Annotated in this window: 92 protein-coding genes and 1 pseudogene (2 of these 93 cut by a window edge); 35 read left to right on the forward strand and 58 right to left on the reverse strand. The window is 47.4% G+C overall.

Annotation, left to right across the window (positions count from 1 at the left end):
• From treZ to ACSX1A_RS10280, 5 genes are all read left to right on the forward strand, one after another.
• Positions 1-611 carry the 3' portion of a malto-oligosyltrehalose trehalohydrolase gene (gene treZ, locus ACSX1A_RS10260; protein ID WP_439879562.1) on the forward strand. The gene continues 1,234 nt to the left of window position 1, outside the view, so the window shows 611 of its 1,845 coding nt (coding positions 1,235-1,845); its start codon lies beyond the left edge, outside the window; its stop codon occupies positions 609-611.
• A 1-nt stretch (position 612) separates the two neighbouring features.
• Entirely contained in the window at positions 613-3,039 is a 2,427-nt protein-coding gene (locus ACSX1A_RS10265) for a DUF3536 domain-containing protein (protein ID WP_439879563.1), read from the forward strand.
• The gene (treY, locus tag ACSX1A_RS10270) at positions 3,039-5,747 is read left to right on the forward strand and encodes a malto-oligosyltrehalose synthase (RefSeq protein ID WP_439879564.1); all 2,709 of its coding nucleotides are present in this window, start codon (positions 3,039-3,041) and stop codon (positions 5,745-5,747) included. Before ACSX1A_RS10265 ends, treY begins: the two co-directional genes overlap by 1 nt.
• On the forward strand, positions 5,744-7,261 hold the full coding sequence (gene malQ / locus ACSX1A_RS10275; RefSeq protein WP_439879565.1) for a 4-alpha-glucanotransferase: 1,518 nt from the start codon (positions 5,744-5,746) through the stop codon (positions 7,259-7,261). Before treY ends, malQ begins: the two co-directional genes overlap by 4 nt.
• 106 nt (positions 7,262-7,367) lie before the next feature.
• Positions 7,368-7,931, forward strand: a complete 564-nt coding sequence (locus tag ACSX1A_RS10280) for a thioredoxin family protein (protein ID WP_439879566.1) — start codon at positions 7,368-7,370, stop codon at positions 7,929-7,931.
• Here the strand turns inward: ACSX1A_RS10280 and ACSX1A_RS10285 are convergent.
• Positions 7,906-8,730 carry a murein L,D-transpeptidase catalytic domain family protein gene (locus ACSX1A_RS10285; protein ID WP_439879567.1) on the reverse strand — a complete coding sequence of 275 codons (825 nt, stop codon included), beginning with the start codon at positions 8,728-8,730 and terminating at the stop codon, positions 7,906-7,908. The two genes, ACSX1A_RS10280 and ACSX1A_RS10285, sit on opposite strands and share 26 nt — an antisense overlap.
• Positions 8,731-8,938: 208 nt before the next feature.
• Here ACSX1A_RS10285 and ACSX1A_RS10290 point away from each other — a divergent pair, with 208 nt between their 5' ends.
• On the forward strand, positions 8,939-9,838 hold the full coding sequence (locus ACSX1A_RS10290; RefSeq protein WP_439879568.1) for a Ppx/GppA phosphatase family protein: 900 nt from the start codon (positions 8,939-8,941) through the stop codon (positions 9,836-9,838).
• An 88-nt stretch (positions 9,839-9,926) separates the two neighbouring features.
• Here the strand turns inward: ACSX1A_RS10290 and ppk1 are convergent, their stop codons facing one another.
• Positions 9,927-12,029, reverse strand: a complete 2,103-nt coding sequence (ppk1, locus tag ACSX1A_RS10295) for a polyphosphate kinase 1 (protein WP_439879569.1) — start codon at positions 12,027-12,029, stop codon at positions 9,927-9,929.
• A 182-nt stretch (positions 12,030-12,211) separates the two neighbouring features.
• Between ppk1 and ACSX1A_RS10300 the strand changes: the two genes are divergently transcribed.
• From ACSX1A_RS10300 to ACSX1A_RS10310, 3 genes are read left to right on the forward strand one after another with little or no spacing between them, the layout of a single operon-like run.
• Complete coding sequence (locus ACSX1A_RS10300; RefSeq protein ID WP_439879570.1) at positions 12,212-12,676, forward strand: hypothetical protein; 465 nt, start codon at positions 12,212-12,214, stop codon at positions 12,674-12,676.
• Entirely contained in the window at positions 12,648-13,739 is a 1,092-nt protein-coding gene (locus tag ACSX1A_RS10305; protein ID WP_439879571.1) for a hypothetical protein, read from the forward strand. The genes ACSX1A_RS10300 and ACSX1A_RS10305 overlap by 29 nt, the downstream gene beginning before the upstream one ends.
• Before the next feature lie 48 nt (positions 13,740-13,787).
• The gene (locus ACSX1A_RS10310) at positions 13,788-14,729 is read left to right on the forward strand and encodes a DUF5996 family protein (protein WP_439879572.1); all 942 of its coding nucleotides are present in this window, start codon (positions 13,788-13,790) and stop codon (positions 14,727-14,729) included.
• A gap of 340 nt (positions 14,730-15,069) precedes the next feature.
• Here ACSX1A_RS10310 and gyrB read toward each other — a convergent pair whose 3' ends face one another.
• Together gyrB and ACSX1A_RS10320 are read right to left on the reverse strand one after the other, a co-directional pair.
• Complete coding sequence (gene gyrB, locus ACSX1A_RS10315) at positions 15,070-17,028, reverse strand: DNA topoisomerase (ATP-hydrolyzing) subunit B (RefSeq protein ID WP_439879573.1); 1,959 nt, start codon at positions 17,026-17,028, stop codon at positions 15,070-15,072.
• A gap of 345 nt (positions 17,029-17,373) precedes the next feature.
• Positions 17,374-18,006 (reverse strand): SIMPL domain-containing protein, encoded by a 633-nt coding sequence (locus ACSX1A_RS10320; RefSeq protein WP_439879574.1) that lies wholly within the window; start codon positions 18,004-18,006, stop codon positions 17,374-17,376.
• 202 nt (positions 18,007-18,208) lie between these two features.
• Here ACSX1A_RS10320 and ACSX1A_RS10325 point away from each other — a divergent pair, with 202 nt between their 5' ends.
• From ACSX1A_RS10325 to ACSX1A_RS10345, 5 genes are all read left to right on the forward strand, one after another.
• Positions 18,209-18,634 carry a DUF2267 domain-containing protein gene (locus tag ACSX1A_RS10325; protein WP_439879575.1) on the forward strand — a complete coding sequence of 142 codons (426 nt, stop codon included), beginning with the start codon at positions 18,209-18,211 and terminating at the stop codon, positions 18,632-18,634.
• A gap of 212 nt (positions 18,635-18,846) precedes the next feature.
• A complete protein-coding gene (locus tag ACSX1A_RS10330) occupies positions 18,847-19,260 on the forward strand; it encodes an OsmC family protein (protein WP_439879576.1) in 414 nt (137 codons plus the stop codon).
• A gap of 200 nt (positions 19,261-19,460) precedes the next feature.
• The gene (locus ACSX1A_RS10335) at positions 19,461-19,901 is read left to right on the forward strand and encodes a hypothetical protein (protein WP_439879577.1); all 441 of its coding nucleotides are present in this window, start codon (positions 19,461-19,463) and stop codon (positions 19,899-19,901) included.
• Entirely contained in the window at positions 19,879-20,568 is a 690-nt protein-coding gene (locus tag ACSX1A_RS10340) for an SCO family protein (protein ID WP_439879578.1), read from the forward strand. Before ACSX1A_RS10335 ends, ACSX1A_RS10340 begins: the two co-directional genes overlap by 23 nt.
• The gene (locus ACSX1A_RS10345) at positions 20,555-20,971 is read left to right on the forward strand and encodes a c-type cytochrome (protein WP_439879579.1); all 417 of its coding nucleotides are present in this window, start codon (positions 20,555-20,557) and stop codon (positions 20,969-20,971) included. The genes ACSX1A_RS10340 and ACSX1A_RS10345 overlap by 14 nt, the downstream gene beginning before the upstream one ends.
• A gap of 2 nt (positions 20,972-20,973) precedes the next feature.
• On the opposite strand, the gene nudC is transcribed toward ACSX1A_RS10345, so the two are convergent.
• The gene (gene nudC / locus ACSX1A_RS10350; RefSeq protein ID WP_439879580.1) at positions 20,974-21,924 is read right to left on the reverse strand and encodes an NAD(+) diphosphatase; all 951 of its coding nucleotides are present in this window, start codon (positions 21,922-21,924) and stop codon (positions 20,974-20,976) included.
• Positions 21,925-22,309: 385 nt separating this feature from the next.
• Here nudC and ACSX1A_RS10355 point away from each other — a divergent pair, with 385 nt between their 5' ends.
• Positions 22,310-23,518, forward strand: a complete 1,209-nt coding sequence (locus ACSX1A_RS10355) for an MFS transporter (RefSeq protein ID WP_439879581.1) — start codon at positions 22,310-22,312, stop codon at positions 23,516-23,518.
• A gap of 487 nt (positions 23,519-24,005) precedes the next feature.
• Here ACSX1A_RS10355 and ACSX1A_RS10360 read toward each other — a convergent pair whose 3' ends face one another.
• Positions 24,006-24,197, reverse strand: a complete 192-nt coding sequence (locus ACSX1A_RS10360) for a hypothetical protein (RefSeq protein ID WP_439879582.1) — start codon at positions 24,195-24,197, stop codon at positions 24,006-24,008.
• Between the two features lie 440 nt (positions 24,198-24,637).
• Here ACSX1A_RS10360 and ACSX1A_RS10365 point away from each other — a divergent pair, with 440 nt between their 5' ends.
• The 4 genes from ACSX1A_RS10365 (at position 24,638) to ACSX1A_RS10380 (ending at position 32,490) form a co-directional block, all read left to right on the forward strand.
• Positions 24,638-25,936 (forward strand): tyrosine-type recombinase/integrase, encoded by a 1,299-nt coding sequence (locus tag ACSX1A_RS10365; protein WP_439879583.1) that lies wholly within the window; start codon positions 24,638-24,640, stop codon positions 25,934-25,936.
• Between the two features lie 538 nt (positions 25,937-26,474).
• The gene (locus tag ACSX1A_RS10370; RefSeq protein WP_439879584.1) at positions 26,475-27,857 is read left to right on the forward strand and encodes an alpha/beta fold hydrolase; all 1,383 of its coding nucleotides are present in this window, start codon (positions 26,475-26,477) and stop codon (positions 27,855-27,857) included.
• A 1,054-nt stretch (positions 27,858-28,911) separates the two neighbouring features.
• On the forward strand, positions 28,912-29,316 hold the full coding sequence (locus ACSX1A_RS10375; RefSeq protein ID WP_439879585.1) for a hypothetical protein: 405 nt from the start codon (positions 28,912-28,914) through the stop codon (positions 29,314-29,316).
• Between the two features lie 1,950 nt (positions 29,317-31,266).
• On the forward strand, positions 31,267-32,490 hold the full coding sequence (locus ACSX1A_RS10380) for an IS256 family transposase (RefSeq protein ID WP_439879586.1): 1,224 nt from the start codon (positions 31,267-31,269) through the stop codon (positions 32,488-32,490).
• Positions 32,491-32,633: 143 nt separating this feature from the next.
• Here the strand turns inward: ACSX1A_RS10380 and ACSX1A_RS10385 are convergent, their stop codons facing one another.
• The 3 genes from ACSX1A_RS10385 to ACSX1A_RS10395 all read right to left on the reverse strand — a co-directional run bounded on the left by ACSX1A_RS10385 (position 32,634) and on the right by ACSX1A_RS10395 (position 37,800).
• Positions 32,634-33,557 carry a helix-turn-helix domain-containing protein gene (locus tag ACSX1A_RS10385; protein WP_439879587.1) on the reverse strand — a complete coding sequence of 308 codons (924 nt, stop codon included), beginning with the start codon at positions 33,555-33,557 and terminating at the stop codon, positions 32,634-32,636.
• Between the two features lie 586 nt (positions 33,558-34,143).
• Positions 34,144-36,573 carry a TonB-dependent receptor domain-containing protein gene (locus tag ACSX1A_RS10390; RefSeq protein WP_439879588.1) on the reverse strand — a complete coding sequence of 810 codons (2,430 nt, stop codon included), beginning with the start codon at positions 36,571-36,573 and terminating at the stop codon, positions 34,144-34,146.
• 60 nt (positions 36,574-36,633) lie between these two features.
• Positions 36,634-37,800 carry a serine hydrolase domain-containing protein gene (locus ACSX1A_RS10395; RefSeq protein WP_439879589.1) on the reverse strand — a complete coding sequence of 389 codons (1,167 nt, stop codon included), beginning with the start codon at positions 37,798-37,800 and terminating at the stop codon, positions 36,634-36,636.
• A 1,102-nt stretch (positions 37,801-38,902) separates the two neighbouring features.
• Here ACSX1A_RS10395 and ACSX1A_RS10400 point away from each other — a divergent pair.
• Complete coding sequence (locus tag ACSX1A_RS10400) at positions 38,903-40,105, forward strand: C45 family autoproteolytic acyltransferase/hydolase (protein WP_439879590.1); 1,203 nt, start codon at positions 38,903-38,905, stop codon at positions 40,103-40,105.
• A gap of 327 nt (positions 40,106-40,432) precedes the next feature.
• Here the strand turns inward: ACSX1A_RS10400 and ACSX1A_RS10405 are convergent, their stop codons facing one another.
• The 5 genes from ACSX1A_RS10405 to ACSX1A_RS10425 all read right to left on the reverse strand — a co-directional run bounded on the left by ACSX1A_RS10405 (position 40,433) and on the right by ACSX1A_RS10425 (position 47,797).
• The gene (locus tag ACSX1A_RS10405; protein ID WP_439879591.1) at positions 40,433-41,365 is read right to left on the reverse strand and encodes a helix-turn-helix domain-containing protein; all 933 of its coding nucleotides are present in this window, start codon (positions 41,363-41,365) and stop codon (positions 40,433-40,435) included.
• 504 nt (positions 41,366-41,869) lie between these two features.
• Positions 41,870-42,409: a lipid-binding protein gene (locus ACSX1A_RS10410; protein ID WP_439879592.1), complete on the reverse strand. Its 540-nt coding sequence runs from the start codon at positions 42,407-42,409 to the stop codon at positions 41,870-41,872.
• Positions 42,410-42,431: 22 nt separating this feature from the next.
• Positions 42,432-43,070: a DUF5011 domain-containing protein gene (locus ACSX1A_RS10415; protein ID WP_439879593.1), complete on the reverse strand. Its 639-nt coding sequence runs from the start codon at positions 43,068-43,070 to the stop codon at positions 42,432-42,434.
• A gap of 22 nt (positions 43,071-43,092) precedes the next feature.
• Entirely contained in the window at positions 43,093-44,556 is a 1,464-nt protein-coding gene (locus ACSX1A_RS10420; protein ID WP_439879594.1) for a SusD/RagB family nutrient-binding outer membrane lipoprotein, read from the reverse strand.
• A gap of 31 nt (positions 44,557-44,587) precedes the next feature.
• A complete protein-coding gene (locus ACSX1A_RS10425) occupies positions 44,588-47,797 on the reverse strand; it encodes a SusC/RagA family TonB-linked outer membrane protein (protein ID WP_439879595.1) in 3,210 nt (1,069 codons plus the stop codon).
• A 1,324-nt stretch (positions 47,798-49,121) separates the two neighbouring features.
• Between ACSX1A_RS10425 and ACSX1A_RS10430 the strand changes: the two genes are divergently transcribed.
• On the forward strand, positions 49,122-49,247 hold the full coding sequence (locus ACSX1A_RS10430; RefSeq protein WP_439879596.1) for a hypothetical protein: 126 nt from the start codon (positions 49,122-49,124) through the stop codon (positions 49,245-49,247).
• A 99-nt stretch (positions 49,248-49,346) separates the two neighbouring features.
• Here ACSX1A_RS10430 and ACSX1A_RS10435 read toward each other — a convergent pair.
• From ACSX1A_RS10435 to ACSX1A_RS10455, 5 genes and pseudogenes are all read right to left on the reverse strand, one after another.
• A pseudogene (locus ACSX1A_RS10435) lies at positions 49,347-49,967 on the reverse strand (LysE family translocator).
• A 94-nt stretch (positions 49,968-50,061) separates the two neighbouring features.
• Complete coding sequence (locus ACSX1A_RS10440; RefSeq protein WP_439879597.1) at positions 50,062-50,226, reverse strand: hypothetical protein; 165 nt, start codon at positions 50,224-50,226, stop codon at positions 50,062-50,064.
• 5 nt (positions 50,227-50,231) lie between these two features.
• Entirely contained in the window at positions 50,232-51,728 is a 1,497-nt protein-coding gene (locus ACSX1A_RS10445) for an aminoacyl-histidine dipeptidase (RefSeq protein ID WP_439879598.1), read from the reverse strand.
• A 180-nt stretch (positions 51,729-51,908) separates the two neighbouring features.
• Positions 51,909-53,339 carry a M20/M25/M40 family metallo-hydrolase gene (locus tag ACSX1A_RS10450; protein WP_439879599.1) on the reverse strand — a complete coding sequence of 477 codons (1,431 nt, stop codon included), beginning with the start codon at positions 53,337-53,339 and terminating at the stop codon, positions 51,909-51,911.
• 129 nt (positions 53,340-53,468) lie between these two features.
• Complete coding sequence (locus tag ACSX1A_RS10455) at positions 53,469-54,302, reverse strand: AraC family transcriptional regulator (RefSeq protein ID WP_439879600.1); 834 nt, start codon at positions 54,300-54,302, stop codon at positions 53,469-53,471.
• Positions 54,303-54,467: 165 nt separating this feature from the next.
• Between ACSX1A_RS10455 and ACSX1A_RS10460 the strand changes: the two genes are divergently transcribed.
• On the forward strand, positions 54,468-55,340 hold the full coding sequence (locus tag ACSX1A_RS10460; protein WP_439879601.1) for a hypothetical protein: 873 nt from the start codon (positions 54,468-54,470) through the stop codon (positions 55,338-55,340).
• 305 nt (positions 55,341-55,645) lie between these two features.
• Here ACSX1A_RS10460 and ACSX1A_RS10465 read toward each other — a convergent pair whose 3' ends face one another.
• The 3 genes from ACSX1A_RS10465 to ACSX1A_RS10475 all read right to left on the reverse strand — a co-directional run bounded on the left by ACSX1A_RS10465 (position 55,646) and on the right by ACSX1A_RS10475 (position 57,071).
• Positions 55,646-56,155 carry a hypothetical protein gene (locus ACSX1A_RS10465; RefSeq protein WP_439879602.1) on the reverse strand — a complete coding sequence of 170 codons (510 nt, stop codon included), beginning with the start codon at positions 56,153-56,155 and terminating at the stop codon, positions 55,646-55,648.
• Between the two features lie 34 nt (positions 56,156-56,189).
• Positions 56,190-56,399 (reverse strand): hypothetical protein, encoded by a 210-nt coding sequence (locus ACSX1A_RS10470; RefSeq protein ID WP_439879603.1) that lies wholly within the window; start codon positions 56,397-56,399, stop codon positions 56,190-56,192.
• Positions 56,400-56,504: 105 nt separating this feature from the next.
• Complete coding sequence (locus tag ACSX1A_RS10475; RefSeq protein ID WP_439879604.1) at positions 56,505-57,071, reverse strand: outer membrane beta-barrel protein; 567 nt, start codon at positions 57,069-57,071, stop codon at positions 56,505-56,507.
• Between the two features lie 142 nt (positions 57,072-57,213).
• On the opposite strand from ACSX1A_RS10475, the gene ACSX1A_RS10480 reads away from it, so the two are divergent.
• Positions 57,214-58,437, forward strand: a complete 1,224-nt coding sequence (locus tag ACSX1A_RS10480) for an IS256 family transposase (protein ID WP_439879586.1) — start codon at positions 57,214-57,216, stop codon at positions 58,435-58,437.
• 376 nt (positions 58,438-58,813) lie between these two features.
• Here ACSX1A_RS10480 and ACSX1A_RS10485 read toward each other — a convergent pair whose 3' ends face one another.
• The 3 genes from ACSX1A_RS10485 to ACSX1A_RS10495 form a co-directional block, all read right to left on the reverse strand.
• A complete protein-coding gene (locus tag ACSX1A_RS10485; RefSeq protein WP_439883550.1) occupies positions 58,814-59,005 on the reverse strand; it encodes a nucleotidyl transferase AbiEii/AbiGii toxin family protein in 192 nt (63 codons plus the stop codon).
• A gap of 557 nt (positions 59,006-59,562) precedes the next feature.
• Positions 59,563-60,405, reverse strand: coding sequence for a hypothetical protein (locus ACSX1A_RS10490; protein WP_439879605.1), 843 nt, complete (start codon positions 60,403-60,405; stop codon positions 59,563-59,565).
• Positions 60,377-61,372: a type IV toxin-antitoxin system AbiEi family antitoxin gene (locus tag ACSX1A_RS10495; RefSeq protein ID WP_439879606.1), complete on the reverse strand. Its 996-nt coding sequence runs from the start codon at positions 61,370-61,372 to the stop codon at positions 60,377-60,379. Before ACSX1A_RS10495 ends, ACSX1A_RS10490 begins: the two co-directional genes overlap by 29 nt.
• Before the next feature lie 532 nt (positions 61,373-61,904).
• On the opposite strand from ACSX1A_RS10495, the gene ACSX1A_RS10500 reads away from it, so the two are divergent.
• Together ACSX1A_RS10500 and ACSX1A_RS10505 are read left to right on the forward strand one after the other, a co-directional pair.
• Positions 61,905-62,375 carry a JAB domain-containing protein gene (locus ACSX1A_RS10500; RefSeq protein ID WP_439879607.1) on the forward strand — a complete coding sequence of 157 codons (471 nt, stop codon included), beginning with the start codon at positions 61,905-61,907 and terminating at the stop codon, positions 62,373-62,375.
• Between the two features lie 307 nt (positions 62,376-62,682).
• Positions 62,683-64,029, forward strand: coding sequence for an IS110 family transposase (locus ACSX1A_RS10505; RefSeq protein ID WP_439879608.1), 1,347 nt, complete (start codon positions 62,683-62,685; stop codon positions 64,027-64,029).
• A gap of 608 nt (positions 64,030-64,637) precedes the next feature.
• Here the strand turns inward: ACSX1A_RS10505 and ACSX1A_RS10510 are convergent.
• The 19 genes from ACSX1A_RS10510 to ACSX1A_RS10600 all read right to left on the reverse strand — a co-directional run bounded on the left by ACSX1A_RS10510 (position 64,638) and on the right by ACSX1A_RS10600 (position 90,534).
• A complete protein-coding gene (locus tag ACSX1A_RS10510; RefSeq protein WP_439879609.1) occupies positions 64,638-65,942 on the reverse strand; it encodes an aspartyl protease family protein in 1,305 nt (434 codons plus the stop codon).
• A gap of 1,020 nt (positions 65,943-66,962) precedes the next feature.
• The gene (locus ACSX1A_RS10515; protein WP_439879610.1) at positions 66,963-69,392 is read right to left on the reverse strand and encodes a TonB-dependent receptor domain-containing protein; all 2,430 of its coding nucleotides are present in this window, start codon (positions 69,390-69,392) and stop codon (positions 66,963-66,965) included.
• An 839-nt stretch (positions 69,393-70,231) separates the two neighbouring features.
• Positions 70,232-70,582 (reverse strand): tRNA-binding protein, encoded by a 351-nt coding sequence (locus tag ACSX1A_RS10520; RefSeq protein ID WP_439879611.1) that lies wholly within the window; start codon positions 70,580-70,582, stop codon positions 70,232-70,234.
• Positions 70,583-70,734: 152 nt separating this feature from the next.
• Positions 70,735-72,222, reverse strand: coding sequence for a hypothetical protein (locus ACSX1A_RS10525; protein ID WP_439879612.1), 1,488 nt, complete (start codon positions 72,220-72,222; stop codon positions 70,735-70,737).
• A gap of 104 nt (positions 72,223-72,326) precedes the next feature.
• A complete protein-coding gene (locus ACSX1A_RS10530) occupies positions 72,327-72,893 on the reverse strand; it encodes a helix-turn-helix domain-containing protein (RefSeq protein ID WP_439879613.1) in 567 nt (188 codons plus the stop codon).
• 96 nt (positions 72,894-72,989) lie between these two features.
• Positions 72,990-73,484 carry a GNAT family N-acetyltransferase gene (locus ACSX1A_RS10535; protein ID WP_439879614.1) on the reverse strand — a complete coding sequence of 165 codons (495 nt, stop codon included), beginning with the start codon at positions 73,482-73,484 and terminating at the stop codon, positions 72,990-72,992.
• Positions 73,485-73,489: 5 nt separating this feature from the next.
• On the reverse strand, positions 73,490-74,176 hold the full coding sequence (locus ACSX1A_RS10540; protein ID WP_439879615.1) for a GNAT family N-acetyltransferase: 687 nt from the start codon (positions 74,174-74,176) through the stop codon (positions 73,490-73,492).
• A gap of 68 nt (positions 74,177-74,244) precedes the next feature.
• Positions 74,245-74,796, reverse strand: coding sequence for a phosphoglycerate mutase family protein (locus ACSX1A_RS10545; protein WP_439879616.1), 552 nt, complete (start codon positions 74,794-74,796; stop codon positions 74,245-74,247).
• Positions 74,797-74,886: 90 nt separating this feature from the next.
• Positions 74,887-76,224 (reverse strand): multicopper oxidase family protein, encoded by a 1,338-nt coding sequence (locus tag ACSX1A_RS10550; protein ID WP_439879617.1) that lies wholly within the window; start codon positions 76,222-76,224, stop codon positions 74,887-74,889.
• A gap of 338 nt (positions 76,225-76,562) precedes the next feature.
• A complete protein-coding gene (locus tag ACSX1A_RS10555) occupies positions 76,563-77,609 on the reverse strand; it encodes an alpha/beta hydrolase family protein (RefSeq protein WP_439879618.1) in 1,047 nt (348 codons plus the stop codon).
• Positions 77,603-78,523: a class I SAM-dependent methyltransferase gene (locus ACSX1A_RS10560; RefSeq protein ID WP_439879619.1), complete on the reverse strand. Its 921-nt coding sequence runs from the start codon at positions 78,521-78,523 to the stop codon at positions 77,603-77,605. Before ACSX1A_RS10560 ends, ACSX1A_RS10555 begins: the two co-directional genes overlap by 7 nt.
• A 48-nt stretch (positions 78,524-78,571) precedes the next feature.
• Positions 78,572-79,042, reverse strand: a complete 471-nt coding sequence (locus ACSX1A_RS10565) for a DinB family protein (protein ID WP_439879620.1) — start codon at positions 79,040-79,042, stop codon at positions 78,572-78,574.
• A 167-nt stretch (positions 79,043-79,209) separates the two neighbouring features.
• Positions 79,210-79,923 carry a DJ-1/PfpI family protein gene (locus ACSX1A_RS10570; RefSeq protein WP_439879621.1) on the reverse strand — a complete coding sequence of 238 codons (714 nt, stop codon included), beginning with the start codon at positions 79,921-79,923 and terminating at the stop codon, positions 79,210-79,212.
• Between the two features lie 66 nt (positions 79,924-79,989).
• Complete coding sequence (locus tag ACSX1A_RS10575) at positions 79,990-80,784, reverse strand: DUF4249 domain-containing protein (protein ID WP_439879622.1); 795 nt, start codon at positions 80,782-80,784, stop codon at positions 79,990-79,992.
• Positions 80,785-80,803: 19 nt separating this feature from the next.
• Positions 80,804-83,140 carry a TonB-dependent receptor gene (locus tag ACSX1A_RS10580; RefSeq protein WP_439879623.1) on the reverse strand — a complete coding sequence of 779 codons (2,337 nt, stop codon included), beginning with the start codon at positions 83,138-83,140 and terminating at the stop codon, positions 80,804-80,806.
• Positions 83,141-83,413: 273 nt separating this feature from the next.
• Positions 83,414-86,575 carry an efflux RND transporter permease subunit gene (locus tag ACSX1A_RS10585; protein WP_439879624.1) on the reverse strand — a complete coding sequence of 1,054 codons (3,162 nt, stop codon included), beginning with the start codon at positions 86,573-86,575 and terminating at the stop codon, positions 83,414-83,416.
• A gap of 69 nt (positions 86,576-86,644) precedes the next feature.
• A complete protein-coding gene (locus ACSX1A_RS10590) occupies positions 86,645-87,664 on the reverse strand; it encodes a heavy metal-binding domain-containing protein (protein ID WP_439879625.1) in 1,020 nt (339 codons plus the stop codon).
• Positions 87,665-87,691: 27 nt separating this feature from the next.
• Positions 87,692-89,326 carry an efflux RND transporter periplasmic adaptor subunit gene (locus tag ACSX1A_RS10595; protein WP_439879626.1) on the reverse strand — a complete coding sequence of 545 codons (1,635 nt, stop codon included), beginning with the start codon at positions 89,324-89,326 and terminating at the stop codon, positions 87,692-87,694.
• Positions 89,327-89,337: 11 nt separating this feature from the next.
• Positions 89,338-90,534: a TolC family protein gene (locus ACSX1A_RS10600; RefSeq protein ID WP_439879627.1), complete on the reverse strand. Its 1,197-nt coding sequence runs from the start codon at positions 90,532-90,534 to the stop codon at positions 89,338-89,340.
• Between the two features lie 350 nt (positions 90,535-90,884).
• Here ACSX1A_RS10600 and ACSX1A_RS10605 point away from each other — a divergent pair, with 350 nt between their 5' ends.
• Entirely contained in the window at positions 90,885-93,143 is a 2,259-nt protein-coding gene (locus ACSX1A_RS10605) for a heavy metal translocating P-type ATPase (protein WP_439879628.1), read from the forward strand.
• Between the two features lie 50 nt (positions 93,144-93,193).
• Positions 93,194-93,406: a heavy-metal-associated domain-containing protein gene (locus ACSX1A_RS10610; RefSeq protein WP_439879629.1), complete on the forward strand. Its 213-nt coding sequence runs from the start codon at positions 93,194-93,196 to the stop codon at positions 93,404-93,406.
• 89 nt (positions 93,407-93,495) lie between these two features.
• Here the strand turns inward: ACSX1A_RS10610 and ACSX1A_RS10615 are convergent, their stop codons facing one another.
• From ACSX1A_RS10615 to ACSX1A_RS10640, 6 genes are all read right to left on the reverse strand, one after another.
• Positions 93,496-94,368: a leucine-rich repeat domain-containing protein gene (locus tag ACSX1A_RS10615; protein WP_439879630.1), complete on the reverse strand. Its 873-nt coding sequence runs from the start codon at positions 94,366-94,368 to the stop codon at positions 93,496-93,498.
• A 773-nt stretch (positions 94,369-95,141) separates the two neighbouring features.
• Positions 95,142-95,447 carry a GNAT family N-acetyltransferase gene (locus ACSX1A_RS10620; RefSeq protein WP_439879631.1) on the reverse strand — a complete coding sequence of 102 codons (306 nt, stop codon included), beginning with the start codon at positions 95,445-95,447 and terminating at the stop codon, positions 95,142-95,144.
• A gap of 96 nt (positions 95,448-95,543) precedes the next feature.
• Positions 95,544-95,681: a hypothetical protein gene (locus ACSX1A_RS10625; RefSeq protein WP_439879632.1), complete on the reverse strand. Its 138-nt coding sequence runs from the start codon at positions 95,679-95,681 to the stop codon at positions 95,544-95,546.
• A gap of 222 nt (positions 95,682-95,903) precedes the next feature.
• Positions 95,904-98,981 carry an efflux RND transporter permease subunit gene (locus ACSX1A_RS10630; protein ID WP_439879633.1) on the reverse strand — a complete coding sequence of 1,026 codons (3,078 nt, stop codon included), beginning with the start codon at positions 98,979-98,981 and terminating at the stop codon, positions 95,904-95,906.
• On the reverse strand, positions 98,978-100,042 hold the full coding sequence (locus ACSX1A_RS10635; protein ID WP_439879634.1) for an efflux RND transporter periplasmic adaptor subunit: 1,065 nt from the start codon (positions 100,040-100,042) through the stop codon (positions 98,978-98,980). The genes ACSX1A_RS10630 and ACSX1A_RS10635 overlap by 4 nt, the downstream gene beginning before the upstream one ends.
• Positions 100,043-100,059: 17 nt before the next feature.
• Positions 100,060-101,457, reverse strand: a complete 1,398-nt coding sequence (locus ACSX1A_RS10640; protein WP_439879635.1) for a TolC family protein — start codon at positions 101,455-101,457, stop codon at positions 100,060-100,062.
• 818 nt (positions 101,458-102,275) lie between these two features.
• Between ACSX1A_RS10640 and ACSX1A_RS10645 the strand changes: the two genes are divergently transcribed.
• Complete coding sequence (locus tag ACSX1A_RS10645; protein ID WP_439879636.1) at positions 102,276-102,566, forward strand: hypothetical protein; 291 nt, start codon at positions 102,276-102,278, stop codon at positions 102,564-102,566.
• A gap of 449 nt (positions 102,567-103,015) precedes the next feature.
• On the opposite strand, the gene ACSX1A_RS10650 is transcribed toward ACSX1A_RS10645, so the two are convergent.
• The 5 genes from ACSX1A_RS10650 to ACSX1A_RS10670 all read right to left on the reverse strand — a co-directional run bounded on the left by ACSX1A_RS10650 (position 103,016) and on the right by ACSX1A_RS10670 (position 107,213).
• Positions 103,016-104,005, reverse strand: coding sequence for an ATP-binding cassette domain-containing protein (locus ACSX1A_RS10650; protein ID WP_439879637.1), 990 nt, complete (start codon positions 104,003-104,005; stop codon positions 103,016-103,018).
• Complete coding sequence (locus ACSX1A_RS10655) at positions 103,972-105,195, reverse strand: cysteine peptidase family C39 domain-containing protein (protein WP_439879638.1); 1,224 nt, start codon at positions 105,193-105,195, stop codon at positions 103,972-103,974. The genes ACSX1A_RS10650 and ACSX1A_RS10655 overlap by 34 nt, the downstream gene beginning before the upstream one ends.
• Positions 105,196-105,339: 144 nt before the next feature.
• The gene (locus ACSX1A_RS10660) at positions 105,340-105,855 is read right to left on the reverse strand and encodes a peroxiredoxin family protein (RefSeq protein ID WP_439879639.1); all 516 of its coding nucleotides are present in this window, start codon (positions 105,853-105,855) and stop codon (positions 105,340-105,342) included.
• Position 105,856: 1 nt separating this feature from the next.
• Positions 105,857-106,516, reverse strand: a complete 660-nt coding sequence (locus ACSX1A_RS10665; RefSeq protein ID WP_439879640.1) for a hypothetical protein — start codon at positions 106,514-106,516, stop codon at positions 105,857-105,859.
• 484 nt (positions 106,517-107,000) lie between these two features.
• The gene (locus ACSX1A_RS10670) at positions 107,001-107,213 is read right to left on the reverse strand and encodes a hypothetical protein (protein ID WP_439879641.1); all 213 of its coding nucleotides are present in this window, start codon (positions 107,211-107,213) and stop codon (positions 107,001-107,003) included.
• 198 nt (positions 107,214-107,411) lie between these two features.
• Here ACSX1A_RS10670 and ACSX1A_RS10675 point away from each other — a divergent pair, with 198 nt between their 5' ends.
• Positions 107,412-108,038: a rhomboid family intramembrane serine protease gene (locus ACSX1A_RS10675; RefSeq protein WP_439879642.1), complete on the forward strand. Its 627-nt coding sequence runs from the start codon at positions 107,412-107,414 to the stop codon at positions 108,036-108,038.
• 75 nt (positions 108,039-108,113) lie between these two features.
• On the opposite strand, the gene ACSX1A_RS10680 is transcribed toward ACSX1A_RS10675, so the two are convergent.
• Positions 108,114-108,287 carry a Blp family class II bacteriocin gene (locus ACSX1A_RS10680; protein WP_140624238.1) on the reverse strand — a complete coding sequence of 58 codons (174 nt, stop codon included), beginning with the start codon at positions 108,285-108,287 and terminating at the stop codon, positions 108,114-108,116.
• Between the two features lie 37 nt (positions 108,288-108,324).
• Here ACSX1A_RS10680 and ACSX1A_RS10685 point away from each other — a divergent pair, with 37 nt between their 5' ends.
• Together ACSX1A_RS10685 and ACSX1A_RS10690 are read left to right on the forward strand one after the other, a co-directional pair.
• Complete coding sequence (locus tag ACSX1A_RS10685) at positions 108,325-108,726, forward strand: helix-turn-helix domain-containing protein (protein WP_219856011.1); 402 nt, start codon at positions 108,325-108,327, stop codon at positions 108,724-108,726.
• A 620-nt stretch (positions 108,727-109,346) separates the two neighbouring features.
• Complete coding sequence (locus tag ACSX1A_RS10690) at positions 109,347-109,523, forward strand: hypothetical protein (protein ID WP_439879643.1); 177 nt, start codon at positions 109,347-109,349, stop codon at positions 109,521-109,523.
• A 612-nt stretch (positions 109,524-110,135) separates the two neighbouring features.
• On the opposite strand, the gene ACSX1A_RS10695 is transcribed toward ACSX1A_RS10690, so the two are convergent.
• Positions 110,136-110,336, reverse strand: coding sequence for a hypothetical protein (locus ACSX1A_RS10695; RefSeq protein ID WP_439879644.1), 201 nt, complete (start codon positions 110,334-110,336; stop codon positions 110,136-110,138).
• Positions 110,337-110,546: 210 nt separating this feature from the next.
• On the opposite strand from ACSX1A_RS10695, the gene ACSX1A_RS10700 reads away from it, so the two are divergent.
• The 3 genes from ACSX1A_RS10700 to ACSX1A_RS10710 all read left to right on the forward strand — a co-directional run bounded on the left by ACSX1A_RS10700 (position 110,547) and on the right by ACSX1A_RS10710 (position 113,534).
• The gene (locus ACSX1A_RS10700; protein WP_439879645.1) at positions 110,547-111,527 is read left to right on the forward strand and encodes an HNH endonuclease family protein; all 981 of its coding nucleotides are present in this window, start codon (positions 110,547-110,549) and stop codon (positions 111,525-111,527) included.
• A 797-nt stretch (positions 111,528-112,324) separates the two neighbouring features.
• A complete protein-coding gene (locus ACSX1A_RS10705) occupies positions 112,325-112,909 on the forward strand; it encodes a cysteine hydrolase family protein (RefSeq protein WP_439879646.1) in 585 nt (194 codons plus the stop codon).
• Entirely contained in the window at positions 112,896-113,534 is a 639-nt protein-coding gene (locus ACSX1A_RS10710; RefSeq protein ID WP_439879647.1) for a pyridoxamine 5'-phosphate oxidase family protein, read from the forward strand. Before ACSX1A_RS10705 ends, ACSX1A_RS10710 begins: the two co-directional genes overlap by 14 nt.
• Before the next feature lie 52 nt (positions 113,535-113,586).
• Here ACSX1A_RS10710 and ACSX1A_RS10715 read toward each other — a convergent pair whose 3' ends face one another.
• The gene (locus tag ACSX1A_RS10715; protein WP_439879648.1) at positions 113,587-114,453 is read right to left on the reverse strand and encodes a helix-turn-helix transcriptional regulator; all 867 of its coding nucleotides are present in this window, start codon (positions 114,451-114,453) and stop codon (positions 113,587-113,589) included.
• Positions 114,454-114,561: 108 nt separating this feature from the next.
• Here ACSX1A_RS10715 and ACSX1A_RS10720 point away from each other — a divergent pair, with 108 nt between their 5' ends.
• A protein-coding gene (locus tag ACSX1A_RS10720; RefSeq protein ID WP_439879649.1) for a hypothetical protein crosses the window boundary here: on the forward strand, positions 114,562-115,343 show its 5' portion. It continues 106 nt past the right edge of the window; only the first 782 of its 888 coding nucleotides appear in the window; the start codon lies at positions 114,562-114,564; the stop codon falls past the right edge of the window.

Here is a 115,343-nt window from a genome sequence, read left to right on the forward strand (position 1 = left end):
AGATGCTGAAGGTAGTGGCCGGGCTTGTTCTGCTTTCGCCCTACCTGCCCATGCTGTTTATGGGAGAAGAGTATGGGGAGAGAAATCCATTCCTATACTTTGTTAGCCACAGCGACAAAGACCTGATACAAGCTGTTCGCAAAGGCCGCAGAGAAGAGTTCTCATCATTTGCCTGGCAGGGAGAAGCACCGGACCCGCAAAGCGAGGACACTTTCATGCAGTCTAAACTGCAACGGGGCTATACTTCTGATGAGCAGCAGTTACGCCTGCGTGAATTTTATAAACGGTTGATACACCTGCGCAAATCCTCTGCTGCACTAGTTAAACCCGATAAAACGAAGGTGGAGGCACACATGAAGGACAGTGATAAAGTACTGCACCTGCTCCACAAAACCCAACAGCCTTATCTCTATTGTTTGTTTAACATGAACATGCAGCCTACTACCATAAGCCTGAAGCACACTTCGGATGTGGAGAGCTGGAAAACCATACTTCATTCTGCTGATAGCACCTGGGGAGGGCCAGGCGCAGACATAACTCAGGAAGTAGCAAATGGAGAAAAAATTACGCTGCCTGCAGCATCTGTCATACTACTTGAACAAGTAAAATAATATGAACCGCTACATCTGTATCCACGGACATTTCTATCAACCGCCCCGGGAAAACCCCTGGCTCAACGAAGTAGAGCTACAGGATTCTGCTGCACCGTACCACGATTGGAACGAGCGTATCACTGACGAATGCTATGCCCGAAACTCTGCCTCACGCATACTGGATGAGCAGGGAAAGATAGTGGACATAATGAACAATTACAGTAGTATGAGCTTCAACTTTGGGCCTACTTTACTGGAGTGGATGCAGAAAAAAGAGCCCAACACCTATCAGGCAATCCTGGATGCGGATAAAGAGAGTATGCAGCACTTTTCTGGCCATGGGGCTGCCATTGCACAGGTATATAACCATATTATAATGCCCCTTGCCAATGCAAGAGACAAAGAGACACAGGTGATCTGGGGTATTTATGATTTCAAAAAACGTTTCGGCCGTGACCCGGAAGGGATGTGGCTGGCTGAAACGGCAGCAGACACCCCTACCCTGGAGGTTCTGGCGGAACATGGCATCAAATACACTATTCTTTCCCCATACCAGGCAAAACGCTACCGGAAAATCGGTGAAACCAAATGGGAAGATGCAGAGGGGGCTAACATTAACCCCAAGCGGCCATACCTTTGCAACCTTCCGTCAGGTAAAAAGATAGTTCTGTTTTTTTACGATGCCCCCGTATCACAGGGGATTGCCTTTGAGAAACTACTTAATAGTGGCGAAACGTTGGCACACCGCCTTGTTGGCGCTTTCGACGAAAAAGCGTCGGAGCCACAACTAATGCACATTGCCACAGATGGAGAAACTTACGGTCATCATCACCGCTTCGGAGAAATGGCTCTTTCTTATGCGCTCCACCACATAGAGGTAGAAAAGCTGGCACAGGTAACCATTTACGGGGAATACCTTGAAAAATACCCGCCTACTTACGAAGCGGAGATCATTGAAAACACCTCCTGGAGCTGTGTGCATGGCGTTGAGCGCTGGCGGAGCAACTGTGGCTGCAATACAGGTGCTCATCCTGAGTGGAACCAGGAGTGGCGCAAGCCTATTCGTGAGGCCTTCGATAACCTGCGTGATAAACTGGCCCCCTTGTATGAGCAGGAAATAAAGCAGTTAGGAGTAGATAAGCCATGGGAGGTGCGCAATGATTACATCCAGGTGGTCATGGATCGTTCGCAGCAAAACGTAGAGCACTTTATCAAAAGTCATACTTCCAGAGAGTTGAACATGGATGAGAAAGTGCGTTTCCTGAAACTGATGGAAATGCAGTACCACACGCTCCTATTTTTTACAAGCTGTGGCTGGTTCTTCGACGAAGTGACAGGCATCGAAACAATTCAGGATATATTTTACGCGGCACGGGCCATACAACTGGCGAAAGCAGTTAGCAACAATGATCTTGAACCTGAGTTTTTAACTTACCTGGAACAAGCTAAAAGCAATATGAAAGAGTTGGGTAGCGCAGCAGATACTTATAAAAATATTGTGCAACCCACTATGATAGACCTGTTACGGGTGGGCGCGCATTATGCCGTTTCGTCCCTGTTCGAAGAACATTCAGATGAACTGGAGCTTTATAGTTTTTGGGCCACCTCAGAGAACCACGAAGTGTTAGAAGCTGGAAAGCAGCGACTCTCTTTTGGCAGGGCAAAGATAAAATCAAAGGTCACCTGGGAAGAGATCAGGATCACGTATGGTGTGCTGCACCTCGGTGATCACCAGCTGTTTGGAGGTGTACGGGAATTTATGAGCATGGAGGAGTTTGACAAGCTGAGGCAGGAGTTAAAAACAGCCTTTGAACGTGGTAACGTGAGTGAAGTTATCATGCTGATGGATAAACACTTCCAATCCCATAACTACTCTTTCTGGCATTTATTCAGGGATGATCAGAAAAAGATACTGGATCAGGTACTGGCCCAGACTATGTTGGGTGTCGAAAACGATTTCCAGCAGCTTTACGACAATAACTACCCGCTCATATCTGCGATGAAAACAATTGGAATGAAGCTTCCGCGCCCTCTGCAAACTACTGTGGAGTATATTATCAATACAAAGCTGTTGCGTGAGTTCGAGTCAGAGAAGCCAAACCCGGAGGAAATCAGCAGATTGCTGGATGAAGTAAAGCGAATGAGAGTAAGACTTCGTTACAACACACTGGAGTTTACCATTTCTAAACGTGTGGATGAGCTAACGCAACAGGTACAAGATCACCCGGAAAACCAGGACACCATGGACCAACTCATTGCGCTGTTGCCTATTCTCAACGGCTCTAAGCTGGAGCCTGATTACTGGCAGGCACAAAATATCGCGTTCAGAATGCAGCAAAACGTCTACAAAGACTTTAAACAACGCAGTAAAAATGGGGACCAACAGGCTGCTGTATGGTGCAGCAAGTTCGAACAATTATACAACAAACTTAATTTAAAAGCTTAATGAACTATACCCCTTCGGCTACATACAGATTACAGATTTCATCTGGTTACACACTTAAACAGGTTCAGCAACTTATCCCTTATCTGCAGGAAATGGGAATAAGCACACTCTATGCTTCTCCCATATTTTGCGCCCGCCCGGGCAGCGAGCACGGATATGATGTTACAGCACCTTATGATGTGAATCCCGAAGTGGGCAACCAGCAGGAACTCCTTCAGATTTCCTCAGAACTTCATAGCAGGGGTATGGGATGGCTTCAGGATATCGTTCCAAACCACATGGCTTTCCATCCGGATAATGTCTGGTTAATGGATGTACTTGAGAAAGGATCTCAGTCTTCTTTTTATACTTTTTTCGATATCGATTTCGGCCATCCCGATTTTGCGGGTCAGGTAATGGTCCCATTTCTTGGAGAGCCACTGGAGCAGGTGCTGCAACAGAATCAACTCCAACTTCAGTTTACTGAAAAAGGGCTGACTCTTAATTACTTTGATAATGCATACCCTATAAGTGTTTCGAGTTACAGGCCCTTGTTACAACAGGTGATGCAGGATGCCGGCGAGCCGGAGATGACCAATATAGTACAGCGGTTCAGCAATGACCTTAAGCTTTTTGAAGAAGAAGAAAACATTAACCCTGCTGCCTGGAACAACTATAAAAGAAAGCTTTTCCAGGATACGCTTCTTAAAGAGCAGATTGAACAGGAAATCCAAAGAATAAACAGCGACAGAAAAAAACTAAAGCAATTACTGAAGCAACAGCATTACAAACTTTGCTACTGGAAAGAAACAGAGCAGAAAATTAACTACCGCCGCTTTTTTACTGTAAATGATCTGATCTGCATGCGGATGGAACACCCGGAGGTATTTGAGCAATATCACCAGTTCATAAAGCAAATGTGCGAAAAAGGTGTGTTCCAGGGACTGAGGGTTGATCATGTGGATGGACTCTATGACCCGGGCACATACCTGAAGCGACTGCGCCAATTGGTCGGGAACGAACAGTATATAATTGTAGAGAAGATATTAGAAGGCGAAGAGAAATTACCGGAACGCTGGCCGGTACAGGGTAACAGCGGGTACGATTTTCTGGCCTGGGTGAGCAACCTTTATACTTCCGGAGCAGGCCGCCGGAAACTGACTGAGATATACCGTCGTCTGGTTCCGGATGCACCCAGCAATTATGAGCAGCTTGTTTTTAACAAGAAGATGTTCATCCTGACAAATTACATGCAAGGCGAACTGGAGAACCTGCTTCGCATCCTTCAATCGAGGCACCTGGTACCATTGGAGCCGAAAGAAACCTGGAGAAAAGCACTGGCTGTTTTGCTGGCCTCTTTCCCGGTTTACTGCATATACGGAAATCGCTTCCCGCTCACAGATCATGAAATGCAGGTGGTAAACGAAGCATTTGAAGAAGCACATAAGCAGGCTCCGGAACAACAGGCACAACTGGAGCACCTGCATAGCTTGTTTACCGTTACCCCGGAAGATAGCGAAGAAACCAGGCACCACAAACTGTACTTTGTGATGCGTAGCCAACAATTTACCGGACCCCTTGCTGCCAAAGGCGTAGAAGACACTACTTTTTACAACTATAACCGGTTAATATCTCTGAATGAGGTAGGTAACAGCCCCGATATTTTTCACCTGGAAACAGAACAATTCCACGAGCGGATGCTGTACCGCCAGCGTGTTTACCCACTATCCCTCAACGCCACTGCCACCCACGACACCAAGCGAGGAGAAGGTGCGCGTATGCGGCTGAACGTGCTGAGCGAACTGCCCGATGAATGGGAAAAATGCGTGAAGGACTGGATTGAAATCAGCAGGAAATATACGCAGGAGCCATCAGACAATGACTTATACTTTATTTTTCAAACGATCTTAGGCGTACTGCCGCTTGATGGGGAAGCAGATAATAAGCTGCTTAAACGTGTGCAGGAATACCTTCAGAAAGCTTTTCGGGAAGCTAAGGTCAATTCTGACTGGTCTGAACCCAATGAATCGTATGAACAGGCTGTGCAGGAATTAGCAGGAAAGCTCTTGCTTGAAGATGAAAACTTTACGCAATCTTTTAAGCCCTTTTTCAGGAAGGTTGCGCATTATGGCTGGTTATATTCTCTTTGCCAGACATTACTCAAGGTTACCTGCCCCGGGGTTCCGGATATTTACCAGGGCACAGAACTCTGGGATCATAGCCTAGTGGACCCAGACAACCGGCGTCCTGTAGATTACCGACTCCGGCAACACTACCTGTTACGCATCCGTCAGAATGAGAACCAAAACATATACCACATGCACAGCGACCTGCTGCAGCATCCGGAAACAGGGCAGGTGAAGCTATACCTGCTGTATAAAGCCTTGAACGTACGCCTCAGTATGCTGCCGTTATTTAACCAGGGCGAATATATTCCGTTAAAGCTCACAGGTAAATTCAAAGACCACGCCCTGGCCTTTTCCCGCTATCATGAGGGCCAATGGGCACTTGTGGTTGTACCACTCCTGCTGGCAAGTCTGGTAACTGAGGATAAACTCCCGTTGGGTGAAGAAGTATGGCAGGATACAGCTGTACTCTTACCGGATGGTGTACCCACGTATTGGCGACAGGTTTTTGGCCGAGAGGATCTGAAAGCAGACGGACAACTAAAAGTGGCAGAAATTTTAAGAACTTTTCCTGTTGGATTTTTAACGGCAAAAACTCTATGATCATACCCAAGCGCAGCAGTGGCTTATTGCTTCATATTACCTCTCTCCCATCCCGGTTCGGCATAGGCGACTTAGGTCCGGAAGCATACAAATTTGCAGACCTTTTAGTAGAATCCGGACAACGTTATTGGCAGATACTACCCCTCAACCCAACCGAGATCGGCATGGGAAACTCACCGTATAGCAGCCACTCTGCCTTTGCCGGTAACCCCTTGCTTATCAGTCCGGAACTGCTGCATCAGGATGGTTTACTAAAGGAGAAGGACCTGCATCCGGATGAGTCATTTGAAGATGGAGAAGTTAAATTTGATAAGGTGGCGCCCTTTAAGATTAAACTCCTTAAAAAGTCTTTCAACCTTTTTAAGTCTGAACTCCCGGACCCCATCTGGAAAGAGTTTACACTGTTTCAGAAAAAGCAGCGTCGCTGGCTCGATGATTATGCCCGTTTTGCTGCTTTTAAGGAACATTTCGAACATAAAAGTTGGGTAGAATGGCCCACAGAGATCAAAAAACATCATAAGGAAGCTGTACAGGAACTGGAGCAGAAGTTAGAGGACAGGATGCTGTTTGAGAAATACCTGCAGTTTCTGTTTTACAGGCAGTGGAAAAGACTTAAAAGCTACTGCGACAGAAAAGGGATCACTTTATTTGGTGACATGCCTTTTTACGTAAGCCACGACAGTGCCGATGTCTGGACACACCCGTACTATTTTAAGCTGGATCGCGATGGGTTACCTACGGCTGTCTCAGGAGTTCCGCCAGATTATTTTAGCGAAACAGGCCAGCTCTGGGGTACACCGGTATTTGATTGGGATACTCTTAAAAAGCATGATTTTGACTGGTGGGTGGAGCGGCTGGAGCATAACCTGGATCTATTCGGATTATTGCGCCTGGATCACTTTCGGGCTTTTTCTGCATACTGGGAAGTGCCTGCCAACGAAGAAACTGCCATAAAAGGAAAGTGGGTAAAAACACCCGGCGCAGATTTCCTGCGCCTTATACAGGAAAAGCACCACCCTATGCCTATTATAGCAGAAGACCTGGGTGAAATAGATGAGCCCGTGCGCAACCTGATGCACAAATTTGACCTGCCAGGTATGCTGGTGCTTTTATTTGCATTCGGGGAAGATATTTCTACGAATCCTTACGCACCCCACAACCATGCTGCCAACAAAGTTGTGTACACAGGCACTCATGATAATAACACTGTAAGGGGCTGGTACGAAGAAACTGCAGGCAAAGGCGATAAGCAACGGCTAAGTGAGTATAGCAACCATACGCTTAACAAGCTAAATGTATCTGATGTGATGATGCACCTTGCCCAGGGGTCTGTTGCTCAGTTGGCTGTGCTACCGATGCAGGATGTGCTCCGGCTTGGTGCTGAAGCTGTTATGAACAAGCCCTCCACCAGCACTGGGAACTGGAAATGGCGCCTTAAGCCAGGGCAGTTTACGCAGCAACAGGTAAAACACCTCAAAGAGCTAACCGCTTTGTATGGCCGTTGTGAAGAATAAGCGACAGGGATAAAATCTGAAAACAGGTGTTTGTTATGTGCTTTGAAAACCCTATTTTAGAAGAGACTTAAAAATTGTATCGTACTTACTTTCTAAAATTAGTACTATGGCACAAGAAACAGCTCAGGTCGTCCTCGGCAGCAAAGCACAAAACTTTGCTTTACTGGATACTCTATCGGACAGGCTCGTAACGCTGAACGATGTTGCCTCTCCCAAAGCTACAGTGATCATGTTTATCTGCAACCACTGCCCTTATGTAAAACATATGCTGGAGGGACTGATAAACGTAGCAAATCAGTATATACCTAAAGGTGTGAGTTTTGTAGCTATCAGTGCCAACGATGCAAAGGCATATCCACAAGACGGCCCCTTGGAGATGAAGGCGTTGGCACAGCAGCATAAATTCCCGTTCCCGTACCTATACGACCAGACACAACAGGTGGCCCGCACCTATCACGCAGTATGCACGCCTGAATTTTATGTGTACGATGGCTCGATGCGGCTGGCGTATCATGGGCAGTTTGATGATTCAAGACCTAACAATAACTTGCCTGTTACAGGCAAAGACCTTGCATTGGCACTTGACCTTGTTCTAGCCAACAAACCTGCTCAGGAGCAGCAAAAGCAAAGTATAGGATGTAGTATTAAGTGGCGTCCGCAACAGGAATAGATGGCGGTGGAACGTCTTTCTGGTTCTCACTGAGCAGTTCGGACATGGCTGAGACATGGTCCAGGTATTCTGAGGTATAATTATCCGCTGCTGCATGCACATATAAGGCTGTACCGCCCACTACAGCGTTGATAATATCCTCATGTTCTTCCATTGGTATGGCAGGGCATCCCAGGCTACGCCCTAACCTGCCGGCTTGCTTTATGAAAGATGGCGAAGCGTACTCTGCTCCGTGCATTACAATACAGCGATCCATAGCATTTGTATTAAAGCCTTCGTCCAGGCCATTCAGTTTAAGCGACAGGCCATGCTTGCCGTAGTAGGTCCCTTCGGTTACATAAAAGCCAATGCTGCTCATGTACGATTCTTCCTGGTTCGAAAAGTGCTCTGCATATTCTTCTCCTGAGTTACGCCCATGCGAAACATAGGTGTTAAAAAGCAGTTCCTTTTTATCCAGGTCTATCACCCACAAACGCTTTTGATTCGAAGACTTTGTGAAATCCACAATGGTGATGATAGGTTTATCAGAAACCTCCTCTTTATGCTTCATGTTATAATATCCGGTCAGGGCTTTATCAAACACCTCGAATTTCAGTCCGGTATTCTGCAGTTCCATGTGGTTATATAAATTATAGGCCACCTGATTGAACTTCATTACTTTAAAGTCAGCAACTTTTGCTTTTGTGCGCTTGGTGTTGCCACGCATATCGGGTAAATTTTTACTGAACGGCGCGTTTACGGGAGCAAGTGCAAGCGGTGCAAACAAGGGCAATATCCCTTTTGCTAACCTTCTTTTCATATATCTCAACCTTGGTTTTCTCATCATACTTTAATTCTTTTTTCACAAAACAACCGCCAGCTGTTGTAGCAGTACTTATTGTATACGTGTGTTTTAGTACTGCCGTAACAGTATACCTCTTAATCAGCCTTTATTGTGCTTTATTTCCCTATGCTTCGCTATTTTTTTTATATTTACCCTTCATACCATTAAATCAGATCAGAGATAATTGAAGTTAGCTGCTATTGATATCGGTTCTAATGCTGTCAGGTGCCAGATCTCAAGTGTTCTGAACCAAAACGGAGATGTTATTTTCAAAAAGGTAGAATACATCCGCTATGCAATTCGGTTTGGAGAAGATGTTTTTAATACTGGTTATATCAGCGATGTCAAAATTGAGAAATTCATTAAACTACTGAAAGCATTTCAGTTGCTGCTCGATGTGCACGATGTGGACCATTACATGATCTGTGCAACCTCCGCTATGCGCTCATCTTTTAATGCTCCTGAAATAATTGAGCGGGTAAGAGAGGAAGTAGGCGTTGAAATAGACGTGATTGATGGAGAAACAGAGGCCGACCTGATCAATAAAGTGATCTTCAACTACCTTGATGAACGAAATTACCTGCACATCGATGTTGGGGGCGGCAGCACAGAGTTCAACATCTATGTGAACCGTGAAAAAATGGCTTCGCATTCTTTTGAGCAGGGCTCTATCCGGCACATGCACAACCGGGATTCCAAGGAACTTTGGGAAAGTATGCGCGAATGGATTGAAACAAACGCAAAGAAATATCATGTTACCCGTGCTATTGGCACAGGTGGCAACATAAACAAGATCTACGATATCTCTGGTAAATCAGGAGGAAAGCCTATTTATCGGAAACAAATAGAAGAAGTAGCCTCCAGGATCGCAGAGATGAGCATGCACGACCGGATTACCAAACTACTCCTCAACCCGGACCGGGCAGATGTGATCATCCCTGCTTCTGAAATCTACTTATCAGCCATGAAATGGGCGAAGCTTGAAAGTATGATCGTGCCGGCAGTGGGCTTAAAAGATGGTATACTACATGCCCTTTACGAGCGCTATCACCCGGAACGTTTTGTGATCAGCAGCATTAGCTAAAAAGCACTTTTAAGTTAAGTGCAACTAAATAAAAAGTGGCTGCTGCTAAAACGTGAGTCAAAGCTGCAGCCACTTATATTACCTGTAATCAGACTAATTCCAGGTTCTCAACTTCCGTATAGTTTTTATTGTAGAAGAGCTTATGCACGTCAACTGTTTCTTCAGTTGAAACAGGGCGCTTCTTAACATAGGTGCCGTCTTCCCGCATAATATAAGAGTTACGGTTATCAAGCAGGTTCCAGTAAAGCATGTTGATCGCTTCCCTTTTCAGTTCATCATTTACAATCAGGAACAGGGCTTCAATTCGGCGGTCAAAGCTTCGTACCATACAATCGGCGCTGCCACTATACAACTTAGGGTCGCCGTTGTTATGGAAGTAATACAGGCGCGTATGCTCCAGGTATTCCCCCACAATGCTTTTAACTGTTATATTCTCGCTCAGGTCTTCGCGCCCCGGACGGAGGCAACAGATGCCGCGCACGATCAGCTTAATAGGAACACCTGCTTTTGAAGCTTTGTACATCTCATCAATTATCTCCCTGTCTTCCAGCGAGTTGATCTTGATCACAATACCACTCTTCAAACCCTTCTTGGCGTTGCGTGCCTCATGCCGGATAAGTTCGATCAGCTGATGTCTCATGCCTTTCGGAGAAGTCATCAGATACTTATACTCATTTGGCCTGGAGTGACCGGTGATTACGTTAAAGAACTCCGATACGTCGTGTGCATATACTTCATTGGTAGTCAGCAGGCTTACATCTGTGTAGTGGCGTGCTGTCTGCTCATTGTAATTACCACTGCCAATGTGCACGTAGCGCGTCACTTTCTCCCCTTCCTTCCGGATGATCATCATCATTTTGGTATGCGTTTTATACTTGCTGATACCATAAATAACAAAGCAACCCGCCTTCTCTAAACGCTCCCCCTCCTTTATATTACGCTCCTCATCGAAGCGTGCCTTTACCTCAAACAGCACCGAAACGTGCTTACCGTTTTCCGCGGCTTTCAGCAAGGCTGCCGTCACCCGCGACTGATCCGCAAGACGATAGATGGTTTGCTTTATACCCAGTACGGACGGATCTTCGGCAGCGCGTTCGAGCAGGCTTACAACCGGTTCCATGCTGTTGTAAGGATGATGAAGCAATACGTCGTGTTCCTTCAGGTATTCGAACAGGTCTACCCCGTCGCTTGGCATACTTAGCGGTAACACTGCCGATGGCTGCTTAAAGCCTTTATCTTTGAACTGCCTGTGGTTGATGATCTGCCACAGCCCACGTAGGTCTATGAGGCTATTTACCGTAAAGATGTTTGCATTGTCAATTGTCCAGCGCTCTTTTAGTATCCGGAGCATAAACTGTGATGGGTTGCGCTCTATCTCGAGGCGAACTACACGTCCTTTCTTTCGGGTTTTGAGCTTCGCTTTGATCTCCTGCACAAAGTCTGCTTCTAAGTCGTCAGACTCTTCCAGGGTAAAGTCTCCGTTTCGGGTAATCCGGAACAGGTTAACGGAAACGATCTCAACATTACGGAAAAGCTTTTTGATTTTACCCCGGATTATCTCCTCGATCGGAACAAACACAAGTTTATCTTTGCGGTTGATCTCGTAGAAACGGGCCAGGTTCTGGGGTATTTGTACAAAAGTTACCCTATCCTGTGCCTTTACTTCTTCGTTTGTGCGTGTAACTACACCAAAGGTCAGGAGCTGGTTCATCAGCAACGGAAACCCATGGTAGTTATCATACACCATGGGTGTAAGTAAAGGATAGATGGTATTCTTGAAGTAACTGTCTACCTTTTTCTTTTCAATCTCTGTCAGGTCACTTACCTTTAAAATATCAAACCCATTCTGCTCAAAAAGGGGCTTTAACTCACTGCTAAAGGTCAGGTATTGGTCGTTAACATAACGATGGGCATAATCCAGTAATTTCTTGCGGAAAGGGAGCTCACGCAGACCTGAATAATCCAGACGCTCTTTACCGTAATCAAGATAATTATACAAACTACCTACCCTGATCATAAAAAACTCATCCAGATTAGATGAGGTAATTGCCAGGAACTTAAGTCTGTCAAAAAAACTCTTATTTGTATCGCGTGCCTGATCCAGTACACGGTAGTTGAAGCGCAACCAGCTAAGGTCGCGGCTGATATATTTACTTCTCTTTATCTGGTCTGAGACCTTATTGATAAGCATGTTCCCTTAGATTTTAATCTTTTAGACCTGAACTAGGTCAATAATACCTCCTAAAACCATAATATAAGCATAAAGTATAGCTATTCCTTTATCTCACAAAGATATTTTACTTAGTCAATTTATTTAAAAAATAGTTAATTTGGTTCTTTGCAAAACTTAACCCTCCGCTGGCGTTGATACTTATGCCCTTTACTACTGCCAATCGCCTGAAGTATACCAAAGCTCTGGTCCTGATCAGCATTGCCGGTACTTTTGCTACAGTTATTACTGGAGCTCTAGGTTGGGGAGAGGTATATCCTTTTGCTACCTGGAAGCTGTACACGCAGCCGCTGGGCAGCAAGCATACTTTTACAGAATTCAGAATTTATACGTTAGCCAAAGGTGAGCAGCACTGGAAACGGCAACCTGTAATTACCAACTCCCCTAATTTTACGCCAGACGAGTATGTGTATACTCTAAATAAACTTATTAGCGCCTCTACTTCCGACTCACCTGATACTACCCTTTTTAAAAGCAAGCTGGAGATATTTGTAAAGTATATCGCGCCGGCAGCTGAGCATTATAAGATTGTGCGCGAAACATACAGCCCACTGGAGTTACTTCAAAATCCACAACACTATGACACCCTCACTGTTATCAGCTTTTAAAGACACAAGCGCTAAAACACAGTCTGAGCAACGTGAGGAAATAGCTCAAAACGTGTTTAACTTTTTTGTGGCGGAAAAAGTTTTAAGGCTTTTTACGTTTCTATGGATTTACTGGACAGTTCAAAAATATATCCTGCTACAGGACCGGCCTGAAGAGATATTCTGGTTTAACGACAAACTTGTAAGCTGGATCATGCCTGCTCTACCAGGGGCATTTCTCTTTTATACAGTAGTAGGCGTAGCCGTGGCTGCTAATTTGTTGCAATTGGTACGGCTACGGAACATGGTCTTACCGCAATTCGTGCTGGCACTGTGCTTAATGTGGCTTAACCTGCCCCATTGGGGTTATGGCTACATTAGCCATGTAAACCACACACTGTTACTTTCACATCTCTTCCTGACCTTTGTTCCTGTAAACCGGCAAACTCTTCTGTCCCCTGATAAATATGTTCATCAAAGTATCAATTGGTTTTATGCCGGTATTCTTTTCACATATACTTTAGCCGGACTCTGGAAGGTACCCTCGCTGCTCTATAAACTGATCACGTTTTCACCGGATGCACATTGGCTGCACCCACACGGTGCTTTGTTCAATGCCTTTGTAAGCTACCGTAATTTTGATCTCGATTTTGAGTTGGCTCCACTATTTACAGAATATACCTTGTTCTGGCAGGTTAGCTTCCTGATAGTAGTTTTTTTACAGTGCATTAGCATTTTCGGAGCAACCCGGCTGCCACTAAGGCCCTGGATCGGTTTGTTGCTGGTAATTTTTCATGTGATGAACATGTTGGTTTTCCTGACCTTTTTTGTAGTGGCTACCATACTTATTATCTGTCTTTTCACACCCTACAGCGTACTTCTTCAGCCGCTTTACAAAAAATATTGTACTATAGTAGTTGTAAGCCCTGAAGCAACTCAGGGGAAGATCGATCAGGAAATTACTCCCTTTGAGGAATATAGAAACAGGTTAAAAAGTACCAACTATTTTTTAGCAGGCATACTTTACTTACCAGGCCTTCGCACCGCCTCCCGCGCCCTTTACTACTTGAAAGCCAAACGATAAGCACAAAACTTCAATTCTCCCGTACCATAAAAGCAAAGCTGAAGCAATATGGTTACACAAGATCATACCCCGGAATTTGCACCTGGATTTCCACCACTTCCACTTGAAGAATGGGAACCTACCAAAGAAACGCTGCACCTCTACATTCAGGTCATTGGAAAGATCAGGTTAGAGTTAATGCCACGCCTCAATCACTGGTGGAATGTAACGCTCTATGTTAACACCCGAGGCCTGGGCACCCGCGCTATACCGTATAAGTTTTTTACGTTCGAGATCAATTTTGATTTTATTGATCACCAACTGGTCATCAGCACCAGTACAGGAGCAGAAGAAAGAGTTATCTTGCAGGATGGATTGAGTGTTTCACAATTCTATACTTCTGTCATGAAGGCGCTTAAAACCTTGGGCATAAGCGTGGAAATCCTGGCAAAACCCTACGATCTCAAAAGCACAGTACCTTTCGCGCAGGACCATACGCACGCCACATACAACCCTGAACAGGTTCATCGGTATTGGCGTGTATTGGTTGTAGTAGACCAGATAATGAAGGAGTTCAGTGGTCGATTTTATGGTAAAACCTGCCCTGTTCAGCTTTACTGGCACCACATGGACCTGGTTGTAACCCGCTTTTCAGGCAAGAGCATCCCGCTAAACGAGGAAGCCAGTGTCATTGAAAAAGACGCTTACTCACATGAAGTGATCAGCTTTGGTTTCTGGCCAGGAGATGACCAGCTTCGCTTTCCAGCATTTTACTCTTACACTTATCCTTCCCCCAACGGAATCGAACTTGAAAAACTAGAGCCCAAACAAGCTCATTGGGTCGATTCAAACGGCAGCCCTATGGCAATCCTGAATTACGAGGAACTACGGCAACTTGACAATCCGCGGCAGCAACTGTTGAATTTTATGGAAAGTGCCTATAAAGCTGGTGCAGAGTTAGCCGGTTGGCCTATAGAGGAGCTGAAAACGATACCGCTTGATGAACTTTAGAAGGGGTTGGTGAGAGTTATGAGTTAACTATCTTAATGAGTAAAAGCTTCATTTAAAGTCGAAGTGCGGGGCAGGACTTTCGAGTTTTTTATACTTCCCAATTTGACTGGTATTTAACATACTAAATCAAGAGTAGTATCAAGGGCAGAATCTGGGTTTAATCGTTTTGCGCAAAGTATACTTATATGTTTGGTTACTGAAGCGTAACAATCTCTAACAGTTTAACCCAAGAAGGATGTTGTATAATCGGGATATAAAACATTGATCAACAGTTGCAGCATTCCTAAAATAAAAAAGGCCAGCTTTCAGCTGGCCTTTTTTATTCAGTAAGTATATTTTACTACACGTCTACGCGTGCATATTTTGCATTACGTTCAATAAAGTCGCGACGTGGTCCAACTTCATCTCCCATCAGCATCGAGAACAAGTGATCTGCTTCGGCAGCAGACTCAATATCTACGCGCTTCAGGCTTCGTGTACTTGGATCCATGGTTGTGCTCCAAAGCTGCTCAGGGTTCATTTCACCAAGACCTTTGTAACGCTGCACACCAACGCTTTCCTCTCGCCCTTTACCCAATTCATGGATAGCCTCGATACGGTCTTGCTCGGTCCAGCAATAGCGCTCTTCTTTTCCTTTCTTAACCAGGTAAAGCGGAGGCAATGCAATGTACACATACCCTTTCTCGATCAACTCCTTCATGTAACGGAAGAAGAAAGTCAGGATCAGTGTACGGATGTGAGATCCGTCCACGTCCGCATCCGTCATGATGATCACCTTATGATAACGAAGCTTAACCATGTTCAACGCCTTGTCATCCTCTGGCGTACCAAAGCTGACACCCAGTGCGGTGATCATGTTCTTGATTTCTTCATTCTCATAGATGCGGTGCTCCTGTGCTTTTTCTACGTTCAGGATCTTACCACGAAGGGGCAGAATAGCCTGGAACTTACGGTCGCGGCCCTGCTTGGCAGAACCACCTGCAGAGTCACCCTCTACCAGGTATATTTCGCAATTCTCAGGATTATTATCTGAACAGTCAGCCAGTTTACCAGGCAAGCTGGTGCTGGAAAGTACGCTCTTACGCTGTACCATCTCACGCGCCTTACGGGCAGCAAAACGGGCTTGTGCAGCAAGAATTACTTTCTGAACGATGATACGGGCTTCTTTCGGGTTTTCCTCCAGGTATTCGTTCAGCATTTCACCAACAGCTATATCCACGGCACCGGAAACTTCAGAGTTTCCTAGTTTGGTTTTAGTCTGCCCTTCAAACTGCGGCTCCTGTACTTTTACAGAGATCACCGCCGTTAAGCCCTCTCTAAAGTCATCACCTGCAATATCTACCTTCACCTTGTCCAGCATACCTGATTTATCAGCGTAAGCTTTCAGGGTACGGGTAAGGGCGCGGCGGAAACCAGCTACGTGGGTACCACCCTCAATGGTGTTAATATTATTTACGTAAGAGAAAATATTCTCTGTGTACGATGTGTTGTACTGCAATGCGATCTCCACTGGCACACCATTCTTCTCGCTCTCTACGTGAATAGGCTCCGGGATCAGGTTCTCCCGGGTTTCGTCCAGGTATGTAACGAATTCCTTCAAACCACCTTCCGACAGGAACGACACTTCTAGTGGCTCCCCCTGCTCATTCAACTCACGCAGATCGCGCAGGTTAATACGAATACCTTTATTCAGGAACGAAAGCTCACGCAGACGGCTGGCAATTGTTTCGTATTTATACTCGGTGCTGGTAAAGATGGAAGCATCCGGCTTGAACTGTACCGTTGTACCTGTTTTCTCAGTGGTTCCAATTTCACGCACAGGATACGCCGGCACACCAATATTATAGTGTTGCTCAAATACCTTCCCGTTACGATGTACGGTAACATGAAGATCTGTGGAAAGTGCATTAACACAGGAAACACCCACGCCGTGCAAACCACCGGAAACCTTATAAGTGTCTTTATCGAATTTACCACCTGCGTGAAGCACCGTCATAACTACCTCAAGGGCAGAACGGCCTTCTTTCTGGTGAAAATCCGTAGGAATACCACGGCCGTTATCCGACACCGTGATAGAATTATCTTCGTTGATCTGTACGTTGATCTCGTCGCAATGACCGGCAAGTGCCTCATCAATAGAGTTATCTACTACCTCCCAAACAAGGTGGTGCAGACCTTTAATGCCGATATCGCCAATGTACATGGCCGGACGCTTTCGAACTGCTTCGAGCCCCTCCAGTACCTGAATGCTATTTGCTGAATAATCGTTAGCTAATTGTTTATCTTCTACTTCACTCATGTGTGTAATTGGGTAGATTGAATAGGTAAAATTACCACTTTTATTTTGTTTATGCTATACTTTTGAAAGGCACTGATAAGGCTTGCCAGCGGGATAGCAGAACCAGCCTTATCTGTGCCGGTACAACAGGCTAAATTTAAACAAATTACAAGTTTAAATAGTGCCTTTCAGGCGCACTCACAACACAGAAAAACACAAATAGCAACTCCCATTTTGATGTACGGGAAATCAACAGATTGAATTCAGTGTGAATGCATATACTTAAAGTAATATTTTACTGAAAAAATGGCAAAAAAATATGGAGCAGCACACTCCTGCGTGCTGCTCCATACATATCTGTTCAGTCTACTGAAGTTTTGCTTTTACTTTTAACCTGGTAATCATCCGGCGGTTAAAGTCATCGTATTCCGGCCCATAGGGGGTGGTATTATCAAGTTCCTCAACACTTACAATTTCGTAGTCTTTGCCTTCATCGCTCATAAGTGCAAGCTTCGCCTTGGCATTCTCCAGGGCTTTCTGCATCATAGTGTGCTGTAGCTTCACCTTCCTGGCAGGGTCTATGAAAGTGCCCATTACATTCAGGTTAAAGGGAAGGTTCTTTTTGAGTAGGTCCTGTGTAATGTTGCTGTACATGGCGCTGTCATTTACCGTAAGCAAATAAGTAACGCTGGTCTGGTACATATCCTTACTTATCTTTTTACCCATTTGCTCCGGCATATAGTTCAGGTAAATGTTCTCGTTGGATTTCACCATACTTGGTACTTCTTTTTTCATTGAGTCTGCCCAAGCTGTAAATTTATCCCGAAGCTCCACAGGCCCATTGTAAGACAGGTTTAACCTGTATCCTGCCTCCGGCGTCTGTTGCTCGTACTCCCCGATCACTTCCAGGTAATTATCCTCTTCTGTGTAAGGGGTGCAACTAACCATTAAACCAAGGCCCAACAGCAAGGCCGGTAGTAGCATTTTTTGTTTTTTCATAGTTGTAGTCAGTGTTATTATTTACAAATTCAAATTGTCCAGAATCATGCCATTTCCACATTCAACTTATTAAATATTTTAAACAGTTTCAGGCAGTCACAAACGGCTTAAACAATGCCTGATACCTAAGCTGCCGATAACTCTTGCCTACCGCTATCGTTACTTTATGTAAATGTTCTATATAAAAGAAGGAGGTAAAACTATGTCAATGAACTTTGAAAATTATTTAAAAGACGGAAAGACCTGGCTGCATGAACTTTGCACTTACCTGGGAATTGATGATGAGCAAAAAGCAGGGCGCATTTTCAGGGCAGTTTTGCACGCTATTCGTGATCGTATTCCCACTGCCGAGGCAATCCACTTTGGGGCACAGTTGCCCATCATCTGGAAAGGAATTTATTATGACGGCTTCAGTACGCACGAACCTGTTCGCATTCGACATGAGGATGAATGGCTGGAGTTTATCCGCACCAAGGATGCCTTTGCGGAAGAAGCTGACTTTCCAACCCTCGATCATGCTTATTATGCTTTCCAGGATGTGATGGCATTCTTGCAAGACCATATTTCAGAAGGACAGTATAAGCAAATTGCGAAAGCCCTGCATTCTGAAATCACGGTACCAATATAAAATAAAAATGCACATTCAAGAGGCCTGACTACTGTCAGGCTTTTTTTATACTCTTAGCACAGTAAAAGCCAGGGCGCTACCTGATATACTGGCACTTGCTGGCCCGAAACAAGTAAGGCTGCAAACAAGTAAGGCAATAGAACTACTAAGCTTCATAAACATTATGCAGGCCTATTTAATTTATACAACAGTTAACTTATAAACAGAAAAAAATGAAGAGAAAAGCTACCGCCGTTTGGCAAGGAACAATTAAGGAAGGCAAAGGACATCTTTCAACACAGACTGGTACACTTAACCAGTCCCAGTATTCCTTTAACTCCCGTTTTGCCGATGGCATTGGTACTAACCCTGAAGAGCTTATTGCTGCTGCACACTCCGGTTGTTTTACAATGAAGCTAAGTGGCAACCTGACAGAAGCAGGCTTCGACCCGGAAAGACTGGAAACCCAATGCACTATTACTTTGGAAAACGGTACGATCACCAGTTCACACCTGGAGGTACATGCCACTGTATCCGGAATTGAAAAAGAGAAGTTTGATGAGCTGGTACATGAAGCAGAAAAGAACTGCCCGGTATCAAAATTATTGAAAGCTGATATTTCAGTTAGCTCAAAGCTAAACGAATAAAATCTTACCATATCCCGGTCACTATTTTCAGCCGGGGTATGGTTTCATACTTTCACAAAGCTAGCCGCTGCCTTGCACTTGATAATCCGCTACCCTACCTTTGCAGCATACAGCGTTGCTACCTTTTCGCCTTGCACTTCCTTTTAGTGTTTCCCTAATGTAGCTCATCGCTTAACTGGTTACCACATAACCTCACCGGCATGAAAAAGCTATTTCTAATTACTTGCCTGTCGTTTTCAATCCTTTCAGGATGTTCTCAGTCAGAAACCCCAGAAGAACACAATAATAACCTTGAGAGCCAGGTAATGGAGGTGCATGATGGAGCTATGGAGCAAATGAACACCATTTACCACTTGCGCAAAGACCTGCGCGCCCTGCGCGACACACTAACAAATCAGGAGGCCGACACAAGTGCCCTTGTACCTATTCAAGTGAACATAACGCAACTGAACGAGGCCGATGAGGCTATGATGAACTGGATGCGACAGTACAAAGCCCCTGTAAACCTGACAGATGAACAGGCAAGGGAATATCTTCAGAATGAGTTGCTAAAAATAGAACGTGTAAAAACCCTTATGGACAGCACCATCCAAGCTGCCCGGTCAATCTATAGAAAGTATGAAAAAAGTGATTCCATTTAAACTCCATATGAACCTCTTTAAATCAGCCTTCACTCTTTTTGCCGTTGCACTTATGAGTAGCTGCAACAACTCTGAAACATCCGAGCAAACCCTGCCTATACTAGGTGAACGTGAAGTGGTGGAGCGAAACGTAAACGGGCAAACGGTGGCGGATACACTCTATCCTCAAATACCTGACTTTTCATTTGTTGACCAGGACAGCCAGCAGGTAACTAACAGCACTTTCGGGGATAAGATATATGTAGCGGATTTCTTCTTTACCACCTGCCCTACTATTTGCCCAAAAATGAAAACGCAGATGCTACGCGTTTACGAGCAGTATAAAGATAACCCGAAGGTGGGGTTCCTGTCCCATACTATAGACCCGAAGCACGATTCTGTGGCAGTGCTTAAAGATTTTGCTGAACGTCTGAACGTAAAGTCAGATAAATGGCATTTTGTAACCGGCGAGAAGGACAGCATTTACGATATCGCCCAATATTACCTGGTTTCGGCTATGGAAGATGGCCAGGAGGCCGGCGGATTTATTCATAGCGGTGCTTTTGTGCTGGTGGACGAGAACCGACATATCCGGGGAGTTTATGATGGCACCGATCCCGCCCAGGTTGACCGCTTAATGAATGATATACCAGTGCTTCTGAAAGAAAAGAAGGATGGCAAAAAGTAAGTTTTCTGTAGGATTGGGGGGTATATGTATACTCCTCACCCTCACGCAATGCTTCACTGAAAAAAGTAATGAAGGCCAACGCCTTTATGAGGCAAACTGCCAGAGTTGCCACATGGAAGATGGTAGTGGCCTGCGGGGTGTTATTCCGCCATTAGCCGGCTCTGATTACATGCAAATTCACCGCAACGAACTCCCATGCCTTATCAGGCATGGCTTAGAGGGCAGCATAACTGTAAACGGAGTAGAATACAACCAGAAAATGTCCGGCCTGGGAACTTTGCGTGAAGATAAAGTCACTAACCTACTCAACTACATCCAAACTAACTTTGGGAACGACAACGAACGCTTTACCATGACTGAAGTAGAAACACTCCTGGAAAGTTGCCCTACAAAACCTCAGTAATTTTATTGGCTTACAGCTTGTGCCTGCACTTCTTCCAGGTCATACCCGGGCATCGCATTAAACCAATCCCGGATCAGGCGATAAGAAATTGAAACCTTTGTTGGCAACCGGAAGGTACCTGCTCTAAGCCCAGCAATGATCTCCTCCCGTGTAAACCACCGGGCATCTTCCATCTCATTATAATTAACCTGAAGGTTCCTGTTCTGAGCAACTGCAGTAAAGCCAATCATAATTGAGCCAGGAAATGGCCACGGCTGTGATGAGTGGTAGTTTATATGTTTTAGTGCTACTCCTGTCTCTTCCTTAGCCTCTCTTGCCACCGCCTGTTCCAGCGTTTCACCCGGCTCCAGAAACCCCGCCAGCGTTGCGTACTGCCCCTTTGGCCACCCCGCCTGACGCCCCAGCAAACAAGAATCACCTTCAGAGATCAGCATTATTACTGCTGCATCTGTGCGCGGAAAATGTAGTTTACCGCACGTACTGTTGCTACATTGACGTACATGCCCAGCCTCCAGGCTAGCAGTCAGGCTCCCACAATCAGGACAGTGCCTGTGGCGCATGTTCCAGTGCACTATACCGCGGGCATAAGCAAGAATGCTACTCTGCTCCTGAGGCAACTCAAGGGCTACCCCTTTCAGATCAAGAAACTGGAAAGAGCTTCCCAGATCATTATTCAACTGTTCCTCCATTGCCTCAAACCCCAGCACAAAATAAGGTACATTGTCAACAGTGCCCAGGTACACGCATGTGTGGGCTGTTTTCTGCAGTCTGGCAGACTGTTCAGCGTTCAATGTAGCAGGCATTACTACTTGATCTGTATCAGTAAATAAATTAGAGGAATCATTCACCACCAGTACAGCAACATTTTCCTGCTGCCAGAACTGCCGGATACGCGCCTCATCTGGCCTTAATTCAGAGAAGCGGTTAAGCGGGTTTTGAGAAAAGTAATTCATACGAAACATGATGTACTTAAGCCCCCAAGTTTACAATTTTTTCATTAGATGGAGCGCCTTTTTAAAGCCGTGATGTAAAACAGCAGCAGAAAATATTCGACAAGGTGTAATTTTTAATAAGATTATCATTTTAAACACCGCTTTGCAGCAGCATTTCGAATCTTATAAACTTATAAGAGTGAATGCAGAAGGCTAATCAGTAAATCTTTAGCACTTACAGAGTTGATCACCCGCCATTTGAATTCCTATTCATTGTCGGGATAAACACATTGCTAAAAAACGTTGTGTATATCAAAACAATGTTTGTGCTATTTTCTGGCTACTAAAGTAAGCTGATAGAATAATTCTGTCACTAATGCCGTATGATAGCAGCAAACCTCTAGCAATGAAACGAAAGCTTATAAGCCGCATCGTTTTGATATTATCGTTTGTGAGTCTTTTTGCAGACATCGCAAGCGAGATGCTATATCCGGTGATGCCGGTATACCTGAATAGTATAGGATTTTCCGTGCTCCTGATCGGTATACTGGAAGGAGTGGCACAGGGGGCGGCGGGACTCAGCAAAGGATATTTTGGGAGGCTATCTGATAGAACTGGCCGGCGACTTCCTTTCATCAGGTGGGGCTACCTGTTGGCTGCTCTTTCAAAACCGCTGCTGGCACTTTCCACTGTTCCGCTTTGGGTTTTTGGCGCTCGCACCCTCGATCGCCTTGGCAAAGGTCTTCGCACTGGTGCCCGCGATGCCTTGCTTTCAGATGAATCTAGTCCGGAAACCAAAGGGCGGATATTTGGCTTCCATCGCTCCATGGATACACTTGGTGCCAGCATCGGTCCAAGTATTGCCTTAATTTATTTATACCTGCATCCGGGCCAGTATAAGCCTCTTTTTTATTACGCCTTTTTACCAGGACTGGTATCCGTACTATTGCTTTTGTTGCTAAGGGAAAAGAGAAAACAAGTGAAGCCAGCTGCAGCAAAGGGCAAGTATAATTTCTTTGATTTTATACACTACTGGCAAGAGAGCCCTGCAGCTTACAGGCGGCTTGTTATAGGCTTTTTGCTGTTCGCACTCTTTAACAGCAGCGACTTTTTTTTACTGCTCAGGATGAAAGAAGCCGGCTTCGACGATACACACCTGATCGGCTTATATATTCTCTACAATCTGATCTACGCTTTAACATCTTACCCCATGGGAATGGTTGCAGATAAGTGGGGCTTGAAACGAGTGTACCTGTCAGGTCTTGGTTTATTTGTGCTTGTATACTTTGGGATGGCCTCGTTACAGGTGTCCTGGGTATACTTGCCGCTTATTTTTTTATATGGTCTTTTCGCAGCTGCCACAGAAGGCATTTCCAAAGCCTGGATTTCAAACATTTGCGCTCCAGAAGACACAGCCACCGCTATCGGGACATATACTGCTTTTGAAAGCGTAGCGACTTTGTTCGCCTCTGCCCTGGCAGGATTACTTTGGCAACTATATGGTGCAGCAACCACATTTCTAGCTTCTGGGCTCATCGCCTTTTTTGTGATCGTATACCTGGCGTTTGCATCAAGTTCACCTGTTTATGAAGCAAACAGAAGAAATAATAAATAGTACATGTAAGCATGTAACTGCATACTTGCCACCTTTCCATGTAGGATTCTATCAGCAATGTCCAGTTAACGCACTGAGCAAACTAAAAGAAGATAAGTACAATTAAATCAAATTCCCGTTCACACAGTTTCATCTTAAGGCAACTCTATTCTCTTTGTTCATTTTAATGCATTACCAATTAAGACAGAACCACTAACCTACCCCGGCAAACATCTGCACACCAACAACATACATAAATATGAAGCAAGTATACTAAGAAGACACCTGTAGTAATTTGCGTCTTTTCGGGCATGCGGATACGGTATTTTGCTGAAAAAGTTTCAGGAAGAACAATATATATTCAGAATATTAGTTTTAACATATAACTACATCGTACTATTTAATACAAAGTCAGGCAAGTAACTTAAGCTATACTATTCAAGATAAATTCCTGGTAATAGACGGTGCTGTTGAAGGATCCGCGGAGTCTGCTATTGAGTTATACTCTTTAAGCATTTTGAGAAAAGTCTTTACCATTGCCCGTAAAGCCAACAGTTGATGTAAAGCTACCATCGTGAGTAGCAGTAACGTATTTTAATTTAGTACCCAAATCAATGATTATCACATCTATCCTAACCCTAATCGGCATATTCGGCACGCTGGCTATTGTTGCTTGTTTAAAACAGATGGAAGATGGCATGGTTGAACTTCAGGAGCAACTAAAGGCACCTATCTGTCCTGTTTGCCATATTCCACACACAAATTCAAAAGAAAAAGACTTTTATCTGAGATTAAAGAGAACCACTAAATATTGTAGCCGCAAAAGAAAGGCAATCAGCAAATACTGTATTTTAAAAAAGTAGCGGTTTTTATACTCAACCGGTTCGAAAGGAATTTTAATAACAAAAAAGCCCCTCTAAACGTGTTAGAGAGGCTTTCCAGTGATCCCGTTTGGATTCGAACCAAAGACCTACTGCTTAGAAGCGGCAAACAATAGTACTTTTTTAATTTTATTTACTTTTACTTATTTTGTATTTTGCTGATTAACAACATATTACACAATATTTAATTTTATGTAATTATTGCTATTCTAGGCTTTTGTGTGCAAATTGTGTGCACAAAACTACTCCGATAATAGCTATGATAACCGCATCAACCTCCATTATGTTAGACACCAGACGACCTTTAAAAGACGGTACGTTTCGTGTAAAGTTAAGGGTTACCTACCAAAGGGAACGAAAATACTACGGCACTCAATATACCCTTTTTGAGGAAGACTTCTCAAGGGTTCAGGGGGACAAGCCGAGGGGCAGGTACAAAGAAATTCAATTGTCACTTCAGGCCGTGGAACAGAAGGCGGTCCGTATTATTGATAAGATGCCTTTCTTCACTTTCGATGCATTTGACAGAAAGTTTCTTGATCTGCCAGCAAGAACCGATGTATTCGCTGCCTACGAACAGAGCATTAAGCAACTAAGCGAGAATGGACAGGCGGCCAATGCAAACTTCTACGAAACCGCCTATTTCTCACTTATCTCTTTCATGCTCAAGGAGCCTCCCATCAACCGAAGGAGACTTTCCATTCAGAAATCTAAGGAAAGAAAACAGGACCTGGTGAGAAGGAAAAAGCCGCTGCCTTTTACCGATGTTACCGTAGACTTTCTAAACAGTTATGAAAAGTGGATGCTTAGTCGCAAAAAAACCCTAACGACTGTCAGCATGTACCTGCGCACGCTCCGCACCCTCTTCAATGACCTTATAGACGCTGGTGATTTAAGCAGGGACCTCTACCCCTTCGGGCGAAGGAAGTACAGAATGCCGGCAAGTAAGAATGTTAAAAAAGCCCTGACACTCTCCGATGTGGAGAAAATTTACAACTACCATCCCGTGCACGATAGCCAGGCTAAGGCCCGTGATTTTTGGATCTTCTCCTACCTTTGTAATGGCATCAACGTCAAAGATATCGCCAGGTTAAAATATAAGCAACTGAGTCGGGAGAGCATCACCTTTATCCGGGCCAAGACGGAACGTACCACCCGCCATGCCCTCAAGCCAATAGTGGCCATGCGCACTCCAGAAATAAATCGCATCATCAAGCGGTGGGGCAATAAACCAACCTCTCCGGATACTTACGTCTTTCCTATTTTGAGGGAGGACATAACTCCTGAACAAGAGTTGGCCTTTGTCAGGCAGACAGTCAAAACCATCAACCTCTATATCAAGCGTGTCGCCGCCGAAGTGGGCATTGAGCATAACGTGACCACCTATACTGCCAGACACACCTTCTCCACTGTCCTCAAGCGCGCCGGTGCGCCTACAGAGTTCATATCCGAATCACTCGGTCACAGTAACCTTAAGACCACTGAATTCTACCTTGATAGTTTTGAGGATGATGTGAAGCGGCAATACGCAGCCCATCTCACGGCGTTCATTAAATAAGTAGACAAGTACCAATATGCCCTTCGACTTCTAAGAAAATAAGCTTACAGCTAACTAAGCACTTTACAGACCCATTAGGAAGAATAATCAAGTCATCCACTTTTTTACTCTTTCTTGTCAAAGTGCTTAATTACCCAGCAAAGTCAGAGTAAGCTAGAAGGTCAATGAATTCTAAACATTAAGTACCTACACGAGCAAAAGGGCAGGATAATACAAGTCCCCATTTTCCAAATAATTATAAATTTGAAAAACTTACTACTCCAACTTGCAAAACACAAATTTTAAATTTACATCTTCTGAACAAGGTCTCATTATAGTAACAGCAGCATAAACAAGGTTTTCATTAGGTTTACTTCAACAGGCAGCCGCACGAGGCATCCCACAAACACATTGGGCAGCGTTCCTGCGCCACGTTTACCCTTTACTGTCTTCCTGTATGAAGAGAAGTAGTTTACAATTATTTATAGCACCACGAAGCTATGTCAAGTGCTAACATTCATCTCTTTACATTTAACTCAAATATTCATTCTACCATAAAATGAAGCACATTTTTATATTATTTCTTTTATTTGGAATTCTTTTCTTTCCCCAAGCTAAGGCACAGAAACTAGCCCGTCGTGCTTACCTTGGTCTTTCTACTACTTCCCTCCCCGATACTATTGCTACTGCACATGAATTAAAAAACGGAGTATTAGTGACAGCCATTGCAGCTGGCTCCACTGCTAAAATGATAGGCATTGAAATAAACGATATTATTCTCTCAATCAACCAAAAGCAGGTAATTAATCCGATTGCAATAGAAGGGCTAGGTAAAACGCTTTACCCAAACCAGGTAGTAACAGTACAACTGATCAGGGATACCAAAAGAAAAACTATAAAGGGAAGAGCAGTTGGGCGTCCCCCTGTGGAAGAGCCCGACACTAATACAAACATAGTTTACAGCCAGGTACCTTTTAGGGGTGGCCAGCTACGTACCATTACCTACAAACCAAATAATGCGGGTAAAAGCCCCGCCATTCTCTTCATTCCTGGTTTTCCTTGCCGCTCTATTGAGGATTACTACAAGACTTCCTACGGCCAACTTATAAAAGGCTGGAGTAAGCTTGGCTATATTGTTATGCTTGTAGAAAAACCAGGCCTGGGAGACAATGACAATACTCCGGATTGTATGCAAATTGATTTGTACACTGAAATTGAGGCTTTTGAACAGGGTCTTTTAGAGCTGAAGCGACTCCAAGCGGTTGACCACGACAATATATTTATCTTCGGCCACTCCATGGGTGGGATTATTGCCCCTGTCCTTAGCCAGAAACACAGCTTGAAAGGGGTGATGGTATACGGAAGTCCATACCGTCCATGGTTCGAATTTGCTGCAGATATGTTCCGCTTTCAAAAACCATTAACAGGTACAGATTACATAGATAGTGAGGTAACGATGAGACAGCTGCACCATGTACTGTATCGTTATTTCGTTTTAAAACAACACCCGAGTACCATCGCTGCTGCAGACCCTGCCTTTCAAAAGATCTTACAAGAGGAGTTTCAATATAATGGCGGCGATGAGTTCTGGTCAAGGGACTACCGCTATTGGCAGCAAATTGACGAAATCAACCTTACCAAAGCATGGGCCGAAACAGAAGAACACGTTCTTTCCATCTGGGGCGAATTTGACTTTGAAGTAGTCAATGCAGAAGACCACAAACACATTGTCGAGATAGTAAATCACTACCATCCGGGACATGCTACCTTCTTAACAATGCCAAAAACAAATCACTCCTTTATTACAGTGCCTGGCATGAAGGAGGGTGTAGAACTAATGGGTAAGCGTGACCAGCTATACAATAGAACCCACTTCAACACAAAACTTATTGAAGACACAGACGCCTGGATGAAGAAAATTATGACCAATAAACTGAATTAAGGTTTTATAAGTAACATCTCAGAATACTGGATTTATTTCTTACAGATGCGCCTGTAAAAAAATATAGACTTGCAGTGGATATAACTCCTTCACGTCTCTAGAATAAGTTATAGACAAGGATATAAGCCCCCAAAATAGAACAAAGAAAAAGAATATCATTCGAGAATTGGTGTGCCTGTACATCTGTTTCACTACTGTCTCCTTTGCGCCGGAATGCGACCTAAAATAGAGCAGGAGCCCAATGTCTTCCTCAAAGGCTATGTGGATGCAACCAATGCTCACAATTTTACTAATGTACTGCTACTGCCAGCGGCGGTATACTGGTTTAATAAGAACTAGTGAGAGGGCATTGCTGCCATAAAAGTTGGTTTTGAGGTTTTATGGAATTACCTGCCTAACGAAGTCTATGGTATTGAAATCATCTAATAGCTTACCATTGAGAAGAAGAGTGCCACTAGCATTTGCGAGTCAGATCAGATACACTCCTACTCCTCTTCGTTCGATTACTAAACCATACTTATAAAAGTACTGGGTAACTCTCAAACTGGTGTAGGTCCGAAAAGAACAGAATTTACGAATTCCAGATGCGTAAAGAATGACCTTTATTGAGTTCATTAATAAAAGAATACATGCCACTAGCGATGAAATTCAGCATGTAAGTATGTAATGCGTAATTAATAATTCAGCTATCTTTCATTCCACCTGATAGTACACCCTATTCATTGTCTTCCGCTACGTGTATCATCTCACAGTTGAAGCAATACCAATCCACTCCCCATCCAAAACCCTGCAGAAGAAACCATGAAGACTTTTTCCGTCTAGAACAGCTTAATTTCTCAAAACAATAAGCCAGAAAATCACAACAAAAGTAAAACTGGAATATTTTATTTTTGTATACTCTTATTCCTACAATGACTATTGAATTAGTAAGCTTTTTGTAAAAGGCAGGACAACCCTTCCATAGTCAAAAACTAGTAGGTGATTGGGAAAAGACAGATGAGTCAGTGCACTCAAAACCATAATTCATCAGTAATAAACCATTAAAAACCACGATATGAGACAATTTACCAAAGTTCTACTAATTGACGATGACCCTGTCACTACGTTCTTTAATGAGTGCTTGATTCGCAGGTCAGGAATCAGTCAGGAAGTTGATACCACCACTAGTGAACAGGAAGGACTTGTTTGGATCTATGCAAATTGCCAAGCAGATCCAGGAGCCCGGAAACAGAAAACAGATGTGTTGATCTTTTCAGACCTTAGTATGATAGCCAGGAATGGGTTTACACTCTTAAACAATGTGCTGGAGCTTGAGAAAGAAAGGGTAATAGAGGCCCCCACCCTATACTTTCTAGCTTCATCTGAAGAACTGGACAAACGGGTCACATGTGCTTACTACCCTGTTCAAGGATGTTTAGCCAAGGCCTTAACAGAGGAAGATATTAACCTATTACTATAGCACAGTTCCAAGTTTGTTGCTGTTCATTGCCTTCTCCATGGATATAGGCTATTTACAAACCATTTGGTTTATACCTAGCAGTTGAATTCGCACATAATTTGCTGTTTCTAGCCCCTCATCTACTCCAACAGACCTACGTAAATACGTTCTTTCTTTCAGGCAATTTTTATACCCTTTTGCCTGTTTAAGCAAACCCTGCTGTCCCCCTCCTTGATAAGCTGACACGGCTTACACAGCCTACCAGGTGCAGCTTATATGGATCAAAGTATGTTTTACTTCACCCACACATTATAACTTCATCCATACAGGTTTGTGTCAAGAATCAGCTATACTGCTTTTACAGTTAAGCATGCCAAACAACAAGTACTGCGGTAGCAAATGTTTGTTTGAAAAACAGAAAAACCCGAACTATGATTACGTTAAAATAAGTGTCATTAACTAGCAAGGTCCCTATTTTTTTACATACAGAAGGTAACACCATTCCTGTAAACCCTAAACTTACTCATTAGGTACAGTTGATTTTTAAAATTGCTTTCACCGGATAACCGCCTCTACAAATTGCTCAATGAGTTCTTACTATGGCAGGGTGCTTCGTATAGGTCAAAAAACGAGAAGCCCGCTTATAAGTAAGGGGCTTCTCTACTAACTACTTACTAACTGCCAGGGAGTGGAGTACAATTTTATCCCTAGAGCAATTATCTAATCTATAGCAAAGGTAAAGCCTACTTATCAGCTTTTGCTTGTATCTTCCTGTCCTTTCGATATTGAATGGCTACTACTTCCACCTAATGCGTATAGCTCGAAAAAAGTCGGTTCCGTATGATGGCAAAGAATAAATATTCCCGACAAATTCGGGTCTTACCGTGGTGCTCTATTTTAGAAAGATCCTAAACGACTCCACTCATCTTAATGTTTTTAACAGGTGATTTCAATCCCTCCTTCCTGATAGATGGCAACAGACTTATATTTGAATGATAGGAGCGAGTCACTTCCTGATTCCTCTGAATTTTTACATTGATCAAGTCACATACGCAGGTTCACTGACTGACTATTGCTTTAGACGTGAAGCGGAAGCCACGAGATCTCCCACATAGAAACCTTTTAAGGATCCATCGAGCTCACATATCTTAAAACAGCTTAAGAATAAGTAAACAGGAACAAATCTCTAAGTAATTAGCCAGTTAATGGGGTTGCAACAGATCTCTCACCGGGCGTTCGTTCATGTCAATGTAGGTTTTCCACGTAGACTTTTCTCTTGATAGCTACATTTAGGGAGTGATCGACTCATTGAATAGCAGGTACTCTTCTGACGTGATATTATACGTTCTCCCAGCGATATCATAACAAGTTCGCCCTTCAGCTTCATACTTTATAGATTCTACCCAAATCCCGGACTCAAACAAGCAAAAAATTCATGAGCTGGCTTCCAGGGTAAACCGAAATACATTGGGAGTGCCCTTTTTTGACAGGATTTGACAAACAAGTAACAGGGGAACGTGCTACCTTTGAGGTAATTCAACTACAGGAAGGGATTCCATTGTGATACCAAGGGATATTTGCTGACGCAACTGAGACAGAGGTCTCTTATCGGAGTGGTTACCCCTCGCGGGGAATGCTTGTTTAAGGTGAGATGTGAACGCGTTACCACTCCGAACCTTCTGGTCTTTACTTATCCTTCCACCCGGCACAGGTAGTGGCTAACATTTTCCATGGCACGTACCATTTAATACCCCTTTTAAAGGCCTGAACAGGACTTCTGTACGCTGCCCTGCACCTTCACAGTAATACCATTAAGCTGGAGAAATAGAAGGAAGCTGTCAAAGGAGGAATGTTTTCAGGGGACTGATTAAGTGCGGACTGCTGTAGGAGAAGCAGGCATGATCAAAATTGAAGAGACTGTAAAATAAACTGTGTCAAAGGATTAGGAGTATTACCTTTAACACAGTTGACATGGAAGAAAAAAACGAGCTGGATCTGGAAAAGATCAAGCGCCAGTTCCTGGAAGAGTTTAGGAGCGGCAAACCCACCTTTGGCAAAGACGGCGCCTTAGGCCCTCTGTTAAAACATTTCTTAGAAGCCGCTTTGGACGCGGAGATGGACCTGCACTTGGACGCTGAGCAGCGCCAGCAAGGCAACCGCCGCAACGGCAAAGTATCAAAGCAAGTTCGCACCTCAGATGGAATGATTGAAGTAGAATCATCCCGCGATCGCTCGGCAAGCTTTGAGCCGCAGATCATCCGCAAACGGGAGACGGTGCTGGCCGAGAACCTGGAGCCCCGCATTTTGAGTATGTACGGTTTGGGCATGAGCCTTCGGGACATCTCTTCGCATCTGAAGGAGATGTATGACATGGACATCTCCCACGACACCTTAGCCGCCCTCACCGAGAAGATCGTGCCCCAGGTCAAGGAATGGCAGGCCCGGCCATTGGATGGGCTCTACTGCATTGTCTGGCTAGACGCCATGCACTACAAGGTCAGACAGGAAGGGCGCACCATCTCTAAAGCTGTCTACAATATTCTGGGCATTGACCGCCACGGCCACAAAGAGCTGCTGGGCGTGTATGTATCCGAAAGCGAAGGGGCTACTTTCTGGCTCTCGGTACTTACCGATCTGCAGCAGCGGGGCGTGGAAGATATGCTCATCGCCTGCATTGACAACCTCAAGGGCTTTGCCGAGGCCATCACAAGTGTTTTCCCCCAGACCGAGGTGCAGAGCTGTATCGTGCACCAGATCCGCAACAGCATCAAGTATGTGGGCTCTAAGGACCAGAAAGAATTCATCAGAGACTTAAAGCCCGTGTACCGGGCAGAAACAAAGGAATTGGCCGAGCTGCGGCTATTGGAGTTGGAGGAGAAGTGGGGTAAAAAGTACCCCAAGGTGCTCGAGAGCTGGCAGCGAAACTGGGACAAACTGAGCACGTACTTTAAGTACACCGAGCCGATCAGAAGGCTGATCTATACCACAAACACGATTGAAGGCTTTCACCGCCAGGTCAGGAAGGTGACCAAGACCAAAGGAGCTTTCTCAACGGATATGGCTTTGCTAAAACTGATTTACCTGTCTCACCAGAACATCAGCAAAAAATGGGTCATGCCGCTAAGCAACTGGAGCCAGACGGCCCAGCAACTCTCTATCTGGTTTGGGGACAGAATGCAGCTGGACTTGAAGTGAGACGCACTTTAAAAGTTTGGCCCTGTTGCTGTAAGGATTCACACCAGTACACCAACAGGGCCAATAAATGAAAATATGGAAATGACACAGTTTAAATTACACTCCCAAATTGAACCATGATACGAGATAGGCACATCCACAGCCTATTTGTACTTCGTAGGCGCCACCCCCGTCACCTTCTTAAAAGCGTTGCTAAATGCCGCCAAGTCCGAAAAATTTAGCATCCGAGCTATTTCACTCCAGTTCAGGCCGGATCTCCTAAGTTGAAGACTGCAGGCTATTCGCTTGTTAACCAGATATTGATAAGGACTAATACCAAAGCACTCCTTAAAAAGCTTATAAAACCGGAACTCTGACAGGCAACTTTCATTGGCAACTTCTTTTATGCTTGTGGGATACAGCACACTGTCTTCCAGCACTTCCTTTCCCTTTAACAGGCGGTAAAACAACTCCTTGCGCGTGGACAACTTGGAAAGCTTTAACCGGTAATAGGAACGAATAGTGGACGTATTTTCTTGAACCAGTAGTGAGATCAGGTCGAAGATGAGTTCAAGGGCAGGCTTATCAATCGTAGCTGAAATGGAAATGGAGATATACTCGTTTAATAAAGCCTTCATGCTATCACTGGCCATCGCCTCGCGAACGAAAATTTCCGGAGATAATAAATAACTGTTAAGCTGCCTGTAGCCCTCCAGATCATCTGGATAGAGCATCTGGTACAACACTTCATCAACCAGGCATGGATCCAGATCAACGCACATTCCCCATGTAGCGGCATCTTTAATAACTACCTCCATAGCCGGAACAGATTCATTTACGAGCAAATACTTTCCGCTGGAAATCCTGTATTGCCTGTTCTGAATATGATAGGTCTCCAATCCCTGCGCCGTAAACTTCAAAGCTAAGCCCCGAGGCTTTAATTCTGCAGCCAGGTTAGTAGAGAGTGTGCTCATGATACAGTTCTCGCTCTTGATTTCCTCCAATATGTCACAGCTGTCACTGTTCACATGCAAAATATGGCAGTTACCGCTGTAGAAAGAGGGGATATTAGAAATTTCTGTATTCATGGGAAAATCATATATGAGGGCACCTTCTCGTTCACTTACATATAAACACACTAAAACAGCAGAATGCTACAATACTATATAACCCTGGCTTCCATAACTTTACTGAAACCATTTGTTCAAGAAGCAGCAATGCACATTTGGGGTCCGTCTCATACTCAAATTGTTGCCAAAAAAGTTTCATCCTCTTTTCCTCAGATTCACATCAATTCATATAAAATCGAATGAAATACTTTAAGACTATCTTTAACTACATATGGAAAACACTGTTGTCTTCTGCTCAAACCATTGAAAAGCACCGACTCCCTTAGCAGGTTAAGCCCTATACCTGACTCACCAGTGCGCTTGATTTACTAGAACACACATAGGTATAAGTAGTCAGGAAGCAGCCTGCCGTATTGGACAACACTTCTATAGTACCCTGCTTTCAAAGTGTCTACCAGACAGCCTATACCTTAAAAGATCCGGTTTGTTAAAAACAGCTGCCATCGATCAGCAGGCACATCAAAATGAATGAGACCGTTGGCCTAACCCTTATAAAAGTAAACCGGTACAGACGCATACGATTCACGCATGTGCTGCACCTGTCCTATTGTCCCCCTGCCCTCTTCAGCTCTTCCAACCTTGTACTTTTGCTCTTTGATTTAAAGCTCTGCCCCCGCTGAAAGTTATACCTCAGGTTAAGCTTAATGCTTTGCACCATAAAATAATTGACGAACGAAAACACATTACCGTTGTAACTGGCGTCTCCCCGTGCTTTGCTGGTCCTGAAGATATCGGTGGCGCCAAGCGTTAGGTCCAGCTTGTCATCCAGTAAGGACTTTTTCAGGCCAGCATCCAGCCACCACTGGGTTTTAAATATATAAACGCCATAGGTAGACGGTGAGCTGTACCCCGCCGTCGCCTGTAACTGCAGCCCCAGTGGCAGCAGCACATTATGCGTGGACTGAGCGGTTACGGTGAACTGTTCATTCTTTAGCTCCTTGTCCTGCAGGAGTATATTATTCCGCTGATACCCCGCCACCAGGTTGTTGCTCACGTCCCATCCTTTCAGGAGCTTAACAGGTGCTACCAGGGTGGCGCTAAAATTCTCTGCCTTGTCAATGTTGCGCTCCTGGTATATGGTCGTGTTGTTTTCTGAGTTCTGTTGGGGGACCTCTGCAAAGAAATCTTTCGTATAGGAGTAGCCCAGCACCAGGTTATAGGTATTCTGCAGTGTCTGGATAAGCTGAAACGAATTGGTATACTGTGGTCTCAGGTCCGGATTTCCCTCTGCCCAACTGTACGGGTCCTGGTAAAAAATAAAAGGATTCAAGGTGCGGTAATTGGGCCTGTCTATGCGTCGGCTGTAGTTGTAGGTAATCTTATAGCTGCTGCTCACCTTTTGCGTCAAGAAAAAACTGGGGAAAAAGTCAAGATAATGTTTCGCGATAGCCTCGCCGCCACCTATTGGCTTACCTTTGCCAAATGTTTGCTCTCCTCTCAGGCCGGTTTGCATGCTCCAGTTATCATCAATATGTATGCTGACGTTCGCATAAGCGGCCAGGATACTTTCGGTATAGCGATAATGGTTACTCCTGTCCTTGTCCAGCTCCCGAAGGTCTTCCTGTTCAGGATCGGCAACATAAAAGCTTAGCTGATTCCCTGATACGACATGGCTAGCTTTAAGGCCTAGTTCCAGCTTTGTGCTTCTATGGACCTTTGCCCCAAAATCAACATTTGTGGAATAAATATCATAGTAGCCAGGGTTATAGGTTTTCAACAGTTCATCTCTTCTTGTGTTTGTGTTTACATCCAGAAAACGATTGGCGTAACGGGCCTCATTATTGTTGTCCAGCTGTATGTAGTCCAGGTTAACAGCAAGGCTGGCGCCTGTCGTGTCCAGCAGGCCATTGTAGTGCAGGTTAATAGCATGGCTGCTGTTGGTAATGTCATTAAAGTTACTTGCCTCTACAAGAGTGTGCGCTCCCTTTGCCCGATCGTCCATGTCAGTAACAGAGTAGAAGGCACGATCGGTGGTACTATGGCTCAAGTGTGCAACGGCTCCAACGCTATGTCTATCATTTAAATCGTAGTCTGTACCCAGGCGCAGGGATGGGCTATTTGTGGTCATATGCTCGTTACGGAGCTGGTGAAAGCGCGCATTTGCACCAGCTTCATGAAACTCACGGATCATAACCCCTTCACGCAGACGCGGGCGCTCTGCCACATCTGCACTCACAAAGGAATTCCAGTCACCCTTCTTGTAGTTCAGGTTGGCGCCTGCATTATACCCGGAGGCCTTGTTGTACTGATAACCGCCGTATACACTGCCATTCATACCCTGATGCGTATTCTGCTTTAGCTTTATATTGATGACGCCTGCACTTCCCGCCGCTTCGTATTTTGCCGATGGGTTGGCTATGACTTCTATGTTTTTTACATCCTCCGCAGGCATTGCTTCCAGCATACTTTGTAGCTCCTTCCCAGAGAGATAGGAAGGCCTGCCGTCAATCAACACACGCACTCCAGCCTTTCCGTTCAGCTTGATGTTCCCTTCCTGGTCCACCCACACACCGGGTGATTTCTCCAGGACCCCATAAGCTGTACTGCCAGCTGCCAGGGCGGTGCCTTCTACGCTTACCACCAGCTTGTCTGCCTCCACGACAATGGTAGGACGTAAAGCCTTTATGGTTACTTCGCTCAGCAGTTTTGTATCTTCATGCAGTGTTAACCTACCGAAGTCTCTGCGCCTGTTGCTGCTGCTGACCTGAAACGGAACGACATAGTTCGTAGTGTACCCGAGCGCACTGAGACGGAGCAAATACACGCCTTCGACGGGCGTGGCAATCATAAAATTTCCATCCGGACCGGTGATGGCTCCGGTAACTACCGTAGAATCCTTTGCCTGCAGTACAGCCACGTTAGCATATCCCAGTGGCTCCCCATTCGCGTCCAGTAAGCTGCCGGTTAATTGGGCCAATACATTCCCTGTCATCATAGTGAACAGGCAAATCGTCAGGATGATATTTCTCTTCATGTGGTATTGTTAAGGAAGTCTCAAAAAATCCGGGAATGGAACATTAAACAACCAAGGACTTTAGTGATTATTTACCTGCGTAGCCAGGATGCGTGCCATGTCAAGCAGATATGCTTCTGGCGCTCTTTTCAGGAGGCGGAAATTATCTGTATTAAACTGAATCGCCAGCGCTACATCCAGATCAGGGAAATAAGCGGCATCTGTTAAATAACCTGGAAACCAGCCGCTGTGGCCATAGCTCATACCTGCTTCCCCCCCTGGCCTGATCTGCATACCCAATCCATACAGATGATTTTTCCCTGTGTTGGCTGCCACCCCTTCCCGCATCTGCACACGTAAGGCTGGCGATATGGCCTTGAATTCGTAATATGCCTTTGCCCAGGCGGCAAGGTCTGCGGTATTGGAAACAAAGCCTCCACCCGCCCACTCAAACTGTGGGTTAAGAATCAGTTTGTTTTTATGAACCATGGCACCCGCTACCGGGAATGGCCCTCCTTTCCGGGCGTAGCCAACCGCAAGTCCCTTGTAAGTCTGTTTTGTTGACGGCTCAGTAGCTTTCAGGCCGTAGCGTTTAATTACATCCCGTCTGATCAAATCATACATCTGTTGACCACTGATCTTCTCCACAATGTAGCTGAACAAGATATAGTTGGCATCCGCATAACTAAATCCCTTTCCTGCCTCAAAGAGCGGGGGGCGATCATATATATATGCTAATAATTCCGTGGGCTTCCAGGTATGGCCAGGATGTCCTTTGAGCTGCTGCATAAAGTCACCCTGCTCCAAGTATTCCTCTATGCCAGAGGTGTGATTCAGCAACATCCGCATTGTCAGGCTGTGTGCATTGGGTATCCTGGTAAACCACGACTCCCGCCCAATGTACAGTTCTATGCTGTCATCCAAGTTAAAGAGTCCCTGCTCTGCTAAAAGCAACGCCGAAGCGACAAAAAGAGTCTTTCCGTTACTGCCTGACAGCATTCTATGACCCGGTCGCATCGGCGACATGGTCACAGAATCTGCTATCCCTGTCGCTATCGTAATTACTTCCCCACCTGGCAGCACAGCAGCAAAAGTAGCTCCTGGGAATCCATTAGCTCGCTGTAGGGAATCCAGTCTTGCCTGTAACTGCTTTTTCCATAAGAGCGTTTGGACAGGTGCTTGAGCAGCTAAACGAAGAGAACAAGCGAAGCATAGCAGTAGCAGTAGTCCGGTAAATTTGCGTGTCATTGTAATTGTGTTTTAATAAAATTAAGTACAGATGCATTAGGTTGTGTCAACATCTCTTCAGCCTGTTTCCGGTATTGATGCATTTATCAGTTTTGCAGACCAGAGATTTTAAAGTAACTGCTTTCCATTAAAACTTTGCTTGTACAATCCTGTCAATTTACCTTCTATTGACCGTGTTCCATTAGCTGTATGAACAGTGCACACCGCTTCCCTATGGGAGAGATTGCCGTAAACCGCCAACCCAGATGGTGTAGGTCCCTGGGGCCACCACTTGGGATGGTTCTCAAAAATGTATGGTAAAGAGACTTTAATAACAGATATTGAATGGCGGATGACGCCTGGTTGCGGGTATACAAGCTCTTGATTGGCACGACGAGTGCCCCATGGCCTGTTTGACGAAAGGTTCGGCTGTCGGTAAAACCGGAAAAGGATCACTACCGTAGCAAGGGTGCAGTTGTAGAAGATGCATACCAACTATCTGTTATGGATAATCAGTGACAGGACCTTGCCACGGTAGTTTTCACCTCAAAAACAGTTACTGAGAAAGTGACTACTCTTATTTGCACTTTCTGTCTTCTGCTTGCACAAAGATCAGGAGATATACCGGGCTCTTTATTGTACAATCCTGACCTTTTAACAACTACGTTAAACAGTGGCTCCCTATTGACCATGTTCCTGCATCTTACTTAAAATTTGCCATGCCATGAACTGATCAATGCTTCATGATCAACTTACTTTAGTGAAGACGCCAGATGCTTCTCACCGTATTCATCAAATGACAATACAAGCAGAGTTGCTGCCGTAGTGGCTTTGGAACTCCCAGCTGGCTGCCCCACTTTCTAACAACTATACAAACCTACGATTACGGTGCCTACACTCCGACCATACAAATAGCCTTCCTGTTTCCAGAAATCAAATATCCTTGCAAAGGGATAGCCCCCGGTGGCTGTACACGATTAGCTAAAAGCTGGCATAAGTAGACAGGAAGTTACAACCTCTTTTCTACGGCATGCGCTACATTTGCCTTGAATAGAGAATCACTAAGATTTCTCTACCTGCAATTGATGAATTTTAATAAAAACGAAGTTATTACCTAACAAAAATGAAGAAGACTGTCTTATTCCTTCTACTCGTATGCGTGCTGGCCTACCAAGCCACAGCCACGCCAAAACCTAAGCCACAGGTTCCAGAACTGGTACTTTGTGGCAACAGCTATGAACGCGGCTTTCAGCATGGCTTTCAGCTTAAAGGGCAAATCGCTGAAGTGTACCGCAAATGGAAAGAAAGCATTCGCAAGGACACAGGGAAAAACCCTGATGCCGTCATTGCTGATTTCCTGGCTAGCTCCCAATACCAAAAAGCCATACAGCAATCGACTCCGCAGTTGTGGCAGGAAGTGCAGGGTATGGCTGTGGGCTCAGGACAGAAAATAGACGACGTACTGGCTTTTCAGCTGATTGATGAATACTGGGGTTACCTGGACCGGCTGGAAAACGGCTCTGTGGACAAAAGCCATTGCAGTGCCGTCGGCGTCGCAGCTACCCAAAACAGCCCAACCTTTGTTGCCCAGAACATTGATATAGACACTTATATGCAAGGTTATCAGGTATTGCTCCACATTGTCTCCGCTGAAGACGACATGGAGCAATTTGTGATGTCTTGTGCCGGCTTCATTGGCTTTGCAGGGATGAACAGCAAAGGTGTTGCCGTTGTGATAAACGCGCTCACTGATCTGAATAACTCTGTGAATGGACTACCTGTAACTTTTGTGACACGCGGTATACTTCAACAGAAATCCGGAGAACAAGCGGTTTCTTTTGTCCAGTCCATCACACATGCAACCGGTCAAAATTACCTGATTGGCACAGAAACCGAGGTGATAAATTATGAGGCATCAGCCAACCAGGTCGTGCCTTTCTATCCAACAGAAAACAAAGGGGTAGTTTACCATACAAACCATTCCCTTGGCAACCACGATGTGAAACCGTGGATGCAGGACTATCATCAACGTATGTTGTCCGGTACCGGTATGCAAACCAACAGCCAGACACGCTATGCTACTTTGGACAAGCGTCTTTCTACCCCGGGCATGTCGCTTACACCTGACCTTGTCAAAAATACACTTCGCTCCAAAGATCACGAACGTTTTCCCGTATGTGTCGCCTATGATCCCAAGAAGGCTGCATTTACCTTTAGCTCTGTGCTCTTCACTCTTGGTGCAAAACCCTCGGTACAGGTAACCCATGGGTCACCTGATCAGTCTGACTATCAGCAACACTTCTTCTTTTCACAAGCCATTCAATAATGCTTATGGCCGTGACTGCCAAAGTAGGTCAAGCGTAAGTTTGCCCGATTTAAAATAAACACGAAAGCGAAACAGCCCCGTTCTGTCTTTGACATAGAACGGGGCTGTTTCGCTTTGTTTACCTATGGAAAGTCTCCACGTATACTGTTCAGCGCAAAACCTGGGTTGAGGTAGAATATATCCGGAAAATAGGTGCTATAACTAAAGATAATAAAAAACGATGGCAACTTGCTTTTTTAACACTTGGAAACGATTTTGAATCATGGCAAACATTACGTTGATAGCCAAATTTCCTAAGGCTATATCCCTGCAGTTTTCAATTGATAGCTACAGGACTGCCTTTGTAGGGGATACCCCCATTACCTTTTTAAAACCTTTGCTAAAAGCTGCCAGATCCGTAAAGTTCAACAAAGAGGCGATCTCCACCCAGTTCATTCCCTGTTTATTTAGCATCACACTCTCTTCAATACGCTTTTTAAACAAGTAATTGTAGGGACTGTCCCCGAAGCATTGCCGGAACAGCCTGTAAAAACGAAATTCGGACATACAACATTCTTCGGCCACCTGCTTCATACATAAGGGAGAGTACACATGAGCCTCTAATACCTCTTTCCCCACCAGGAGCCTGCGGAACAGTTCTTTGCGCGTGGATAACTTTATGGTCTGCAGTTTATAGTAGGAATGAATTGTTGCTTTGTTACCCTGTAAAATAAAGCCGATCAGATCATAAATGAGTTCAATGGCGGGCCGTTCTATGGAATTTGAAGCGGACGCACGTATGATATTCTGCAGGTAAACCTTTAAGGACTCTTCCGCCTGCACCTCCCGCACAAATAGCTCGGGCGTAAGTAAATAGCGGCTGATCTCGGTATAATTATCCAGTTCATTAGGCTGCAACTGTTGTAGCAACAGATCATTTACCAAGGCTTCATCCATATCGATGCAAACACTCCAGGTTGACTTTCCTTTAATGGCTACATCAAGAGAGGGAATGGACTCATTGACAAGCAGGTACTTATCTGACGAGACACTATATGCCCTGCCATCCAAGAAGTAGCGCTCCTGGCCTTCCGCCGCATACTTTAACCCCAGCCCACAAGGTTTCACCTCATCCTCCAAAGAAGTAAAAAATGAACTCATAATTCTGTTCTTACTCGCGCGCGCCTTCAAGCCTGCATAGTTATGCGCATTCACATGCACTACCTGGCATGTGTCACCAAAGGGCATTGTCCTTTCCCCTCTCACGCTTTTCTTCTCCATTTATTCAATTTCTACATTGTCCTAGCGAAAATAGGAAACATCACTTCTCAATTAAAATAATTGAACGATATTTAACTAAATAAGCAGGATTTTTCAAGTGTTGTAGCTAAATCCACTGTCCACTAGAACTGTTGAAGAAGGTTTAACTATAAAAAGGAGCAAATTATATTTTTCTCTCATTCGTAAAACAGGTGAATCATTCCCCAGAGGGCAAGGATACCTAATATGGACTAGGGAATAACAAAGCGTCGGTCTGCTTTGCATCATGAACCGACATACAAAGGTATTTCATTGTAAGGGTACAGGAAACCCAAAGCCTGCCCCATCCTTCCTATTTTACTCTCCCCATCGGCTACCTTCACCGCACAACCAAGCCTTCGCCAGTCCAGCAGGAAAGTGTTTTAAAAAGCCAACAAACTGGTTCGCTCGATAGCTACCAAAAAAAGAGGAGCCAATAGGCCCCTCTTTTAACTTAAGTTTAGCTATGAAGAAAAGTAACTTAGATTAGTGGTGTTCATCTTCCAGGAACCCCGTTCTGCGGTATCCGGCGACATGGTATGTGGTACCTGTAGCATCATCAGAGAACTGAAGTTTGAAGTATATGCTGTCAGTTGTAACTCCTGAAGCAGCTGTTACACCGTTCTTGATAACTTTACCATCCAAAATAGTCACTTTGTTTGTTTTGGCTACTTTCTTTACTGTTGCCAGGTTGTTGCTGTTGCTGGCGGAAAACGCGAGGTTCTCCACATCAACGGTAGCCTTAACCTTAAAGGTTTTATAAGCCCCGGCCGCATCCGCGCTTAGTTGATCTGTCACCAGCAGCTCACTGGATGTATTCGCAGCCGTGTTCGTTGTCATGAGTTTGGTGTAGTCTTTGACTACCTCCAGATTTCCCGGAGCAGTTTCAACACTATACCGTACGTACCACTCTCCCGATACAGGGTAAGTAGCTGTATATTCCACTTCCGGCGCGTCTTTTTCACAGGCAGACAAGAGACCAAGTGAAATCAGCATGACAAAAATGTATGTGAATCTTAATTTCATAAGAAGCTTAATTTAAAAACGATTATTGCTTGACAAATTTTCGAATGGCTGCCCCATAGCCGCTGTTGATTACAGACCAGCTGTAGCTGTTTCCCATATTAACAGTTGCACTAGTGGCCGCGAACTCACTGCCTGCCACATCCTGTGCAGGAACTCCCAACTTATTATCCTGGTAATGAAAGAAGTGTACTGTTGTGGCAGGCCCAGGTGTGGCAACCCCTCCCACATTATCCGTCACATAATGCCCTAACCCAAGCTTGGTGACAGTAGAGACACCGTAAGCACCGGCGTCTCGCTGGTATTTACCGCTCATGTCCGCATCGGCCACAGCCGGATCTATCACACCTACATACCTCCTTACCGAAGTAGAAAAGCCATCCTTGTTTGTCGCAGTATAAGTCATCACATACACACCGGGAACGTTTGTGTCGACCGTACCCTTGGTCTCCACTTCAATCATTTCGCCCCCTTCGGTCGCCTCGGCACCAGGATCGCTAAAAGTTGTGCCGGCAAGAATCGAATTCCATTGCTCCCCCTTCAGGCTTACCGATGGGAAATATGTTATTCTGGAAATTCCCTCCGTGTCCAGCTCCTTTTCACAACTGGAAAAAGAAAACATGCTTAAGGCTAGCAGCAGGTATAAGAATTTTAATTTTCTCATGATTTAATCTGTTTAATCTTCATTAATTGATGTCCCACCAAACTGGCTTTGTCGCTGGTTCGATTGTCTTTGGAGCATTCGGGTTGCGCGTCGTCTCCTTACTTGGCCAGACAAAGCGCTTCACAAACACTCCACCCGTTATGCCATTCACAGGATAGGTAAACTGCCCAGGCACATAGGTGTCCGATGATGTTGCCACAGGGCTAGTAGCTGGATAATTCGTCCTGTTTCTCTCCAGGAAGGCTTCTATACCCTGATAGGTGCCTGCTAATGCCACCCACTTCTGAACGATGATCGCCTTCAGCTTGTCCTCAAATGAGGCACCAGCCGGGAAAGGATAAAGATTTCCCCTGTCCAGCCCTTGCTGAGCAAAAGAAGCATCGACCGCCTGGTTGTAAAGCACAACAACGTCTCCCGTTCCGTAGCCACGAAGGACTGCCTCAGCCTGCAGGAAGTAGCTCTCCGACTTAGAAATAAAGTATGTCGGGGCAGTCGGCAGGATCAACGCCCTGGATACCGTTTCCGGATCCAGCGCAGAACTTGACAACTCCACATTGCCTTGCTCCATCCCTTTGTACCCTCCTTTGCCCGGAATGTAAATTTTATCCAGCCTCGGATCATTATTCGCTGTCAGGAAAGAAAGCATCGTATTACTGGCCCTGAGGTTATTGTTGACGCTCAGTGCTTTCTGGTCCTGCTCGTATAGCGGGTTTCGCTTACTGTCAGCATCTATGAAAAAATCCAAGCTGGCATCGCTTGTCAGGAAAGGAGCATTGGCATTGTACAGGGCTTTGATTCCCGCCTCCGCCACTTGCGGACGGGCATACACCTGTCGAAGGTACATTTTCAATTTTAAAGTATTCGCGAATCGCACCCATTGGTCCATCTTGCCCCCGAAAACAACATCATTTGCACCTGTTTTACCAGTAGCCACGGAAGTAATTGGCTTTGCCAGGGCCTTATCAAGTCGAACAATTAACGAATCGTATACGACCTGCCCGTCCCTGAACACAGGGCTCAGATTTCCCTCTTCTCCTGCAAGCGCTTCGTCGAACGGTATCTTATCATACAGATCGGCAAGCACCTGGTAGGTGTAGGCCTCCATCACGGTGGCCATCAGATAGGAGTTCCAGTTTTGCTCTTGCACAGCCTTCTCCTTCACGAATTCATAGTCATTCAGTGCGCCCGCATATAACTCCTCCCACTGATCCTCAAAAGATGTGGAGGATACGTTGAAGACATCAATGGTTTTATACTGGTTTGCTGTGTGGCTCTGTGTGTAGTACTGCGACCAAATGCCTCCGATGATGGCGTACTGCCCGCCCACCACACTGGCTGTGGAAGCTGCAGCGACAGGAAATACTAGTTCTGAGGGTGCATCTACCGGGTTGTTGGGATCTGTGTTCACGTCCAGGAAGTCTTTTTCGCAGGCTGAGAAAGACAGCACAGCAAGAACGACTCCTATATATCTTATTATTTTTTTCATTTGATTTACTTTATACTAAAGTGCCTTTGATTTAAAAACCTACTTTTAGACTTATACCGTAACTTCTCGTAGTCGGACCGGCGGCAAACTCTCCGAATTCCCCTCTCAGGTCATTCCCGAACGTTGTAGACTCCGGGTCAATGATGTTGTTTCCCTCAGGGGCCCACACAAGGAGATTTCTACCCACAACGCTCACACTAACTGCATTGAATGGCGTCTTTTTTACTAGAGACGCAGGTAAGTTGTACCCTAGCGCCAGCTCTCTCAGCTTCAGGAAAGTTCTTTCCCGCAGGTGCTCTCTTTCGATTGCCGGGTTGCTGGTTGGGTTCCAGTAGTTGGCAATGTTCTCCATGTTGATCGGTGTAGTGTTTTCCCTGTAAATGATATTGCCATCATCATCTTTATCCGGGCTGCCGTCACCGTTTGCGTCTACCGTAACCACAGACCCAGGCACAATGAACGGCTGACGGTCATTGTACAGGGTGTTGGTGGTATTGCCCACGAACTGCGACAGTCGCTGTGTGTAGGAATAAAACAGACCGCCATTTCGGTAGTCAAAGCCAATCGACAGGTTCAGCCCTTTGTAATCCAGCGTGTTGTAAAGGCCCATCAGGTACTTTGCCTGTGCATTACCTACATAAACTTTTTCATCCGTGCGCTGGGGCATGCCTGTCGCTTCATTCACAATGATGTCTCCTGCATCATTGCGCTTATAGTCATAGCTGTAGTACACGCCTATTGGCTGACCTTCCAGCGCAAGGAAATCAGTATTGAAGGTTCCATTAAGCCTTACTTGTTTCAGCCCTTCCCGCAGCTCAAGCACTTTGTTGCGGTTATTGGAGAAGGTATAGCGAACATCCCACCTGAAGTCACTGGTTTGCACAGGTGTTGCGCTCAGCAAGAACTCGATGCCCTTGTTCTCCACTTTTCCAAAGTTCATCACCTGGGTAGTATAGCCGGAAGAAGGAGCAACCGGAACAGGGAGGATCTGATCAGAAGTCACCCTGTTGTAGTAAGAGATGTCAACATTGATCCTGTTACGGAGGAAGCTTAACTCGGCACCCACTTCATACTCAGTCGTGATTTCAGGCTGTAGTTTCAGGTTGCCGATCTGGTTGGATCTCTCAAAACCGCTCACGCCATTGATAGGGAAGTAAATGTTACCGAAAGGTAGCCCCACATGTCCTGGAATGAATACCGAGGCGATGCTGTATGGATCGGCGTCGTTACCTGTCTGTCCCCAGGCTGCCCTTAGTTTACCATGTGAAAGTACACTTGGTAACACACTAGGAAACATCTCCGTGAATACGATACTCGTGTTCACACCAGGGTAGAAGAAGGAATTATTGTCGCTTGGCAGCGTGGAGGACCAGTCATTACGGGCATTCAGGGTCAAATACAAATAGTTTCTAAAGGAGAACTCTGTCTGTGCGTAAACACCATGCAGCCTCCTCAGGCTTTCCGAAGCACTTGCCGTAGCCGGGTCAGAAGAGTTGGAAAGGTTGTAAAAGTCCGGGATGCTCAGATTCGTGATAAAGGCATTGTTCACTTTTCTGTAGCGTTCATTGATGTTGTAACCGGCCAGAGCACTCAAATGCAGGTCAGCCATCAAATCGGTGTTGCTGGTTAACAAAAGGTCGCTGTTCAGTTCACGCGTGAAGGAGGTTGTTTCACTTACACGACCGTTTGATCCGTTACGGGAAGCATTGGGACTGCCCGGCGTGTGCACATAAGGTGTAATCCAGTCTTGCAGCAGCGCGTTAGAGATGTCTCCTCCCCCCCTGGCAGATGCTGTCAGCCAGTCGGTTAGTTTGTAGCCGATGTTGACATTCCCGTAGATACGGTTCTCTGCATAGTTGTTTCCGTTCTTGATGATTGTCCAATAGGGGTTCTGGGCATACTTGGTAAAGTAATTATCATTTACATTGAACTTGTTGCTTATATCCTTGAAGTCGACAATGCTCATGTCCCTTGGAATCTGAATCATTTCCTGAAACAGGGCATTTCCACCGGCGGTGCCCTGGCCGGCAGTTACCGCCTTTACATCCTTCCGCACATAGTTAAGGTTAGAGGAAGCCGACAGGCGGTCACCCTGCGTTGAACCTCTCAGCCCAATTGTGTTTCGCTTGTAAGAGTCTGCGTCTGTCGGAATGATACCGTTCTCATTGGCGTTGCTGTAAGACAGGTAAAATGTGGATTTTTCGGTACCTCCGCTCACGCCAATGCTGTTGATGAAGGAAGTCCCTGTCTCGTAAAAATCTTTGATGTTGTTTTTCTGGGCCGCGAAAGGCTTTAGCTGCTGTGCGTTATCCACCACGTTGCCCCACAGGCGGTCTCTGCCGTCCATTTTAGGTCCCCAGCTTCCGTTTTCCTGGGAATTAAACTCTCCACTCCAGCCCTGCCCGAAGGTATTTTGCAACTGAGGCAAAAACAAAGGATCAGAGAAAGTGGCAGAACTGGTGAAGTCCACCTTTACTTTTTCTCCCGCACTTCCCTTCTTGGTCGTAATTAGTATGACACCGTTCGCAGCCCTGGAACCATACAGGGAGGTAGCCGAGGCACCTTTTAGGATAGTGATCGAAGCGATATCATCGGGGTTGAGATCGTTGGCCCGGTTACCGAAGTCCTGGGTTCTGTTTACCCCTCCGGCAGAATAGTTGCCAGACCCATTGTCTACAGGTACGCCGTCCACCACATAAAGGGGATTGTTATTTCCGCCAATAGAGGAGTAACCGCGCAGGATAACTTTTGTAGATGCCCCCGGAGCACCGGAAGCACTGGAGATGTTTACACCTGCCACTTTGCCCTGCAGCGCATTCATTGGGCTGGTAGCCCTGGCCCTGGTAATTTCTTCAGCTTTCACGGAGCTGGCCGCATAGCCAAGGGATCGCTCCTCCCGCTCAACACCTAAGGCGGTCACCACGACTTCCTGCAGCTGTTTAGTATCCGGACCCAAGGCCACATTTATGGTTGACTCGCTTCCAACGGTTTTCTCTGTAGTGGCATACCCGATATAACGAAACTGGAGCGTAGCGCCGGTGGGGGGCACGTTTACTGTATAGTTTCCGTCTACCCCGGTGGCTACCCCCGTATTCGTCTCTTTGACCACGACACTTACGCCAGGCAAGGGTTGTCCGTTCGCAGCGTCGGTTACACGTCCGGAGACCGTTCGGCTTTGCGCCCATGCCTGGCTTACAAGCACCAGCAGCATCGCCATGTTCAAAAGTACTAATCTTCTCATAGAAATTGTTTAGATTGAATTGATATAAAAGGTAATGGTGAAAGCTTTTAACCAACCACGTCAATTGAGGTCCTAGCAACTATTAAGAGCCTTGGTCTCTGTGTTTAAAGCAGCGGTGGGATGGACGTGAAGGATTTAGGAAGAGGTGTAAATACGCACTCAAGAAGCCTGCAAAAATCACCTGGAGCATACGAGCTACACAATTCATCGCATCATGTATAATCGTTTACTATAGCTCCCTGCACCTGTCGGCTCAACCTCACGAAACCATATAACCCATTGTCTAACAGTTGCAAATAAACAGCGCTTTCATTACAGAATAGTTGTATAATCCTGCCTATAACAGATGAGGGTTACTACTATTTAAAGGCTTGGGAAGCCCTTGTTTCGTGCGAAGGCTGCAGGTTGGAAAAGACTTTAAGGTACTACATCAAACAAGCGGTAGAAAACTGCCGTAGTGCATCAAATGATAATATTCCATCAACCAAAACATACACTTTCTGGCTTATCACTACGTCAGATAGCTCCAACAAACAGGCAGGAGCCTTGCTGCGCCGAAATGGGAAAAGTGGATAAGGCCATGCCTGCATCTGTACCTGCATAAAACTAGTCAAAACCAACCCCCTTGGGTTTATCAAGCCCTGCATTACTGGCCTAGAAGCAAGGCAGGCCTATCCTTTTCTGTTACTACAACCGTTTCGCTCACACCTGAAAGGCTGCAGTTGTAAGCTTGGGAACTGAGGTTCCCCTATATGCCACCTCTGTTCTTTTGATGGCCTTTTTAGTTATAGCCAAGTGTTTGTTGGTCCCTACTGGTAGAATTAGCAATAATATCCCCCTGTGGTATAGGCCAAGCCCAGGCACGCGAACCTGTCTCCAGGTTACACTTGGAGGCACTGCCGCAATTTTTCCTGTCCCTGGAGCGGGTGGTTCATTTTATGTCAAACCACTGGTGACCTGCTGCACGAATTTATTTCAGCTTCCCTGTTCTGAATACCTACCCGTTTACCAGGTTATCTTTGCGGTACCACGGCCAGGATGCTTGGTTTCAACACATCTTTCTGTGTTTGATCGAAAAGCAGAACCAACATGGATGTTGCATAAATAAGCAGGGCGCTATTTTCACTTGCCAAGTGAGATGCTACTAAGATCCAGGGGTAATTACTTATGCTTCCCAATGGCCCCATCTCCAGCTGGTTATCTTCTAAGCCAAGTGCAAAGTTGGGTCTCCCCTTACTGCCCCCAGGAAAACCCGCCCATGCGCATGCTCCACCAACTGTTCAATATCCTGTTTAGGCAATAGGACAGGTTTTAGACAGGGCTTTTGGCCCTGAAAAACGTTCTGATCGTTGTACACCACAATGACCTGCACCCGCTTACCCTGCCAATATGCCATCATTTGAACCGCATGGGCACGAAGCATGGAGCACCTGGTCAGTGGATTGTGTGAACAAGTATGCGAATGAACATAGAACTAATGTTCAAACAAGAGCGGATAGCTTAAACTACGCTCATTTTGCACATCCCCTGCTGCTGCTCTATGGACCAACTAAAAGGCTACGCCGATGCCCAGGAAGATAAATACAACAGCCAGTGCTTTCTCTAAATATGCTCCCGTTCTGTTGCCAGGAGCAACATACCGTTTGAGGCTGGTGCCAAAAAAGGCCAGCACCATGTTCCAGGTAGTACCAGTAGCCATAAAGGTCACTCCAAGCAGAAAGTATGGCATCGGACACTCGACTTTGTTGGGGTGAACAAACTGAACTAAGAACCCCAGGAAAAATAGCGCTACTTTCGGATTCATGATGTTTGTCACGGCTCCTTCAATAAATAAGCTGCGCCCGTTCATTTTCAAAGAAGGAACACGCATCTCATTGTTCCCAGTCTGTTTCTATAGAGATCTCAGCCCCAGATAAAAAAGATAACTTGCCCCGGCATACTTCACTGTGTTGCATAAAATAGGAGATTGTGCAAGCAACACGGAAAGGCCCAGCGTGATCATAAGGGTATGTACAAAAGTACCAAAGCCTATCCCCAAGGCAGAATACACACCTGCCCTCCTCCCCTGGAAGATCGTCCTTGACAGGATATAGAGTGTGTCTGTGCCGGGCGTCAGGTTCAAAAGAACGGCTGTCAGCAAAAAAGCCTTGAAGTTTACTATACCTGCCATGGTGATTTGCTTTGGGCTGAAGCTTCAGCTTCAGCTTTCGACTTGTTATGTGGTAAATTTCCAGAAGGCGCTCCAAGCGGTGATACAGCAGCTGTCATGCTTTCCATTGTTTCTCCTGATAGCATTTATCCTCACCCCGGTTGACCTGATCCGCTGCAGCAAAATTGCCAACAGCCATGGCCATTCCACCAGGCGTAACAGGGTTCCCGTTGTATAGTACTCCCTGCCTGCAGAAGGCTTCTGCTACCTGCACTCCCATACATGTTAACTTTTCAGCTTCCGGGTACAGGTATCATTTTCGGGTATCTCCTGGAGTACATGAAGCAGCAGTTTCCAGAACTTCTGTACAGAGCTTACCTGTACCCGCTCATCCGGGGAATGGGCATCTCGTATGTTCGGTCCAAAGGAGATCATCTCCAGGTGCGGGTATTTTGCCCCAATGATGCCACACTCCAGACCGGCATGTATGGCACGCAGGACAGGAGCCACGCGGAAGATCTTCTGATAGACATCGCTGACAAGCCTGACTATGTCAGACCCGGTTGCAGGGTTCCAGCCAGGGACATTTCCTGAGCAAGTAACCGCAGCACCAGCCGGTGCAAATGCGTGCGCAATCAAGCGGGCCACCTCGTCTTTTTCACCTTCGATAAAGCTACGGGTGAGGTTCAGCGCATGAAAGGCGCCGTCTTCGACCAACACACGTGATAAATTATTGGAGGTCTGTACCAGGTGCTCCATAACAGGACTCATGCGGTATACTCCGTTTGGGCAAGCACCTATTGCCTGCAGCAGCCGCTGCTGAAAGCCTGCAGGCATCGCACGAACAGGAGGCATCACAGCTTCTAACCGGATCTCCAGTTTTGGATCCGTGTTGACAAATTCACCCCTTATAGTTGCTGCTGCTGCAAGGATACGCTCATGCAATACCGGGATGCCTGCCTGCTGTACAGCTAGCACAGCCGAGGCGCTACGGGGAATGGCATTGCGCATGCTTCCCCCGTCAAGGGAACAAAGCCGGAACTCGAGTGCCTCGGAGACCAAAGTAAGCAATCGGATCAAAATCTTATTGGCATTGCCTCTTCCCGTATGAATGTCCACACCGGAATGTCCGCCAGTAAGTCCCATCACAACGAGCCTGTATCCTTGCCAGCCTTCTGGCAGGTATTCCTGTTCATAAGTGCCGCTCACTGTAACATCCAGGCTTCCAGCACAACCAGTGGTCAGCTGCTGCTCATCCTCTGAATCCAGGTTCAACAGGATATCCGACTGCAGCAGATCAGGCGATAGCCCCATGGCGCCTGTTGCACCCACCTCCTCATCGACCGTAAACAGCAGCTCCAAGGGCGGGTGAGGTAAGGCCTCAGAGGCCAGTACCGCCAGCATTGCTGCCACACCGATCCCATTGTCAGCCCCCAGGGTCGTCCCATTGGCCCTTACCCAGTCACCATCTTGGTACATCTCAATGCCCTGCGTATCGAAATTGAAAGAAGTATCGGCGTTTTTCTGGTGCACCATGTCCAGATGCCCTTGCAGCAGCACCGTCTTTCTGTTTTCCATACCTGCAGTGGCTGGCTTGCGGATCAACACGTTCCCTTTTTCGTCCTGCGTTGTATTAAAACCATGCTGCTTCCCAAATGCCATGATCAGGGCCGCAACCCTCTCTTCGCACCGGGATGCTCTCGGGATAGCATTTATTGCTGAAAAGAACCTCCAAAGGAGCTGGGGTTCCAGTTTCAGTACCTCCTCCTGCTTTACGTTCATCTTTCTTTGTTATAAGTTTACGTTGTTACTTCGTGTCTATAGCTGCCTGCCGTCTGTACATGCGCGCTGTGCTGTAAATCTTTGTAGATCACCTCACCCCACGAGAAAGGTAGATATACCTGTGTCCATAGGACTTAGGCACCCTCTTTCATTGGCAGGTCGATGCCTGCCTGCAGGGGCTTAGGGCTTGAACTCGACCAAGGCTTTGAAGATGGCAATGCCCCTTAAAAAGAAGTCAAGACGCAGATTTTCATCATGCGTATGCTGGTTACAGTCAAAGTTACTGACGGGCAGGGTGATCAGGTCTGTTCCTAGTTCCCGGAACACCTCAAAGTTGAGGCTTCCCCCCTCTGTTGGCTCCACAACCCATGGCTCCACTGTGCTTTGCTGCACAACTTGCAGTACCTGGCGCGGCAGTCCTGCCTGCATGTTTGCCTTCACCGCCTTAAAACATCCCCTGCGTTGTACATGGAGGATAGGACCGCTGGTGCGCAGCTGCGCTGCCGTCGGTGCTGTCGCTGACACAGCGTATCCCTTTTCCTGTAAATATTGCACGAAGGATAGGTACAGGGTATCCGGGTCCATGCCCTCCACCAGCCGCATGTCAATGCTTGCCTGTGCGGAGCATGGAATGATGTTGCTGGCCTGCTCCCCCACATAGCCTGCCTGCAGTCCCCGAACGTTGAAAGTGGGTTGGTTAATAAGCTCCTGCAATGACCTGGCTTGTTCAGTCTTCCGGATCCCAAACTGTTCCTTGATCATCTCCTCGATAGGCGGGACCCGGTCAATCACCTCGTGTTCCTGGGCTGTGAGCGGCACTATCCCGTCATAAAAGCCTGGCACCTTCACTTTTCCGTCACGATCTTTCAGCAAGGCAAGCAGGTGCCCCATCTCAAGGGCCGCATTCGGCGTAAAGTTACCAAAGTGTCCGCTGTGCATATCCGTCGTGGCCGTATACAGGGTAAGGTCCAGCATCAGGATGCCCCTTACCCCGAAGGCGATCGTGGGCAGCCCGCTCTGATGTGCCTCCCCGGAAGCGGAAATCATCAGGTCAGCGGTCAGCTCCTGCCTGTGCGCCAGCACCGTTTCCTTCAGGTACGGCGACTCCAGTTCTTCCTCTCCGTCCAGGAGCAGCTTCAGGTTGATGCCCGGTTTGGCCCCCTCCTCTTTGATCGTACTGAGTGCGGCCAATAGGGAGATGGTGGCATTCTTGGAGTCAGCCACAGAACGGGCGTACAGCCGGGCATGCTCCGGGTCTTGCAGGGCCTCCTCAAGGCGCAATGTTTTACCCGTTCCATCCCTTAACACCGGCACAAAGGGATCACTGGTCCAATACTGGCTGTCTACCGGGACCCCGTCGTAGTGCGAGTAGATCAACAGCGTCGGTAAGTTCTCATCTGTGATGAGACTGGCAAATACATAGGGCTTTCCGGAAGGAGTGTCCCATTGCTCTACATTAAATCCGTGTTCCTGCAACAGCACCTGCAGGTAATGCGCGTTTTCACGTACCTGTGACGGTACAAAGACGTTGTTTGGGATTGCGGCAAACTGACACAGCTCCTTGAGCCAAACACGCTGTTGATCCTGGCATAAAACTTCTACTTTCTTCATATTGGACAGTTTTGAGTGTTGAGCCTCCGCAGAAGAAAGCAGCAGCATCCCTGCTAAAGGCAATAATAACAGTTTCATACTGCAAAGCTATTGGGCTGCTTTGGCAGTTAGTTGTCCATTTTTGCTGAATTAGCGGATAGGGATGTATAGATCGGTCAGGCACTGACTACCGGGGGCATGCTGGCGCAACTCCTGAAAAAAGCAACCAGTCAGGGAAAGCTCTAACCCTTGGTTTCGCAGGTAAGTCAGTATGTGGGGAAAATGTGCCGTGAACGGGCGTCCAAAACCAGCAAAAGGGACCACCAGGTATTTTCCTGCCGGGATCGTGTCTTCGAATAGCAGTTGTTCTTGTTTTAGTACCTGCTTGAGCTCGAGGGGCAGTCTGTCTGAGGGGAGAGCAGTATCCCAGCGCAGCTTTGAGAGTGGCGTAATACCAGGTTGATCCGGCGATCTCCCGATCAGGGAAACATCGCTTCCTGTAAGCAGGCTGGTAAACTGCTGCCACTTGAAATAACCTTTCGGCAAATGTGTTGCCCCTTCCGATCTGAAGGCGGCAATCACCTGCTCCGGCAAGTGCCTTATCTTCACCTTATTCCAGTCGTATGCTTGTTGTAGCTGATGCTCCGGCGATGCTATAGACTGCAGACGATATTTTTGGGGGGACATCCCGTGCCACGACCGAAACGCTTTACTGAAAGCGGCCGAACTCTCAAAATTGATCTGATAGGCAATATCTGAGACCGGCAATGAAGTGAAGGCAAGCAGAAAACAGGCCCTCTCCATTCGCAACCGTTTCACATACTGCCAGACCGACTCCCCGGTGCAGACCTTGAACTGATGCTGGTAATGGAAATAACTCAGAAAAGCGTTCTGGGCAATAAGCTCACCACTCAACCCTTCTCCAAGGTTGCGCTCAATGTAGAGCCTGGACTCAAAAATATGGCGCTCCGTGACGTGATGCATGGCGATCCAGCTGAGAATAAGTAAAGGTATGAAGTATTGCCGCAATTAAGCAAAGCTGGTACGGCCTTCTGCCACACTTTTCTTAATAAAATAATGGTAAATAAATCATTAAATAAGGGATCATAGTATATTCGTTGATCCAACCAGCGCCTGCTTGCCCTCACAATGATAAAATCGACCCTTACCAACAACGCTTATCGGAATGTTTTGTTTGTTTATGTTGCACTTTCGATCCTGTCTCAGCTCTTCTCCTTTTACAAAGGAGATTTCAAATTCATCTCGTTGGTCTCGCTGACCGCTAATATTACAGTCTTCATTCTGTTTGTTGATAGCCATCGCCATCTAAAGCAAGCGATACAGGGTGCAGCCGCGTTGGCGCTGCTAAATGCTGCTGTTTCTTTGTATGCACGGGGGGCACTTGCAGAACTCCTGTATTCCGGTAGCCTTTTTTGGCTACTTATGGTGATCCTGCTTAATTTCGGGCCCGCCGTCTACCTGCTGACAGGCAGCAGAAAATACATACTGAACCAACCTGTAGAGGAATGGGATACAGCACAGCACACCATGCAGAGCTCTAACCTTAGGGGCATTCTTAACAAAGGTACCCTCACGCTCCTACTGATCCCCTTTGCAGCAGTCATAACCTTTTGGTCGATGGGGCACTATGCCGATGGCGGCTGTGATGGAGGCCTGTGCGCACTTTACCTTTTTACACATGGCGCTCCTTTGGCAATAGCCTGGGGGCTGACCATCATCGCTGTCAACAAAGCTTTAGGGCGGAAAGGCTCCTACCCTATCTACGCGATGCTGGCTTTCTTTGTGAACCTGATCATCTTACTGCCTGATTATGGCTACAGGATGGAGGAGCTAAAATATCCTGCCTATGTCATTCTAGGTTTTCTTGTCCTTTCTTTCGTGCTATATAGTAATGCTGATGCCAGTACAGCCACTGATGAAGCTGAAGGGCCAGAGACGAAGTCAGTAGATCCTCCCATCATTGGTTGGAAAGAAAGAGATGAAGATGAACCAAATGATTAGCTCCTGCTTTCAACTTTTATTATTTTGGAATTGTTAGCTTAACTCCGCAACTCCATACAGGTTCAAACGCAGGGGCTGCACATGACACCTCACACCCACCAATGGTCATGGTCCTCCTTTGTGGGTGAAATAGGTAGCTGATGAGCCAAAGCTAGGCTCCCGTCGATCAGGTAAGTGCCACTACGGTAGTCGCCGCATCAGTTTGAGCTGCGGGAGCAGGAAAGGTCTTCTGTGGCCTCGCTGGAACCGTATGAGGCAGTAGAGTTATACCCTATCTAAAGAGCCTGTTTCTACTTTATCATTATCTACAAATTAAAAACGCTTATTTCAGCTTTGCGGTAAGCTGCACCTTCTCCGCTGAGCACTTCTTGGTCTGTGGATACAGAGAAAGATTTCTGCGCGAAATTATGCTTGATGTAATATTGGAGCAGTTGGGCGCGTCTCTTGCTCACACTCGCCTTAGCCGCTTCAGAACCTGTTCCATCCGAATACCCCTTTACCTGAATAGATGTTCCCTCAGGCAATGCATTCAGATACCTGGCAAACTCTTTTTCTTCGTTACGGCCAAAGTATAGTTGGTTTAACGTGTATGGAAGTGTCAGACCAGCTGCCTTTGGTTCAGCAGTTACTTCTTCCTTTACCGGTGCAGGTGCTGGCTTTACGGTTTCCTCAGGCTCTGCCACAGCCACTACTGGCACCTTCTCTGTCACTTCACCGCCGCTGGTAAAGGCTGTATAAGCTCCTTCGCTTTTAGCCGTGATCCATACTTCGCGGTCGCCTTGCTTTTTATAGTAGGCGTTAAAAGCATTCTCCATGTTTATACTTCGGGTCAACTTTACTGGCTCCTGGCTACCCCCCTGCCCTCTCTTTTAGTGGAACCGCATTGATAATGGCCGCGTCACCGTCTTTTCTCGAAAAGAACAACGAGTAGTTGGCCAGGAACGGAGCGAACTCAGGCTGACGGGTGTTTACGCTTTTACCCAGGTTCTTGGGTTTGGTCCAGTTGCTTCCGTCCCACTTGCTCAGGTAAATATCGTCGTAGCCTTTTGTTTTGCCCAACTCAACAGAGATAAGCAGCGTATCCTTACTTTCAGATAGTGCTAAACCAAGGTTAAAAGAGTTGTTTCTTAAATTGGGGAAGCGGCATTCACCTGTTTTAGAGAATTACCTTTCTGTAGTTCTTGGTAAGTAGATCTGCACTCCGAAGTTTATGCCAAATCTTCCATCTCTTGGTGATGAGGAGGACATGCCCTGGTCATTATTCCACTGACTTTTAACGTTGTTGTAGAAGAACTGTGCCTCTAGCCCCACCTGCTCCGTAATAAAGTGCACTACCCCAAGGCCCCCTCCTACAGAGCTGCTAGTATAGGAGTTAGAGCTGTAGTCAGTACTACTAATCCCTTCGTTGTGATTATAAGAATATGCAGCGTTGGCCTGAGCAAAGAGACGTGTAGGAGCCTGCTCACCAAAATAGTAACGGGCAAACGGGCTTATGCCTATTCCAATATTGCGGAAGGGCTTGACACGCGAGTAGCTTAGATTGAGGGAGCTGCCTACGGCAATGTTATCAGCAAAAAAGTAACCTAGATTCGGATTAAGTGTAATCGCAAAGCCATCGTTGAAGTTGGTTGTCCCCGAGCCACCGATCATCAGTGTACCCTTTTGGGTCTGGGCATTGGAAGAAAAAGTAAGTGCGAATGCAAAGAGAAGGGTTAAACAGAATGTTTTCACAGGCGAGTGCTTCATGGTTAAGATGTTATTGTGCTTAAATATAATGATATTTATATAAACAAAAACAGCCGCTATGTGGTAGAAGAGACTGTAAAATAAACTGTGTCAAAGGATTAGGAGTATTACCTTTAACACAGTTGACATGGAAGAAAAAAACGAGCTGGATCTGGAAAAGATCAAGCGCCAGTTCCTGGAAGAGTTTAGGAGCGGCAAACCCACCTTTGGCAAAGACGGCGCCTTAGGCCCTCTGTTAAAACATTTCTTAGAAGCCGCTTTGGACGCGGAGATGGACCTGCACTTGGACGCTGAGCAGCGCCAGCAAGGCAACCGCCGCAACGGCAAAGTATCAAAGCAAGTTCGCACCTCAGATGGAATGATTGAAGTAGAATCATCCCGCGATCGCTCGGCAAGCTTTGAGCCGCAGATCATCCGCAAACGGGAGACGGTGCTGGCCGAGAACCTGGAGCCCCGCATTTTGAGTATGTACGGTTTGGGCATGAGCCTTCGGGACATCTCTTCGCATCTGAAGGAGATGTATGACATGGACATCTCCCACGACACCTTAGCCGCCCTCACCGAGAAGATCGTGCCCCAGGTCAAGGAATGGCAGGCCCGGCCATTGGATGGGCTCTACTGCATTGTCTGGCTAGACGCCATGCACTACAAGGTCAGACAGGAAGGGCGCACCATCTCTAAAGCTGTCTACAATATTCTGGGCATTGACCGCCACGGCCACAAAGAGCTGCTGGGCGTGTATGTATCCGAAAGCGAAGGGGCTACTTTCTGGCTCTCGGTACTTACCGATCTGCAGCAGCGGGGCGTGGAAGATATGCTCATCGCCTGCATTGACAACCTCAAGGGCTTTGCCGAGGCCATCACAAGTGTTTTCCCCCAGACCGAGGTGCAGAGCTGTATCGTGCACCAGATCCGCAACAGCATCAAGTATGTGGGCTCTAAGGACCAGAAAGAATTCATCAGAGACTTAAAGCCCGTGTACCGGGCAGAAACAAAGGAATTGGCCGAGCTGCGGCTATTGGAGTTGGAGGAGAAGTGGGGTAAAAAGTACCCCAAGGTGCTCGAGAGCTGGCAGCGAAACTGGGACAAACTGAGCACGTACTTTAAGTACACCGAGCCGATCAGAAGGCTGATCTATACCACAAACACGATTGAAGGCTTTCACCGCCAGGTCAGGAAGGTGACCAAGACCAAAGGAGCTTTCTCAACGGATATGGCTTTGCTAAAACTGATTTACCTGTCTCACCAGAACATCAGCAAAAAATGGGTCATGCCGCTAAGCAACTGGAGCCAGACGGCCCAGCAACTCTCTATCTGGTTTGGGGACAGAATGCAGCTGGACTTGAAGTGAGACGCACTTTAAAAGTTTGGCCCTGTTGCTGTAAGGATTCACACCAGTACACCAACAGGGCCAATAAATGAAAATATGGAAATGACACAGTTTAAATTACACTCCCGGTAGAGCGGCTGTTGTGTCATAAATTACATTAACTGATTAACCTCAAGTTTTTATCCTCATCACCAAATAATCTTTAAATTTATTACGATAAACTGCTGTGGTTCAAGTGAGACTAATTATCCAGACCAGGGTAGCTGCAGCGGTTTTAGAGGGAGAGGCCATTGTCATAGCAGATGAGGCCTCTCCTTTGCGCTTATAGCAGTCTAACTGGCTGCTTATTGAGTTGATAGTAAGACAAGTCCATCAACCTGGGTTTCTAGTAACACTTTTAAAATGATTTACTTACAGAGCGAATTTTACTTTTCAGTTGATTCTCCGTTTCACCTTGGTTCTTTAATACAACCAAATTGATAGCTTCTGAAATGCGTTCAATTAACTTAATGCATTTGGATAACGCTGTTCCACCTTTAAAAACTGCTTGACCGGCAACTTCTGAGTGGAAGACATGATACAAGTCCACGGTTACCAATAATCCTTTTTTACATAGCTCTCCCTTATTTCAAATTGTGGTGAGGCCGCCTGGATAACGTCCTGTAGTAGCGCTTTTTTTTCGTGAAGTCTCATCTAGTCAATAAACCATTGGGAAGCTGTTGGCAGCAGAATATTATTTATACCTAATGTATAAGTTGCTAATGGATTTAAGCTATCCCTCAAAGGCAATATGCCCTCTTCCCTTGAATTAACACTCATGATTGCTCCAAGAAATGTCCTTACGCGAGAGGATACTCCAGCGCATACTTCATCAGCGTCTTTTTCTCTTTCGGTTCCAGCTTCTGAATTTTGCTTTGCATGAGCTTAATACCTGACTTTTTGTCTAAACCATTTATGTTCAATTCAGTCAATTCCTGCAGAAATCATTCATTTCCCTTTCAAGGAATAAGCATTTATAAGGAATTACAGCAGGATGTATACTGAAAATCCCCTTACCAGATGTAAGGCTGCAGAATGCACTACACGATGAACAATATGTATTTTTAAAGGAGTTGCCTACAAAAATTTCAATATCCACAAATGTATTCAGCATACGTCCATCAGCCCTTGCAACAAGTTCTTCAGCGTTTGCTTTTTCTGCTCCACACTTTCCTTGCTGCTATTTATCATCATCAGGTCTGCCAGGCGAGACTCTCCTACAATGCCCTTGTTTAAGATTGATACCAGTCTTTCATGCAGCTTCGCGTTTGCTCTAACAATGTGCTGCATTTCCCTTCCCAGTCCGATCATTGCAACGTCCTCGTGCGACCTTTCTCCCTCATATAGATCAAAATAACTCGCCCATACATGCTCATCTTCCAAGTAGGGGTAATGATGCACAATACCTGCTATGTCTTTTACATCCTTGACGCGGTGCTCGGGTCGATCGTCAAAAGCTATAAGTTTTAGAATGATGACAGAGGGAATGCTACAGATGGCATACTGCTGCTCGCCCAACCGGACTGATTCCAGTCCTTGCTCATACACTTCCCTGAACCCGTCCAGGTTAATGGACACTAAACCTTTGCCCTGTATCATCACCTGCCCTTCCATCTCTATCTCTCCAAAAGGCAGCAAGTCTACTTGATCACCACTTGGGCTGAGCAGACAATAGGCGTTCTCTGTCCTGTCCCGATAACCATATCGTTCCATCAGCTCTTTCCTCAGAAGATTGTAATTTGATATATCTGGTATGTAAACAGCAAAATCTATGTCTTTTGTGCCTCTTGGGAACTCGTCATGCGAGGCAAACCATACATTTCGGGCAATTGCCCCCACCATAAAAAAGTCCACTCCTACAGCCCTGCACGTGCTGCTTACCTGGTGCAGCACGTCTCTAAGACCAGGTGCCTTCAAGGCATCATATGAGAGGTTGTAGGTGTTTTTCATATATTATTTTAGCAGTTTCCAGGTATCTTGGATCATCCCCTTCTATTAAATCAGCGTAAGCAATCAACGGTGGCACGTGGTCATCCTCACAGTCTCCTTCCCAGAACTTCTCCACCACACGGATTGGACCGCCTGTGTCCGGAACCCACTTCATTTCTTTCATGAGCATCTTGTAATCCTGCAGCGTGTATACCGTCCAGTAATCGGCGATCAGGTTACCGGTTAGCAGGTCTCCCGCATTGGCCCCTCCCCAACAAGTATCAGGTGGCAGTACATAGTCTTTCCAGTCCTTTTCTTTATCTAGAGGTCTGAATGTGCGCTGCTTTAATCTGGGCTTAAGCGTTTTAGTATAAGCATCTACCCAGCTCAGCAATAAATGCTCCCTTTTATCCCACTTATACTTCTTGCTATCCAACGGGAGAATATACTTTTCTATCAGCAGCGCCTTAAAGACTTTACTGATTGTATCCAAGCCCGTGCCTGCTTTCTCTGCAATGAACCGGTACGGCTCATTAACATACTCCGGATGTTGTAGCAGCAAATATAGCACCTTCAGACCTGTTTTGGTGAAGGGGCGGTTATTGACTGCTATAGGTACTTTTTCTGCTTTTCCTGTTTCTATGTGCAATAGCAACCGGTCGTCGGCTATAAAAACATTTCCTGCAGCATCAGCATAGGCCACATTTTCCTGTTGCAGCAGCTGCCTGGCATTCGGGGTAATGTAGGCTGACACCAGCATCAATGGCTTAATGTACCGAAGCTGTTGCAGCAGGCGCGGCAACATGGCCGGCGTCAGCTCCTGCCTCACTTCCACGGGCCAGTCCCGCCGGTAGCTTCCCCTCTTGATTTGCAGCACGCCGTCTGTTAAAAAGTCTTTCGGTTTGCCTTTTTCTCGGAGCATAACGCTACCCAGTCCAAGAATCTTCTCCAGTCTCCTGACAACAGTATGTAATATATCTTCTTCCATGTTCGCAAATATATGATGTTCGCAAAAAACGAACAAGCTAAAAACACGAACAAATGAAGGATTAATTAATTCAACAACTTTACGACTGCAATAAGAACGACACCTTGCTTCTTTATCCGCCACAATTCAACTCAGTAGATTTCCTAATCAAGACTAGCCAAGTGCCGGGAAGGCACAGTTTTTTAGTTACATGCATGTACCTTCTAGAAAAACATGTAAAACAACCCCACACATACCCACTATAGGATTTCAGTAGTCCCACATCTCAACAGCAGAGCAGTAATGGTGGTGACAGCCTAACTACAACAAGCAGCATCCTTAATGCCACTTCAAAGTAAAAGTCCCAGGTCATTCATTTTGGGGCAAAGGTAGCCTTGCGGTCCGGACACAGGAACAAGGTCGTCCAAACAAAATGGGTATCCGCTTCAAGCGGACCCTCCACATTTTCTTTGGCTCCACCTTGCCTTTAGTCCGGCACCGAAGGCAGAGTGGGGCACCATAATCAATTTCCTCAAATTAAAACATCAAGATTATGGAAAAGACCGCTAAAACCTCCGCTTTCACCAGAGCAGCCGAAGTAAAGCTTACCTATCGTAACAAGGTAAAGCCTGCTGACAGGCCGCAGGTCACTTGCTCCACCGACTCCTATCAAGTGCTCAAGGTCAGCTGGGACATGGGCAGGATAGAATTCGTAGAGCAGTTCAAGGTACTCCTTTTGAACCGCGCCAACCGCGTGCTGGGCATCTTCGAGGTATCTACAGGAGGCGTAGCCGGCACTGTCGCCGACCCCAAGCTCATCTTCGTGGCAGCGCTCAAAGCCTGCGCCTCCGGCATCATCCTCTGCCACAACCACCCCAGCGGGAATCTTAAGCCCAGCCAGGCGGACCTGCAGCTGACCAAAAAGATCAAGCAGGGCGCAGAGCTCCTGGACATGACGCTATTAGACCACCTGATCCTGACGAGCGAAACATATTATTCCATGGCAGACGAGGGGCTTTTATAGCCCCTCTCTTCCGAAACATTTAGCCACAATACATTAACTGATTTATCCACTAGTATCAATATTGGGTACCCAGTGTTTCGGGCTTAATAACTTTGTGCATGCATAGCCAAATTTCTGTGGGAGCAGTTTCTCTAAAGACAAGAGCTTTTGCAGTAAGGCCTTTCCTAACATTGAGTGCGTGAACTCAACCGCTAGTATGGTTCTGCTGCCTCTTCTGGTTTCAGACTGGGCGCGGGAGCCCGCATAGAAGAGTGAGCTGGCTGGGCAGCAGGCAGGGCTTTTGTGCTTAACCCAAAGAATGATGCGTATGAAAAAGCGAGCCTCAGTCAAAGAAAGTATGGTCAACATGCCGCTGCTCAATCCGAACGCGGCAGGCATTGACGTAGGAGACACTGTTCATGCCGTCGCTGTGCCCGAGGGCAGGGACGAGACACCGGTCAAGTCTTTCGGGGCGATGACCTGCGATTTAGAGGCCATCGCCGCCTGGCTGCAGGAGTGCGGGGTGGACACGGTAGCCATGGAGAGCACGGGCGTGTACTGGAAGCCCCTGTTCAGCCTGCTTATCCAGCGTGGCTTCGAGGTGTACCTGGTCAATGCCAAGCAGGTCAAGAACGTGAGCGGCAGGAAAAATGATGAAGATGACGCGCGCTGGATCCAGAAGCTGCACAGCTGCGGGCTGCTCAAGAGCAGCTACCTGCCCGAGGATGAGCAGGAGGCCCTGCGCACGCTGGTGCGTCACCGCAGAACCCTGATGCAGGACAGGGGCAGGTGCGTTCTGAGGATGCAGAAGGCCCTGGAGGTGATGAACGTCAAGCTGCACACCCTCATCCGCGACATCACAGGCAAGACGGGCACACGCATCATTGAAGCCATACTGCGGGGGGAGCGGACACCGGAAGTCTTCCTGGCCTGCATTGAGAGCAACATCAGGGCCGACCGGGCTACCATTCTCAAGTCCTTGCAGGGCAACTGGCGGGAAGAGCAGCTTTACCTGCTGGAGGACTGCTACACGAGCTACCAGTACTACACCGGACGCATCGCTTGCTGCGATGCCGCCATTGAGCGGCAGCTGCAGCGTTACCGAAGTGAGGTCTTCATGCTAGCCGAGCCTGAGCACGAAATGGCCTCGACAAAGAAGGCCAATAGGAACAAGCCCTTGTTTAACACCTGTGCTTACCTAAAGGGTGTGCTGGGCGTAGACGTGATGGCCATCTACGGCATCAGCGACATTGCCGCTCTGGAGATTTTGGCTGAGACGGGCACGGACATGGGAAAGTGGGAGACGGCCAAGCATTTCGTCTCGTGGCTCAACTTGTGCCCCAACAACAAAGTGTCAGGCGGGAAGCTCATCAGCAGCACAGTGATGAAAAAGAAGCCTAACCCGGCCAGCCAGGCATTCCGCAACGCCGCCAATGCCGTGCAGCGGAGCGACAACTGGCTCGGCGACTACTTCCGTCGCATGAAGGCTAGAGGCGGAAACCGGTATGCCATAGTTGCAACAGCTAACAAGATTGCCACTATCTATTACAAGATGGTATCTTGTCAGCAAGAGTTTAGACCTGTGGAATTGACTGCTTATCAGCAGAAGTTCAAGCAGGCCAAGATTGTATACCTGGAGCGGAAGCTCTCTGAACTGAAAAAAGAAGCAGCTTAAGATAAGTTATATAGAAGTTTTAAAACTTAAATCCTATGAACGCATACCAGAATATTACTCCATGGGCAGAACAGAGGACTACAGAAGTAGTAGAACAAATACAAAAGCTGAGACAACCGCAGATGAACTGCCCGAAGTGAAATGGTTTCCTGAAGTATTATTGGCTGTCAATAGGAAAGCCGATAGCCAATAACATTTTACTTTATTTTACCATTCGATTGCCTTTGGTACAACATTGGATAGCAAAAGGACAGGTCCAGTGTTAGGTAATGTGACGGAATAGGGCCTTTTTCACCTCCTTTTGGCTGATTCAGCCCCCCCCTTACATGAACACGTTTTGAGGCACTAGCCGACTAGGCGAGGATGCCAAAAGCTTATAAGACACTTTTCACCAGTCAAATTTGACAAGTATAATCGTATTTGATACACTTGGCACCCTCGCGTTATATAAAAAGCAGAATAGCTTTTATCTAGTCCATACCTAAAATACACGAAATACCCATACTCATATTGAAGCAATGGTAAGTAATACCATCAGGTCCAATCAATATTGCACCTCCAGGAAGTGTAATCACCGCTGAAGGTAGGCCTGGTCTTGTGTAACCACTTTACTCAAAGGATACATAAGCTCCATCGAAAGAAATCGTCATGGATTGAAACTGTCTGATGAAGTCCTGCCCGATGTTACCAAAATAAATCTCCCCATTCGTGGAGATTGACTCCTGACTTACAAACACCTTTTCTAACTTGATAGGCTTCCCACTCAGAAAAAAGGTTACCTCAGGTAGCTCATACCCCTTTAAACTCACACGGCCACCTGTTCCTTCTGCTTGTAAATCCTGCAATGCTCCCTTCGCTTCTACAATGGATTTATACCTTCCATAAAAGTTGTTGCTTAGCTTCGTCCTGCCTGCACCAGTATCAAACGTGTAAGGCAGCTCCTCTCCGTTAAACGCTAAATAGATCACTGGCTTTAAGCCGTCAATGATCATGTTTGGCTTAACGTTTCCTTTTGCATTTTCTTTATTAACAGTAAGCTTTGTTTGTTCGGTAAAGGTCAGGGTCCCAAAATTGCTGATGATGGGGAATCCTATAATTCCATTGATCTTGTAAACACCTCCTCCAAAGCTTAAGGAGCTATCAGGAAAAACCAGGAACACCGCATTAGAAACATTGATACCACCAACATTTAAACGCTCCGCCACAGCTAATTTCACTGGGTTCGCCAAGCCGGTGATGCCGCTTTTAACAGGTATCGTAGCATCACTGACAAATGTGACACCCAATTGATGGGCATAGCTTTCGGACAGGACAGAAAGTCCCGCTCCCGAATCAAACACCATGTCGTGAACTGCTCCTGATGCCTGTACCGGAATATTTAAAAGGCCTGCTTTATCCTTCTTTAACTGGATCTCCTTGCCACGTACTTGCTCCACCTGTTGTGCCGGCACTGCGGAAAGCAATTTCCATAACCTCAAGGCCTCTGCTTCGTCCTGGTATTCCTCTGGACTATAAAACTCTCTGAAAGTTGAAAGCAGCAGGTCTCCTGCCTGGGCAGCACCTTTATAATCAAAGAGCTTTATGCTATTATCGTACATCGTCTGCAAGACAACATAGGAGAGTGTATCCTTTGCCGATAGCTTCGCAGGTACAACCTTTACAGACTTAAGCAACTGACTTGACTTTTTGGCCTTGCCGTAAGCATTGTAAATCGTGGCCTGGTAGACCTTTTGAGTCTTTCCATCAAGCAGGCTGTTATCCGCTATTATTTGTGAAAGCGCGGGAAAGTCTTTCCTGTGATAAAGGTCATACAGGACCTTTGCTTGACCAAACGAACTGCTTATTGAAATAAAAAAGAGAAGGAACAACAGGACTTTCTTCTTTGGGACACATGGTTTTTTAATCATTCTCATAATTCGATGTTGATTCTAATGCAACTACCTGTTTAGAAGAGAGCATGCACCATTTTCTAATTGTAATTAAAATATAAGTGACAGAAGGTTGAAATAGCCCTGGAAGCTCAGAAGAGCAAATGCCCCTGGAGAACCCGTTGTAAAACTTCGAGGTACACCTGAACATGAGCAGCAAGTTACGTATATACTCCCCGATAGAGGAAAAATATGAGGAAACGATACGGCATGGTCCCATCTTTTAAGTCAAATATTCCCGCACAGCAGCCTGCGCCAGCGCTTTAGATAAATTTACAAAGTTTATCGCTTTGGAAAAGTTGTTATATGGCAGTAGGGCTTTCGGGTTGGTACAGGCTGTGATAGCCGTTTATGTTCCTGCTTTAGCAACACTTTCCAGTAACTTGTTCCTTTTTACCGGATATTCTCCTGACTTGATCAGGATGATAACCTCGTTTAGCTTAGGCTGCCAAGTTTCCTGAAAAATGTACTCCTGCCCTCTTCCTTTAATTGCTGCTGGTACAGATTGGATCTACAGGTTTGCTTTGTTGTCAATAACGTTTCACGCCTGTCTACAGCACTCAGAAGGAGGGTTTCCTGAATCATTCTGAAAGTAAGTGAAATACATTAACAGACCTCATCGCTACTCTCCAACTATAACAACCATCAATGGCATAGCCCCTATGGCAATTCAAAAGACTTTCATGTGGCGTTTGAAATAAAGATGCTAGTCCTAAAGTTCGGACGTCAATATCTGCACTTCTCAGAACTAATGCAGCAGATATAAAATATATATCTGGTATCGAAGGCATCACGTAATCCAGAGGCAAAAGTGCCTTACAGGCGAATTGGCAACCTTTTGTATACTTCAGCCCCTATATTTTTCACATTTACTGATTGTTGTAACTTATCAGATAGCTAAGGTGTAACACATACTTTCTGGTGCGCAAAGTTTTGCTGTAAAAGGCCTGCAGCACATTATCGCGCCAACAGGCCATTTTTACTCCTAAGTGATAACAGAGGGCTTTAGTTGCCGCCGGTGCGGTTTAGCTCGTCCAGGTTAACGCTGCGCTTTTTGGCCTCAAATTTGGCACCCTTGCTGAAGCGGTAGCGCAGGTTAACGCGCACGCCGCGTTGGCCTCGGTACTGTTCAATGGAGTTGATGTTGCCGTTTATTTCTGTTTCAAACATTTGTTTTTGGCTCTTAAATATGTCACTCACGTTCAAGGACAAGCTTAGCCTGTCATCTATAAAACTGCGCTTCAGGCCGGCATCTAGCCACCACTGGTCCTTGACCTGGTAGAGGCCGTACACCAGTGGGCCTTGGTAATTGGCACTGGCCTCCAGGCGTACCCCCTTCGGCAAAAGGATGGTATGGTTGCTGTTAGCAACTACAGACATCTGGCTATTAACCACTACCCCCCCTGCTGTCACGTTCGTGTACTCCTGGAACACAGCTGTTATGTTGTTGCTGGCCTCCCATTTATCCGAAATACGAACTGGAGCGACCAAGGTGGCGGTGGCACTTTTTAGGCTTTTCACGTTTTGCTGTTGAAACACAGTGGTGTTGGTTTGGGGGTCTTGCTCCGGCACCTCAGCCATATAGTCTTTGGTTACTGCATAGCCCAACACCAGGTTGTAAGTCTGCTTAAAAGTCTGAGTCACCTCAAAAGAATTAATATACTGCGGCTTCAGGAACGGATTTCCCTGGGCATAGGTATAAGGGTCAATGTAAAAAATAAAAGGGTTGAGGTTCTCGTAATTTGGCCGGTTGATGCGGCGGCTATACTTGTAACCGACTTGGTACTTGTCGCTCACCTTCTGCTGCAGAAAAAAGGTAGGGAAGAGGTTGAGATAACTGCGGTCCGTTTTTTCATTCTTCGTAAGCGAGTTGCCCCTCGATTCTGTTTGCTCGGCACGCAGACCTGCCTGCAAGCTCCACGTGTCGCTTAGGGTTGCTGAGAGGCTGCCATAAGCGGCATAAATATCTTCGGTGTAGATAAAGTGGTTGCTGCGTTTGCCATCCAGTTGGCTTTGTCCGTCTTCTATTTCATAAAACCGCAATTCATTATCTGACTTTACATGACTCACTTTGGTGCCTAGTTCCAGCTTTGTTCCCTTCGTCAGCTGTTTGGCAAAGTCTACTTTAGCGGAGTAGATGTCGTAGCGAGTAGGGTTCTCGTTGCGAAGGAACTCCACCGAATCGGGAGCACTGTATGCAAGGGAGCTGTATTGGTTTTGGAAAGAGGCCGCGTCTTCGCTGCTGATGTGCACGTAGTCCAGATCAGCGGAAAGAATGGTTCCGGTAGTGTCAAGCTTACCCAAATAGTGGAGGTTGAAAGTACCGTTGGCATACTTTGACTTGTCCTGGTTCCTGGCGTCGATGTACTGGGTCTTATATCCTCGCAGGTAAGTTCCAGTGTTAAAGTACATGTCATCGCGGTTAGTGGTAATATTGGCCATGGCCCCGATGCTGTGCCTGGCATTCAGATCGTAGTCGGTGCCCAGGCGCAGTGAAGGCTCCATTCTTTCGCTCTGCTCGTACCCTGTCTGTTCGAACTTGGTCGTGTTGCCGTCTTCGCTTAAAAACAAGCGGTTCATCGTCATGTCGCGGTAGCGCATGCGGCGGTTTAGGTTAATGCTTCCGAAAGAGTTCCAGTTGCCATTCTTATGGCTGATCTCGGCACCGGAAGTATAGGTGCTGAGGCTGTTGAATTGATAGCCACCATACACACTGCCATTCATGCCTGAGTCCTGCCCTTTTTTCAAATTGATGTTGATGATACCTGATGCTCCTTCCGCATCGTATCGGGCCGAAGGGTTGGTGATGATCTCCAGTTCCTTTAGGTTCTCAGCCGACATGCTCTGCAGCAGGTTCTGCAGCTCCTTTCCACTAAGATATGAACGGCGGCCGTTCAGCATCACCTGCACACCTCCTTTCCCGTTGAGCTGAATATTACCATCCTGGTCCACCCATACGCCTGGTGACTTAGTGAGCACCTCGTAAGCTGTGCTGCCTTCAGCCATTGCCGTACCTTCCACACTTACCACCATCTTATCTGGGGTGTTGGTAATGGTGGGACGCAGCGTTTGCACCTGCACTTCTTTCAGGGTCTGTACATCGGGCTTTAGCTGTAGCGAACCAAAGTCTTTGCTAAAATTGGGATCCTTTACTTCAAAAACCGGCGTTTGCGCTTCGAGGTAACCCAGGGCATTGAGCTTGAGTTTATATTTGCCCGTAGCCGGCGTTTTAATCTGGAACTTTCCATCCATGTCAGTGATGGCACCGGTAATTACTTTGCCGGTTGCAGCCTCCAGCACAGCCACATTAGCGAAGCCCACGGCTGGGCCTTCTACTTCAACTACCAGCCCCTGCAGCGAGCCACCGGTTTGCGCGAAAGCCAAGCGGCAGCCACAAAAGAGCAAAAACGCGAAAATAAGGTACATTTTTTTCATAGTGTCATTTAATTTTGTACTGTTAATGTTATACTTGATGGTGTAAATTTATTATATAGTACTTTGCATAACAAGGTACTATATACATAACCCACAATATATTCTACGAACTCCCGGAAATTCTCTTCGAACAGGGGGATAGAAGCCTGTAACAGTGGTGAATGGTGCAATTCCTTGCTGGAAGGGTATCCCAATATGTATAAGGTTGCTTACGGATCAGAAATTTATGCTTTGGTCGGTTTGTTGTTCCAAGCCTCACAACTCAACATCGTATCTGTGCCGTGCAATTAAATAAATCGTATGTACCCCTAACTTCGAGGAGTACTATTTTCCCTTTTGTTACATCTGTCAAAGTAGCTTTTAGTCACTTCAGTAGTGCTTTCATCAAAGGAAAGAGCCCAACTTGTGTTTCTTCCCTTCTTAAGTGCCTTCAGTACATTTCAAAAGCGGAGAGCCACGGGCAATAAATAGGCTTGGAAAGCAACTCCAGGCTGCCCTCTGCCGCTAACTCCACTTCCCCCGTTTTTCCACTACTATGGGTATCGATATTCTCCCAAGCTACCCATGCCTCCCATCTAGGGTTTTCAGCTAACAATCCATCCAGAGGCAGTACTAACTGCTCATGTTTCTTGCATTACGCTATCAGCACGAGTGTATAGTATAAAGCTTATTAGCGTATTGGCAGCATAGCTGTCTTGTTAACATTGTCCCCATTTATGGCAATACAACAGCTCTTCTGTCCGCTTTAAATTAAAATTTCAACCATAGTGGTCAAGGAAAAGAAAACAACCGGACACCAAATCAGTGGTGATAAGCTTGCTGCTCATTTCCACCTGTGGTTAACTTATCCGGAGGCCATTCTTTATTTTCATTTCAGGCTGAAGCAGAACTACTTCATTATCATCACCCATAGTTCCAAGTATAAGGCATTCGCTCATGATGTTGGCGATTTGTTTGGGAGGAAAGTTCACCACGGCGACGACCTGTTTTCCTACCAGGCGCTCCGGGGTGTATCGCTTTGTGATTTGTGCTGAGGTTTTGAGAACCCCAAGTTCCCCAAAGTCTACCAATAGCTTATAGGCAGGCTTTCTAGCTTCTTCAAATACTACTGCTTCTGTAATCGTCCCTACCCGCATGTCCACGTTCGTGAAATCCTTCCAGTTTAATAGATGCTTACTTTTGTACTCCATTGCTTTTTATTTGATTTTTAAACATTTGCCGTCTCTTATCCAAAAAAGTGAAGGAACTAAAAAGACTATTCCATCCTCGTCCTGTCAATTTAGGCTATGTAAACAAGAAGTCTCAATACCTGTTACTGCCCATCAGGACGAGAGCATGCTCTCTACTGAGCTAACGCCTCCTTGAGCTTGACGTAGGGCATGGCATTCGTGTGCATCGCAAACACCTGGTCCACCCTCAACCCATAGCGGTTCACGGCAGCCACTACCTCTGCCACATACGCTTTTTGGAAGAAGCTACCGTCCCGGTTCAACTGCACCAGGTCACTGGCATACAGTAGCCTGTGCTCCGGGAAATACACCAGCATCATACGCTCGCCGCTCTCCCCGCGCACAGGGTACAACTCCATGCGGTTCTTCCCCTCCCCGATGCTTTTCTGCGTGGCCACAGGCCTGACCTTTGCTCGTTGGCCAGCCTTTCCGGAGGCAGCGGCGAGCCGCTGCAGGAAGGGCTTGTTCAGGTCTAAGGCATAAATGGGCAAACGCCGGCGGGCGCATTCCTGTATACCGGCCACGTGCGGCCAGGCATCGGAAGTGCTGATCACCCCCTTCACATGAAGGCCTGGGTAACGCCGCTCTGCCTCTGCCAATACCTTGGCCGTATAACCGCCGGAGATCGGTGCCTCCAGCATGTAAACTTCTTTGTCCTGCTTAATAAGGGCCACATTCCAGAAGCCTGGGATTAAAAGTACGCCGGGAACAATCTCTTGTAATTGTTGATCGGGCCTCCCTAGCGGCAACTCGTCCAGTCTTTGAATAGGCTGGACGGCAAAGGCTTTTTTGACAGCCCCCGGAATATGTATGGTTTCCTCCGTGATCTCCTTGTTCAGCTCAAGGGATATAATTGTCAGTTCCTGATAGGGCTGGCCGTTGCGGTACAGGTTGTACTGGAGCGGATACAGGATTCCCTCGGCAGTCAGTGACCAGAAGGAAAAGAACATATCGTTCCGCACCTTGCCCCACACCGCCCACATCAGGTCATGCGGATAGGTTCGCTTCATCTGCAGGAGAGTTGGCAGATAGGTATGCACGTTGAGAAACAAACGTACCTCCTGGTCGTGCACTGTAAAGCCTATGCCCTTGTGCGGCACCCCCTGCAGTACCGTGTCCCGCAGGACATGCAGGTCCGCTGCCCTTCCAGCTCCTAACAATACCTGTTCCGGGGCAAACTGCAACACCTCCCGGGCCTCCTCAAGTTGGCTTTGCCTGCCTGGCACCAGTTGACCTGTCGGAACCTGCAGAGCCACAGCATTGTCCTCGTATAGCAAAGTGTTCCCTTGCCACTCAGACTGCTGCACATTGCGGCTTTCTTTCTTCAGGTACAGACGCTGCCGGGCATAATCACGCTCTTGCGCCACCTGATGGTAGTTGACCAGCCATGGGCCCTCCGGTCGCTCTGACTGCTCCAAGAAGTAGGTATGGCCAATAGCCTGTAGCCGCATTGTCTGCAGCTGTCTTAGCCTTTCCTCCCCGCCCATCGCGGCCAGACTCTTGTCCACTAAGGCTTTGGCGGATTGGAGGCCTATGGTAAAGGCAGGATGTACAAGACAGTTGCATAACAGCCAGAAGGTGATTAAAACTGTTTTTTTCATCGTTTAGATAGTAGTAGTGTGAGAAACAGCCCTGCACCCCCTTCGGGCAAGGCATATTGTTCCCGTCCCCGAACTCAGGAATGGGGTTAACTGAAATCAGGGGGTCAAACCTTAGCTGGTAAGGTGGTTACGGGATTTGCCTTCAATTCATACCGGAATTGGGATGGGGTCAGATCGGTGTGGTCCTTGAAGTGCTTGGAGAGGTAGTGAACACTACTGAACCCCGTTTGAAAGGCGATGTCGGTGAAGGTTAGGTCTGAATACTTGAGCAACTCCTTTACCTTATCAAGCCTTCTTTGAATAAAATACTGATCAATGGTTATGCCTTCTGTCTGAACGAAGGCTTCATTGAGGGAACTGTAACATGTATTGAGCTTGTCAGTCAGGACGGAGGACAGCTTCTTTTTTTCCTCCATCTGCCGTAACTCAGCCTCCACAATCTCCTTGATCTGGCAAAGTAGCCTGGTTTGCCTGTCTATCAACAACTCAAAGCCTAGTTTGGAGAGTATTTCCTGGATTTCCTGGGTAACTGACTCATCTAAGGGGTGCTGTAACAAGACTTTCCCCAAGGTTACCTCCTGTACAGCAATACCCCTGTTTTCCAGTTCTTTCTGCAATACAGCAATACACCTGTTGCAGACCATGCCTTTGACCAATATTTCAATTTCCATAGTTATTTATTGTGTTTTCCCTTTGAAATTAGGTTAATTGCAGGTCAAAGTTCAGAAGAATACCCGCCTTACGTTTTATACTTTTTTACCTAACCGTTACATAATTTCAGGCGCTCCCGCTGCCAGTTGTCCTTTTTCGCTTTCATTACGCCATGTGACCACCCCCTTGATCCTGAGCGAGGCGCCCAGGTCCTCGTAAAACCTAATAGCCCGGTGGTTGTCCTTTTCGACCTCCCATTTCAAATGGCTAAGGCCCAGGCGTTCCGCCTCCTTCCTGGTGTAAGTCATAAGTTGCTGGCCTACCCCCAGGCTCCTATAGCCAGGCTTGACAAACACATCATCGATACCCAGGAAAGTACTCCCGGCCCATATCGAAAAATTTAAGGTATAGGACACATACCCTACCAGCTCCCCGGCTGCCTCGGCAACAAAGACACCAAAGGAAGGATGCTCCCTAAAAGCCTGGGCTACAAACTGCTCCCGATCGATCTTTACATACTCCAGCTGGTCATGGTGCACGGCCAGGTCCCGCATCATTCCTAAAACGGAATCTGTATCCGCTTTGGCCATATTTCTTATAACTATTTTCATATTAACTATACTGTTACCATGTTTAACTTTGGAGTTTCATTAAATAGGTGCCGGTTGCAAGCCCTGTCGTTAATTTTACAGCAGCATGCTTCCTTTCGTTTCTTCAGAAAGGGACTGCTGCAGTTCCAACAGGTGGCCTGTGGCTCCTGGGAGGCAGGGAAGGCAAATACCTCTTGCACCAGATCTCCTCCTGCTCTCCCCGCTCCTTCCGGAAGAAAAATCAGCCTTTTGTCCTTTGCCACACTCACCAACCCCATCTGCTCAAAACCTGCTTTCTGGATGCCCTTCCGGGAAGCCATGTTCTCCGGCGCATGCAGGATCCAGAAGGTGTGCGCCCGGTGCCGCTCCACACGTAGGATGTGCTGCAGCAGGCGCGTGTAAATGCCCCTGCCCTGGAAGTCCGGAAGTGTCCTGAAATTCCAGAGGTAACGGTGCCGGAGGGGAAGGATGAAGGAATGGTCTAACTCACCGATATGCGCTTTGCCCTGAGCCACCCACCCAAAGGCGGCGGGGACACCGTGCAGGTAGGCAACATAGGCTTTGTTGTCATCAGAAAAACGACGGGAAGCCTCCTCCCGCGTTATCTGCCCCATGGCAGACATGAAAGAAGGGTCATCACTTTCCCTGATCTCCAGACCGGCTATCAAAGCAAGCAGGTGGAGTTTCTCATTTTTTGTGAAGGCGTACAACATAAACTATGATTTAGTGATCAGTAGATGAACTTCAAAAATTAAGCTTTGCCCATGAGGTGAGAAAAGCCTCAGCTCTTCTTTTCAAAGACATAGAGCACACCGTGCTGGGGCCGGTTAAGCTTTTTGCCGGAGAAACCAGCCCGCACCAACAAGCGGCTCATGATCTCCATGGTAAAGGCATGACTGACCACAAGTACACGGGACCCGTTCTGGCCGGAAAGCTGAGAGAGGAACTTATTGATGCGTCTTTCCAGCACTGATTGCCGCTGTGACTGGCTGTTAAAGTTGAAAACGATCGACAGCCGTACCAGCGTTGCCCAAAGTAGGAAAGGCAGCCTGGGGTTCCCCTTGAAAAGCGGGTCCGGGAAAGGCTCATTCAATAGTTCGGTGCTGACCGTGGGCCCTGAATAAATGGCCGTCGCCGTGTCATGTGCACGACGTAGCTGGCTGGTGTAACAAATATCCCAGGTATTGCCTACCTTCAGCTGCATCTGCTGTACAGATGCTTGGTTGTACCCTTCGAACCACTGCAACACCTGAGCCTGCGAAACCAAGCCCTTCAGGAACGGGTGTTGTACCGGGAAATGCCTGACCAAGCCTACCTGTGTAAGTGTATGCATATGTGCTTGTCGATAAATGAAGAAATCTAGTCTAGGATCAGGCGGTCAATACATGAAGCCGCCCTTTGGGAAACTGGTGCTGCTCAACCCTTACCTATGACAATGATGCCCTGAAGTTTGGGTAGTTTCTACAGGAGATGTTGTACCATCAATCACCTCAAAGTTAGCCATCATACCCGCCTCGTGGTGTTCCAGTATATGGCAGTGGTACATCCAGATACCAGGGCGATTGTCTGGAAGCCAGGCTATTTTGACCGTGCTTTTCGGGGGCAGGTTGTAGGTATCTTTCCAGGCCAGGAACCCGGGTGCTTTGCCGTTCTCTTCGATCACCTGGAAGAAGAAACCATGCAGGTGAAACGGGTGGTCCATACCGCTTGCATTCGACACTTCCCACACCTGCAGCTCTCCTACCCGAACAGGCTTGTCATTGACATGCATGTCGTTGTTCACCAGGAAGTCCATTCCATTCTTCAGGCTTGCCTCCACAGAGAACTTCACTTTTCTGGTGACAGTAGCGTCCGGAAGGGCCAGGGGCATGATCTTTCGCAGGGTGTCTGGAATAAAAGCCACAGATGGCTTCGGCTCTCCTACCTGTATCATGCCGAAAGACTGCCGTTTGGCTTTAACGAATGTCTTCCGGTTATAGGGCAAAGACTCTATGGAAAACAACTCTCCCGCTTCGAAAGGACCAGCCACGATGTCCAGGCGCTCTCCTGGAATGATCAAGGCCTCTGTTACTGTTCTGGGGCTCTCCAGAAGCCCCCCATCCGTACCGATGATGCGGAACTCCCTCCCGCCCAGGTGCAGGACGAAATACCGGGCACTGGCGGCATTGATGAACCGCCATCTTTCTGTTTGGCCAGCAGCCATATCCAAGATGGGAAGCTCCTTGCCGTTTAGCAGCAAGGTATTCCCTTCCCGCCCGTCATGCCGTTCTACCATGCGCGGTATAAACCAGCCTGGCTTTGTGAAGCTGTGATCTGCCGAAAGCTTCATGTCATCCACCAGGAACACCCTTTCCCCATCCGTGGCCGGATCCTGCTCATCAGTCACAACCAAGGCCCCGTACATGCCCCGCTCCATCTGAACGGTCTCGTTTGCGTGCGAGTGGTACCAGAACGTACCGGCATCCGGAACAACAAAACGGTACTCGAACTCCTCTCCTGGCGCGATAGGCTTTTGCATCTCACCGGTTCCGTCCATCGAAGCTGGCAGCCGTATCCCATGCCAATGGACCAGGGTCGGCTCATCCAGGTTGTTCTTTACCTTCACCACCAGGGTATCCCCCCTTCTGGCTTTCAGCACAGGACCGGGAACCTGCTGATTGAATCCCCATGCCTCAATAGTCTTTCCTGGCGCTAGTTCCCAGTTGAATACCCCGGCGTTCAACTCGTAATGAATGGTGTTTGGTTGTGTCATATTTTTCATAGTTTTTTATTGGAATAGTTCGTGATGTTTTACCTGGATGACTTGGATTGTGGCAGGTGGAAGCGCGTTTCCACCTGCCTGTCCCTTAGCTGCAGCAAGTGCATCCGCAAGCACAGTCTTTACCGGCACAGCGCAGGCCGCAGTTACAGTTCGTAAAGCCGCGGCTTCCGGATAAAATGTTCTTTTTCATAGTTCTTTCTTATATGGTGAATGAGTATGGGACAAAGGTACAGCAGCCATGCCCCCTCTGCTTTATAATAAAGAAGCTATGCGTTACATAATTCCAAGAAAGGCCATTTATACTACCCTAGCGGCTGGTGCATAGTTTTATCACCTGCTTACTGCAGCAGGTGCAACCGAACCCAGTCGCGTATGTACCGCTTGCTCTCTTCAGAATAAGGCAAAGCCCGCGTAGTACCTGCATGGCAAAAGGCAGCGACCTTGAAGGAGTGATTCGCCCCCCTGACCGTCACCGTCTGCAGGTGGGCAGGCAGCGCCTGTGGGAAGAGCTGCTGTAAAGCACCCAGGGCATAGGCAGGCGAGACCAAGGCGTCATTTTCCCCAAACAGCAGCAGCAAGGGGCGCTGGACCTGTGTGAGGTAGGGGGCCGGGTCAAACCGCTTGATGGTTTTCAACTGTTTCCAATTCTCCTTGAAGGGCAGCAAGGAGGCCAGGAAAAAGTCCCGGTTCACCATCCGGAGTGCTTTCTCCCGCGCAGCAGTTTCCGGCAGCTGCTCCTGGCACATTAACCTACTCGCGTAGTCATTGCGCACCTGCTCCCGGACACTGAACGTGGGACCAGCCAGCGAAATGCCCCCCACAAAGGTCTCCGGGTACTGGGCAAGGCATACCTGCGTAATCCACCCGCCCTGACTGTGACCGACAACCGCAATTCTCTCACTGTCAATATAGGAAAGTGTTTTCAGGTAGTCCGCCGCCGCCTTGGCATCGGCGGCTCTCCCTTCAAAGTCCGTGCTGAACCATTTTCCTTCAGACGCGCCTACCCCTCGTTTGTCGAAATAAAAAAGCGCCACACTATCCAAAGGCAGGTTGTTCTCCAGTAGTGCCGCGACAAAGGGCGCATAGCTGGCAACAGACGATTCCTTGCTGGACCCCACGCAGAACACGATGGCCGGCACCTTCCCCTGTAAGTTGCGCGGTACCACCAGCTGTCCCGCCAGGGTATACCGGCCACTTTGGAAATTAATCGGCATCCTCCTGTAAAGCGCCGTGCTGTCTTCTACTTGACCCAATGATAGGGGTAGCGGAAAAGCGTGCAAGGGGCTTGACAAGAGGAAAAGCAGGAAAAGCAGGAAAACAGCCCGCCCGCTTTTACGCTCCGACAGGGTCTGTCTGTTCAAATACATCTGTTTACCTATTAGCATAGTGACTGTTTAACAACCTTAGACGCACTGTAAGGGGTCCCCTGAATTGTTATCTTGCGCACGGTAAACCTTTCAGGAGAAAGATACTGTTCTATAAAGGGCAGGTCCGGCGCGTAATAAAATGCCCCGCCAGGTTTTAGGCTCTCCAAAATCTCCATGAAACGCAATGCATAAAGCCGATGATCCCCGTTCACTCGCAAGTGGTGGTGCTGAAAATGGTTGGAGAACCCCAGGTTGCTGATGATGGTTCCCCAGCGCGCCCGGGTCAGGTCAAACTCAAACCAGTCCGCCTGGTACAACCACTCGCTACCCGTCGCATTGCGATCAAGACCGAAAGCCTCCACGCCTAAACTTCTAAGTTGCCTGACCAGGAAAGCCTGCGAACCACAACCCAAATCCAGAACCGGTTCCTGCAGTGTCCCAAGATCAACCTGCAGCAGCTCTAGCTGTGCCTGCGCCGAATATTCTCCACACACTACCTCGGATTGGAGGTAGGGTTCTGAGGGTTTGTAAAGGGCTTTGGCAAAGGGGTTGGAGCTTTTGACCCACCCCTGCAGGGACCGGTAGTGCTGGCTGGCTAATTCAGCTATTGTCTCCTCCTCTACAGCATCAGGCAGGTCCTTGATCCTGCTGAAGAGATTTCTGTACAACCTTTTCAGTACATCCCTGTCAAAGCTGTTGAAATGATAGAACTGGTTAGCCTGACACAGGGACTCCAAAGCTTTGTCTACCAGCAGACTGCTTAATGCCTCCACCTGAGACGTGTTCATCCGCTTCAGCGCCTGCAAATTATTTTTTATATAAGCAACGGTCGCCGGGGCAAAGCCAAAATCTGAAAATTCCTCCTCGCAAAATAGATTTTTCTTCCTGTTATAAAGGAACTGGTTTTTAAGTTGATTCTTTAATGTTTCCATAGTTTAAAATTTGCAGATGGACAGCTTCAACTGCCCGGGAACAGGCACTTAATCCCACACAAGCGGCCTGGGCACTTGAAAAGCACGTAAGTACGTCAGCAGCTGCCCCGTATGTACCGCCTCATGGTAAGCGATCCGAAGCAGGTAGTCCCCTAATTTCCTACGCTGCCCTACCTCTGAACGAATAATCTCCACTTCCTGGAGCTCCTCACCTGTATACCTCCTCACAGTACTTATAAATTGCTCCCTATATGGCTGCGCGAATTCGAGTTCGAACGCGACATCCCGGTAGGTCACATCCTTCCAAGGGGAAACATAGTCAACCAGGTTACCCCTGTTCTGTACGATCCGGTGAAACAAATGCTCCCCTTCCAGCACGTGACGCACCATTTCCAGGCAGGTCATCGCACCGGCGTCAGGTTTCCAGTCATAACAGGATGCAGGCATTGCCTCCCAGAGCTTCGTGCTCCGGCGTCTGATCTCTTCAAAGTTCAATACAAGATTTTCTACGGCGTTCATTTTATTCGTTTAATTTATGAGCAAGGTGCGTTTGGTGCAGGCATCAAGGATGCCACACTAAGATATAAGAGCTATTATACTGTTACAACATTAAATGATTATTTTCGAAGCAGCCCGTAAGGAAGCCATACCTCCCACTCCCCGGCTCCTATGCATACCCAAAGCTATCACTTAGCAGTAGGACGCCTCCGTAATGTCATCATTGTTCTCCATGACCGAAGCAAGTCAGATACCCTGAGTTCCTGCGCAGCATAGGCCTTCATTTTCTGTTCAGCAAGCGAGATAGTGCGTTTGTCAGCCTCTAAAAAGTTTCCACCATGGTATGGGGGCGCAGGATCATATTCGATCAAAAGTTGGATAGCCCTCGCTTCTTCCTCGCCAAAAACTTGACCTGCAATGTATAGCCCCAGGTCTATTCCTGCCGATACTCCGGCTGCCGTTAGGTATTTTCCCTCTGCGACAATCCTCCTTCGCATCGGCACCGCGCCATACTCCTCCAGCAGGTGAACTGTCTTCCAATGGGAGGTGGCCTTCACATGCTGGAGTAGGCCTGCCGCCGCCAGAATAACGGAACCGGAGCAAACGGAGGTGGTCCAACGGCTAGTTCTGTCGATCTTCTTGATCCAGTGCAACAACTTCTTGTTGCGCATCTCACGGACAAACGTGATTCCGGACCCTGGGATCAGCAGCAGGTCAGCACTGTCCACCTCATCGATGGAGTAGTTAGCCTGCAAATGTACAAAGCCTGAGTCAGCCGTTATCTCCCCTTTTTTTTCGGCAACAAACATGACCTCCGCACCGGGCATAAACCGCAGCACTTCATAGGGGCCTATTGCGTCAAGCATGGTCATGCCTTGATAGATGTAAATGACTATTTTCACTAATGTATAAATTTAAAGAAGGAATAGAACCTTTCTAGTGAGACATGGGATTGAACACCTAAAGCATTAACGGCTAACCCCGGTGGCAACGGACACAGCGGAAGCTCCGAAATAACCGACTGCCCCTCCTGAAATATTGCCCGGGGCATTGGCAGGAGTTTTTTCAAACGGTCCTCCGCTTGCATGCTGTTGATTCTTAAGGGCTAACCAGAACTCGTATGCCGCTTTATCCAGGGCGTACAGCTCCACCGTGAAAGCGTCCCCAGCCTGTAGGCTTACCCCCATGTTCGCATGTACCGGCCTGTCTTCAAAGAGCTCATCGCTCTCGACTGCCAACTCATCGGGTTTACGTTCCCCGTTCACTGTCACGTCCCAACGGTAGTAATTTCCCTTACCGGCCGGATCGCGGAAATGGATGTACGGGAAATAGCCTTCTTCCACCATGTGCCCCTCCGCTTTGTAGACAAACGTCAATGAATCTATCGGAGCGACAGCAGGCATGTAACTCTGAGCGGTATACTCCTTCCCACTTGTCATTACCTTCAGGTAGTACGTGTTACCGGGCTGCCCCTGCAATATACTGGTCTGGTATAGTCCCTCGCTCACCTGCTTTAGGGTATCGATCGTGCCCAGGTTGTCGGATACAATCACAAGAGCGCCGTTCACGCCTGCGGCAGTTCCCTCCTCCAGGTAACCTTTCGTGGAGGTGAGGCGCACACTGTATGGTCCGGGCTGATCTGTAATAAGACCATCAACAACTAGTTTGGTATCGGTTGATCTGAGTTCGTAATCGATCACTTCCTCACAGCTCGTCAGGCCCAGCACAAGCATAGCCATCAGGTAAATAAATGTCTTTTTCATAATTATATGGCAGTTTGAATTAGAAATTAAAGTTATAGGTCAGCGATGGCACCAGGCCGAACAGGTAGATCTTTACTGCCTCCGTTTTGCTCCTGTCGTCTTCGTTCTCACGGAAGTTAATGGAGAAGGCATTTTTACGGGCATAAGCATTGTACACCGACAGCGTCCAGGAGCTGTGGTATTTCTTGAATTCATTCTCCGGCTTTTCATAAGTGGCGGACAGGTCCAGCCGGTGGTAGTCCGGTAGGCGGTAGCCATTGCGCTCGGAGTATACCGGGTAGGTTCTGCCGTTGTATTCATAGCGGCCGACGGGCATGGTCACCGCCCCACCGGTACTGTAGGTCCAGTTGGCACCCAAGTTGATGCTTGGAGTGAACTGGTAGGCCAGCACCAGGTTGCCGGAGTGGCGGCGATCGTAGCGAGGCGCGTAAGGTTTGCCGTCGTTGATGCCCGGTACCGTGCGCGCCGTTTTCGATAAAGTGTAACTTACCCAGCCTGTCAACTGACCTTTCTGCTTGCGCAGGTAAAACTCAGCCCCGTAGGCTTCGCCCGTACCTCTTAGCAGTTCTGTCTCCAGGCGCTCGTTCAGCAGGATCTCCGCGTAGTCTTTGTAGTCTATTTGGTTGTCCATCCACTTGTAGTATACCTCTACCGAGCCTTCAAACATGTTATCGGCAAAGTTGCGGAAGTAGCCGGCGGCCACCTGGTCAGCCACCTGCGGCTTTACGTAGGTCCCACTCGGGATCCACACGTCGAATGGCAGCGAGGAGGTGGAATTGGAAACCTGGTGCAGGTACTGCAGTGTGCGGTTGTAAGATGCCTTAACAGAGCTCACCTCGTTCAGCTCATACTTTGCCGCGATACGCGGCTCCAGGCCACCATAGTGCTTGATCTTCTCAAAACGATCATAGGTAACCGTGTCCACTGGCATCTCGAATGCCTCATCGTAGAGGTACACACTCCCCGGCCCCATGTTCGTGAAGCTGGACAGGCGCAGGCCATAATCGACGGTCAGCCGGTCAGACAGGCGGTGCTCGTTGCTCAGGTACACGGCGCCTTCCAGGGCACTGGTTGCGTTCAGCTTCATCGCACTTACAAAAGAATTTTCCCCCGGCTTCACCTCGGCAGGCATGAAATTGTGGAAGGTCAGGTGCACGCCAAAGCGCAGCTGGTTGTTGGGATTTAAGAAAAACGTGTAGTCATTCTTGATGCTATAATCCTTGATATGGGACTTCCAGGTAAAAGCTGACTCTTCGGCCTTGGAGCCCAGGGCATAGTCAAAATCAGAGAAGATAAAGGTCGTGTTGGAGAAAAGCCTGTCACTATATAGGTGGTTCCAGCGCACGGTGGCCGTCGCATTCCCCCAGTTCATTTGAAAATCCTTGGTCCCGGCCACATCACGCCCAAAGTAGCCCGAGACAAACAAGCGGTCCTTGTCGTTCAACGTATAATTTACCTTGGCATTCAGGTCATAGAAGTATAAATCGTTGCCTTTGATGTTCTCATCGCCGCTCAACCCAAAGAACATGTCGGCATACGTGCGGCGGCCGGAAAGCACAAATGAGCTTTTGTCTTTCACCAGGGGGGCTTCCACCGTCAGGCGGCTGGAAATGGTCCCGATGCCTCCGGACACCTCCATCTTCTGGTTGTTGCCCTCTTTCATTCTGATGTCAAGGAGCGAGGAAAGCCTGCCCCCGTGCTGCGCCGGAATGCCGCCCTTATAAAGTTGCACATCCTTGATGGCGTCGGCGTTGAATACGGAGAAAAAGCCCATCAGGTGCGAGGCGTTGTACACCGGAGCCTCGTCCAACAGGATCAGGTTCTGGTCTGCCCCACCGCCCCGTACATAGAAGCCGGAAGTCCCCTCGCCGGCCGTCTGCACCCCTGGAAGCAACTGTACCGCCTTTACGATGTCTACTTCCCCCAGCAGCGCCGGCATATTTTTGATATCTGACACCTGCATCTTCAGCGTGCTCATCTCCATGGAGCGTACATTGTTGTCTGCCTTTCGTGTGGTGATCTCCACTTCTTTCAGAACAGTCGGATTCGTTGTCAACGCTACATCCTCTCTCCTGCTGTCATGCAGCTCCAGCTCGGTCGTCTGCGCCATGTATCCCAGGTACGTGTAGATCAGCGTATATTTGCCGGCAGGCAGCGTCAGGGAATAAAACCCATAGCCATTCGTTCCTACGCCTGTCTGGGGAAGCTCCTTTACACTGACGGATGCACCGATCAATGTTTCACCGGTTGCGCGGTCCTTTACATAGCCGCTCACCGTTACCGTCTCCTGTGCCTGTGCTGGCCATACGGCCAGGCAGAGCAACAGTCCTAAAGAGATCAATAAAATTTTTTTCATGGTTTTATATGTTGAAATTATAAATGCTTCCTTTCTTAGGCGGTAACCTGTTACAGCTTAATCACATGACAAAGGTAAAGCGACCTTTAGTGGTCCTTTTTATATAATATAAAGTGCGCGTTACATAATTTCAAGCTCTCCTCTCTTGGACCTGCCCTGTGGAGCGCATGCCACGCAGGCTGCCTCCGGAACTGTCGGATGTGCTAAAAATACAAAGGGGTGCTAGCAGCCATGCTCCTAGCACCCCTTTGCCCAATGCTGCCTTTGCTGGGATCAGCTAAGGCTGTGTGCCAACTGTTGCTTGGCGCGGAAGTACTGCGCTAAGGCCTTTTTCCCAAAATGTTTGAACACCACTGGGGTCACCAGCATATCAAGGGCTGTGGAACTGACCAGGCCACCCAGGATCACCGTGGCAACCGGGTAGAGGATCTCCTTTCCGGGCGCCGCAGCATCCATGGTCAGCGGCAGCAGAGCAAGCGCTGAGACCAGGGCAGTCATCAACACCGGAACCATCCGCTCCAAGGAGCCTCTGATGATCATGGTGTTACTGAAGGTCTCCTGTTCGTGCTCCACCAAATGGATGTAATGAGAGATCATCATGATGCCATTCCGGGTGGCAATGCCGGTCAGGGTGATAAATCCGACCAATGTCGCCACCGAGAAGACACCTCCGGTCAACAGGACAGCGACAACACTACCGATCAGGGCCAGCGGGATGTTTAGCATGATCTGAAGGGCAATGCGAGTAGACCTGAAATGCGTGTACAGCACAAAGAATATACCCACTACGGAGAACAAACTCAGGAGGATGATCCACCGGGTAGCTGCCTGCTGGCTCTCAAACTGCCCTCCCCACTGTACATAGTACCCATTGTCCAGGTGCAATTCCTGCCTTACCCGTTCCTGCATCTCCTGGACCGTACTGCCCAGGTCCCGGCCCTGTACGTTGGCCGACACGACGATCCTGCGCTGTGTGTTCTCGTGGCTGATCACATTGATGCTGTTCTCCAGCTCCACGCTGGCCACCTCCTGCAGGGGAACCACAGAACCATCAGCCAGGGCGATCGGTGTGCGGCGTATCGCCTCCAGGTCTTTTCGGGTAGCATCATCCGTCCGCAGGACAATGTCAAAGTTCCTCTGCCCGTCTATCACCTGCCCTACTACTTCGCCGTTATAGAACGTCTGCACGTCCCGTGCAACGCCCCCTGCCCGCAGTCCATACCTTTTTATGGCCTCCCTGTCCACCCTGATCAGGAGCTGAGGCACCATGACCTGGTTCTCTACCTGGACGTCCACAACCCCCTCCACTGAGCCAATGATGCCTTTCAGGGCCTGCGCCTGCATTCTTAACTCCGTCAGATCATTGCCGAATATTTTGATAGCCACCTGCGCCCGCACCCCGGAGAGAATATGGTCCAGGCGATGAGAGATCGGTTGGCCGATATTGATGCTGACACCGCGAAGCACTGCTAGCCTGGCGCGTATATCGGCCAGGACAACGTCACGCGCTCGCCCGGCCCCCTGCAGGGCCACATCGATCTCAGAATAGCTCGGTGGCTCGGCATGCTCATCTAACTCCGCCCTGCCGGTACGGCGGGAGGTGAGCTTCACTTCGGGCACTTTCAAGAGCTGTTGCTCGGCAATGCGTCCGATCTTTTCTGACTCCACCAGAGAGGTGCCGGCCGGTGCCACGATATTGATCGTGTAACTCCCCTCGTTGAACGGCGGCAAGAATTCGGTGCCGAAGAACGGAATGACAGCGACAGATCCAGCCACCAGCATCGCCGCCAGCGCCATCACCAGCTTAGTGCGGGCAAGCCCCCAGTGCAGCACCTTTACTTCCTGACGCTTGAGAAAGCGAACCAGTACACTATCCTCTGCCTCTGTCACCGCCTGAACGCCTCGGTTCCAAAACTGTAGCCGCGCATGGCGCAGGGTCTCCTTCCTGGAAAGCAAGTAACTACACAAGGCAGGTGTTACGGTCAATGACACCAGCAAAGAAGCCACAATAGAAGTAATGTAGGCAATACCAAGGGGAGTAAATATCCTGCCTTCTATCCCCTGCAGGTAGAAAAGCGGAAGGAAGACCAGCACCACAATAATAGTTGCATAGACAATCGAATTACGGACCTCACTGCTTGCCTCAAATATCACCTGCCGCAAGGGCTTTGGGGACGGAGAAACCCAGTTCTCCCTCAGCCTCCTGTACACATTTTCCACATCCACCACTGCATCGTCCACCAACTCGCCAATGGCAATGGCAAGCCCTCCCAAGGTCAGAGTGTTGATGGAAATGCCGAATGCTTTAAATGTAATGGCTGTGATCATCAGGGAAAGCGGAATCGCCGTCAGGGTAATAATCGTGGTCCTGAAGTTCAGCAGGAAAAGGAACAGGATGACGACCACCAGGATAAACCCGTCCCGTAGCGCCTCTTCCACATTATGGATGGAAGCATTGATAAAATCTTTCTGCTGAAAGACATCGGTATGGATCTGAACATGGTCGGGTAAACCATCTTTCACTTCGTTGAGCGCGCGCAGAATGTCCTCTGTGAGGGCAACTGTGTTCGCGGAAGGCTGCTTCTCAATGCTAAGGATCACCGCAGGCTCCCCCTTGAAAGACCCCTCCCCCCTTTTTAGCGCTGCCCCAAGTCGCACGTCCGCCACCTGGTGCAGCAACACCGGCTTTCCATTGCTTTCTTGCAGCACGATGCCACGCAGGTCTTCCAAGCTAGCAGCCCTCCCGATGGTGTTGATCAGCACTTCCGAACCCTGGTAGTCCATGAATCCGCCCGTCGCATTCAGGTTACTGTGGCGCAAGGCATCCTCCACGGCCGTAACAGGAATACCGTGCTGCCGGAGCTTCTCCGCAGATACCAGCACCTGGTACTGCTGCCGCTCACCGCCGATGGGAATGACCTGGGATACGCCCTTGACACTCATCAGCCTTCGCCGCAGCGTGAAGTCCGCCAGCGTCCGCAACTCGGACGGGGGCAGGGAATCAGAGGTAAGCGCCACCATCATGATCTGCCCCATCACCGAACTGATCGGCCCCAGTTGTGGCGTAATGCCTTCCGGAAGCTCGACCGTCTGAAGCCTCTCGGAAGTAAGCTGCCTTGCCTGATACACATCCGTGTCCCAGTCAAACTCCACGAAGACCATCCCAAGCCCGGCGGAGGCCACCGATCGGACCACCTCCACGCCTGGGGCTCCGTTGAGCGCCGTCTCAACCGGTAGATTCAACTGTGTCTCCACCTCCTCTGGCGCCAGGCCATTAGCCTCCAGGAACACCGTCACCCGTGGCCGGTTTAGATCCGGCAACACATCTACCGGTAGATTCAGCAGCGTTATGGTACCATATACCATCACCAGGGCTGACAAGGCGACGACGAGCAGCCTGTTCTGCAACGAAAACTGTATGAGCCGATTTAACATGCAATCAAGTTTTAGAATAAGGAAATTTGCCTCTCCGCAGGCTTACTGCCGAGAGGCATGATAAATGAATTAATGGGCTGCGTGCGTGCCCGCGACCGGCGATGCCGCCCCCTCCGCTACATTCAAAGTAAAATCAACCGTGTGTACTTTTCCTTTTGCCTTGAACTGGATCCAGCCCCTGTAGATCCCCGGCTCCTTGAACGTGGTGTTCAGATCAAATTTACTGTTTATAACCTCTGGGTGCACGTGTAGGTATTCCTTGTTCTTTAGACTGATCACCACCATGTGTGCCTTTGCTCCTAAAAAGTTTTCCAGCGTGTTCGGGTCAACCAGCTGCCCGTCTTTCAGCAAAGCCCCGGCAACATGGGCCGGCTCTCCGGCCTTAAGCTTTCCACCGGTGACGTCCAACGCCACGGTAAACTCCCCTGCTGTTGCCGTCAGCTGCTCCTTTGAGAAGGTTACGGCTGGCTTTTCCGGCCCATCCACCTTAAATGTGATCTTTTCCACCTGATGCGCTCCGCCAGATGGCTGGTAATCGGCAAACATCACGTAGTTGCCCCCGTGTCGGAAATGCGTTTCAGCGGCACCGGGCCCTGCCGTATACGGTTGTCCCTCAGCCAGCACTTTGATGTCGTAAGACCCGGATGCCTGGTACTCCGGGTGGATGTGTTCAAAGTAAGACAAGTCCTCGCTCACCACGATCAGGTGCACCTTCTTTTCATGCACTTCGTCCAGTGGTACGATCTCCGTAGCGTTGCCCTTTACCTTGGGCGTAAAAAACAGCAGGCCTTCCTTACCCGCCTCTAACTGGAGCGGTTTGCTACGGTAAAGCATCTGATACGAAAGGCCATTGTCCATTCCCCCGTCATCATGCACCAGAGCCATGCCGCACACCGGGCACTTTCCGGGCTGATCGTAGGTCTTGCCCTTTTCGCAGTTCATGCTGCAGCGGTAACTGTGTTGATGCCCCTGCGCCGTGGCAACGGTCTCGGCCTGGGCTGCCCCGGCATGCTCATACGTACCTGCCGTATCACAAGAGAACAGCAGTGCAGAAAGAGATAAAAGCGATAATAATCCTGTTGATTTCATAATTCTATTCTTTAATTGGTTTAGGTTTTATCTATTTAAATAAATGGTCTTTACTTGGTATACACTCGAGACGATGAGCCTTTCCCCTTCTTCCAGGCCTATTAAGATCACTGTTTCCCGCCCGTTATCCTGTCCCTTCAGGATGTGGCGGAGCCGTACCGTTTCCGCATTGTCCTTGACAAAGACGGCCTCTTTGCCGCCTACCTGTATGACAGCCTCCCGCGGAACGCTGATCCGCCCACTGGCAGCAGGCAACACGGCATGGACCCTCAGGTTCTCTCCTATCTTCAGCTCACCCTTCGGGTTCAGCACCTCAAACACCAGGCGACGGGACTGGTTTTCCGTGTGCACGGTCTGGGCAGCTGAAAGCAGCCTTAGCCCGTAGGAAGCACCGCTGCCGGAAGGATGCGTTAGGTAGTAATCCGTCACTTGCTGTAGCTTCAGCTCATCCATGGCGGGCAGCTGCGCCTCCACATATACCTTCTCCAGGCTGGTCACCTGAAAGAGGGTCTCCCCAGCGCTCACGAAGGTACCAGCCGTGTAGGAGAAAGGGGCAACCACCCCTGCGATCGGGGACGTTACTTGCACCAGTTTTGCGCCGGCACTCCCCCGGTTGTGCTGATACAGAATCCTATTCTTTTCTGCGGCCTGGAATCTTGCCTTGGCCTCACTCAGGTCCTTTTGCGCAGCAATGTCGGCGATGCGCTGCAGCCTTTCATAGTGTACTTTCGCCGCGGCGTATTCGGCCTCCACCAGGTTACGCTCCGCTTCCAGGGATATCTGCTCTTCCGCGTTGATCTGCTGCTCCACCAGGGCCAGCACCTGTCCCTTGGCGACACGCTCACCCGGCCGTACCTGCAACGCGCGTAGTTTACCTGACTGAGGGGACTGTATGGCCGCCATCCCCTCAGGGGCACCCAGGACAGTCCCAAACAGGGCAACCGTCTCTTCAAAATCGCCGGAAGTGACACGCTGTGTCAGCACGCTGTACAGAAACTGCGTTTCCTTCTCCATGCGGAACGAACCCGATGCCGCCATGGCCGTTGCCTGCGCAGCGTGCCCCTCATGCGCCTGCACCTTCTGGAAAGAGGTAACCGGTAAAAAGGCAGCTAACACCAGCACGGAAACGGCCAGCCCTGGTTTGGGCCTTCTTCTGACCAGGAGCGTCAACAGCACGCCAGCCACTACCCCACCCACCCCAAAGAGCCAGGAGCCTGTCATAGCGCCGTTTTCCGGCTGCTCGAGCACAGCACCGGGTAAAGCAGTTCCCACTTTGACACTACTTACCTGTAAGAGATCAGGACCCGCCTTGCTGTTCAAGGACACCATCAGGCTGTAGTCCTTTGTGTCGGGGAATATGCCACGCAGTTGGAAAATACCAGGCTCTATTTTACTAGCCTTGATTACCAGGTTCGGGTACCCCGCTACCGACACCTGCAGCGCTGCGCTGTCCACGGGTGCGTTGGTCTCGTAGTCGCTGATGTATAGGGTAAGGGTGGCCGGCCGGCCGGGTGCCAAGGGGCCATGTTTCAGCAGTAGCTCATATTTCCCCGAGGAGGCCTCGGCTGAGAAGTAGGAGACGGCCGCTGTCGGCTCCGCGGCCTGGCCATGGTTCTCCCCTCCATGCCCAAAGGCAAGCACAGGCACCCAAAGCAGGAGCATGATGATCTTTTTCATAGTTCACCTGTTAAATAATTATGAGTTAAAATTGCTTGGTTATAGTCTCGTACCACTTGCAGGTATGTCAAGCGGATGTTACAAGCTTCGTTGATATTGCGCAGGAGGTTGATGTGATCCAGCTCACCGGCATGCAGCATTCGGATGGAAGCGCTTACCATTTGCTGCATGGTGTCCTCCGACCCATGCAGGTTCGCCAATGCCAGGCTGCCGGCCTGCAATGCCTGCCGAACGGCGGTTAGCCGAACAGCCAGATCCTGCTCAAAGCTGCGCCGTTCCTGCTCAGCCATCTCCAGGGAGGCCTTCGCGGCCTCCAAGTGCCCCTTGTACTGCCATTGCCAGAGCGGAATGCTTAGTCCTACCTTTAGTTTGGCGGCATCCCCCATTTCTGCCCGCTGCTCGGGAACGTACTCAAATGCCATATTTGGCAGGCCTTTATGCCGGGCAAGCCGTACCTGCTGTTGGGCTAAAAGCACCTCCTCGGCTAACACGAGCAACCCGGGGTTTTGCTGGAGGGCCACGCTATCAGACCTGTGCTCCTCTCCCCCAGCAGGCACAAGTGCTGTCGTACGAATGGGCATATCCAGACCTGTCCGCAACTGAAGCTGCCTGTTCAGAGAGGTACAGGAAGAAACACTTTGCAGGTATCGTGTGTGGACCTCCTGATACTGTATTAAGGCCGTGCCTTTTTGCAGGAAATCCACCTGGCCGGCCTCGAATTGCCGCGCAGCAGCCTTTGCAAGGCTGGCGTACAAGGTGTCTACCTGGTAAAGCTGGGCTTTCAGGCTTTCAGCATACTGTAGATCCAGGTATAAAAGCCTGATCTCATAGGCTATCTCCCGTAGCGTATGCTGCCTCTCCCGCTCCGCCACCGCTGTCTCCTGCTTCTGAACCTTGTACTGCCGGGCATATACGGTCGGAAACGCAAGCGATTGCGCAATCCCCTTAGAAGAAAGCGATCGTCCCCCCTGCTCTAAGGTGAGTTCCGGTGCGGGAATGCTGAACGCCGTCGGCTCCAGCGCCCGCTGCCTCCTTACCCGCTGCTCAACCGCCGCTGCACGGCCGCTGTACAATAATGCCTTTTCCACCGCCTCATCAGCCGTTAAGAGTTGCTGGGCAAGCATGTTCCCTGGCATAGCAAAAAGAAGAGCCAGAAGCAGGTAATTACGAATCGAAGCTAAACACATTCTCATAGGTTTTTCAGTATCAATAGCATCCCTGGTGGAAAGCAGCAGCGGAGCACTGGTAAACTCCCCTTGGCAAAGCTGCCTGTTGCCTTTTAATGACGCTACAAAATTAGAGGGTCGATGAGGGGTGGACTTTATAGAAAAGAGGGAGAACGTTACATAATTCCTGCTACGGGGGCAGGAGACTTACTTTGGCTGACGCGGCACAAGGAGCTTTGGCGGGAAAAGAACAGCATGTTCGCACCGTCCTATAATTATATAACGAATCGGGCCTAAAGTGTAAAGCCCCCTCCAAGCAGCACACTACTTTTGTGCCACCTGAAGGGCATACCTTCAAATCAAAAAGAACAGATAACATGAAAACGATGGAAATGGTAGCGCCACCTGAGGCCGCTACCCAAAAACGAACGCAGCACCGTGCGATGCTTCCTGTCCTGGGAATGACCTGTGCTAGTTGCGCCAGCAGCGTCGAGTCGCTGCTAATAACTCAACGGGGCGTGGAAAAAGCAGCTGTCAATTTTGCCTCCCAGACAGTAACCCTCACCTATGCCCCAGATAAAGTATCCTTGCTACACATGCAACAGGTTTTACAGGCGGCGGGCTTTGACCTGCTGATCGATACGGAGAACGCTACGCAGCAGCAGGAAGCGGCACAACAGAAACACTACCGACAACTAAAACGCAAGACTGTGTGGGCAGCGGTGCTTACTTTGCCCGTGGTCGTGGTGGGTATGTTCTATATGGACATGCCTTATGCCAACTGGATCATGCTCGTGCTCTCCGCACCGGTCATCTGGCTTGGTCGTCACTTCTACAGCAGCGCGATCCGCCAGGCACGCCAGGCAAGGGCGAACATGGACACGCTGGTGGCCCTCAGCACAGGCATTGCCTTCCTGTACAGCTTGTTCAATACCCTTTTTCCCCATTACCTGCACAGCAAGGGACTGCACCCTCATGTTTATTACGAGTCCGCCACGGTCATCATTGCCTTCATCCTCCTGGGAAAGCTGCTGGAGGAACGGGCGAAGTCCAGCACCTCTTCGGCTATTAGAAAGCTGATGGGCCTGCAGCCTAAGACCGTAAGATTGCTTGAAAACGGTACAGAAAGAACTGTTCCCATCGCAACCATAAAGGTAGGCGACCTGCTCGTCCTGCGGCCAGGGGAAAGGGTGCCGGTCGACGGCACAGTGATCTCCGGCAGTTCCTATGTGGATGAAAGCATGATCAGCGGAGAGCCCGTGCCTGTAGCCAAAGGGAAAGGCAGCAAGGTCTATGCAGGAACCGTCAACCAAAAAGGGCGCTTCAGCTTCCAAGCTGATAAAGTAGGCGGAGAGACCGTACTTGCCCAGATCATCAAGATGGTTCAGGAGGCACAGGGGAGCAAGGCTCCCGTACAAAAACTAGTGGACAAGATAGCAGGGATCTTCGTGCCTGTCGTGATAAGCATCGCCTTGCTTAGTTTCGGAGCCTGGTTGCTATTGGGTGAGGAGAGTTCACTCACCCATGCCTTGCTGGCGATGGTTTCCGTGTTGGTTATTGCCTGCCCCTGTGCCTTGGGCCTGGCGACGCCTACAGCCATCATGGTGGGAGTCGGAAAAGGCGCCGAGCACAACATCCTGATCAAAGATGCCGAGAGCCTCGAGCTCGGCTACCGGGTAAATGCAGTGGTCCTGGATAAGACTGGCACGATCACAGCAGGTAAACCCGAGGTTTCAAACATAGGATGGTTTGGAGAGGAGCACGATCGTGCTTTACACCAGTCGGTGCTACTCGCCATGGAGGCAAGTTCGGAACATCCCTTGGCAGAGGCAATCGTGGCCAAACTTCAAGACACCTCCCCTCCCGCCGCCCTGTCGCATTTTGAAAGTATCACCGGCCGGGGTGTTGTTGCCACTTACCAGGGCAGGGTATACCTGGCAGGCAACAGGAAATTATTGGCCGAGCACCAGGTTCCTGTTGACCGCCACCTGGAGGACATGGCGAACGACTGGCAGGAAAAAGCTCAAACGGTCATCTATTTTGCAAATCACAATGGGGTTCTGGCTGTCCTGTCCCTGGCGGATCAGGTGAAACCTAGCTCCAAACTAGCCATTGAAGCTCTACAAAAAAAAGATATTGAGCTTTTCATGCTGACGGGCGACAATGTGCAAACAGCCCGGGCGGTCGCACAGGAAGTAGGCATTTCGCATTATCGAGCGGAGCTACTGCCAGCGGGAAAAGCAGCCTTTATCCAGGAACTGCAACGCAGGGGGAAATTCGTTGCCATGGTCGGGGACGGCATCAACGACACCCACGCCCTGGCACAGGCAGACGTAAGCATTGCCATGGGCAAAGGGACAGACATCGCTATGGACGTTGCCAAGATCACCCTGATGACCTCTGACCTGATGATGATTCCCAAGACCCTTGCCTTGTCCCATAAGACCGTGCGCACCATCCGGCAGAACCTGACTTGGGCATTCCTTTACAACGTGGTGGGGATACCGATTGCCGCAGGTGTGCTTTACCCCTTCACCGGTTTCCTGTTGGACCCTATGCTGGCCGGGGCCGCAATGGCCTTGAGCTCTGTGTCTGTGGTCTCCAACAGCCTCCGGCTTAAGTCCCACCGGATTTAGGCCCGTCACAAACAGTCAAGAAACATATTTTTCACTTAACTATAATTTACATGCAAACCCTACAATTCAAAACCAATATCAACTGTGCTGGCTGTGTCAGCAAGGCAGCCCCGCACCTAGATGCCATCAAGGGCCTGTCCGGCAATTGGAACGTTGACGTCACAACAACAAACAAGGTACTCACCGTCCAAGCGGAGGAACCCGTAGTGGAGCAGGCCGTAGCCACCCTGCAGGACATCGGCTTTAAAGTGGAGCAACTGTAGTCTCAGACAAAAGGGCAGCCTCACATGAGGCTGCCCTTTTGTCTGAGACTACAGTGGTTGAGTTAAACAGCAGAATTCTTCGGAGATCATCAAGCGACCACCACCACCCCTTTAGCGCTCAGTTCCTTTATTTGCGCCGGCCGCAAGGGGTTGTTCACTACATTGACGTACTCCAACGCATCTAATGCATAAAGGGGGGACAGATCGTCTACCTCATTGCCCGATAAGTCCAAGAACCTTAATTTAGTTAAGTTACTCAAGGCATCTATGTAGCCGATCTGGTTATTTGACAGATACAGTTCTTCTAACTCTCCCAGCCCCCACAGTTCGGCAATCTCTGTTAGTTGGTTGAAGGAAAGGTCCAGTTTTACCACGTGCTTACAGTAGGCGACTCCTTCCAGCGATGCTATCCCACTATGGGTCAGTTCGTACTCAGCGAAGTCCTCCAAATAATAAGGCGGAAAGTCAATGGTCAGCTCCCCATATATTCTCAGCTTCATGGCGTTGTAGAACGTCAGCTCCTCCTCTTCCCACTGATACTCCTCCTGCTCCTCTTCATCATACCCATAATACCCTTCTTTTCTGGTCTCCTCCCAGCAGTACACAGGGTCGTACCCGATGTCTTCCGCTATCGGGTGCTGCTCCAGCCTTTCCAGGTTTTGAACTAAAAGCACATGTTTAAACCGGTCCAATCCCTCCTCTTGTTGCAGGCTGTAGGCCTCCTCCAGTTCCTTTCTGATGGCCTCTCCCCTGTCAGGATGATAGAGCCCGATGAGTTTTGGGAACAGTTTCACATCTTTTTCTTCATCTAAAGCAACATAGGGTGAGATTTTATTGGCGATTTCCCGGAATGCACCGTAGCGTTTGCTCTTGTAAAGCGTAATCAGCTTTCCCGCGATCAGGTTCAGATTCTCATCAGAATAGGCCTCGCATAACTGTTGGTAGGTTGTGTGAATATCCATATTAAAACGTATGTTAAAATAAAGTGAGGATCAGCATAAAAGAATAGTCTGGGTAGCCTTTCTCCTCGCACGAGGGAATAACTGACATTGCTCTGATACCGATAGTCAGGAAGTAAAAAGGGGATAGCCTCGACGGAGGGAATGAGCCGTGCAGCTTTCTGAAGATTCATTAGCTGCAGCAGGGTCTAAGACTCCCTTGCACCTATGCGTAGGTAGCCAACTGGTGGTGGCTTGTCGTGGTTGGGCAGAGGAGGTATCCTATTGGGAGACATCCTGGCTCCTATGCTTTGGATTCACTGCTTCCCCTCTATTCAGGAAAGTAGAAACAAGAAAAAGTGGGGAAGAACAGATCAGCCCCTTAACTGCTGGATGCAGGCAAAGGCAAGGATGAAGAGGAGAACACCGTACATGAACCACCTGAACCATTTAGCTCCGGGTCGAGGCTCTCCTTCCTCTCCTGTCTTGCAGCAGTCTTTCATATTTTTTTACTTTTGTTATCGATGAAGATGGCTAAGCAGGAACAAACTGGATCGCCTGACCTGTGCCGAGGCAACAGGCAGGCGACGAAAGTTGCATGGGCTTCAACACATCAGGTTATAGCTGATCAGAAGAGCACACGAACTTAATCCAGCCCCTCCCTGCTAATTTTGTCTTTCCCACTTCATCAAGTATTCTACTTCTCCTGTTTCTTCCTCCACCTGTTCAGATAGGATTATAAAGTCCTGCATTACATAAAACTGAACACTCCTCCTGTTCTTTTTATAAACCCTAAGTTATATGGATTGCCTGGTGTCTTTGACATGCGCAAGCAATCGCTTCCCTAATCCCATTCCCTGCATCTGTGGCCTGACAAAAACAGCTGCCAGGTAGTTCTCCACCATGGATATGAAACCACCTATTATCTCCTTTTCCACGAAGGCTACATAGGTTTCTGCGTTGGGCAGGTACTTGGTGGCCATGGCATGCCTGTTCCTTTCCCAGAAGTCGGCAGCAATGAAGTTATGCGCCCTGACCGAGGTCTCAAACCAGAGGTCAACTACTTCCCATAGTTCGTTCTCTTTTACGTTTCTGACTATCATGCATGTACTACTGGTTTCCCTTATAAGTATTCTATATCTGGTCATATGAAAGCAGCAAGCATTCCTTTTTTCGAAGCGGCCCGCACCAACTGCCTATCAACTTTTCCAGATGCCTTTCTTTATTTCATGGTCGTATCCATTCACCCGTACAAGACTTTCGGCACCTACCTTGTCAGATTTAAGTGCCTTTGAGGCACCATCGGGCCGAAGCCCTCGAATACGCTGCCATACCATCGGCTACACCTGCTTACACGCCTTCACGAAGCGGCCTGCATGCCTCCTTCCGCCAAGCTTTCCAGGGGTGGCCTGCTTTAGAACAGACCACCCCTGGAAAAATCAATACAGGGACCGCAACGGAAAAATGAGAAATACTGGCCTGCTATCAAGCAGGCGCACGCTTCACGTTCTCCCTCCTTTTCTTAAACTCCCATTTAGCCCCAGGTAAAAGCAGACAACTCAAACCTGCAGCTGTAATGCCTCCTCTTTGGGCTGTACCTGCACCGCAGGCGGTATTAATTTGTATACCACAGGCGTAACAATGCGGGAAAGCAGCGTAGAACTGACCAGCCCCCCGATCAGTACAATGGCCAGTGGCGCTATCAGCGGATTACTAGAGATTGCAATGGGAATCAACCCGCCGATGGCCGTGAGCGAAGTAAGGACGATAGGCAGAAAGCGTACCTCTCCCGCCTCGCGAATGGCCTCCTCCAACGACCGTCCCTCTTCACGCAGCTTGTTGGTGAAGTCCACGAGCAGAATAGAATTTTTTACCTCGATGCCCACCAAAGCGATCATGCCGATGACCGCCACAAAGGATAGTGAATTTCCCGTCAGAAACAGCGCCAGCACAGCCCCCACTATTCCCAGCGGAATAACAGACAGCACGATCAGCGTGCTCTTGAAGGTTTTGAACTCCAGTACCAAAACTGCAATGAACAGAAAGACGGTAACGATGAGAATAGTGCCAAAGCCACTAAAGGTCTCTTGCCTGGTCTCAAATTCACCTCCCATGGTGTAGGTATAGCCGGCGGGGAGCTTGACCTGGTCCATTTTTACTTTTACCTCCTGTATCACTTTGTCCGTCAGGAACCCTTCGGCTACAAAAGCTGACACAGCAACCATCCTGCTCTTGTTAAAATGCTCCACCGTCAGGGGGGTTGTCTCTAAACGCAGGTCAGCCACCTGGCTCAAGGGAAAAGCCTTCCCCTGCCTGTTGTTCACCATCAAATGATCAAAGGCCGCCAGGGTAGCATGTTCCTGCTTCGGTGTTGTCACCAAGACCTGTCGCTCCTCCCCTTCGCTGTCTGTGAACCGACCAGCCGGTAGCCCCGCTACAGCCAGCCGCACCGTGCGGGCAATATCCGATGGGCTGACGCCCAGCATCCAGGCTTTCTCCTTATTCACATCCACTTTAAAATCTGACTTCAAGTGGCTCACAGGGTTCGTCACATACAGCGTACCCTCGGTCTCCTTTAGTGTTTTCTCTACTTGAAAGGCCAAGGTTCGCAAAGTGTCTAGGTTCGGTCCAAGCAGGCGCACCTCAACAGGCGCTGTCACAGGAGGGCCTTGCTGAAAATGTTTCACTTCTATCTTGGCTCCTGCAAAGTGACTGAACTTCTGGCGTAGTGCCTCTGTTAGCTCCAGCTTTTCAGCCAAACCGATATCCTCCTGCAGCTGTACAAATACCTGTGCAAAATCAGTCCTTTCCTGCTCCGGGCTCTCATTATAATACACCCTTGGATTGCCTTTCCCAACATTGGTCGCATAGTACTTCACTTCAGGTGTCTGCGCCAGCAGGGCTTCTACTTCCCTTGCCAGCTGATCCGTATAGGTCAAGTTTGCTTGTAAGGGAGCACGCACGTTCACCAGAAACTGTGGCTTCTCGGAAACGGGAAACAAACTGAAACCAATAACAGGAAAGAGCAGCAACGCACCCCCAAATATGATCGTAGCCGCGACCAAAGTTAAGACTGGGCGCAGCAACGCTTTGTCCAGTAATCGGGCATAGCTGCCCTGGATGATCTTCTGCAAGGCGCGCAGAAATATATTTCCCGTTGCAGGGCCCGCATGTTCCTTTAGTATGCGGCTGGAGAGGAAAGGAATGATCGTCAGGGAAACCAGCATGGAGGCCAGCACAGAGGCGATCACTGCCATGGGTAGGTTCCGGATAAAATCACCTGAACTTTCAGGGAGGAACACTAACGGTAAAAAAGCGATAATGAGGGTAACGGTACACCCAACGACAGCCAACCCTATCTGTTTTGTAGCCAGTATCGTAGCCTGCAGCCGGCCATACCCCTCCCGAAGCCACCGCTCAATGTTCTCTACCACCACAATACTGTCATCCACCAGCAGGCCCAAGGCCACCACCAGCCCCACAATGCTTAATTGGTTGAGGCTGTACCCCAATACATTCAGCATGACCAGACCAATTGACAACGACAGCGGGATTGAGATCATCACGACAAGGGCGGCTCGTCCTCCCAAAGGAAGCAGTGTAATGGAAACCAGCAAAATGGCAATCAAAAAGTCAATGCCCAGCCCTCCCAGCCGCTTGTTCACATGATCTGCTTGGTCAAAATTTGTTACAAGTACCACGTTTGGCGGGAGTGACTCTCCAAAATCTTCCAGTAGGGGCAAGTAGGCCTCCTGTGTCTTGGAAATATTCTGCCCCTCTTTCAAAGCAGCCGTCACAAACAGACAGCGATGCCCGTTGAGCCTTGTGATGTGCTTCACCTCGGCAAAGTTCGGATGTACATCGGCAACCTCCTTCAGCAGCGTATTCTTGCCTTCCATGGAAAATACGATCGTGTTGGAGATGTCCTCCACTGATCTAAGGTTGTTTCCCGTCTTAACATTAAAGGAGTTTCCTCCCGCCTCCACACTGCCGCCTGGCACCTGGCTCATATCACCTTGCAGACTGCTGACCACAGCAGGCAAGGGTATGTTCATACTGGCTAACTTTTCCAAATGCAGGTCCACTCGCACGATCTCCTCCGGTAGCCCATGGATCTCCACATCCTTGAGCTGCGGCAATCGCTCCAACTCCTCCTGTAATTTCTCTGCCTGCTGCTTCAGGTCTTTCAGGGAAGCATTCTCGGAAACCAACCCTAACTGCAGAATATTAACAGCCGTCGGGTCAACTTTTTGTACTTCCAACTGCTGGATGCCAGGCGGCAGTGCAGCCCGCAGGCTATTCACTTCCCGAACCAGCTCCTGGTACTTATCATTCACTTCGTTTCCATGCTTGTAAGATACCCACACCACGGCCACACCATCACTGATCGTGGACTTTATCTTCTTTATGTCTTCCAGCTCTGATACCTTCTTCTCGATCAGGTCCACTACCTTTTCTTCCATGTCCTGGGGAGAGGTACCTGGGTAAACCACGACCACTGGAAATTGGGGAGGCTCCACAACAGGATCTTCACTGCGCGGCATGTTGCGTAAAGTAGTCACACCCAACACCACGATCATCAGAAAGATCACCAGGGTGAACTGGTAGTTTTTAACAGTAAATTCAGCTAGCTTCATTGTGCAGGATTCTTAACAACTGTGATAGATGCTTTATCTGTCAAATAGGCACTCCCGGATGTGATAAGAAAGGCAGCTTGTTCCAATCCACCACTCACATAAGCCTCGTTGCGCTCCAGTGTGGAGATCGAAACAAGAACCCTCTGAGCTGTTTTATGGTCAGATGTGATGAATACATACCCTGTATGCGCATTTCCATCCAACAGTGCATTATAAGGTACTTTCCAAACCTTGTTTTTCTTATTTGCCCGAATGGTAGCTCTCCCAAACAGTCCCGAAGCCAGTTGGGGCGTCTCGTTGTGCTGTATGGCCAGTTCCACACGGAAGGCTCCCGTAACAGGATCCGCTCCTTCCGCCTTTCGTATTAGTGTCGCCGCGATAGGTTGTCCGGGAGCTGCATCTGTCAGAATGGTGGCCCTATCACCAGGCTCTAACACAGCCCAGTCTTTATCACTTACATCCGCTTTGAAGACCCAGTTGCCTTTACCTGCTCCATTTGTGCGCAGCACTGCAGCGCCTGGAGCCACCACTTGCCCCGGCTGCACGAACCGTTTCAGAACATAGCCGTCTGCTGCAGCCCTTATTTCTGAAAAGGTAAGGTTGAACCTGGCCGCTTCCAACTGTTGTTTGGCAACCTGCATGGCGGTCCTGGCGTTCTGGAGCTGCTCCAACGTTGCCACACTATCCCGGTACAGATTCTCCGTTCTGGTATAATCACGGTGCGTCTTCTCCACGCTTAATTCAGACTGCTTGACGAGTGCCTTTATCTCTGCCTGGTTCAGTATGGCCAGCAACTGCCCCTTTTGGATGCGCTCACCTTCTTTGACAAACACGTCGCTGATGACACCTCCCACTTTAAAAGATAACGCAGCTTCATCATCGGTTGTGAACTGACCTGAAGTCGTGATCACTGGTTCCGTTTCTTCTTTCTGAAGTGGCGTGACGTGTACCGGTATGGGTGCACTTGCAGCAGGAAGCGCAGAAGAGCTTTCTGATTTTGTACAGGCTTGCAGCAGCAGTATTACTAAGGTTGCTGCGCCTAGAAATGGTATCTTTTTCATAGTTTATAGGTATTCTTCTATTTAATTGGGGACTGCACTTCTTCCTGAGGAAATACATAAGAAGCTGTTTCACGCTCCAATTGTGCAAAGGCACTTAGTACCTTAAAGCCATCCAGCGTCACCTGCAGCCGGGCCTCCGTCAACTGTGTCCTGCCATCGATGAATTCAATCATCGAGTTGATACCTTCCCGGTAGCCGCGTGTTATCAGGTGAAAATAACTTTCAGCTGCTTTTAACCGCTGTTGAGATGCTAGGTAGTTGTGGTAGCTGGTCTGGAGATTTCTCCTGGAGACATCAACAGCAAGTTGTACCTGCTGTCTCTTATATTCAAGTTGAAGACGCGCATTGGCCAGGTCAAGCATAGAACTCCTGCTTTTATAGAGGTGGCGGAAACCATTGAATACCGGCATGTCTACGGTCAAACCCACCAGGTAATAATCAGACTGGCCATTGAACTTTAGTTGCTGTGCCTGCACCCCCAGATCAAGAAAGGCCCCCACCTTGGGTACCCAGTAATCCTGATCCCTGCCATGCACTTCCTCCTGCATCCGCATTCCTGCTTTTAGCATGGCCAACTCCTCTCGTTCCTGATTATCAGCTGAGATCAGCGCCTGTATGGCCAGTTGCAGGGCTGGTTCCAGAACGGTGTCCGCTTCAATGTGCGTTAACTGATCACGGTTCAGCAGCAGGTTAAAGTAACGCTGGGCATTCTCTGCAGCCGTTCGGCTTTCCTGCAACTGTGCTTTCACTTTTTCTAATTCACTTTGCGCACGTAGCAACATAGCTGGCAGGCCTTTCCCATTCTGAAGCAAGGATTCATTCACCTGTACATTTTGCGTTACCAGTTGCATGGCACTCTCGTAAATCTTTACCACTTCCAGTGCGCTCCAATACCCGTAGTAAGCTGTTTTTATCTCTTTTACCAGTTCCCGCTCAGACATCCTTAGCCCTAGTTCATGAAAGGCTATTTGCTCATGTTGAATTTTACTGGCATAGCGCAGGTCCTTGTTCAGGAGCGGCAAGGTGGCCCGTACAGGGGCATCATATAAGTCACTCGGAAAGAAGCTTTGCTCCATGTTCTCCACCTGAGGGAAAGGCCTTCCTTCCGTCAATTTATTCAGTGTGGCATATACTGGGTTCAACATATCTCCAACAGGCAAAGAGATGGTGCGACCTCCCTCTCCATTGGTATACCCTCCACTAAAATTGACAGCAGGCAGGAAATAGCTGTTGGCAGTCTGAAATGAAAGCCCCGCCTTCTTCAGCTCATTTTGCTTTTGTTGTAAATAAAGATTGCTTTTTAAGCCTTCCTTGATGTATCCTTCCAGCCTTGTCTGGGCGCTAGCCGCAGATACCTGCACCAGGAGCACTCCGAGCAGGAGCATCATCGCATAAAATTTTAAACATAGTTTCATATAAGTTGTATTTTGGTTCTCCGTAGCCAGGAAGGCTAAAGCGCATTTGTAAGAAGCAGCGAGCCGGGAAAAACAGCTTGTTTTTCCCACGCACGTCCCGCTGGCTCTGTCACGATGCCTTTAGTACAAGGAAAAACGCGACCTATACCTGTCCCTCCAAGACTCTGCAAAAGTAGAGTGGATAACAGGCTACGGTTTTATATTATCGATAAGAAAGTTTATATAATTTCCGGCTGCAGGCAGTTGATAATGAATAGCCGAAGTCTGTTACCGTGGTAGCTTATTGGTGTACCCACTTTGCTAAGGGAACTGGCTAAAGGAAAAAAATCACCTTGCTCCTCATGGAGCTGATGTTCATCAGCATGTTCTTAGTAGGCCTCCTATCCGCTTTCATCCAGTTGTTAAAGATGATTATCAATTGTACATGTAATGGTTGTATACTCATAGGTTCATGAGGATATATGCTACTTCTACAAAATTGCAAGACGAAATTAATGCTATATATTAGCTGAAAAGTATACAGTTGTAGTTCTTGGTAATGGGAGTGGAAATAGCATCAGAGAAAACATTCTCAATTCCTGGTAATAGCATTACCCAAAACGAACGTATGAGCCTGGTTTTGTAAGGGCGCATGCAGGCGGAAGTAGAAACAAACACGGAATGATACAGTTACCGGAAGAAGTCAGAAAAGCCATATCACAATGTTTTGAGCTGGTTATCAGTGAGTGCAGGCTTATACTAGCCTCAGAATTGCATTACCAGGCGATGCTGTACCATCATCTCAGGAAAACGGGGGAATCCCCTTCAACCAACTTGGGATGAATGTTAAAACAACCATCCCCGGCGTGCAAAATTCTTTTTTGCACCAAAGATCCCTGTCCCGCCACGTCCATTATCAAAATGCCGATATCGAGATCATTCCCGATATCACGGTCTTCACCCGCGAGATTGACCACGACTGGAGAAGACGGAACTTTGTAAATACCCTGAAGGAAACCCTTTACTCACTGGAGGTGAAAGCATCTGAGCGGCACAAAGGACGACTGCAGCAAAAGGAAATAGAGACAGACATCCGGAAGCGAGTGGCGCAACAGGCAGAGCCGGTCTGAGCAGCAGCTAAAAAATACTATAGCTGCCTGACAAAAGCCTCCAGTAAACTGTTGCAATTCGAGTGATTACCTACCAAAAAAGCGTCCGTGCCTGCGAAGTCATACTAAAACGGTCATTCTGCCCTGAATCCCGTACTTTTTTTGGCTTGCTTATACATCAAATCCCCTTTCTCTACCTCGGCGACTTCAGCCAACTTCAAGCCCAGGGTATAGTCCCGCTGAGTGCGCTTACTTTTTTCTCTGTCGCTCTCTTCATAATAGGTTTATTTTTGTATCAACCTATTATGGACGAGGCAGTTGCCTAATTAAAGGCATCCAATTTTTTACATCTGAAAACCGTTCATGAAACTTTGCGTGCTCTTTAATATAAGATTCTTGCAAACCATTTGCTTAATGATTGGATTAACTTTAACTCTCTAGGGGCAAAACAATGACTTGTATCAAAAGTTTCAGGCGAGATAATCAGCTAAAGATTGACTATAAAGATTGTTATTTGTAATTAATTGAGAATGGCAACCAGAGTCAACTATTACTCCGTCTTTTATAATATAAATCCTGTCAGCAGTTTTGGCTGTATGTATACGGTGGGTTACTAGCACTACTGCCATCTCTTCTTTAAGCTGGTGTATTAAGTTAATAACAAAACGCTCAGTGTTTCTATCCATAGCGGAGGTAGCCTCATCGAGCAATAAAAGTTGAGGGTGTTTAAATAACGCCCGTGCGATAGCCAATATCTGCTTCTGCCCCCCGGACAAGTTGATGCCTTCTTCTCCTACTAAAGTATAGTAACCCTGTGGCAGCTCAGCGAAATAGGTATCAAAGCCATATTGCTGGCAAAAGCCATGAAAGTCCTGCACCGAGCTCATCTTTTCGCCCAGCGTTATGTTTTCCAACACTGTACCGTTAAAGATATTGATTTCCTGGGGTACAGAGGCAATAGTGTTGCGCCATACAGTAGTAGGTATTTGCCTTATATCCTGCCCGTTAACCACAATACAGCCTTTTTCGGGATGGTAAAACTTCTGCAGCAGTTGCAAAATGGTGCTCTTGCCACAGCCACTTTCCCCCAGTATGGCAACCAATTCTCCTTTGCTTACAGCAAAAGAAATATCATTTAGAATTGCTTTCCTGCCCGGGAAGCGGAACAAAAGACGCTGTACATCTAAATCAAAAAGCTCAAGTTCATATACCGGCTCCAACTCTTTTTTGTATTCTGGTTCTACCGATACAAATTCGTACATCCTGTCAAAAGCGACATAAGCTTCCTGAATTTGTATGTTTGTTTGCGCCAGGCGGTGTACAGATGGTAGTAAGCTTCCAGCCATGGAAATGATGGCAACCATTTCGCCAATCTGAAGCTGCTCCTGAAGTACCAGGTACGATGTTAGGGACAGTATGGTCATGGTCATAGAAACTCCAAGCACATCGGAGACAAACATAAATTTGTTGGCTGTTTTGCCCAGTGAAAACCCGATGCCAGATACAATCCGAAAACCTGCTGGGTAACGCTGGCAAAAAAGTCTTCGCGGTTATTTTCCTTGATTGCAGCCACACCCTGGATGTGGTTTACATAACTGCTTTCGGTGCGGGCATAAGCAGCCATTACCTGTTGCTGCTGTCTTTTTATAGGGGTAATAAACCTAAAAACAGTAAAGACAATAACAGGTATAAATGCCAGACAAAGCAGTGCGATAGGTGCAGAATAATTGAAGAGGAAGATTAGTGTGACGCCTATCACAAGAATATCCACAAACACGGTTCCGGTAACATAAGCAATATTTTTCTGGATGCGTTGTGTGTCGTTCAGGCGAGCTGTCATATCACCTGTTTTGCGGTGGTCGAAGAATGACTTGGGCAGGTAGAAGAGCGCATGTAGAAAACTGCCTGTGATGCGCTCGTTAAAAGCCTTGCTCTGATGCAACACAAAATGCTGCCGCAGGTAGGTAAAAGCGCTTTTGAATAATAGTATAATGAATAGGAGCATCAGACCCAAAATCAAACGTTCCAGTTCGCCCGAAGGCAAGATGTCGTCTATCAGTTTCTGAGAGAAAACGGCCATAAACAAGCCAGCAACAGCAATGATAAGCCCTAGTACAATGGTAACAATAAGAATGTTTACATCTGTTTCAATCAGCGCTCTAAACCACTGCCATTTATTCTTCTGCTCTGCTTTTTGATATACAAATTCAGCATTAGGCTTAAGTAACAAGGCGGCTTTGCTTTTCCATATCTGAGCGAGTTCTGCTTCGTTCATTTTAACAATGCCCTTTGCTGGGTCACCAATTAAAAAGCTTTTGTGCGAAGAACTTTGCTGCTCACCATAGTAAACCACGTAATGTTGCAACCTGTCTTCCATAACTACATGCAGAAGGCAAGGCTGCTGTTGCTGGCGCAGGTGCTTAAAGTCCAACTCTACCCCCTGCACATCAAATCCATTATTTTCGGCACACTGGTAAAGGCCCAGCAGCGTTGTGCCGGTAGTGCTGGTACCACTTTCCTGGCGCAGTTTCTCCAGTGTATGGGTGCCTTTGTGGTAATTAATGATGCTCAGGAGCCCGGCCACACCACAGTCGCTTTGGTCATGCTGGAGCTGAAAAGTCTTACAGATATGTTTAATAGCGGAAGCCATAGGAATTAAGTTTGAGTAAAGCGTTTGTAAGGGCAAAGAAATTGCCGGCTGCCTTCTCAGGCTTTCAAAAATCAGTGCTTTATAAATTTTATGAAGTTGTTGCTGACTCAGTAGAGGTAGGTGCAGGTCAGTTGTGCCGGGGGCTTAGTTTAAATGCTTTGTGATTGCCTCCATTTTTGTCGCTCCGAAGTATGCTTTTACCAGCTGTTTTTGACTGTCGTAAATAAATACCGATGGGACTACAGCTTTTCCAAACCATTTGTAAAACAAGTGCTTTCTGTCCCAGAGCACTTGGATGGCCGGGTAGCTGGCGAGCTTGTATTCCTGTGCAAAGGCTTCAATTTTTTCCGGTGTACTGGCCGACACCATCAGGATCTGTGCGTTTCCGAACTGCTGAATGTGACGAATTATTTCTTCTGTCTCATGTTCGCAGTACACACAATCCGGATCAAAATACACAAAGCAGATATTTCTTCCTTGCTCGACCATATTACCTGAAAAGGCTACTCCGTCTAAGGTGTAAAACTCAAAAGCGGGAAGCATTTGCCTGGCCTGCTTAATGGCAATATTCTGTTGGTTTTTTAAATATACTTTAGTAGACATAAACACCAGTGCCCCAATAAAGAGTAAGCCAATTATCAAACGTACAGGTCTTTCCATGCTAAGCGGGATTAAACGTAACAGTTAAAAACATAATAAATACCACCCACAAAAGCATAGCAGGTATATAGCTGCTGAGTACAAGTTTTAAAGATTTGTCAAAATTCGACTTGATTAACCTATGAATACCAAAGGCCAAAAGAAACCAATAAGCTACCTCAAACACGTTGAGCAATTGTAAAGGATATATCCAGATCTGTGAAATACTATTCGTTTCAAATATGTTTAACGCCGAAAGAGGATAGAAAAACTGGAGATCACTAAGGGTATAGTTACTTTGAATGAAACAAAACCAACCTATTTTTAATATATTAGGGATTAAGAAAATGAAATCTGAAATAATTGCAATCTTAAAAATTTTATTAAATTCAATTTTTACACCCATACATATGGTTCCTGTATATAATATTAAAGCAATAACACTGCATTTAACAAATATTGTAACCGCAACAAGTGTATAGGTTAATATTTCATAATTATTTTGCCGTTCGATTAAAGAGCTAATTTGAGAAATTGATAACTGCTCACTAAACGCTTCATAGTATAAGCCATCATCTAATAAAAGTTTTTTGGATACAAACAGTAGAAACAAACTAACAATTATTAAAAATACGAGCAAGCTTTGTATTCTATATTGATTAAAGATGGAATTCAAACGCATAAAAGGTATAATTACTTGTGAATTTTCTTATTTAAACTGCACAATTTTGGTTTATATAATTTAGCAGTATAGCCCTGCTATTATTCAATAACTTTATTAGCCATTACTTATTTGTATTATTTAACTTCTGAGAAACGTTATTTAATTGTTTACCTATTATAGGTCACATTTTATTGATTCCAATAATAAAAGAAGGCAACTATAAGAAGAATAAATCCGGTACCTTTATAAATAAACTCCCTTTTTCTTTGATCTGAGCTCATTAGCTGGATTCTTTTATACCCAATATAGAGACCTGCTATTAGTAAAGGAACATAATATATATACAAATATATTTTAAGAAAGAATAGTATAAATGCTAATAAAAATACAAATAAACCTAAAATTTTATAAATTTTTGTCTTCATGTTAGTATTTAATTGTGTATTTATAATTTAATTCAATAAGTAAGGATGTTTTGTAAACACCCTTACTTATCATAGCTTTAACCTTGACAACCTATGGCTTGTTGTCTGCAGTATTCCATAGCCATACCACTAGCAGCAACCGCAAAGTAAACTGCTAGGCCTCCAGTAGCTGCAACTCCGGCTGCCCCTGCCAATGCAGCAGCACCAATACATGAGTAGTAAATACCATCACAATTTGCATCACTACCAGCTTCAATTTTTAACATCTGGTTCAATTTTAAAGTTTTCATAAAATATAAGGGATTTTCTATTTCTTCCTAACAGTAGGAATTGATACAAAGATGCTGCTTATGGCTTTTCTTCGCTAAAACCTATAGCTCTGATTTAGAGCTATAGGTTTTAGCGAAGAAGCTAACTTTTTGTATTAAGCGTTGTCCAGAGCAGGCTTTTATTAACTATCTTAGCAGGTAGAACAATACTTTTTGCAAGTGGAACAGGAAATTTTACAAGCACCCGTAACTGCGACAATTTTAATTATAACCATAGCTGTAAGTGTTGCTGCTTTTTATAACAAGAAATTAAAGGCCCTTTTTGTACTGCACCCATATAGCGTGAACAGGGGCAAGCGGTGGCATACATTAGTCACAAGTAGCTTAGTACATAGTAATTGGCTACATTTGTTATTTAATGCATTTGCTGTATTTATATTTAGTGTAAAACTTGAAGAGGACTTTGTTGCGCTGAGTGAGTGGGGACATATGCAACTGCTGATGCTTTATTTTTTAAGTATCTTTATCAGTAGTTGTGGTACAGTTGTCAGGTACAGAGAAGATTTCTGGTTTAATAGTCTTGGTGCTTCAGGAGGAGTGCTGGCCTTAATATGCGGATTTGCATCTCTACATCCACTAGATAGTATGCTCATAGTGCCTATCATTGGCCCTCTTCCTAATATCTATTATATTATCTTTATCTTAGTTGGGTGTGTTTACGCTACAAAGAAAAGGCCGATGGAGAAAATAGATCATTATGGGCATCTCTGTGGAGCAATAGCTGGCACTATTCTCATCTTTATTTTTTATCCTGAAGTAATAGATAGTATTGTTAGGAGTTTATAATGTTAAGCATGTGAAAAAACCTTAAGAGCAGCAGATGCATCTTATATAAATACACCCACTGCTTTATGGCTATGTTTACCACCAGTCTAAACAAGATGAACTGGTTCCTACTATGACTGCACCTGCTACAGCACCTAAGCCACTGCCAATAATTCCTCCTGCAAGAACCCCTGCTACTAACGCTGTTCCACATTCAGTTGCATCACCGCCCTGAACTTTTTCCATTTCATCTAATGTTAAGTTTTTCATTTGCTTAATCTTTTGAGTTTCTTCCCTTTATTAGGAATTGGAACAAAGGTCTGGAAGCGTAAAAACAGATGGTAAACCCACTGGTTTTAATTTAGAGCTTGTCGTTTTAGATGAAAAGCATTATTTTGTTATTGCAATTTTAATTAATGCAATGGTTGGTGAAATTATTAGAAATCAAAGGTTACAGAAAGGGTATAGCCAAGAATATATGGCATATTACCTTAAAATCTCTCAAAACGCTTACTCCAAAATAGAACGAGGTGATACGGAGGTAACGGTTAGAAGAGTTTACGAGATAGCCAATGTTCTGAATGTTTCAATTTATGAGTTGCTGCCGCAGCCTGTGGCAAGCAGCGGAATTAACTTGTACGGGCTACCGGAACTATGGCTACGGCTAAAGGTAAGTTTATATGCCTTATTAAAGGGAAGGTTTAGGTAAGTTTTCTTTTATACATCACTAATGTATTAAAATGCGAGTTATAAATCTCTTTGTCCAAAGTTTATAAAACTTCATAATTTTGGGTAAAGTGTTTTGCAGCCAAACTGAAAGCTAATAAGTGATGTGCGCTTCGGTGAGTCAACGATAAACAACCCCATAACCCATTGATAGGTAGAGTCGAATAAAAGTGAATTACAATTCCCATCCGGGCTACAGAGCAATAAGCAAAAAGCGGCTTTCACTACAGTTTAAGCCGCTTTTTGTTTTCTAAAGTAACAAAAAAGATTCCCTACGGAATAATGGACATAGGCATAAGAAAGTGGCAATGGTTTAGTCTCGGATTGTGAGTTTTACCTGTGGGGCATCAGTGGCTGGTCTAACAGCTCAATCTCAAAGTACATCAAGCTGCTTAAAATAGTGATCCCCGAATGCCTGCATAAGGGCCTGTTTGAGAAAAAGACCTACTGCATTACAGAGGTAAAGTAAAGCAGCTCGAACGGGTGTACCTGATGAAAGAAGAATTCGAGGAAATAGCAGCTAAAGGAATGGTGACCAAGCATATTTCACAGGTCCGGTACACTTTTTCTGATATGCTGTTTGAACGTCTTTGACTAACTGACGTGCAACAGTTAATTAAAATATCACCAAAGGTACAGACGGAGAGCGTGGCTCCCTGGTCCTACGACAGAAGATCGGCACCCCTACGCATTGCCCCTGTTTCCAGCATCTGCACAGGTACAAAGAGCATCCGCAGTGCCTTACCTGTACATGAACTGCCTCTTGCCCGTACTAAGTAACCCGAGGATCAACGCCTACCTGAAAGGGATCATTGACGTATGCGGCATCACAAAGGAGTTACCTTTCACACCGCTCATCATACCTTTCCCACCAGCGTTACAATGATCAACGGAACCCGATGGAGAGCATGTCCAGAACTCTGGGGCACACCAACATCAAGATCACCCAGCACTAAACTAAGGTACTTGATCTTACTCAGCCAGGATATTAGGATACTAAGGGAGAAATGTAGGTTCAAATCAAACGCTACTAATAAAAGCTGTAGTACGTTAAAATTGCCTTGATTCAGATTCAATTACATATTCTAAATTTTACTTTACAGCATGCTGTAGAAAAGGAGTTTCTACATAATAACATCAACTCATTGATGATAGGCATCTGTTCCATAAACAAAAGAAGGGGTACAGCAACCCTTCTTTTGCGAAAGAGTCTAGCTCACTTTAATGAGGTTAAAGCGGTAGAACACGGCGATCCGAGCAGTTTTTCACCCATCTTTTTATAGGCAGCTGCAAGCCCGCTACACTAGGTGAGATTGCCTGAAGGGGTGGTTGTGAGAGAGGACGACGAAGGAGGCGTAGGCTTTGAGGGCGGCTACGAAGAGTTACCCTTTCTCAGTCATCATTTATGGTTGATCTATCCCCCTGCACCTCAATGCTCATTGGGTCACAAACAACAATGGAAACACCTGCTTTGCGTTTGATGAAAGCTTTTCGCTCTTCCATAACGCGTTCCAAATGCGTGTACATGTAGCGCACTTCCTCTTTCGATGCGGTTTCCACCAGTTTCAAAAATATGTCCGTTCTTGTTTTCATACATTTTGTGGAGGCATAGCATAATTTTATGCATAATAAACAATATTTTATACATTAAAAACTCTATATATTACCAAAGGTGCACAAATACCACAGATGCTTCCCCAAAAGCCTCCATTCTTCAACGGCTTCATCAGGTAAAAAGGGTGATCAGGATACAACTGCCACCGGAAAAAACATACCCCTTCGATCAGCACCACAGACGCCAACGTGATCCTGGCCAGGACCCAGGAGCTCCACACCGAGATCTGCCACTGCCGCACCCTGGCAAATGGAGAGTGGCCCTTCCCACAAAGAAGGCCTATTACCCCATGGGACGTCAACAGGCTCTCGCTTCTGCTCCGGGAGCTGCGCATTACCGTGACCACACCGCTGCTCCTGGCTGCCTGTAAACTTACCCCGGGCCAGTTCTCAGACACCGTCCAGCTGCTCGAACGCTTTATGTTCCGTTTCAAGGTCATAGGCAACCAACATGTCACTCCATTCGTGAACAACATCTATGCCCAGTCTGTGGCCATTCGGGCAAACCCAGGCGCTTACAGTCTACACTCGCTTGAAACAGCGTTGCAGGGCCTGCAGAACAGCAAGATACCGGACGCACAGTTCCGGAGCCTGCTCGACAGCCTGAACTACAAGGAAGGCGGGGGAAACCAGCCCCTGAAATACTTCCTCCTCACGTTGGAGCACTACTACCGCTGGTACAGGCAGGGCGCAGCCGGAAAGCCGGTTTGCCAGGACAAGTCCAGGATGTATGACTTTGCGACAACGACCCTGGAGCATGTTTACCCCCGCAATGCGCAAGGGACCAACGTTGATCCAGACCTGGAGCCGTTGAAAAATACGCTGGGAAACCTCACCATCATGGGGCCGGATGACAACGTGGCGGGTGCCAACGACAGCTTCACCCAAAAGAAGCCGATCTTTGAGCAGTCTTCTGTGGCCATGAACCAGGATATTGCCCAGCAACCGCAATGGGACGCCGCAACCGTCACTGGCAGAGCAGAAGCACTGAAAGACATGGCTTTGGCTATTTTCAGGTTTAATCAGCCGTACCGCCCTGCTTTTCTGCACATAGATCCTTTATCCGCAGCACAAAAAAATACGATGAGATGCGGTAACGGAATCACTCTTTTACAATTGAAATTTATAAATTATTATATTAAATTTATAACTATACAACCAAAAAAATAACTTTATGTCCGATTTCAGCCCATCTTATTACCTAAGCTATTGTTTTGCGGCTTTGCGTTCGTAAGAATTTTAAGAAAGCATATCTGTCAATTTAGTGATATATTAAAATGATAAACCCCAGCGTATACAAAGCAGTTACTATGCGGTTGCATTTTTATCTCTCAATAAATCAAGCCTTTAGGCTCTTACCTCTCCACCCATTTCTGAAAGTGCTATGTCAACTGGATTCTAAAAGCCCTATCTTCATTCCTCCAGAGGCCATAAATTGTCTTTATTCGTTATACGGGGCACATGCACTGGCTAACAAGTGCTGGGCACTCAGTCGAAGGTTCTGTAGCCCCTTGAAAAACTTCAGCGCTGATAGGTTGTGTTGCAGGTGCTTCTAAAAGAGAGCTTGATTTAGCAAAGAACCCAAATGCTTGATCCGCCAGCTACACTACTACTTCCTGTAGCTTTAACCAATAGTAGCTTTTTATAGTCAAAATGCCCCTCCGGTAACACTCCCTTACTTAACCCTAAGCCTACAATTCCTCGGCTGCCACTCCCACCCGGTTCAGGTACAGTCTCTCGGCCATATTATCTGAACCCGGATGTTGCTGCCCAGGCTTACTCACACACTGGTTTATCAGACATGCCAGTCCTTCAGCTAACGGGACCCACAACGACAATTTCAATTTGCCTAACCGGAGAAAATCTGAAGGGGCAGGGACAAACACTGGACCACTAAATTTAAAAAAACTGGCATACATAGCTAGTCCATACAAGCTATACATTTGCTAAAAATAAATCTAAAAACTATGAGCAAAAATGAAACAGCCCTGCTGCTGATTGACGTGCAGCAAGCATTTAAAAATGAAGCCTACTGGGGTGGTAACCGTAACAACCCACAGGCAGAGCAGAACATTGATTCGCTTCTGAGCGAGTGGAGAAGAAAAGGCTGGCCTATCATTCACGTGAAGCACAATTCCAGAAACCCGCATTCGCTTCTGCATGCCACCAACGCGGGTAACCAGATCATGTCCTGCGCAATGCCTATTGCCGGGGAACCTTTGTTTGAGAAGCAAGTGAACAGCGCTTTTATTGGTACACAACTGCAGGCATACCTCGAGGAACAAGGCATCAAAAGCCTGTTGATCGTGGGCTTCATTACGAACCATTGCGTATCTACTACCGCCCGCATGGCCGGAAACTATGGCTTTAAGGTGTTTGTAGCCGCCGATGCCACCGCTACCTTCGACCGGATAGGCCATGACGGCGTGCTTTATAAATCAGAGGAGGTACACCGGATTTCCCTGGCCAACCTGCATGAGGAATTTGCCACCATTGTGCATACAGCAGACATGTTAACTAATGTTGAAGTAAACGGTCATGTCAACGTATAGCATCCAACCGCTAACCAAGATGAGCCGCGACCCCCACCGTGGCTCTTATGACAAGGAAACCATACATTCTATTTTGGACGAGGCATTGGATATTACGATTTCGTACGTTGCCGATGACATTCCGATGGCCATCCCGACAGGTTTTGTGCGCCTTGATGACAAGCTGTATATCCATGGTTCCGTTAAGAGTCACTTTATCCGCCAGATTTGCCAGAACGAGAAAGTATGCCTGACTGTGTCGCTGTTGGACGGCATGGTGCTCGCTAACACCGCCTTCAACCATTCGTTCAATTATCGTTCGGTGATAGCATTCGCTAGGCCTTTTGAAGAAAGGGATGAGCAAATGAAAATTGATGTACTGAAAGCATTTACGGATAAACTGCTGCCTGGGCGCTGGGAGGATGATATTAAGCTACCCTCCAATGAAGAGCTGAAGGCGACATCAGTGGTGTGTTTCCCGTTGGAAGCGGCTTCAGCTAAAATAAGGGAAGGCCAGCCTCATAACATAAAAAGCGAGTTGCATCGAAAAGCATGGACAGGCTATATCCCGTTGAAAATGTGCTGGGAGACTCCTGTGCCCAGCCCTGATATGGCTGAAGGTATGCCTCTTCCGGTTTACCAGTAAAGCTTTATTTTGATGTCGGACAGAACGGGTGCAGTAGGCGAGTTTGTAGCTGCTAAGCTTTTTGCGTTAAAACAGTGTCTTTCGGTGTAAATGCAAACCTTTTTCTGTAAGCCTGAGAAAAATGAGAGAGGTTTTCAAAGCCGCAAACATCGCAAACTTCGGTTACTGTTTTATCAGTAAACCGAAGCAGGTAATACGCTTTCTGCAAACGTCTTTCCCGTATCCATTTGCCAGGGCTGGTGTGGTAGTGTTTTTCAAAATCACGCTTAAACGTTGCCAGGCTTCGTGCTGTTAGCTTAGCAAACTCCGCTAATGTTAACGGCTTGTCGAAGCACTGCTCCATGGTTGTATGCAGTAACGTAGCCCTGTTTTGCTGAAGCGATAACAGGAAACCCTGAAAAGCGCAATTGTCTTTATCCAGCAGCAACTGGTAAAAAAGCTCCATGCTTTTAAGATGTGTAAAGCTTTCACTTACCAAGCCGTTAAGCTGATTTATTTCTGTAACAGAATGCAGGTACTGCGCAAGCCGGCTGGTTACCTTTAATTTAAAAACAGGGGAATGGTATGCTGGTGATTTGCTCTTAGAAAAGGCTATATTTTCATTCAAAAAATCAGCCACTAGGCTATCATCCATAAAAAACAAAAGGCTCTGGAAATCACTGTCTGCAGGTACAATTTCAGACATGGCATAACAGCCCGCTTTTATAAAGATACCTTCCCCTTTTTCTACATGGTATTCTTCTGCATTCTGATGCAGGATCTTTTTCCCATTTAGCACAAAGGCAATTAGATGGCGGGTCAGGTATACTTCGTTGCGATGTTGGTTCTGAGACTGTTGATACCGGACTACCGAAATGGCAGGTAGCTGCGTGATCAAATCAGGACGGTTTAATTCGAAGTATTGTGGAAGTCTGACCATAAAACGGAGCTTGAGCTGAAAACAACAAAATTAGATCTTTTCAGCAAAGTACATGAAGAAAGTGCAACATAATTTTGTGTCCAAAATAACGATGAAAAATATAAACCTATGAAAATTACACTGTTATCATTGCTGCTTTTGATAAGTGTCAGCAACGCCAAAGCACAGCAAATTAAAGTACTAACTGGCTTTGCTTCTCCTGAGAGCGTCCTGCAGCAGGGCAAGCTGGTGTACGTTTCTAACGTAGGGCACCAACTGCAACCTGCACAGAAAGACGGAGATGGTTATATATCGCTTCTTTCCGCAGAAGGAGAGATGCTGGAACAACACTTTCTTCCATTGCCTGCCGATACGTTGCATGCCCCAAAGGGGATGGTCATCAACGGTAATACATTGTATGTAACAGACATTGACCGTGTGGTGGGTTTTGATCTGAAATCCCGCAGGAAGACATTTGACTTAAAACTGCACTCAGTCTCAGCGTTCCTCAATGATATAGAGGTACTGGATAAACAGCAACTGGTAGTAACAGCCACGGATGCAGGCAAAATTTTTAAGGTTAACATTACAGGGAAAGGAAGTTTTGAGGAGCTTATACTTCCAATAAAAATTATCGGGGCAAACGGGCTGAAATATGACCCCAGCAAAAAGATCCTTTACGTGAACGGGTTTGGCGAGAACGGCCAGCCGACCGGAGAACTTTACGCAGTCACTATCGGAAAACCTTCCACCGCAGCGCAGATTACACAAGCCAAAGGCTATTATGATGGCCTTGCGCTCACCACCGATGCCATACTACTTTCCAGTTGGGTGTCTTTTGATAAAGCCGGGGAAATCATCGCCATTAATCTTAAAGACGGCAGCCTAAACGCACTTGCATTACCGATACA

This window comes from Pontibacter sp. MBLB2868, from assembly GCF_051904785.1.
Lineage (GTDB): Bacteria > Bacteroidota > Bacteroidia > Cytophagales > Hymenobacteraceae > Pontibacter.

Bases quoted from the DNA above. Each gene is read 5' to 3' on its own strand.
- ACSX1A_RS10265 (WP_439879563.1), top strand. From the start codon at position 613: ATGAACCGCTACATCTGTATCCACGGACATTTCTATCAACCGCCCCGG.
- treY (WP_439879564.1), top strand. From the start codon at position 3,039: ATGAACTATACCCCTTCGGCTACATACAGATTACAGATTTCATCTGGT.
- malQ (WP_439879565.1), top strand. From the start codon at position 5,744: ATGATCATACCCAAGCGCAGCAGTGGCTTATTGCTTCATATTACCTCT.
- ACSX1A_RS10280 (WP_439879566.1), top strand. From the start codon at position 7,368: ATGGCACAAGAAACAGCTCAGGTCGTCCTCGGCAGCAAAGCACAAAAC.
- ACSX1A_RS10285 (WP_439879567.1), bottom strand. From the start codon at position 8,730: ATGAAAAGAAGGTTAGCAAAAGGGATATTGCCCTTGTTTGCACCGCTT.
- ppk1 (WP_439879569.1), bottom strand. From the start codon at position 12,029: ATGCTTATCAATAAGGTCTCAGACCAGATAAAGAGAAGTAAATATATC.
- ACSX1A_RS10300 (WP_439879570.1), top strand. From the start codon at position 12,212: ATGCCCTTTACTACTGCCAATCGCCTGAAGTATACCAAAGCTCTGGTC.
- ACSX1A_RS10305 (WP_439879571.1), top strand. From the start codon at position 12,648: ATGACACCCTCACTGTTATCAGCTTTTAAAGACACAAGCGCTAAAACA.
- ACSX1A_RS10310 (WP_439879572.1), top strand. From the start codon at position 13,788: ATGGTTACACAAGATCATACCCCGGAATTTGCACCTGGATTTCCACCA.
- gyrB (WP_439879573.1), bottom strand. From the start codon at position 17,028: ATGAGTGAAGTAGAAGATAAACAATTAGCTAACGATTATTCAGCAAAT.
- ACSX1A_RS10320 (WP_439879574.1), bottom strand. From the start codon at position 18,006: ATGAAAAAACAAAAAATGCTACTACCGGCCTTGCTGTTGGGCCTTGGT.
- ACSX1A_RS10325 (WP_439879575.1), top strand. From the start codon at position 18,209: ATGTCAATGAACTTTGAAAATTATTTAAAAGACGGAAAGACCTGGCTG.
- ACSX1A_RS10330 (WP_439879576.1), top strand. From the start codon at position 18,847: ATGAAGAGAAAAGCTACCGCCGTTTGGCAAGGAACAATTAAGGAAGGC.
- ACSX1A_RS10335 (WP_439879577.1), top strand. From the start codon at position 19,461: ATGAAAAAGCTATTTCTAATTACTTGCCTGTCGTTTTCAATCCTTTCA.
- ACSX1A_RS10340 (WP_439879578.1), top strand. From the start codon at position 19,879: ATGAAAAAAGTGATTCCATTTAAACTCCATATGAACCTCTTTAAATCA.
- ACSX1A_RS10345 (WP_439879579.1), top strand. From the start codon at position 20,555: ATGGCAAAAAGTAAGTTTTCTGTAGGATTGGGGGGTATATGTATACTC.
- nudC (WP_439879580.1), bottom strand. From the start codon at position 21,924: ATGAATTACTTTTCTCAAAACCCGCTTAACCGCTTCTCTGAATTAAGG.
- ACSX1A_RS10355 (WP_439879581.1), top strand. From the start codon at position 22,310: ATGAAACGAAAGCTTATAAGCCGCATCGTTTTGATATTATCGTTTGTG.
- ACSX1A_RS10360 (WP_439879582.1), bottom strand. From the start codon at position 24,197: ATGCCATCTTCCATCTGTTTTAAACAAGCAACAATAGCCAGCGTGCCG.
- ACSX1A_RS10365 (WP_439879583.1), top strand. From the start codon at position 24,638: ATGATAACCGCATCAACCTCCATTATGTTAGACACCAGACGACCTTTA.
- ACSX1A_RS10370 (WP_439879584.1), top strand. From the start codon at position 26,475: ATGAAGCACATTTTTATATTATTTCTTTTATTTGGAATTCTTTTCTTT.
- ACSX1A_RS10375 (WP_439879585.1), top strand. From the start codon at position 28,912: ATGAGACAATTTACCAAAGTTCTACTAATTGACGATGACCCTGTCACT.
- ACSX1A_RS10380 (WP_439879586.1), top strand. From the start codon at position 31,267: ATGGAAGAAAAAAACGAGCTGGATCTGGAAAAGATCAAGCGCCAGTTC.
- ACSX1A_RS10385 (WP_439879587.1), bottom strand. From the start codon at position 33,557: ATGAATACAGAAATTTCTAATATCCCCTCTTTCTACAGCGGTAACTGC.
- ACSX1A_RS10390 (WP_439879588.1), bottom strand. From the start codon at position 36,573: ATGAAGAGAAATATCATCCTGACGATTTGCCTGTTCACTATGATGACA.
- ACSX1A_RS10395 (WP_439879589.1), bottom strand. From the start codon at position 37,800: ATGACACGCAAATTTACCGGACTACTGCTACTGCTATGCTTCGCTTGT.
- ACSX1A_RS10400 (WP_439879590.1), top strand. From the start codon at position 38,903: ATGAAGAAGACTGTCTTATTCCTTCTACTCGTATGCGTGCTGGCCTAC.
- ACSX1A_RS10405 (WP_439879591.1), bottom strand. From the start codon at position 41,365: ATGGAGAAGAAAAGCGTGAGAGGGGAAAGGACAATGCCCTTTGGTGAC.
- ACSX1A_RS10410 (WP_439879592.1), bottom strand. From the start codon at position 42,409: ATGAAATTAAGATTCACATACATTTTTGTCATGCTGATTTCACTTGGT.
- ACSX1A_RS10415 (WP_439879593.1), bottom strand. From the start codon at position 43,070: ATGAGAAAATTAAAATTCTTATACCTGCTGCTAGCCTTAAGCATGTTT.
- ACSX1A_RS10420 (WP_439879594.1), bottom strand. From the start codon at position 44,556: ATGAAAAAAATAATAAGATATATAGGAGTCGTTCTTGCTGTGCTGTCT.
- ACSX1A_RS10425 (WP_439879595.1), bottom strand. From the start codon at position 47,797: ATGAGAAGATTAGTACTTTTGAACATGGCGATGCTGCTGGTGCTTGTA.
- ACSX1A_RS10440 (WP_439879597.1), bottom strand. From the start codon at position 50,226: ATGGGAGTGCAGGTAGCAGAAGCCTTCTGCAGGCAGGGAGTACTATAC.
- ACSX1A_RS10445 (WP_439879598.1), bottom strand. From the start codon at position 51,728: ATGAACGTAAAGCAGGAGGAGGTACTGAAACTGGAACCCCAGCTCCTT.
- ACSX1A_RS10450 (WP_439879599.1), bottom strand. From the start codon at position 53,339: ATGAAGAAAGTAGAAGTTTTATGCCAGGATCAACAGCGTGTTTGGCTC.
- ACSX1A_RS10455 (WP_439879600.1), bottom strand. From the start codon at position 54,302: ATGCATCACGTCACGGAGCGCCATATTTTTGAGTCCAGGCTCTACATT.
- ACSX1A_RS10460 (WP_439879601.1), top strand. From the start codon at position 54,468: ATGATAAAATCGACCCTTACCAACAACGCTTATCGGAATGTTTTGTTT.
- ACSX1A_RS10465 (WP_439879602.1), bottom strand. From the start codon at position 56,155: ATGGAGAATGCTTTTAACGCCTACTATAAAAAGCAAGGCGACCGCGAA.
- ACSX1A_RS10480 (WP_439879586.1), top strand. From the start codon at position 57,214: ATGGAAGAAAAAAACGAGCTGGATCTGGAAAAGATCAAGCGCCAGTTC.
- ACSX1A_RS10490 (WP_439879605.1), bottom strand. From the start codon at position 60,405: ATGAAAAACACCTACAACCTCTCATATGATGCCTTGAAGGCACCTGGT.
- ACSX1A_RS10495 (WP_439879606.1), bottom strand. From the start codon at position 61,372: ATGGAAGAAGATATATTACATACTGTTGTCAGGAGACTGGAGAAGATT.
- ACSX1A_RS10500 (WP_439879607.1), top strand. From the start codon at position 61,905: ATGGAAAAGACCGCTAAAACCTCCGCTTTCACCAGAGCAGCCGAAGTA.
- ACSX1A_RS10505 (WP_439879608.1), top strand. From the start codon at position 62,683: ATGAAAAAGCGAGCCTCAGTCAAAGAAAGTATGGTCAACATGCCGCTG.
- ACSX1A_RS10510 (WP_439879609.1), bottom strand. From the start codon at position 65,942: ATGAGAATGATTAAAAAACCATGTGTCCCAAAGAAGAAAGTCCTGTTG.
- ACSX1A_RS10515 (WP_439879610.1), bottom strand. From the start codon at position 69,392: ATGAAAAAAATGTACCTTATTTTCGCGTTTTTGCTCTTTTGTGGCTGC.
- ACSX1A_RS10520 (WP_439879611.1), bottom strand. From the start codon at position 70,582: ATGGAGTACAAAAGTAAGCATCTATTAAACTGGAAGGATTTCACGAAC.
- ACSX1A_RS10525 (WP_439879612.1), bottom strand. From the start codon at position 72,222: ATGAAAAAAACAGTTTTAATCACCTTCTGGCTGTTATGCAACTGTCTT.
- ACSX1A_RS10530 (WP_439879613.1), bottom strand. From the start codon at position 72,893: ATGGAAATTGAAATATTGGTCAAAGGCATGGTCTGCAACAGGTGTATT.
- ACSX1A_RS10535 (WP_439879614.1), bottom strand. From the start codon at position 73,484: ATGAAAATAGTTATAAGAAATATGGCCAAAGCGGATACAGATTCCGTT.
- ACSX1A_RS10540 (WP_439879615.1), bottom strand. From the start codon at position 74,176: ATGTTGTACGCCTTCACAAAAAATGAGAAACTCCACCTGCTTGCTTTG.
- ACSX1A_RS10545 (WP_439879616.1), bottom strand. From the start codon at position 74,796: ATGCATACACTTACACAGGTAGGCTTGGTCAGGCATTTCCCGGTACAA.
- ACSX1A_RS10550 (WP_439879617.1), bottom strand. From the start codon at position 76,224: ATGAAAAATATGACACAACCAAACACCATTCATTACGAGTTGAACGCC.
- ACSX1A_RS10555 (WP_439879618.1), bottom strand. From the start codon at position 77,609: ATGCTAATAGGTAAACAGATGTATTTGAACAGACAGACCCTGTCGGAG.
- ACSX1A_RS10560 (WP_439879619.1), bottom strand. From the start codon at position 78,523: ATGGAAACATTAAAGAATCAACTTAAAAACCAGTTCCTTTATAACAGG.
- ACSX1A_RS10565 (WP_439879620.1), bottom strand. From the start codon at position 79,042: ATGAACGCCGTAGAAAATCTTGTATTGAACTTTGAAGAGATCAGACGC.
- ACSX1A_RS10575 (WP_439879622.1), bottom strand. From the start codon at position 80,784: ATGAAAAAGACATTTATTTACCTGATGGCTATGCTTGTGCTGGGCCTG.
- ACSX1A_RS10580 (WP_439879623.1), bottom strand. From the start codon at position 83,140: ATGAAAAAAATTTTATTGATCTCTTTAGGACTGTTGCTCTGCCTGGCC.
- ACSX1A_RS10585 (WP_439879624.1), bottom strand. From the start codon at position 86,575: ATGTTAAATCGGCTCATACAGTTTTCGTTGCAGAACAGGCTGCTCGTC.
- ACSX1A_RS10590 (WP_439879625.1), bottom strand. From the start codon at position 87,664: ATGAAATCAACAGGATTATTATCGCTTTTATCTCTTTCTGCACTGCTG.
- ACSX1A_RS10595 (WP_439879626.1), bottom strand. From the start codon at position 89,326: ATGCTCCTGCTTTGGGTGCCTGTGCTTGCCTTTGGGCATGGAGGGGAG.
- ACSX1A_RS10600 (WP_439879627.1), bottom strand. From the start codon at position 90,534: ATGAGAATGTGTTTAGCTTCGATTCGTAATTACCTGCTTCTGGCTCTT.
- ACSX1A_RS10605 (WP_439879628.1), top strand. From the start codon at position 90,885: ATGAAAACGATGGAAATGGTAGCGCCACCTGAGGCCGCTACCCAAAAA.
- ACSX1A_RS10610 (WP_439879629.1), top strand. From the start codon at position 93,194: ATGCAAACCCTACAATTCAAAACCAATATCAACTGTGCTGGCTGTGTC.
- ACSX1A_RS10615 (WP_439879630.1), bottom strand. From the start codon at position 94,368: ATGGATATTCACACAACCTACCAACAGTTATGCGAGGCCTATTCTGAT.
- ACSX1A_RS10620 (WP_439879631.1), bottom strand. From the start codon at position 95,447: ATGATAGTCAGAAACGTAAAAGAGAACGAACTATGGGAAGTAGTTGAC.
- ACSX1A_RS10625 (WP_439879632.1), bottom strand. From the start codon at position 95,681: ATGGTATGGCAGCGTATTCGAGGGCTTCGGCCCGATGGTGCCTCAAAG.
- ACSX1A_RS10630 (WP_439879633.1), bottom strand. From the start codon at position 98,981: ATGAAGCTAGCTGAATTTACTGTTAAAAACTACCAGTTCACCCTGGTG.
- ACSX1A_RS10635 (WP_439879634.1), bottom strand. From the start codon at position 100,042: ATGAAAAAGATACCATTTCTAGGCGCAGCAACCTTAGTAATACTGCTG.
- ACSX1A_RS10640 (WP_439879635.1), bottom strand. From the start codon at position 101,457: ATGAAACTATGTTTAAAATTTTATGCGATGATGCTCCTGCTCGGAGTG.
- ACSX1A_RS10645 (WP_439879636.1), top strand. From the start codon at position 102,276: ATGAATGTTAAAACAACCATCCCCGGCGTGCAAAATTCTTTTTTGCAC.
- ACSX1A_RS10650 (WP_439879637.1), bottom strand. From the start codon at position 104,005: ATGTTTGTCTCCGATGTGCTTGGAGTTTCTATGACCATGACCATACTG.
- ACSX1A_RS10655 (WP_439879638.1), bottom strand. From the start codon at position 105,195: ATGGCTTCCGCTATTAAACATATCTGTAAGACTTTTCAGCTCCAGCAT.
- ACSX1A_RS10660 (WP_439879639.1), bottom strand. From the start codon at position 105,855: ATGGAAAGACCTGTACGTTTGATAATTGGCTTACTCTTTATTGGGGCA.
- ACSX1A_RS10665 (WP_439879640.1), bottom strand. From the start codon at position 106,516: ATGCGTTTGAATTCCATCTTTAATCAATATAGAATACAAAGCTTGCTC.
- ACSX1A_RS10670 (WP_439879641.1), bottom strand. From the start codon at position 107,213: ATGAAAACTTTAAAATTGAACCAGATGTTAAAAATTGAAGCTGGTAGT.
- ACSX1A_RS10680 (WP_140624238.1), bottom strand. From the start codon at position 108,287: ATGAAAAACTTAACATTAGATGAAATGGAAAAAGTTCAGGGCGGTGAT.
- ACSX1A_RS10695 (WP_439879644.1), bottom strand. From the start codon at position 110,336: ATGAAAACAAGAACGGACATATTTTTGAAACTGGTGGAAACCGCATCG.
- ACSX1A_RS10705 (WP_439879646.1), top strand. From the start codon at position 112,325: ATGAGCAAAAATGAAACAGCCCTGCTGCTGATTGACGTGCAGCAAGCA.
- ACSX1A_RS10710 (WP_439879647.1), top strand. From the start codon at position 112,896: ATGTCAACGTATAGCATCCAACCGCTAACCAAGATGAGCCGCGACCCC.
- ACSX1A_RS10715 (WP_439879648.1), bottom strand. From the start codon at position 114,453: ATGGTCAGACTTCCACAATACTTCGAATTAAACCGTCCTGATTTGATC.